The 115,343-nt window shown below is 45.9% G+C and carries 103 protein-coding genes, 1 other RNA gene and 2 pseudogenes (2 of these 106 only partly in view); 18 read left to right on the forward strand and 88 right to left on the reverse strand.

Features of this window, described 5'->3' with window-relative positions:
• The 6 genes from AC0THY_RS16075 to AC0THY_RS16100 form a co-directional block, all read right to left on the reverse strand.
• Positions 1 to 412, reverse strand: partial view of a sensor histidine kinase gene (locus tag AC0THY_RS16075; RefSeq protein WP_489991607.1) — the start only. The gene continues 1,082 nt to the left of window position 1, outside the view; the window shows 412 of its 1,494 coding nt (coding positions 1-412); the start codon lies at positions 410 to 412; its stop codon lies beyond the left edge, outside the window.
• Complete coding sequence (locus AC0THY_RS16080; protein WP_489991608.1) at positions 412 to 1,089, reverse strand: response regulator transcription factor; 678 nt, start codon at positions 1,087 to 1,089, stop codon at positions 412 to 414. Before AC0THY_RS16080 ends, AC0THY_RS16075 begins: the two co-directional genes overlap by 1 nt.
• Positions 1,090 to 1,167: 78 nt before the next feature.
• The gene (locus AC0THY_RS16085) at positions 1,168 to 1,854 is read right to left on the reverse strand and encodes a GTP pyrophosphokinase (RefSeq protein WP_489991609.1); all 687 of its coding nucleotides are present in this window, start codon (positions 1,852 to 1,854) and stop codon (positions 1,168 to 1,170) included.
• 133 nt (positions 1,855 to 1,987) lie between these two features.
• Positions 1,988 to 3,064 carry a hypothetical protein gene (locus AC0THY_RS16090; RefSeq protein ID WP_489991610.1) on the reverse strand — a complete coding sequence of 359 codons (1,077 nt, stop codon included), beginning with the start codon at positions 3,062 to 3,064 and terminating at the stop codon, positions 1,988 to 1,990.
• Positions 3,065 to 3,313: 249 nt separating this feature from the next.
• The gene (locus AC0THY_RS16095) at positions 3,314 to 4,789 is read right to left on the reverse strand and encodes a leucine-rich repeat protein (protein ID WP_489991611.1); all 1,476 of its coding nucleotides are present in this window, start codon (positions 4,787 to 4,789) and stop codon (positions 3,314 to 3,316) included.
• A 323-nt stretch (positions 4,790 to 5,112) separates the two neighbouring features.
• A complete protein-coding gene (locus AC0THY_RS16100) occupies positions 5,113 to 6,825 on the reverse strand; it encodes a leucine-rich repeat protein (RefSeq protein ID WP_489991612.1) in 1,713 nt (570 codons plus the stop codon).
• 261 nt (positions 6,826 to 7,086) lie between these two features.
• Between AC0THY_RS16100 and AC0THY_RS16105 the strand changes: the two genes are divergently transcribed.
• A complete protein-coding gene (locus AC0THY_RS16105; protein WP_489991613.1) occupies positions 7,087 to 7,227 on the forward strand; it encodes a hypothetical protein in 141 nt (46 codons plus the stop codon).
• A 4-nt stretch (positions 7,228 to 7,231) separates the two neighbouring features.
• On the opposite strand, the gene AC0THY_RS16110 is transcribed toward AC0THY_RS16105, so the two are convergent.
• The 10 genes from AC0THY_RS16110 to gmd form a co-directional block, all read right to left on the reverse strand.
• Positions 7,232 to 7,822, reverse strand: coding sequence for a YhfC family glutamic-type intramembrane protease (locus AC0THY_RS16110; RefSeq protein WP_489991614.1), 591 nt, complete (start codon positions 7,820 to 7,822; stop codon positions 7,232 to 7,234).
• Positions 7,823 to 7,851: 29 nt separating this feature from the next.
• Positions 7,852 to 8,262, reverse strand: a complete 411-nt coding sequence (locus tag AC0THY_RS16115) for a DUF3887 domain-containing protein (RefSeq protein ID WP_489991615.1) — start codon at positions 8,260 to 8,262, stop codon at positions 7,852 to 7,854.
• Positions 8,263 to 8,405: 143 nt separating this feature from the next.
• Positions 8,406 to 9,029 carry a hypothetical protein gene (locus AC0THY_RS16120; protein ID WP_489991616.1) on the reverse strand — a complete coding sequence of 208 codons (624 nt, stop codon included), beginning with the start codon at positions 9,027 to 9,029 and terminating at the stop codon, positions 8,406 to 8,408.
• A complete protein-coding gene (locus AC0THY_RS16125) occupies positions 9,026 to 9,724 on the reverse strand; it encodes a hypothetical protein (RefSeq protein WP_489991617.1) in 699 nt (232 codons plus the stop codon). The genes AC0THY_RS16120 and AC0THY_RS16125 overlap by 4 nt, the downstream gene beginning before the upstream one ends.
• Before the next feature lie 244 nt (positions 9,725 to 9,968).
• Entirely contained in the window at positions 9,969 to 10,112 is a 144-nt protein-coding gene (locus AC0THY_RS16130; protein WP_489991618.1) for a zinc ribbon domain-containing protein, read from the reverse strand.
• A gap of 33 nt (positions 10,113 to 10,145) precedes the next feature.
• Positions 10,146 to 10,703: a VanZ family protein gene (locus AC0THY_RS16135; protein WP_489991619.1), complete on the reverse strand. Its 558-nt coding sequence runs from the start codon at positions 10,701 to 10,703 to the stop codon at positions 10,146 to 10,148.
• A gap of 175 nt (positions 10,704 to 10,878) precedes the next feature.
• The gene (locus AC0THY_RS16140; protein WP_489991620.1) at positions 10,879 to 11,883 is read right to left on the reverse strand and encodes a type I phosphomannose isomerase catalytic subunit; all 1,005 of its coding nucleotides are present in this window, start codon (positions 11,881 to 11,883) and stop codon (positions 10,879 to 10,881) included.
• Positions 11,852 to 13,168: a sugar phosphate nucleotidyltransferase gene (locus AC0THY_RS16145; protein ID WP_489991621.1), complete on the reverse strand. Its 1,317-nt coding sequence runs from the start codon at positions 13,166 to 13,168 to the stop codon at positions 11,852 to 11,854. The genes AC0THY_RS16140 and AC0THY_RS16145 overlap by 32 nt, the downstream gene beginning before the upstream one ends.
• 42 nt (positions 13,169 to 13,210) lie before the next feature.
• Positions 13,211 to 14,155 carry a GDP-L-fucose synthase family protein gene (locus AC0THY_RS16150; protein ID WP_489991622.1) on the reverse strand — a complete coding sequence of 315 codons (945 nt, stop codon included), beginning with the start codon at positions 14,153 to 14,155 and terminating at the stop codon, positions 13,211 to 13,213.
• A gap of 67 nt (positions 14,156 to 14,222) precedes the next feature.
• Positions 14,223 to 15,278: a GDP-mannose 4,6-dehydratase gene (gene gmd / locus AC0THY_RS16155; RefSeq protein WP_489991623.1), complete on the reverse strand. Its 1,056-nt coding sequence runs from the start codon at positions 15,276 to 15,278 to the stop codon at positions 14,223 to 14,225.
• Positions 15,279 to 15,478: 200 nt separating this feature from the next.
• On the opposite strand from gmd, the gene AC0THY_RS16160 reads away from it, so the two are divergent.
• The 4 genes from AC0THY_RS16160 to tnpC all read left to right on the forward strand — a co-directional run bounded on the left by AC0THY_RS16160 (position 15,479) and on the right by tnpC (position 19,355).
• Positions 15,479 to 16,348: an AraC family transcriptional regulator gene (locus AC0THY_RS16160; RefSeq protein ID WP_489991624.1), complete on the forward strand. Its 870-nt coding sequence runs from the start codon at positions 15,479 to 15,481 to the stop codon at positions 16,346 to 16,348.
• Positions 16,349 to 16,712: 364 nt separating this feature from the next.
• Complete coding sequence (gene tnpA, locus AC0THY_RS16165) at positions 16,713 to 17,072, forward strand: IS66 family insertion sequence element accessory protein TnpA (protein ID WP_489991625.1); 360 nt, start codon at positions 16,713 to 16,715, stop codon at positions 17,070 to 17,072.
• 14 nt (positions 17,073 to 17,086) lie between these two features.
• Positions 17,087 to 17,419 (forward strand): IS66 family insertion sequence element accessory protein TnpB, encoded by a 333-nt coding sequence (gene tnpB / locus AC0THY_RS16170; protein ID WP_489991626.1) that lies wholly within the window; start codon positions 17,087 to 17,089, stop codon positions 17,417 to 17,419.
• A gap of 397 nt (positions 17,420 to 17,816) precedes the next feature.
• Positions 17,817 to 19,355: an IS66 family transposase gene (tnpC, locus tag AC0THY_RS16175; protein ID WP_489991627.1), complete on the forward strand. Its 1,539-nt coding sequence runs from the start codon at positions 17,817 to 17,819 to the stop codon at positions 19,353 to 19,355.
• Positions 19,356 to 19,423: 68 nt separating this feature from the next.
• Here tnpC and AC0THY_RS16180 read toward each other — a convergent pair.
• The 30 genes and pseudogenes from AC0THY_RS16180 to AC0THY_RS16325 all read right to left on the reverse strand — a co-directional run.
• Positions 19,424 to 20,428, reverse strand: a pseudogene (locus tag AC0THY_RS16180) (IS256 family transposase); the annotation flags it as partial.
• Positions 20,429 to 20,516: 88 nt separating this feature from the next.
• Complete coding sequence (locus tag AC0THY_RS16185) at positions 20,517 to 21,092, reverse strand: VanZ family protein (protein ID WP_489991628.1); 576 nt, start codon at positions 21,090 to 21,092, stop codon at positions 20,517 to 20,519.
• A 317-nt stretch (positions 21,093 to 21,409) separates the two neighbouring features.
• The gene (locus AC0THY_RS16190; protein ID WP_489991629.1) at positions 21,410 to 21,913 is read right to left on the reverse strand and encodes a hypothetical protein; all 504 of its coding nucleotides are present in this window, start codon (positions 21,911 to 21,913) and stop codon (positions 21,410 to 21,412) included.
• Positions 21,885 to 22,346, reverse strand: coding sequence for an acyltransferase family protein (locus AC0THY_RS16195; RefSeq protein WP_489991630.1), 462 nt, complete (start codon positions 22,344 to 22,346; stop codon positions 21,885 to 21,887). Before AC0THY_RS16195 ends, AC0THY_RS16190 begins: the two co-directional genes overlap by 29 nt.
• A 290-nt stretch (positions 22,347 to 22,636) precedes the next feature.
• The gene (locus AC0THY_RS16200; protein ID WP_489991631.1) at positions 22,637 to 23,740 is read right to left on the reverse strand and encodes a glycosyltransferase; all 1,104 of its coding nucleotides are present in this window, start codon (positions 23,738 to 23,740) and stop codon (positions 22,637 to 22,639) included.
• Positions 23,741 to 23,986: 246 nt separating this feature from the next.
• Entirely contained in the window at positions 23,987 to 25,099 is a 1,113-nt protein-coding gene (gene glf / locus AC0THY_RS16205; RefSeq protein WP_489991632.1) for a UDP-galactopyranose mutase, read from the reverse strand.
• A gap of 17 nt (positions 25,100 to 25,116) precedes the next feature.
• Positions 25,117 to 26,652: a lipopolysaccharide biosynthesis protein gene (locus tag AC0THY_RS16210; protein ID WP_489991633.1), complete on the reverse strand. Its 1,536-nt coding sequence runs from the start codon at positions 26,650 to 26,652 to the stop codon at positions 25,117 to 25,119.
• Positions 26,649 to 27,836: a Coenzyme F420 hydrogenase/dehydrogenase, beta subunit C-terminal domain gene (locus tag AC0THY_RS16215; RefSeq protein ID WP_489991634.1), complete on the reverse strand. Its 1,188-nt coding sequence runs from the start codon at positions 27,834 to 27,836 to the stop codon at positions 26,649 to 26,651. The genes AC0THY_RS16210 and AC0THY_RS16215 overlap by 4 nt, the downstream gene beginning before the upstream one ends.
• Positions 27,837 to 27,932: 96 nt before the next feature.
• A complete protein-coding gene (locus tag AC0THY_RS16220) occupies positions 27,933 to 29,120 on the reverse strand; it encodes a polysaccharide pyruvyl transferase family protein (RefSeq protein ID WP_489991635.1) in 1,188 nt (395 codons plus the stop codon).
• Positions 29,121 to 29,130: 10 nt separating this feature from the next.
• Positions 29,131 to 30,168 carry a glycosyltransferase gene (locus AC0THY_RS16225; RefSeq protein WP_489991636.1) on the reverse strand — a complete coding sequence of 346 codons (1,038 nt, stop codon included), beginning with the start codon at positions 30,166 to 30,168 and terminating at the stop codon, positions 29,131 to 29,133.
• 37 nt (positions 30,169 to 30,205) lie between these two features.
• On the reverse strand, positions 30,206 to 31,015 hold the full coding sequence (locus AC0THY_RS16230) for an alpha-1,2-fucosyltransferase (protein WP_489991637.1): 810 nt from the start codon (positions 31,013 to 31,015) through the stop codon (positions 30,206 to 30,208).
• Positions 31,016 to 31,051: 36 nt separating this feature from the next.
• The gene (locus AC0THY_RS16235; RefSeq protein WP_489991638.1) at positions 31,052 to 32,311 is read right to left on the reverse strand and encodes a hypothetical protein; all 1,260 of its coding nucleotides are present in this window, start codon (positions 32,309 to 32,311) and stop codon (positions 31,052 to 31,054) included.
• A gap of 11 nt (positions 32,312 to 32,322) precedes the next feature.
• A complete protein-coding gene (locus AC0THY_RS16240) occupies positions 32,323 to 33,144 on the reverse strand; it encodes a glycosyltransferase family 2 protein (protein ID WP_489991639.1) in 822 nt (273 codons plus the stop codon).
• Between the two features lie 9 nt (positions 33,145 to 33,153).
• The gene (locus AC0THY_RS16245) at positions 33,154 to 34,059 is read right to left on the reverse strand and encodes a hypothetical protein (RefSeq protein WP_489991640.1); all 906 of its coding nucleotides are present in this window, start codon (positions 34,057 to 34,059) and stop codon (positions 33,154 to 33,156) included.
• A 21-nt stretch (positions 34,060 to 34,080) separates the two neighbouring features.
• Complete coding sequence (locus AC0THY_RS16250) at positions 34,081 to 35,196, reverse strand: glycosyltransferase family 4 protein (protein ID WP_489991641.1); 1,116 nt, start codon at positions 35,194 to 35,196, stop codon at positions 34,081 to 34,083.
• A gap of 9 nt (positions 35,197 to 35,205) precedes the next feature.
• Positions 35,206 to 36,060: a hypothetical protein gene (locus AC0THY_RS16255; RefSeq protein WP_489991642.1), complete on the reverse strand. Its 855-nt coding sequence runs from the start codon at positions 36,058 to 36,060 to the stop codon at positions 35,206 to 35,208.
• A 12-nt stretch (positions 36,061 to 36,072) separates the two neighbouring features.
• Entirely contained in the window at positions 36,073 to 36,603 is a 531-nt protein-coding gene (locus tag AC0THY_RS16260) for a CatB-related O-acetyltransferase (protein WP_489991643.1), read from the reverse strand.
• A gap of 73 nt (positions 36,604 to 36,676) precedes the next feature.
• Positions 36,677 to 37,870 (reverse strand): glycosyltransferase family 4 protein, encoded by a 1,194-nt coding sequence (locus AC0THY_RS16265; RefSeq protein ID WP_489991644.1) that lies wholly within the window; start codon positions 37,868 to 37,870, stop codon positions 36,677 to 36,679.
• 1 nt (position 37,871) lies between these two features.
• Positions 37,872 to 38,654 carry a WecB/TagA/CpsF family glycosyltransferase gene (locus AC0THY_RS16270; RefSeq protein ID WP_489991645.1) on the reverse strand — a complete coding sequence of 261 codons (783 nt, stop codon included), beginning with the start codon at positions 38,652 to 38,654 and terminating at the stop codon, positions 37,872 to 37,874.
• Positions 38,655 to 38,762: 108 nt separating this feature from the next.
• A pseudogene (locus AC0THY_RS16275) lies at positions 38,763 to 38,966 on the reverse strand (CatB-related O-acetyltransferase); the annotation flags it as partial.
• A gap of 379 nt (positions 38,967 to 39,345) precedes the next feature.
• The gene (locus tag AC0THY_RS16280; RefSeq protein WP_489991646.1) at positions 39,346 to 39,930 is read right to left on the reverse strand and encodes an acyltransferase; all 585 of its coding nucleotides are present in this window, start codon (positions 39,928 to 39,930) and stop codon (positions 39,346 to 39,348) included.
• A gap of 26 nt (positions 39,931 to 39,956) precedes the next feature.
• Entirely contained in the window at positions 39,957 to 41,204 is a 1,248-nt protein-coding gene (locus AC0THY_RS16285) for a nucleotide sugar dehydrogenase (RefSeq protein WP_489991647.1), read from the reverse strand.
• A gap of 504 nt (positions 41,205 to 41,708) precedes the next feature.
• Positions 41,709 to 41,930 carry a hypothetical protein gene (locus AC0THY_RS16290; RefSeq protein WP_489991648.1) on the reverse strand — a complete coding sequence of 74 codons (222 nt, stop codon included), beginning with the start codon at positions 41,928 to 41,930 and terminating at the stop codon, positions 41,709 to 41,711.
• Positions 41,931 to 42,069: 139 nt separating this feature from the next.
• Positions 42,070 to 45,135: a fucose pyrophosphorylase domain-containing protein gene (locus tag AC0THY_RS16295; protein ID WP_489991649.1), complete on the reverse strand. Its 3,066-nt coding sequence runs from the start codon at positions 45,133 to 45,135 to the stop codon at positions 42,070 to 42,072.
• 19 nt (positions 45,136 to 45,154) lie between these two features.
• A complete protein-coding gene (locus tag AC0THY_RS16300) occupies positions 45,155 to 46,567 on the reverse strand; it encodes a sugar transferase (RefSeq protein ID WP_489991650.1) in 1,413 nt (470 codons plus the stop codon).
• Positions 46,568 to 46,595: 28 nt separating this feature from the next.
• Positions 46,596 to 47,342 (reverse strand): polysaccharide biosynthesis tyrosine autokinase, encoded by a 747-nt coding sequence (locus tag AC0THY_RS16305; protein WP_489991651.1) that lies wholly within the window; start codon positions 47,340 to 47,342, stop codon positions 46,596 to 46,598.
• Between the two features lie 11 nt (positions 47,343 to 47,353).
• Positions 47,354 to 48,085 carry a YveK family protein gene (locus AC0THY_RS16310; RefSeq protein ID WP_489991652.1) on the reverse strand — a complete coding sequence of 244 codons (732 nt, stop codon included), beginning with the start codon at positions 48,083 to 48,085 and terminating at the stop codon, positions 47,354 to 47,356.
• 15 nt (positions 48,086 to 48,100) lie between these two features.
• Entirely contained in the window at positions 48,101 to 49,567 is a 1,467-nt protein-coding gene (locus AC0THY_RS16315) for a CpsB/CapC family capsule biosynthesis tyrosine phosphatase (RefSeq protein WP_489991653.1), read from the reverse strand.
• Positions 49,568 to 49,578: 11 nt separating this feature from the next.
• Complete coding sequence (locus AC0THY_RS16320) at positions 49,579 to 51,531, reverse strand: fibronectin type III domain-containing protein (protein ID WP_489991654.1); 1,953 nt, start codon at positions 51,529 to 51,531, stop codon at positions 49,579 to 49,581.
• A 60-nt stretch (positions 51,532 to 51,591) separates the two neighbouring features.
• Positions 51,592 to 54,594, reverse strand: a complete 3,003-nt coding sequence (locus tag AC0THY_RS16325) for an Ig-like domain-containing protein (protein ID WP_489991655.1) — start codon at positions 54,592 to 54,594, stop codon at positions 51,592 to 51,594.
• Between the two features lie 891 nt (positions 54,595 to 55,485).
• Between AC0THY_RS16325 and ssrA the strand changes: the two genes are divergently transcribed.
• Positions 55,486 to 55,833, forward strand: a transfer-messenger RNA (tmRNA) gene (gene ssrA / locus AC0THY_RS16330).
• Positions 55,834 to 55,932: 99 nt separating this feature from the next.
• Here ssrA and AC0THY_RS16335 read toward each other — a convergent pair.
• From AC0THY_RS16335 to AC0THY_RS16345, 3 genes are all read right to left on the reverse strand, one after another.
• Positions 55,933 to 56,232, reverse strand: coding sequence for a DUF4368 domain-containing protein (locus AC0THY_RS16335; protein ID WP_489994211.1), 300 nt, complete (start codon positions 56,230 to 56,232; stop codon positions 55,933 to 55,935).
• A gap of 150 nt (positions 56,233 to 56,382) precedes the next feature.
• On the reverse strand, positions 56,383 to 56,640 hold the full coding sequence (locus AC0THY_RS16340) for a hypothetical protein (protein ID WP_489991656.1): 258 nt from the start codon (positions 56,638 to 56,640) through the stop codon (positions 56,383 to 56,385).
• 193 nt (positions 56,641 to 56,833) lie between these two features.
• Positions 56,834 to 57,253, reverse strand: coding sequence for a hypothetical protein (locus AC0THY_RS16345; protein ID WP_489991657.1), 420 nt, complete (start codon positions 57,251 to 57,253; stop codon positions 56,834 to 56,836).
• Here AC0THY_RS16345 and AC0THY_RS16350 point away from each other — a divergent pair.
• Both AC0THY_RS16350 and AC0THY_RS16355 read left to right on the forward strand, forming a co-directional pair.
• Positions 57,236 to 57,856, forward strand: coding sequence for a TetR/AcrR family transcriptional regulator (locus tag AC0THY_RS16350; protein ID WP_489991658.1), 621 nt, complete (start codon positions 57,236 to 57,238; stop codon positions 57,854 to 57,856). The genes AC0THY_RS16345 and AC0THY_RS16350 overlap by 18 nt on opposite strands.
• Positions 57,853 to 58,614 (forward strand): EFR1 family ferrodoxin, encoded by a 762-nt coding sequence (locus AC0THY_RS16355; RefSeq protein ID WP_489991659.1) that lies wholly within the window; start codon positions 57,853 to 57,855, stop codon positions 58,612 to 58,614. The genes AC0THY_RS16350 and AC0THY_RS16355 overlap by 4 nt, the downstream gene beginning before the upstream one ends.
• A 356-nt stretch (positions 58,615 to 58,970) precedes the next feature.
• Here AC0THY_RS16355 and AC0THY_RS16360 read toward each other — a convergent pair whose 3' ends face one another.
• Positions 58,971 to 59,243, reverse strand: a complete 273-nt coding sequence (locus AC0THY_RS16360; RefSeq protein ID WP_489991660.1) for a hypothetical protein — start codon at positions 59,241 to 59,243, stop codon at positions 58,971 to 58,973.
• Positions 59,243 to 59,425, reverse strand: a complete 183-nt coding sequence (locus tag AC0THY_RS16365) for a hypothetical protein (RefSeq protein ID WP_489991661.1) — start codon at positions 59,423 to 59,425, stop codon at positions 59,243 to 59,245. The genes AC0THY_RS16360 and AC0THY_RS16365 overlap by 1 nt, the downstream gene beginning before the upstream one ends.
• 394 nt (positions 59,426 to 59,819) lie before the next feature.
• Between AC0THY_RS16365 and AC0THY_RS16370 the strand changes: the two genes are divergently transcribed.
• On the forward strand, positions 59,820 to 61,070 hold the full coding sequence (locus AC0THY_RS16370; protein ID WP_489991662.1) for a GGDEF domain-containing protein: 1,251 nt from the start codon (positions 59,820 to 59,822) through the stop codon (positions 61,068 to 61,070).
• A 15-nt stretch (positions 61,071 to 61,085) separates the two neighbouring features.
• Positions 61,086 to 62,318, forward strand: coding sequence for a GGDEF domain-containing protein (locus AC0THY_RS16375; protein ID WP_489991663.1), 1,233 nt, complete (start codon positions 61,086 to 61,088; stop codon positions 62,316 to 62,318).
• On the opposite strand, the gene AC0THY_RS16380 is transcribed toward AC0THY_RS16375, so the two are convergent.
• The 14 genes from AC0THY_RS16380 to gap all read right to left on the reverse strand — a co-directional run bounded on the left by AC0THY_RS16380 (position 62,295) and on the right by gap (position 77,969).
• The gene (locus tag AC0THY_RS16380) at positions 62,295 to 62,489 is read right to left on the reverse strand and encodes a thermostable hemolysin delta-VPH (RefSeq protein ID WP_489991664.1); all 195 of its coding nucleotides are present in this window, start codon (positions 62,487 to 62,489) and stop codon (positions 62,295 to 62,297) included. The genes AC0THY_RS16375 and AC0THY_RS16380 overlap by 24 nt on opposite strands.
• Positions 62,490 to 62,719: 230 nt before the next feature.
• Positions 62,720 to 63,256: a rubrerythrin gene (gene rbr / locus AC0THY_RS16385; RefSeq protein ID WP_489991665.1), complete on the reverse strand. Its 537-nt coding sequence runs from the start codon at positions 63,254 to 63,256 to the stop codon at positions 62,720 to 62,722.
• 205 nt (positions 63,257 to 63,461) lie between these two features.
• The gene (smpB, locus tag AC0THY_RS16390; RefSeq protein ID WP_489991666.1) at positions 63,462 to 63,929 is read right to left on the reverse strand and encodes an SsrA-binding protein SmpB; all 468 of its coding nucleotides are present in this window, start codon (positions 63,927 to 63,929) and stop codon (positions 63,462 to 63,464) included.
• Between the two features lie 59 nt (positions 63,930 to 63,988).
• A complete protein-coding gene (gene rnr / locus AC0THY_RS16395) occupies positions 63,989 to 66,109 on the reverse strand; it encodes a ribonuclease R (protein WP_489991667.1) in 2,121 nt (706 codons plus the stop codon).
• A 148-nt stretch (positions 66,110 to 66,257) separates the two neighbouring features.
• A complete protein-coding gene (gene secG / locus AC0THY_RS16400) occupies positions 66,258 to 66,494 on the reverse strand; it encodes a preprotein translocase subunit SecG (protein WP_489991668.1) in 237 nt (78 codons plus the stop codon).
• A 54-nt stretch (positions 66,495 to 66,548) separates the two neighbouring features.
• On the reverse strand, positions 66,549 to 67,799 hold the full coding sequence (eno, locus tag AC0THY_RS16405) for a phosphopyruvate hydratase (RefSeq protein WP_489991669.1): 1,251 nt from the start codon (positions 67,797 to 67,799) through the stop codon (positions 66,549 to 66,551).
• A gap of 46 nt (positions 67,800 to 67,845) precedes the next feature.
• On the reverse strand, positions 67,846 to 68,172 hold the full coding sequence (locus AC0THY_RS16410; protein WP_489991670.1) for a DUF3837 family protein: 327 nt from the start codon (positions 68,170 to 68,172) through the stop codon (positions 67,846 to 67,848).
• Between the two features lie 12 nt (positions 68,173 to 68,184).
• Complete coding sequence (gpmI, locus tag AC0THY_RS16415) at positions 68,185 to 69,726, reverse strand: 2,3-bisphosphoglycerate-independent phosphoglycerate mutase (protein WP_489991671.1); 1,542 nt, start codon at positions 69,724 to 69,726, stop codon at positions 68,185 to 68,187.
• Between the two features lie 105 nt (positions 69,727 to 69,831).
• Positions 69,832 to 71,112 carry a homoserine dehydrogenase gene (locus tag AC0THY_RS16420; protein WP_489991672.1) on the reverse strand — a complete coding sequence of 427 codons (1,281 nt, stop codon included), beginning with the start codon at positions 71,110 to 71,112 and terminating at the stop codon, positions 69,832 to 69,834.
• A gap of 93 nt (positions 71,113 to 71,205) precedes the next feature.
• Positions 71,206 to 73,701, reverse strand: a complete 2,496-nt coding sequence (locus tag AC0THY_RS16425; protein ID WP_489991673.1) for a DsrE/DsrF/DrsH-like family protein — start codon at positions 73,699 to 73,701, stop codon at positions 71,206 to 71,208.
• Between the two features lie 120 nt (positions 73,702 to 73,821).
• On the reverse strand, positions 73,822 to 74,490 hold the full coding sequence (locus tag AC0THY_RS16430; protein ID WP_489991674.1) for a Crp/Fnr family transcriptional regulator: 669 nt from the start codon (positions 74,488 to 74,490) through the stop codon (positions 73,822 to 73,824).
• A gap of 311 nt (positions 74,491 to 74,801) precedes the next feature.
• Entirely contained in the window at positions 74,802 to 75,551 is a 750-nt protein-coding gene (gene tpiA, locus AC0THY_RS16435; RefSeq protein WP_489994212.1) for a triose-phosphate isomerase, read from the reverse strand.
• 40 nt (positions 75,552 to 75,591) lie between these two features.
• Positions 75,592 to 76,797, reverse strand: coding sequence for a phosphoglycerate kinase (locus tag AC0THY_RS16440; RefSeq protein WP_489991675.1), 1,206 nt, complete (start codon positions 76,795 to 76,797; stop codon positions 75,592 to 75,594).
• A gap of 158 nt (positions 76,798 to 76,955) precedes the next feature.
• Positions 76,956 to 77,969 (reverse strand): type I glyceraldehyde-3-phosphate dehydrogenase, encoded by a 1,014-nt coding sequence (gap, locus tag AC0THY_RS16445; RefSeq protein WP_489991676.1) that lies wholly within the window; start codon positions 77,967 to 77,969, stop codon positions 76,956 to 76,958.
• 239 nt (positions 77,970 to 78,208) lie between these two features.
• On the opposite strand from gap, the gene AC0THY_RS16450 reads away from it, so the two are divergent.
• Positions 78,209 to 79,009 (forward strand): histidinol-phosphatase HisJ family protein, encoded by an 801-nt coding sequence (locus AC0THY_RS16450; protein WP_489991677.1) that lies wholly within the window; start codon positions 78,209 to 78,211, stop codon positions 79,007 to 79,009.
• A 99-nt stretch (positions 79,010 to 79,108) separates the two neighbouring features.
• Here AC0THY_RS16450 and AC0THY_RS16455 read toward each other — a convergent pair whose 3' ends face one another.
• The 3 genes from AC0THY_RS16455 to AC0THY_RS16465 form a co-directional block, all read right to left on the reverse strand.
• Entirely contained in the window at positions 79,109 to 80,581 is a 1,473-nt protein-coding gene (locus tag AC0THY_RS16455; protein ID WP_489991678.1) for a glycoside hydrolase family 32 protein, read from the reverse strand.
• Between the two features lie 18 nt (positions 80,582 to 80,599).
• Entirely contained in the window at positions 80,600 to 81,946 is a 1,347-nt protein-coding gene (locus AC0THY_RS16460) for a DUF2961 domain-containing protein (RefSeq protein ID WP_489991679.1), read from the reverse strand.
• Between the two features lie 236 nt (positions 81,947 to 82,182).
• Positions 82,183 to 84,885, reverse strand: a complete 2,703-nt coding sequence (locus AC0THY_RS16465; protein ID WP_489991680.1) for a glucosidase family protein — start codon at positions 84,883 to 84,885, stop codon at positions 82,183 to 82,185.
• A gap of 163 nt (positions 84,886 to 85,048) precedes the next feature.
• Between AC0THY_RS16465 and AC0THY_RS16470 the strand changes: the two genes are divergently transcribed.
• Positions 85,049 to 86,032 (forward strand): LacI family DNA-binding transcriptional regulator, encoded by a 984-nt coding sequence (locus tag AC0THY_RS16470; protein ID WP_489991681.1) that lies wholly within the window; start codon positions 85,049 to 85,051, stop codon positions 86,030 to 86,032.
• Here the strand turns inward: AC0THY_RS16470 and AC0THY_RS16475 are convergent.
• From AC0THY_RS16475 to AC0THY_RS16500, 6 genes are all read right to left on the reverse strand, one after another.
• Positions 86,029 to 86,952 carry a glycyl-radical enzyme activating protein gene (locus tag AC0THY_RS16475; RefSeq protein ID WP_489991682.1) on the reverse strand — a complete coding sequence of 308 codons (924 nt, stop codon included), beginning with the start codon at positions 86,950 to 86,952 and terminating at the stop codon, positions 86,029 to 86,031. The two genes, AC0THY_RS16470 and AC0THY_RS16475, sit on opposite strands and share 4 nt — an antisense overlap.
• Positions 86,930 to 89,182, reverse strand: coding sequence for a pyruvate formate lyase family protein (locus tag AC0THY_RS16480; protein WP_489991683.1), 2,253 nt, complete (start codon positions 89,180 to 89,182; stop codon positions 86,930 to 86,932). Before AC0THY_RS16480 ends, AC0THY_RS16475 begins: the two co-directional genes overlap by 23 nt.
• A gap of 17 nt (positions 89,183 to 89,199) precedes the next feature.
• Complete coding sequence (locus AC0THY_RS16485) at positions 89,200 to 90,231, reverse strand: zinc-dependent alcohol dehydrogenase (RefSeq protein ID WP_489991684.1); 1,032 nt, start codon at positions 90,229 to 90,231, stop codon at positions 89,200 to 89,202.
• A gap of 15 nt (positions 90,232 to 90,246) precedes the next feature.
• A complete protein-coding gene (locus AC0THY_RS16490; protein ID WP_489991685.1) occupies positions 90,247 to 91,086 on the reverse strand; it encodes a carbohydrate ABC transporter permease in 840 nt (279 codons plus the stop codon).
• A 23-nt stretch (positions 91,087 to 91,109) separates the two neighbouring features.
• Complete coding sequence (locus tag AC0THY_RS16495; protein ID WP_489991686.1) at positions 91,110 to 92,000, reverse strand: carbohydrate ABC transporter permease; 891 nt, start codon at positions 91,998 to 92,000, stop codon at positions 91,110 to 91,112.
• Positions 92,001 to 92,115: 115 nt separating this feature from the next.
• A complete protein-coding gene (locus AC0THY_RS16500) occupies positions 92,116 to 93,510 on the reverse strand; it encodes an ABC transporter substrate-binding protein (protein ID WP_489991687.1) in 1,395 nt (464 codons plus the stop codon).
• Between the two features lie 252 nt (positions 93,511 to 93,762).
• Here AC0THY_RS16500 and AC0THY_RS16505 point away from each other — a divergent pair, with 252 nt between their 5' ends.
• Complete coding sequence (locus AC0THY_RS16505; protein WP_489991688.1) at positions 93,763 to 95,160, forward strand: GH32 C-terminal domain-containing protein; 1,398 nt, start codon at positions 93,763 to 93,765, stop codon at positions 95,158 to 95,160.
• A gap of 113 nt (positions 95,161 to 95,273) precedes the next feature.
• Here AC0THY_RS16505 and AC0THY_RS16510 read toward each other — a convergent pair whose 3' ends face one another.
• From AC0THY_RS16510 to AC0THY_RS16535, 6 genes are all read right to left on the reverse strand, one after another.
• A complete protein-coding gene (locus tag AC0THY_RS16510) occupies positions 95,274 to 96,794 on the reverse strand; it encodes an FAD-dependent oxidoreductase (RefSeq protein ID WP_489991689.1) in 1,521 nt (506 codons plus the stop codon).
• 18 nt (positions 96,795 to 96,812) lie between these two features.
• A complete protein-coding gene (locus tag AC0THY_RS16515) occupies positions 96,813 to 98,168 on the reverse strand; it encodes a sugar ABC transporter substrate-binding protein (RefSeq protein WP_489991690.1) in 1,356 nt (451 codons plus the stop codon).
• Between the two features lie 107 nt (positions 98,169 to 98,275).
• A complete protein-coding gene (locus AC0THY_RS16520; RefSeq protein ID WP_489991691.1) occupies positions 98,276 to 99,136 on the reverse strand; it encodes a carbohydrate ABC transporter permease in 861 nt (286 codons plus the stop codon).
• Positions 99,137 to 99,151: 15 nt separating this feature from the next.
• Positions 99,152 to 100,051: a carbohydrate ABC transporter permease gene (locus AC0THY_RS16525; RefSeq protein WP_489991692.1), complete on the reverse strand. Its 900-nt coding sequence runs from the start codon at positions 100,049 to 100,051 to the stop codon at positions 99,152 to 99,154.
• 18 nt (positions 100,052 to 100,069) lie between these two features.
• Positions 100,070 to 100,852: an HpcH/HpaI aldolase family protein gene (locus tag AC0THY_RS16530; protein ID WP_489991693.1), complete on the reverse strand. Its 783-nt coding sequence runs from the start codon at positions 100,850 to 100,852 to the stop codon at positions 100,070 to 100,072.
• Positions 100,853 to 101,230: 378 nt separating this feature from the next.
• Positions 101,231 to 101,953 (reverse strand): FadR/GntR family transcriptional regulator, encoded by a 723-nt coding sequence (locus AC0THY_RS16535; RefSeq protein ID WP_489991694.1) that lies wholly within the window; start codon positions 101,951 to 101,953, stop codon positions 101,231 to 101,233.
• 407 nt (positions 101,954 to 102,360) lie between these two features.
• Here AC0THY_RS16535 and AC0THY_RS16540 point away from each other — a divergent pair, with 407 nt between their 5' ends.
• Positions 102,361 to 103,494: a hypothetical protein gene (locus AC0THY_RS16540; protein ID WP_489991695.1), complete on the forward strand. Its 1,134-nt coding sequence runs from the start codon at positions 102,361 to 102,363 to the stop codon at positions 103,492 to 103,494.
• Between the two features lie 91 nt (positions 103,495 to 103,585).
• Here AC0THY_RS16540 and mnmA read toward each other — a convergent pair whose 3' ends face one another.
• Genes mnmA through AC0THY_RS16560 form a run of 4 tightly spaced genes read right to left on the reverse strand, consistent with a single transcriptional unit; the run spans position 103,586 to position 106,807 of the window.
• A complete protein-coding gene (gene mnmA / locus AC0THY_RS16545; RefSeq protein ID WP_489991696.1) occupies positions 103,586 to 104,662 on the reverse strand; it encodes a tRNA 2-thiouridine(34) synthase MnmA in 1,077 nt (358 codons plus the stop codon).
• Positions 104,663 to 104,672: 10 nt separating this feature from the next.
• Positions 104,673 to 105,116, reverse strand: coding sequence for a Fe-S cluster assembly scaffold protein NifU (gene nifU / locus AC0THY_RS16550; RefSeq protein WP_489991697.1), 444 nt, complete (start codon positions 105,114 to 105,116; stop codon positions 104,673 to 104,675).
• Positions 105,117 to 105,146: 30 nt separating this feature from the next.
• Positions 105,147 to 106,334 carry a cysteine desulfurase NifS gene (gene nifS, locus AC0THY_RS16555; RefSeq protein ID WP_489991698.1) on the reverse strand — a complete coding sequence of 396 codons (1,188 nt, stop codon included), beginning with the start codon at positions 106,332 to 106,334 and terminating at the stop codon, positions 105,147 to 105,149.
• A 14-nt stretch (positions 106,335 to 106,348) separates the two neighbouring features.
• Positions 106,349 to 106,807, reverse strand: coding sequence for an RrF2 family transcriptional regulator (locus AC0THY_RS16560; RefSeq protein ID WP_489991699.1), 459 nt, complete (start codon positions 106,805 to 106,807; stop codon positions 106,349 to 106,351).
• Between the two features lie 172 nt (positions 106,808 to 106,979).
• On the opposite strand from AC0THY_RS16560, the gene AC0THY_RS16565 reads away from it, so the two are divergent.
• From AC0THY_RS16565 to AC0THY_RS16580, 4 genes are all read left to right on the forward strand, one after another.
• The gene (locus tag AC0THY_RS16565) at positions 106,980 to 108,509 is read left to right on the forward strand and encodes a putative polysaccharide biosynthesis protein (protein ID WP_489991700.1); all 1,530 of its coding nucleotides are present in this window, start codon (positions 106,980 to 106,982) and stop codon (positions 108,507 to 108,509) included.
• A gap of 40 nt (positions 108,510 to 108,549) precedes the next feature.
• Positions 108,550 to 108,735 (forward strand): hypothetical protein, encoded by a 186-nt coding sequence (locus tag AC0THY_RS16570; protein ID WP_489994213.1) that lies wholly within the window; start codon positions 108,550 to 108,552, stop codon positions 108,733 to 108,735.
• Between the two features lie 12 nt (positions 108,736 to 108,747).
• Complete coding sequence (locus AC0THY_RS16575; RefSeq protein WP_489991701.1) at positions 108,748 to 108,996, forward strand: spore coat protein; 249 nt, start codon at positions 108,748 to 108,750, stop codon at positions 108,994 to 108,996.
• Between the two features lie 155 nt (positions 108,997 to 109,151).
• Entirely contained in the window at positions 109,152 to 109,814 is a 663-nt protein-coding gene (locus tag AC0THY_RS16580; RefSeq protein WP_489991702.1) for a hypothetical protein, read from the forward strand.
• A gap of 188 nt (positions 109,815 to 110,002) precedes the next feature.
• Here AC0THY_RS16580 and glgA read toward each other — a convergent pair whose 3' ends face one another.
• The 4 genes from glgA to recN all read right to left on the reverse strand — a co-directional run.
• Complete coding sequence (glgA, locus tag AC0THY_RS16585; protein ID WP_489991703.1) at positions 110,003 to 111,445, reverse strand: glycogen synthase GlgA; 1,443 nt, start codon at positions 111,443 to 111,445, stop codon at positions 110,003 to 110,005.
• A gap of 65 nt (positions 111,446 to 111,510) precedes the next feature.
• Entirely contained in the window at positions 111,511 to 112,308 is a 798-nt protein-coding gene (gene spo0A / locus AC0THY_RS16590) for a sporulation transcription factor Spo0A (protein WP_489991704.1), read from the reverse strand.
• A gap of 128 nt (positions 112,309 to 112,436) precedes the next feature.
• Entirely contained in the window at positions 112,437 to 113,642 is a 1,206-nt protein-coding gene (gene spoIVB, locus AC0THY_RS16595; protein WP_489991705.1) for a SpoIVB peptidase, read from the reverse strand.
• A gap of 156 nt (positions 113,643 to 113,798) precedes the next feature.
• A protein-coding gene (gene recN, locus AC0THY_RS16600) for a DNA repair protein RecN (protein WP_489991706.1) crosses the window boundary here: on the reverse strand, positions 113,799 to 115,343 show its 3' portion. It continues 135 nt past the right edge of the window; 1,545 of the gene's 1,680 nt are visible here — the last part of the coding sequence; the start codon falls outside the window, past its right edge; it ends in the stop codon at positions 113,799 to 113,801.

Here is a 115,343-nt window from a genome sequence, read left to right on the forward strand (position 1 = left end):
AATCTGACTTTCTCCTGATGTCTTTTCTCTTGTGAAGCGTGTAATTATCCGTCTTTTCCAAAATCTTCACGGAAGAATCATCCACTCCCACACTGTATCCCCAAAGCCGCCCTTGCAACGGCCCACTGTCATTCGTACCACAAACACGTTTAAAATCCAGGTCCAGAATCACCAGGCTGATGTTGTTGGCTTCACAGATATTTCCGGCGCGCTGCAGAAATACATTGTCCACATATTCATTGGGATCCTCTGTCTGGTTAACAAACTCGTAAACCTCCACCAACACATTTTTTTTCTTCATCACATAGTAACTCTCCAGAAAAATATTGTTGATGAGCCAGTTGGCCAACAGAATAAATACCATCAGCCCAATGAACAAAAATGCCATCTGCTTTTTTATTGAGTGTTTCATTACTCTACCTCAAACTTATATCCCATCCCCCAGATGGTCTTGATATAGTTTCCTTTGTCTCCAAGTTTGTTTCTCAGCTTCTTCACATGGGTATCAATAGTTCTGGCGTCCCCAAAGTAATCATAATTCCACACACTGTTAAGTATCTTTTCCCTTGAGAGGGCAATCCCCTGGTTTTCCATAAAGTAAGTGAGCAGTTCAAACTCCTTGAAACTCAAATCCACTGCCTGACCACCAACCGTCACCAGGTGGGCGGCTTTATTTACTTCAATGTTTCCTGCCTTCAATACTTCATCAGGTGCAATGGCATTGGTTCTCCTCAGAATCGCCTCCACTCTGGCCACCAGTATCTTTGGGCTGAATGGTTTGGATATATACTCATCCACTCCCAGTTCAAAGCCGAGTAGTTCATCCCTCTCATCAGCCCTGGCCGTGAGCATGATGATTGGAACCTGTGAGTAGGCCCGGATCTCCCGGCATACTTCCCACCCATCCATCTTAGGCATCATGACATCCAGAATGATCAGCGATATGTCCTTTTCTGCGAAAAAGATATCAATGGCCTGTGCGCCGTTTTCCGCCTCCATCACATCGAAATCCTTTTTTGTCAAAAAGTCCCGCACCAGTTTGCGCATTCTGCTCTCGTCATCTACAACTAATACTTTCAACCGTTCCATTTCCAAGTACCTCCCTGATTCATACCTTACCACGCTTTTCGCCCATTCTTTATCTCTATGGCAGATTATAGCAGGTAATTATGTAAGTTCTGTGAAAACTCCGATCTTTTCTCGTATCTCCTGCATACGCAGATCTGTGTCTGCAATGATCTCGGCACACTGTTTCAGCTCCTTCCCAATGGCTTCTGGATTATCCACTTTATCCAAGTCCCTTTTATAGCGAAGCTGATGTTCGAGACTGGCCCAGAAATCCATAGCAATGGTCCTTATCTGCACCTCTACCCGCATCTGCCGTTTCTCCTCTGAGAAAAACACTGGAATCTCCACAATCATGTGCAGACTGCGGTAACCATTGTTTTTCGGATGCCTGATATAATCCTTTACCTCCAGCAGTCGGATATCATCCTGCTTTGCCAGCCATCTGGCCACATCGTAGATGTCGTCAATAAAGTAGCAGACCACCCGCACGCCGGCCACATCATTCAAGTTCGCCATCACTGACTCTAAAGTAAGCTCATAGCCGTTTTTCTCCAATTTCTTTAAAATACTGATCGGTTTTTTAAGTCTGGACTTGATAAATTCTATGGGATTTCTGTTGTACCGTACGGAAAGCTCATCATTTAACACCTCCAGCTTTGTCTTTACCTCCCGTATGGCGCAGCTGTACATCATCATAAGCTCCTCAAATTCCTGCGCCTGGTCAAAGAGCGGCGCTGCCGTATCCGGCAGTATACGCTCATTGATAAATCTGGTTACCCTTTCCATTCTTATCCTCCGTACTTATCATATTTTTGTATCACAGGAAGTTTCTCCCATGAAACACGATATCAGAAAAAATCACCTGCAAAACCTGCAGGTGACCTCCGAAAGTCTCTCACTTTCTGCTTTTCGTTTTCTTTTAATATGGATGGAAGTTTCCGTCAGAGTCTGTCACACCTTTTTCTCCAAAGGTATATGTCTTTCCATCATCTCCAACCCAGTTTCCATTGCTGTCCTTTGTAGCTTTCACATAATTACCGTTTTTATCATAAAAATCATAGTAATCCGCTGAATCGCCTGAGCTGGAAGAACTGCCAGAGGAAGAAGAACCTCCTGAACTTCCGCTCCTGTATGAAGGCGGATCATAATAGTACCAGGTACCATTGCTGTCTTCTACTCCGTCCTCATAGAAATAGTAAACCGTACCATTTTTGTCCACCCATTTACCATCGCTGTTCTCAGTTGTATAGATAGTGTTGCCTTCCTCATCAAAGAAGTATCTCTCCTCCTGGCTCCCTGAGGAAGCTCCTCCGCTGCTGTCTGTACTTCCACTGCCATCCTGCTCCTCTGTACTGTTCGTGCCTTCGCTGCTCTCGCCGCCTGCACTGCCGGACAGATCCTTCAGAAGCTGAAAGCTGTTGACTGCTTCCTGTACACTTGCAAGAAGTGCAGTGTCTCCCTTTTTCACATTGCCCATTACCTGGAATCCTTCGCTGTCCGTGGCCCTGATCACTGCGGACGTGTAGAAAACACCTGCTGTGGTATCCTTATAGGTAAGTGTATAGGAACAAACCTTGACTCCCGTAGACTTGTCAAACTGGAAGTTGCTCACCTGCACATTATCCGTGTCCACTCCTGTTTTTTTCAGTCTCTTGAGCAGGCGTTCCTCTGTTGACCCTATGGGGAGCGTGTCCATATAATCGCCGCTAAAATATCCGATTGTAATTTCACCTTGTCCCTCTGAGGCAAAAGCTACATTGTTAACATCATTGTTTGTGTTCTTCCAGGTGGAGTCCGGCAGTACAATTGAAAACCTTCCATCCTGTGCTGTATACGTAACCTTGGTCACCACAGCCGGCTCAGACTGCGTCTCTGTTGCTGACGTCGACTCCGTGCTGGTCCCTGTCTCGTCTCCCTTACCTTTACATCCGGTCACTGCCAGCATTGCAACAGCTGCCAGAATCAATGGCTTTGCAAACCTTTTCTTGTCCCTCATATAATCCCCCTTTTCTGCGGTGATCTAGTATCTTGTCCCCTCTATTTTATAACGAGAGAGGCATTATTTCAACTTTATTTTGTGAAAACTTCCTGAATTTTTTTACAACTGTTAACGTAACTGCTCAGTTCCTTCACAGTTACATCCAAAAATCCATTTAAAACACCTTCGGTGACGGGATTTTTGCACCCTGAATCATTTTCTTACGGTCAGCGCAGTAAATGCGCAGACCTGTTGAATAGTTACCTGTTAACTTTTGTATCCTACGACAGCATCCGCCAAATTTGGATGAATCCGCGCAAACATTTCCCGGTATTCTTCCAAACAATTGTCCGGAACCTCAATCACAGGACATTTTGTTCTCGAAATATTCCCAAACGCCCTGGGGCTGATATACTCTGGGAGCGTCTCCCCTGTAAAGCGGACCGTCTGAATATCTCCGCCTATGGCATAATCATCGATGGTCTTAATAGAAGTGGGAAACACCACCATTGTCAGGGAGGAATTGTAAAAAGCCAGCTTTCCGATATGCTCTGCCTTCCTGTCCTCTCTCATGGGGTACACCCCTACTCTTGCCTCTGGATAGGCCACCAGAGTCTTTTTATCTTTTGTGTAGACAGCTTCATCTATAGATGTGTACACGGGATTTTTAAAATCAATATGGATACTTTCAAGATAACGAAGCCCGCTAAAAGCACCTGGTTCTATTTTTGTGTAGTTGGCCGGAATGTCGATCATCTTGAGATCTCCCTTTAGGTTTACAAACGCATCCCGGGCAACCCCATAGCTGCCCTTGTCCGGCAGACGTATCATCCCATTCTCCACACGCCCGGTAAAACCGGTGATCATACCGTTCGTTACCACAAACGGGCTCACTGCTTCCACCCATTTGGCATATAGCTTAATCTTGTCCTTTCCAAATGCAGTCCGGTAAGGAAACTCTGCTTTTCTGGTGAGGGCTTCATCCAGATACCATCCACAAAAAGTATATCCATCTTTCAGAGGACTATCCACTTCCTTCAAAATATAATTATCAAAATAGTAGTACAGTCCATTTGCCCCTTCTATATATCCATCGTTTAACTCGATCTCAGCCTGATAAGCAGCCACCTGATAAGAAAACTCCGCCAGCTTTCCCTGATATTTTAGCATACCTTTGTAACTGCCGGGAGTCTTTGTATAAAATCCCAGTACCGTACATTTGGACGAGTCAATGGATACCTTCTCTCCGTTGCTGTATATGCCATATAGCCTCAAACCTTCCAGATTCAGACTCTCCGCCCCGACACAGACCGGCGCTGCCAAACTTCCTTCGCACACAAATCTGGTCAGCACTGCCGCAGGCGGTACCTCTGGTTCCTCATAGTTTTCACTTTCTCCTGCCGTTCTGTCCTCTTCCTCCCGTTTAGTCTCTGCCGCCACTATCCCCTGTTCTGCGGCTTCACGCCCAGAGGAGGTGACGACTTCGGTCCTTTCTCCCGATTCCTTATACCCCCTCTCATCCGGAAATCCCCATTTCGGGTACTGGCAAACATTGCTGTTAATATTATAGATTGACTCCTTGTCCTCAAGGTCCGTTGCGGCTTTACCGCCTTCTATCATCTCTTGATCCATGTAGTCTATGCCTTTAAAATTCGCTGGCTGCGTGTCATCCACCCCTTCTGTTCTGAAGATATCTAGTCCCTTCTGATCCGGGTTTATCAATACTCCTTTTTCAAATCTCATTTCACTTTGCACATTCTGATATTGGAACTGTTTTGCCGGAAACCGGGCATTTTTTACCACTGATACAAGCATCAAAACTATTAATATAAGTATAATACCCTCTGTCACAGACTTTTCTAATAGTTTGGTTTTCCCGCTTATCCTGACTTCTTCTATATTTAAAACCGCTCTCATCGCTCTCTTTTTGTACACTCCCATTTGATTTAGGATATCTATCCTTTTCATTTACAATTTGATCAGCTTATCCTAAAGTCATTCTAACAATCCCACAAAATTGTGTCAACCATATTTTACCAATATATCATTTTCTGTTGAACGTATGGTTAAAAACCCACCACTACTTTTGCAAGTCTCTTGTCAATTCTTTCAAACATAGCCCTGTACTCCTCTATGCACTCATTTGGAACCTCAATCACCAGGTTTCCTGCCTTTGCCAAATTTCCGAAAGCCAGAGGACTAATGTATTCTGGAAGGGTGGTTCCCGTGAACCGAATTTGCTTTACACTTTCCCCAATCCCATAGGCATCGATTGTCTTAATCGACGGTGGAAAAACAATTTTGGTCAAAGAGAAGCCCTCAAATGCCATTTTCCCGACATGTTCCGCCATCCTGCTTGGCAGCATCGCATATTCGCCAGTGATTCCTTCGGGATAGGCCACAATTGTCTTCTTATCTTTCGTGTAGACTGCCTCATCCTCCGAAGCGTACACAGAGTTCTTGAAATCAATATTGATGGAGGTCAAAGTTTTCAGTCCCCGAAACGCCCCTGGCTCAATCTTTGTATAATTTGGCGGAATATCAATCATCCTCAGGGAAGTGCTGCTTTTCAAATTTCTAAAAGCATCCTGCGCAATGCCGTAACAGCCCTTGTCCGGCAGTCTTATCATCCAGTCATCCACTACTCCCTTAAAGTCTGTAATCATCCCATTGGTAATCACATAGGGGCTTTCCGCTTCCACCCACTTGGCATAGAATTTTATCTTACACTCTCCAAAGGAAGCCTTATACGGAAACTCCACTCTCCTGGTAAATGCGGCGTCTAAATACCAGCCATCAAAGATGAACCCGTACTTTTCCGGAATAAACACCTGATCCAAAGTGTAGTTATCCAGATAATAGGTGAGCCCATTGCCGCTCACTGCAAATCCACCGTTCAGCTCAATATCCACTTGGTATGCAGCCACCTGATAACTAAATTCCGCTGTTTTGCCCATGTATCGAATCATCCCCTTGTATGTCCCCGGGTTCTGAGTCTGCACACCCAGAATTGCACATTGATTCAGGTCCACCTGCAATTTATTCCCATCGCTATAGACTGCCCATATGGTCATCCCATCAATGCTCAGGTGGTCTGCACCAATGCACAGAGGCGCCATGATTGCACCCTCGCAGACAAGGCTCACTACAGAAGCGGGCGGTTTCGGATTTTCCTCTCCGCCATCCTCTGACTCTACAGGATCGTTCGACTCCCGCTCTGAGTCTGACTCCTGTTCTGTACCCGGCTCCTCCGGTTTTTCAGATTCCGGCCGCGTAGTTTCCTCCTCGTCCTCCTTTCTGATGGAATCAGACGGGTCGGAAGGCTTAAAATTATCTTCAGGTTCAGAATCCCCGTTCTCCTTACCATAATTGTAAAGTTTCCACTCCGTTTCACTGTCCGTTCTTCTGTCACCGCCTGCTCTTTTTTCCTTCTCCACAGCAGTGCTGCTTTCCCTTGTTTCGTCTATCAAAACGCTTTCCTGATTGTCACCTTTCTCTGCATCCTTTCCCTTCTGATCATCTGCTCCCTCTTCCCATTGGCTTTCTGACATATTTGTTATCTGCCCTTTCTCCTTTTCCGAATCTGTATTTGCACCCTTCTCTGACTCAGCTATCCGTGTATCCCCGTAAAAGGTGTCCCATTTTGGGTTCATAAGCACATACAAATTATATACAAGGGCAATACCAATGAGAAGCGTCATAAAAAAGGCCCCACTGTACGCCAATAATCTCTCAAATTTATTTTTCTTACGTCTCTTTTTACTTTTTGTATTTTTCATATTCTGTCCGCTTTCTTCATGTCCATTTTGTAAATGCACAAAAAGCATCCACCCTTTACAAAGATGCATGCTCTTGGCCTCTAAACATTTTATCAGCGCAGAATTAATGTGTCAATGTGGTCCTGCTATTACTTACGCGCTTTTGTCAATTATGTTGTGTTTCTAACCTGGTTTTTGTATAAAATAACCGAAATTACCATATACTAAAATATAGGCATTTAAACTAAAAACTATACACTTTACTGAAAGGTGTGATTATATATGACATGGTCAGTAATCTTACTATTTCCCATACTCATATGCTTTATCACAGTTCTCTACTCCTGCATACACATCACAACTCCCTACGATGAGGCTGTCGATGACCTGGAACAGGAACGGTTTCTCGAATCACTGTACTGATAGCTTATGTTTCTGACTGTTTTTGCATCCTACGCCACAGCGCCAAGGACAGGGCAAGTATGCCAAGGGATTCCATACCCAGAGCTGCTTCAAGAACCACTGCTGATGTAAAATACGGCAGTATCCCATCCACAACCGTGTGAAGCAGCAGAGCCAGCAGATACCACCTGATCCTGCGCCCATTCACTGCCATGACCACAAGTATCGCCAGAGATACCTGAATGATCAGTGCAAAAACTCTCTCCAAAAGTCCCAGGACCATATTTTGCGAAAAACCGTTGGATACAATGTATTGGACCATGGCTGTAAGCAGCCACCCGGCCTCCATGAGACCGTGTCCCAGCCCGAAAGTGACAGCGTCACTTAGCGACAGCCTGCTCTTCTTAAAAAACTGTAGAAAAACAAGTCTGCCGGTCTCCTCAAACAGTCCGGCCGTAAATGCAATAATCCAGGACATCACCATGGGAATGACAAGGGATGCATAGAGATACGTCTCCGTGTCGTAAAATAACTTCAGCAGCGGAATCCTGAGCACCAGCTGGGATACACCAAAGGATGCCAGTCCTGCAAGAAAAAGCAATAATTTCTTTCTCACCCAGACACCTCTTTCTTTCTATTCACAGGTTATTTGATAAAGAACTGCACCAATTTCATCTCATCATCAAACGCCATAGTAAATTGCATCTTGCCCTGCTCGTATTCTCCCACTGCCACCACTGCAGCATAGTCGTTCTTTTCATTATCCTGCTGCCCTGCAATCGCAAATTTGTCTACAGATTTAAATTCCCCCAGCTTATCCATGGCTGTCGTCCCCGCCGTCTCAAACTGCTCTACCGTTACCGCCGCCTGAAATTCATCATTTCCCATTTCAATCAGGCTCTGATATTCCTTGGCATTGAACAGCTCGATAGCCTCCTCCGCCTTTGTCCTGACCTCATCCTCGCTGAAGACATCCGCCAGGGAACCTCCGCTTTTGCAGGCGCAGAGCATGAGCGCTGACAACAGTAAAATTGCAGTAAACCTTATTTTCTTCATACAATCTCTCCTTCCAAGTTTATCACAGCTTACAGAAGGGGGCCCCTCCTCTGTTAATCGGTATCTTTATCATACGCCAAAGGAAGAAAATTGCAATAAGATTTGTCTGAAGTCCTGGAAAACGTGCCTGAAATACAAGCAGCCTATCCCTGCTCCTTTTTCTTTTTTCTATATTTGATTGCGGCAACCGTACCTCCGGCAGCCACAACCGTTACCCCAAAGACAACTGCCTTTCCCCAGTCCGGCACCTGTGACTGTGCTTTTTTTACCTCTGCCTGTGTCTCCGACTGAGAAACTGTCTCTGACTCTTTCTCTGTCTCAGCCCTGGTTTCACTCTCCGTCTGGGTTTCCGTCTCACTCTGTGATTCCGTCTCCGTTTCGGATTCTGTCTCTGTCTGCGCTGTCTCAGTCTGATCTCCGGAAGGCTGCCCTCCTTTCTGGCCATCTCCATTCCCGCTCTGATCTCCTGATCCCTTGCCTGTATCATCCCCTGTGTTCTCATCAAAGGAGTAGGTTTGTGGCTCCCCTGTCTGCGGCTCTGACGGATCTATCACATTCCCGCTGGAATCGTACTTGCCATCCAGATAATCCTGATATGCCTGGTACGCCCCGTCCATTGTTGGGGAATATCCATGGGAGGACAGCCAGTTCTTAACCATCTGCTTCTCCTCCTCCGTGTAAGCCTGAGCAGGCAAAACGGATGCCTGAAAGGTAAGGGTACTGATCAAAAGCGCTGCAATTATATAAAATTTTTTGATATGTCTCATGAATCTTCCTCTTTTCCAATCTCTGTGATCACGCCAATCCTTCTAAAAATGGGATACAGGTAACTAGCTCCGAAAGTCCCCAGCTTTTTTGGGCCCGTCACCTCCCCAACGGTCCGTCTGAGTTCCATCGCTTTGTGGAAGGCCACCAATGCCGTTGCCTTTGTGATGGATTTATCTTTCCTGCTCACAAACATCTCATTTCCCTTTATGCTGTAATCATACTCCAGACCTTTGGCTGTATGAAAAACATCCTTCTGGAAAAATGTCAGCGTCTCCCACAGCAAATCGTCCAGCCCCTCCATAGCGTCAGCTTCTGTCAGAGTTACCGCGCGTTCCACACTCCGCTTTAACTCCTTCACAGCCATTTGGCGTTTCTGGTCGGAATCCTCTTCATCTGCTCCGGGAATCTGTGCACAGAATACATCCTCCGAATAGGGCAGGTAAGAGTTAACAGAGGTTCGGCTCAATTGCAGGAGTTCCTGAATCTCTTCAATGCTCTTTCCCTCCACAGCCAGCCGGTTCACTTCCCGGCTGGTCTTGGTACTGAATACTCCTGCTGTGATGAGAATTTTCCGAACCTTCAGAAATGAAATACCGAACTCGTTTGCTGTGTGCAGTAGAGTGGAGTGAGATGTTTTCTGGGCGGATAGATAGTAATTTACGATATCATTGAACTGTTTTTCTGGGATTTGCATAGATATACCTCAATATTGTTTTCATCTGTTTTCGGTGAGCGTTTATTCGTATCATTATATCAGAATTCAGGCTGTGTGTATAGATAAGGTGGAGATTTTTATGGTAGGACAGTTAGCCGGCAGTTCGGTTCTTCCATTAAACAAATGAAACGCAATATGCTGGAGAATATGGTTGAAATGCTGTTGTCAGAGTGTTAGGTTCCTATGCCATAAACAGCTGCTTTGACCATAACTTGCGAAAAAGTTACGCTACAGACCCTACAGACACAACTCCAGATAATTCATTAGTATAATCTAATTCTTCTAAAAGTGGATACCCACATTTAGGACAGCTCTTCGCCTTATCTGATACAGTTCCTCCGCATTCCGGACAATTGATCAATGACATACTCTCTTTCCCTCCTCTAATTTGTATACATAACTAATACTTTTCCTCATATATTCTTCTTTTCATTATTTTCTGTAATCTCTTCAGCAAAATAATAATCATATATCCAATAATAGCCCCCAGCGAATTAGCCACGACATCATCCAACTGGCAGAAACCTCTCTGGGTTAGGTACTGCATTCCTTCAATCAAACTACTGACAAGTATTGCCACTGGAATACAGATACGCTTTGGAACACGCCCCAGCATAGGAAAAAAAATTCCGAAGGGAACAAACAGCAAAACATTTTCTATCACATAGGAGTGTGCCTGCACGGTTGTTCCCCAGGTGGCTCCCAGGCCCAACTCTATCCCTGTCCTTGACCCAGGCAGACGAGACAGGTATGTTATCTGTACTACAGCTATCAAATACGTCAGAAAAAGCAGATAGCAAAACCCTTTCTTCCATTGCCAACTCCCTGTACCAATTCGATATAGTATCAATATGACTAATGTCCCCAATGCGCCTGTAATGATGCTAGCCGGAATATATCCCAATACATCCTCTATATCACTTTGCAGATATGGATAGTACTCTTGAATCCATTTCATTTCCTTTTATTACCTTCTTAAATTCTCATATTTTAGATCTGTATGTTTCTCTATTATACCATTCATTCATTAGTTCCAACAAGTATTATGCTATTTTACATATTAATACATAAAAAACCACCCAGCACAAACTCACTGAGTGGATAAAACACTTATTCTCGCATTTCGTCACCTGTTAACAACTCACCTTCAAAAGCTGTGCCTTCCCATGCAGTTTCATTGGAACAGAATTGGCAGGCACAAAGATACAGTCCCCCTTAAAGAAATTAATAGGCGTATTCTCATCTAATAAAATTCCACAGCCATCCACGCACAGCAGCACCTGAAAGGAATTGCTGTTGGTCTGAAAATCAGCCATGTTTCTTGTGCGCTCTGTGTTGACCAGCACGCGTTCCACCTGGAAATATTTACACCGGCACAGAAACTCTGAGGCAATTCCCCGTTTATATTTGAGCACGCGCATCGGCTGTCTCGGTTCGGCACTGCCTTTTAAGTTGACCGCATCCAACGCCTTTTCCACGTGCAGCTCCCGCAGATTTCCGTCCTTATCCCGGCGGTTGTAATCATAAAGTCGGTAGGTCAGATTTGAATTTTCCTGAATTTCTGCAATCAGCGCGCCAGCGCCGATGGCATGAACCGTACCTGCCTCGATATAGAAGACATCATCCTTATGTACAGGTACTTTCTGCAGATACTTCTCCACTGTCCCTTCGGAGAGGCTTCTCTCCAGGGTTTCCCTCTCCATATCATGATAAAATCCATAAATCAGCCTGGAATCCTTCGCGGCATCCAGCACGTACCACATCTCTGTCTTTCCAAGAGAACCGTTTTCATGCGCTTTGGCATAGACGTCATCGGGATGCACCTGAACGGATAAATCCTTTTTCGCATCAATCAGTTTAATCAGAATCGGCAGCTCCCCGCCTGTCCTGGGATGGGTTCCCAGGTACTCGGGATGCTCTCTCAGTACATTTGATAAAAGCATCCCCTCCAGCTCCCCGGATGCAACCACACTGGTTCCATCCGGATGGGTGGAGCATTCCCAGGTTTCCGCCAGAGGATCCTGATCCATCTCCTTTGAAAACTCATCTTTTAATCGGGTTCCGCCCCACAAGTAATCCTTTCCGGCCGGCTTTAAAAGAAATGGTTTACCATTCAAGCTCATATTTCTTTTTGTCATGGACACTGATCTCCTTACCAAGCTGCACTTCCACTATCTTCAATTCCGTATCCGCAAGGATTGTGTGCCGGCAGCCTGCCTGCATGGTCACCACATCGCCCGCTGTCACAGGCTGTTCCATTCCATCCACAATGCTGCGGCCCTCGCCCGAGACAATGGTCCACACCTCATCTCTTCTCTCGTGGCTGTGGTAGTTCATCTTGTGTCCGGGATTCAGTGTGATCTTAATGGTCATGCTTTCATTTTCCACATCCAGGACCCGGAAGCTTCCCCAGGACTTTTCCGCAAACATGATCTGCTGGTCCAGTTCATCCACGTAGGGTTTGATGTAGCTGGATTGTTCCTTATCTGACACAAGAATTCCCTCTGCGCTTGCGGAGACCACCACATCTCTTAACCCCATACACAGCACAGGAACGTCCAGCTCATTGATCACGTGAACATTTTCACAGCTATCATTCAGGACAGCGTCGCCGATGACCTCTTCCTGCATGGCCTCTGTAAGCGTGTTCCAGGTACCCAGATCCTTCCACTCCCCGCCAAAACGCATGACCTGAATGCTGTCTTCTTTTTCAACAACCGCATAGTCAAAGCTAATCTTTGTGAGGGTCTCATACTTGTCAAACAGGTCCTGGTAATCCGTAAAGTCTATTAATTCATGGGCTTTCTCCAAAACATATTTCAGCTTATACGCAAAAACCCCTCCATTCCAGAGCGCTCCCTGGCGGATATAAGACTTCGCTGTCTCCGCATCCGGTTTTTCTTTAAATGTAGAGACCCGGCTGATCGTTTCATTGCTCTTCGGAATGATATATCCGTATTTTTCGCTGGGATAGGTTGGCTCTATACCCATCAGGACTAAGTTGGCATCTCCCTTCTCTGCCAGGCTGCCCAATTCCTTAAGCGCCGCAAAATAATCATCCTCCACATACGGGTCTACCGGACATACCACCACCGCTTCCTCCTCCGGGATTTTGCAGACATCCGTCAAATAGGCGGTCGCCAGGGCAATGGCCGGGAACGTATCTCTTCTGCAGGGCTCCACAGAAATCCCTACATTCTCCCCCAACTGATTGTGGATGGCGGATACCTGTGTCTTCGAAGTGGCAATCGTAACGGTTGCATCTGAATCCACTTTTTTGATCTGCTGATATACCCGCTGTACCATTGACTGGTACTCCCCGCTCTCTGTTTTAAAAATTTTGATAAACTGCTTGGAGCGAATGTCATTTGACAGGGGCCACAAACGTTTTCCAGAACCTCCTGATAAAAGTACTATATTCATAATCATTTTCTCCTCATATACACACCTGCCGGTTCGTTCTTTTTACCGCTCTGCCCTCATGGGATTGTTTAAGAAATCCTTATAAGACAGCCGGATTCCCTCCTCAAGCTCTGTCTTATAGGTCCATCCCAGCGCCGCGCTCTTAGAGACATCCAGAAGCTTTCTGGGCGTTCCGTTTGGTTTGCTGGTATCCCACCGGATCTCCCCGCAATACCCAATCACCTTTGCAACCAGCTCTGTCAATTCTTTGATTGTCAGTTCCCTTCCAGTGCCTGCATTCACTGTCTCATTCCCACTGTAGTGATTCATCAGGAATACACAGAGATTTGCCAGATCGTCCACATACAGAAATTCGCGCAGTGGGCTGCCATCTCCCCAGCAGGTGACAAAGGGAAGATTCTGCTCCTTTGCCTCGTGAAAACGGCGGATCAGCGCCGGGAGTACATGGCTGTGGGTGGGATGGTAATTGTCGTTTGGCCCGTACAGATTCGTGGGCATGACGGAAATATAGTCCGTCCCGTACTGCCTGTTTAAGAACTCACAGTATTTCAGCCCGGAAATCTTAGCCAGGGCATAGGCTTCATTTGTCTTTTCCAGCTCAGAGGTCAACAGACAGCTCTCTTTCATGGGCTGGGGCGCCATGCGCGGGTAGATACAGGAAGATCCAAGGAACTCCAGCTTCTTACACCCGTTTTCCCATGCAGAATGAATCACATTCATCTCCAAAATCATGTTGTAGTACATAAAATCCGCCAGCGCTTCCTGATTCGCTATAATACCGCCAACCTTAGCGGCTGCCAGAAACACATATTCCGGTTTCTCCTCTGCAAAAAAGTCCTCTACCTCCGCCTGACGGCACAGATCCAGCTCTTTATGTGTGCGCGTGATAATATTTGTATACCCCTGCCGTTCCAGCTCTCTTACAATGGCAGATCCAACCATGCCTCTGTGTCCTGCCACATATATTTTTGCGTTTTTCTCCATCATGCTTCTTATCTCTCCTCACCCAGGCACTAGTGTACTGTATACTAGACTGCCTGAAACTATTTTACTCTCAGTCCATAGCTGCCATCATAGCCGCTTCCTGCTTTGCAAGCTTTCTGTCATGTTCCGCCATGATTTTCACCAGTTCTTCATAACTGGTTTTCTGTGGATTCCAGCCCAGTACGGTCTTTGCCTTCGTGGGATCACCCCAGAGGTTATCCACGTCCGTGGGGCGGAACCACTGCGGATTCACACTCACCAGCATCCTGCCCGTGTCCGCATCATAGCCTTTTTCATCAATTCCGCTGCCTTCCCAGCGGATACGTATCCCATTGGCCTGAAACGCCTTTTCCGTAAAATCCCGGACCGTATGCTGCTCTCCTGTAGCAATGACAAAATCATCCGGTGTATCGTGCTGCAGAATCATCCACATACACTCTACATAGTCTTTCGCATACCCCCAGTCACGAAGGGAGTCCATGTTGCCCAGCTCCAGATGATCCTGCAGGCCCTCCGCAATACGACCTGCAGCCAAGGTAATCTTTCTGGTAACAAAATTCTCTCCCCGGCGTTCGGATTCATGATTAAACAGAATTCCATTTACTGCAAACATGCCATACGCCTCCCTGTACTCCTTCACAATCCAGAAACCATACTGTTTTGCCACCGCGTACGGGCTGTAGGGATGAAAGGGGGTAGTCTCCCTCTGCGGAACCTCCTCCACCTTTCCGTACAATTCCGAGGTGGATGCCTGATAGATTTTCGTTTTCTTCTCCAGGCCTAGGATGCGGACCGCTTCAAGGATACGGAGTACCCCGATCGCATCCACGTCCCCGGAGTACTCCGGAACATCAAAAGATACCTGTACATGGGACTGTGCCGCCAGATTGTAAATCTCATCCGGCTGAACCAGCCCGATGATGCGAATCAGGGAAGAGGAGTCCGATAAATCTCCATCGTGGAGTCTGATGCTGCCCGCAGCGATCAGATGATCAATTCTTGCTGTATTTGAGATGGATGCGCGGCGGGTGATGCCGTGAACCTCATATCCCTTTTCCAATAAAAACTCCGCCAAATAAGAACCATCCTGTCCGGTAATTCCTGTGATAAGAGCTGTCTTTGCCATATGTATTATCCTCGCCTTTCTTTTTTCGTAACGGATCCGTTACCTTTTTCGGTCAAATTTAACACCTGTTCACTATCTTACAGAAATAACAGCCGGTTGATAAGTGACAATATTGCCCTGTTCTAGCACATTATTGACTTTTTTAACATTTCAGTTATACTGGATTTATAAAAAGTATTTTTAGAAAGGAGCCTTCCAGCATGAACGAATTTCTCTTTCACGGAACCCTGGTCACTACCAACCGCATCCTGTATACCCCCTCCTCATTCGCTCGCACAAACCTGCTGCATCTGCAGGAAACCGGCGTACTGCAGGCCCAAAAGCCCCATACCAGCAAGCGTAAGAACCTGATCTCCTATCTCTTCTTCGCTGTGGAGAGTGGTTCCGGCACACTGCAATACGACAATAAGCAATACGCCTTAAAAGCCGGAGATTGCGTTTTTATTGACTGTAGAAAGCCTTATGCACACCACACCTCAGACAAAAACCTGTGGAAGCTCCACTGGGTCCATTTCTATGGGCCTGCTATGAACGGCATCTATGAAAAATATGTAGAGCGGGGCGGCCTGCCGGCTTTTCATCCAGACAATATTGACTCCTTTTTAATCTTGATGGCTGAATTATATGAAATTGCTCAATCCAATGAATATGTAAAAGACATGAGCATACAGGAAAATTTAGCCTCCCTGTTAACGCTCATAATGAAAGAGAGCTGGCATCCGGAAATCTCCAGACGCAGCTCTTCTAAGAAGCAGAATCTATTATCTGTTAAAAAATATTTAGACGAACACTATACATGTAAAATTACCTTGGATGAATTGGCAGAGCGTTTTTTTATTAATAAATACTATCTTACAAGAGTCTTTAAAGAACAGTACGGGACCTCCATCAATGGTTACTTGCATGAAAAACGAATTACCCGCGCTAAACAGCTTCTTCGGTTTACGGAGGAACCTATTGAGAAGATCTGTGTGGAGTGCGGAGTGGATGACGCAAATTATTTTACCAGACTTTTTAAAAGGGTGGAAGGGGTAACTCCGGGGGAGTATCGGCGTGTTTGGCAGGGGTAGTACAAGCCCTAGGTCAAATCTTTCGTCTCTGTGTTATGCATTGACAAAGCTGCAATGCCAAAAGAGATGACCGTTAAAACGGCGGGAAATTGATGTGATCACTAAAAGGAATATGTGAAGAAAAGGACCTGTTGACAAACTCCCTTTTCTAGTTTCAATTTTGCATACGTTCTTTTAAAAGTAAGCGCTTTATAACCAACCGGATAGTCAAACTCCAACTTTTGTGAGATACTTCAGATACTTGGAGTAATTCACTTCCTATCCGGTTCTCGGAGTCGCAAAAGCTACGCTTCAATCTCACATCTTTGGCCGCTTTTGTTGTGCCTGATTATTCCAAAATCTCATATTGGAGGAGATGAATCAAATGAGTACAACTTCAAATGATGAACATTGGTTAAAACTGCTCACCCAGTGCAGAGCCAGTGGGCTTACCGACCGTCAATGGTGCATAGAAAACGGGATTCCTGTCAGCACATTTTACTATCACGTCCGGGCTTTGCGCAAAAAAGCCTGCGAGGTTCCGGAAGCAGTGGAGGCTGCAGCACAGAAACAGGAAGTTGTCCAGATCCCTCTTTGGGAAACGGAACAGCGTACTTCAGATACCGTTGCTTTACATATGCCCTCGATTTGTCTGGAAATGCAGGGCATCCGTATTGAAATCCATGAACAGGCCGGAGCGGATGTGATCCGGAATACTCTTCTTGCCCTGCGGCAGCTTTGTTAGGCGAACTGTCCGGTGTGGCTAAATTTTTCCTTGTGACAGGCTACACCGACATACGAAAAAGTATCGATGGCCTGATGGCGATCGTTCGGGACACCTATGAATCAGATCCCTGCAGCAATTCCCTGTTTCTTTTCTGCGGCAGACGCTTTGACCGGATCAAAGCGCTTCATTTCGAAAAAGATGGATTCTGCCTCTATTATAAGCGTTTGGATAATGGGCGGTTCCAGTGGCCCCGGGATTCTTCAGAAGTAAGGAATCTTACACGGCAGGAATACCGCTGGCTTTTGGAAGGGCTTTCCATCGATCAGCCTAAGGCAATCCGACCTGCCTGGAAAAAGGACTTCTAACCTTTGTGCAAAAGGGAGAAAATTTTTCTTCCCCTTATGGGGCAAAAAACGCTGCTGATGAGTTATCCACATAACAATGGAACCGCTGGAAAATCGAGAGGATAACGTTTTCTCATTTGTCCCGGATTACCGGTTGCGTGTGGAAAACCAAACATTTTTCAGAGGCAATATTCCGCCAAAACTGTGTGTTTTCCACATTTCTTCTTCGTCAAAATGACGGCGGCAGCACGGCAGAAAATTCGCTTTTCTGTTGGATTCCCGGTATAATAGGAACCAATAAAAGAAAGGTGGTTCCTTAATGCCGCAGTCAGAGATGGAAGCGCTCATGCAGCTTTAGAAAGAAACAATTGAATCCCTTCGTCAGCTGGCGAACAGCCAGCGTCTTACCATTGAGCAGATGGCCAAAAGCCATGAAGAGCAGACCGCACAGCTGAACCAGACGATCGCAAATCTCAATGAAACGGTTGAGTACCTGAAGAAAAAGCTGTTCGCGTCTTCCAGTGAAAAGACAAAAAAAGATGGATTTCCCGGACAGATGGATCTGTTCAATGAGGCAGAAGCCACTGCGGATCCTTCTGTCCCGGAACCGACTCTGGAGGAGGCTGTTGGTGGCTATAAACGTAAGGCAAAGAAACCGAAGACCACCAGGGAAGAGATCCTTGCGGGGCTTCCTGTGGTCGAAGTTTTCTGCAGCGTGCCAGAAGAGGAAAGAAACTGCCCCTACTGCAATGCTCCGATGGCGGTCATCGGGAAAAAGGTCGTGCGGGAAGAACTACGGATCATCCCCGTGAAAGTGGAACGGCTCCAGTACGTCCAGGAAGTACTTGGCTGTCCGGAATGTAAGAAAGACGGCGCTTCCGTTATCGTTGGAGCTGAAACACCAGGCCCATTGCTGAAGCACAGTCTCGCCTCCCCGTCCACGGTTGCTTACGTGATGTACCAGAAATATGTGAACAGCATCCCTCTTAACCGCCAGGAGACAGACTGGAAACAGCTTGGGGTGAAGATCCCCAGAGCGACACTGGCTAACTGGGTCATCAAATGCGGCATAGATTATATGGAGCCGGTGTATGGACAGCTTCACCGGCATTTGCTGGAGAGGGACATTATCCATGCAGATGAAACACCCTGCCAGGTACTGAAAGAGGAAGGGAAAACGGCACAGTCCAAGTCCTATATGTGGCTGTATGGCTCCGGAAATGATGATTTGCCGCCGATCCGTCTGTATGATTACCAGCCCAGCCGGGGCGGATATCATGCGGAAGAATTCCTGAAAGGTTTTTCCGGATACCTTATCTGCGATGGTTTTGGCGGTTATAATAAGCTGAAGAATGTCATCCGCTGCGGCTGCCTTGCCCACATGAGACGGTACTGGCATGAGGCACTTCCCGGGAAATCGAAGAAATCCCCGGATAAGACTCCGGCAGAGATCGGTTTTGATTACTGTAACCAGTTATTCAAACTGGAAAAGGAGTATGCGGATCTGGATGCCGATACCCGGAAATCCAAGCGTCTTGAGACGGAGCCTGCCATATGGGAGGCCTACTGGTCATGGCTTGAAACAGTGAACCCAGCTGGCGGAAGCCGTCTGGCCATAGCGGTGACCTATGCGAAAAACCAGAAGCCATATATGGAGAACTACCTGTTGGATGGACGGTGCTCCATATCGAACAATATCGCAGAAAATATAGCCCGCCCCTATGCAGTAGGACGGAAAAATTTCCTGTTCCACGATACCGTAAAAGGAGCCCGGGCCAGTTCCATCATTTACAGTTTAGTAGAAACTGCAAAACTTAACAATCTGAACATCTACGCATATCTGGGGACCATACTGCTTTATATGCCGGACTACAAAAATGAGCCCGGAGGTATAGAAGAGCTGATGCCATGGTCTGACATGATACAGCAGAGATGCCGAATTAAATCGAAAAGTTGAAGTTGGAGTATTTTACTTCAACTATAGCTGAATACCTTGTGAAAAGGTAGCCATTATTTTATTGAGCGCTTACAATATGTGCTCAGGTTCGCCCAGTTTTCCCGCCAGGAAGCAGCGATCCGGGGATATTTCTTTCCCCATGCTTCTTCAAATGCATCCAGGGCGCTTTGTGCCGTCGGTTCATCCACTGCAGCATAAACCGCTTTGAGATCGGCCATAAGCGCTTTCAAATCCTTATAGGATACATACTTGCTGGAATTTCGCAGCTGATGGACGATGCAGTTCTGGATGTCCGTTTGCGGAAACACCGCATTGATTGCATTCGAAAATCCAGTCAAATTGTCCGTGCAGGCAATGAAAATGTCGTTGACTCCACGGTTTTTGAGGCCGCCGAGTACCGTCGCCCAGTATTTGGCGCTCTCATTTTCTCCGACCCACATGCCCAGGACGTCCTTGCGGCCTTCCAGATCGATTCCAATGGCGATATACACGGCCTTCTTTACAATCTGACCTTCGCTGCGGACATGGTAGTGGATGGCATCCATGAAGACGACGGCATAGGTACTTTCCAGAGGCCTTTGCTGCCATTCCCTGACCATGGGCAGGATCTTGTCCGTGATTCTGCTGACGGTCGTATCCGATACCTCCACGCCGTAAATGTCACGGATATGCATTTCGATATCCGACGTCGTCATTCCTTTGGCGTACATGGACAGAATCTTTCCTTCAATGTCCTGACTGATGCTGGTTTGATTCTTCTTGAGCAGCTGCGGCTCAAACTCGCCCTTCCGGTCCCGCGGAGTGCTGACTTCCACGTCGCCGAAGCTGGTTTTCAGCCTCTTGCTGCTGTGACCATTCCGGGAGTTGTCTGTTTCCTTGTTGCGGAAATCATATTTGCTGTAACCGAGCTCTTCATCCAACTCCGCTTCCAGTCCGTTCTCCATGAATTCTGCGATGGTCTCCTTGAACAGGCTCTGGATATCCGCCATGCTGCTGATGTTGGCTTCCTGCAGCAGCTCGCGAATCTTGGCGCGCCGCGCGTTTTCTTCTGGGGCGCGGTTCCTTCTCGACATACTCTTAAACCTCCAAACTGATGCTCTTTATTCTACACCAGCTTGGAAGTTTACACAATTCTTGGGATGGTCTCGAGATTGGGTTGATTCATTGCTGCTTCACCTTTTTCTTGACCCAAATGGTAGTCCAATAGCATACTCCACCAATTATTCCACCCAAGGTATTATATACCAAATCAGAGATTTGCACCTGCCCAACCCTTAGTAGAAGCTGAGCCATTTCAATCAAAAAGGAACACAAGAATGCATTTCTAGTAGCATATGAAATTGTTTTTATTAAAGTGAGTTCTTGTTTATCTGCAACCCATAGCCATAGAAATAATAGTGGAACAAAAAGTATGACATTTTCAATTGCTTCTGTCGTCAATTCACCATTGGCATTATACAATCCAAAGATTCCGATAACGTTTTGCAGCGGATTTGTCCATGCAAAGCGATTAAACAATGTCCTGAATAATACAAGCGCAGCATAGAACGCTAACAGAAAAACCTTTTGGAGATCTTTCCTCTCTTTGAATTCCTTTATCCATTTTTTTAAAGTATTTTTCAAGCCATCTTGCCTACATTGCATGTAAAAAAACATAAACAGCACAGCAAGCAAAATGGAAAATCCAAATGCCTGTCCGAATGCAGATAAGACATTATACAAAATTGTTTTTATCATATTCGTTCAGGCTCCTTTACCTATTGTCATCCTTTTTTGGCTTCTTGCCTCGGCTACCCACAGTAGAAGTATCGTAAACGGAATAAATAGTGCAAGAATCTTGATACACTCTGTCTCTCCCTTAGCGTTATAAAGTTCCCAAACACCTATAAGATTACTCACTGGATTTGACCAGATGTTGCGGTTCAGTATCTGTCAGCAGTTTTCTCCGCAATAAAGGACATACTTTCGTGATTAGAGAACAGAGCAACACATCCGCATTACTGTACAGTTCTTCAAGCATTTGTTTCTGCACTAATCCAGCAGCAAGAATTCGATCATCTCTTTCCGCAAGAAAAGTCTTTCATTAAATTCTTCCTAACTAATTCATAAATACATCTCATTACATACGCGCATATATAACTACAAAGTACAACAATTAATGCATTTAGTGGTACCCCACCCCGGAGCTTTAATACGCCTATAATAAACGACTCATTTAAATACATGAAATATGATTGTTTTCCTATTCCTTCAAGAACCTTGTGCAAGGGATTTATTTCTTTTATTCTCAAAGCAGTCAGTATGTTGTAAACTAACACTGCACATGATAATGTGAAAAAGAACTTTATAAACTTCTCATGCGGCACTGGAAGTAATAAGACAACAGCGACAAAAGAAATAATAAGTATTCCAACTTTTACACGTTTTGCTTTGTTCTCATCAAGATTTTTATTTCTTGCAATAATCATTCCAAGCGGAAAAGATAGACCATAATTCCACGCAATTGTTCCACCGTGCCAAATAATATATTTAATATCCGAATAACGTAATTGTTCCAAATGCCAGTATTCCAAACATAATAGCCACTATTGGTCTATTCTTTAATTTGAAAACTATCCAAGCAATCAGGTAACACGCAAAAATATATGCTATGTACCACATCGTTGGGTCTGCGTTGAGACCAAAGTCTTGCCCCAAAACACTAATAATTACTGTTACAAAAGATATATTTCCATACAATATAGCCCTTAAAATGAGAAATATAACAGTGCAAAACAAATATGGAAAATATACTGAACTGATTCTTTTTCCCCAGTAATTATCCGTTCCTTTTTCTAAAGAACAGTAGATTCCGTATCCGCTTACAATTAAAAACAAATGCACTCCAATTGCTCCACCACAAGGAAACACCTTTGTATGAAACATTATTACAAATATTATCGCAAATGCTTTAATTATCAGTGACTGCTGTTTGTTCATATCAAGTGTCATTTATATACCCTCATCGTCTTTTTACATGGCTTTACAAAGCACTTTGGGAAAACCTTCGTAGAACGCAGATAACATAAAAACTTTGGATTTCTTCATCTTAACAAATCATATTCATTCATCCTGAATTATGAAAAATGAACATGTAATCACATTATTCATTAAACACACATTTACGCTACTCATCACGGAGAGTTGCACAAAGAATAAATCAACTTACGCCTCAAATGATATATTCGAGTCTATATTAGCACATATAAGTAAATTAGGTGTGCTAGATAGCTAGATTTTCTTTATACCGACAGTCTTATTCCCAAGCGTTTGAGCAATTGTATCAAAGTAAATAAACAAAATGAACAATGGTTTTTTAAGAAAAAGAGACATAGAGAAAACTTTGCGTTTTGCACATACGGCATATAGCGAATACACTGCTTTACATGTGGATCACGCAACAAGTTTGAAATCATTCCCCACTCTCCTTTCGATGAAGAGTTCATTAATTCAATAATTCCAAAAATGATCGACCCAACATATACTCCTATATCCATGTTATTCCCAGATTTTTGAGACAAATCTACAATTCTCTTTCTTTCCGAAAATAATGCCATCTTGTTCTTTATTATCGAATTAGTTAGTCCTTTTTTTAAAGCGCCCGTGTTCCTAATATAATAGAAATATAGTGCCTCTGGAATTGTTACTACACTACAGGCATACACAAGAACATTCGCATTAAACATACTATCTTCATTCAAGACAATTTGTTCATTGAAGTGAACATCATGCTCAATTAATAACGCTCTCCTATATGCAACTCGCCAACATGCCCCCCACTCATGCTTTGGCTCAAATGTACCGTATTTAGCCCAATGGGATACCTGATCCACAGAATAGCCAATATATCTCGGAAATAACTCCTTCATTATTTCTTGATTCGAAAACAATTCATATGATTTTTGTGGAAGAACCATGTGTCTGCCATTCTCGTTGTTTGAAGAAGCCATATTAATACACCAGTAACCCCAAATCACCAAGTCTGGCTTATTCTTATAAGTCGAGATTTTTTCATCTAGTTTCTTTATCAGGTTCGTATCCACCTCATCGTCAGGATCTACAAATACAATATATTCTCCTTTGGAATGACTAATCCCCGTATTTCTAGCAGATGACACGCCTTTATTGACCTGTGAAATAATCTCAATCCTTGCTTGGAATTGCCCCCCCCCGCATGAGTATTTGCCCATAAATTCTCTGCACTTTTCCACGGTATCATCGGTGGATCCATCATCCACCAAGAGAATTTCACAGGATGACATATCGTTTCTGACAATGCTTTCCAGACAATTTATTATGTATCTCGACACATTATAACATGGCAGAACAAAAGTATACTTAAGCATTCTATTACCTCTTTCTATATTACTGATATGGCTTCGGCGATATTCTAACCTCTTATGTTAGATTTCATTTTTCTCGAGATATCTGTTCAGATGCAATATTCCATACTATCATTGCTTTCTGAAACAATATCGAAATTACCACCGGATTTATAGAGTATTAATGTTATAGGATTTTCCAGTTACATAAAACCAGGGAAGTTTTTCTACTTATATAAAGTATTTAACTACACGCTTTATGCAACAGTTCTATAGTAATTCATCCTTGCACTTCTCCAAAGCTGCAATGATCACTTGATCCATATCATAATATTTATATTCGCCAAGCCGCCCGCCAAAGATAACATTTTTTTCTATCTTTGCCAGGTTCTTGTACTCGTCATAGAGCCTTCCATTCTTTTCATCATTGACTGGATAATACGGTTCATCACCCGTTTTCCACTCGCTGCTATACTCGCGGCTGATGATAGTCTTGGGCAGGTCGCTACCATTTACGTCCTTACCAAACTCAAACCACTTGTGCTCAATGATACGTGTCCACGGTGTCTCGCGATCGGTATAGTTTACTGCTGCATTGCCTTGGAAATTTGGCTTATCCAGGACTTCTGTCTCGAATCGAACCGAACGATACTCCAACGTACCCAGCTTGTAGTCAAAGAAAGCGTCAATAGGTCCTGTGTAGACGATCTTGTCAGCAAGCGCATCCAGTTCAGTCTTGTGTGCAAGATAATCAGTGTTCAGACGAACTTCGATACCGTCCAACAGGTTGGCAACCATCTTGGTGTAGCCGCCCACGGGGATTCCCTGATAGAGAGCGTTGAAATAGTTGTTATCAAAGGTCAAGCGCACCGGCAAACGCTTGATGATGAAGGCAGGTAGATCCTTGCAATCACGCCCCCATTGTTTTTCCGTATAGCCTTTGATGAGCTTCTCATAGATATCACGCCCCACAAGAGAAATAGCCTGCTCTTCCAGATTTCTTGGTTCTCCAGTAATCTCTTTGCGTTGCTCCTCAATCCTCGCTATTGCCTCTTCTGGCGTGACAACACCCCACATCTTGTTAAATGTGTACATATTGAACGGCAAAGAGTACAGTTCGCCCTTGTAGTTTGCCACGGGACTATTGGTAAAGCGATTAAACTCCGCAAACTGCGTTATGTAGTTCCATACCTTCTTATTATTTGTATGGAAGATATGCGCACCGTACTTATGAACATTAATACCTTCAATATTCTCTGTGAAAATATTGCCGGCAATGTTCGGACGCTTATCCACCACCAGGACAGATTTTCCATGTGCTTTTGCTTCGTGAGCAAAAACTGATCCGTAAAGACCAGATCCAACAACCAAGTAATCAAACATTTTCTCCACCCTTATTTCTACTTATTGACGTATTTCAAAGCTTTCATTGGTATTATCTTCGCAAGAAGGTTCATAAATGCACTGTTTTTCCTATAAAGCAGCCATAAATATGGTAGAGGCAATATCACACATAGTATGCCTCTTACAATTAGGCATGTAACGCCACTTTGAGGCGCAATCATACAGGCAATTCCCACAGCAATCCAACAGGGTACTGCTTCTAGAAACGCTTTAATTTGAATTCCAAAATACTCTATGACACTTTTGCCAAAATAATACTTATACAAAGTTCGGCTCTCCCAAGGAATCTCAACAAGCAAAAAACTCACAATTGATGAAATAATAACACCATCGATACCTATAATCCGCACAAGCGTGAGATTTAACACAAGATTCAGTCCTGCTCCAACAAGCGGCTTTACCTGATCCTCGCGCCAGAGCCCTGCTGCATCTTTATAAACTAACACAATCTTTCTGGACTGATATACATAGAAATATAAAGAAAAAACCAAAACAGAAGATACCCCAAGCAAGTTCTCCTTACCAGCCCATAGTTCCATAAAAGGTTGGTATAGAAACAAAATACAGCTTGTTGCCCAGCACATAATAAAATTATTGAAGCTCGTTAGTGCTTTAAAACTGTTATAATTTTCCTCAACAGAGTACAAATTCATTCTATTTCCAATGCCAGCTGTCATTGATGAATACACAATCCAAAGCATAGCCATCACAGTCGTTACGATGTAATTATAATTTCCAAAAATAGCAACACTGCTTAACCCTAAGAAAGCTGACACGACCAAGCTATCTAACGATGTCGAAATAGTATTTCCGACTTTATGGCTTGCCAAAGCTAATGTTTTCTCAATTATTTCCTTTTTCTGTTTTCTTATTATTGAGCCTTTGCATACGTACTGAGGATACTTTCTCTGTACTATAGCCGCTCTCACTATATTTCCAAGGATGGTAAAAACAGGAAAAACTGCAACATAGCAATAATAATTCCTAAATCTAATAACTAGAATAATTTGAACGCCATATTCAATGGCAGTCATTATCGTGCCAACAAAGCTGGATATATCATTTCTCTGAAAAGCAGCCAGTAGCGAATTCTTATAAGCAAATAGAAAATACGATACTACCGTGTTGAACAGATAAATAAAATACAACACTTGCACGTTAATATCAGGAGGCACTTCTCCATTAATGAAATGATTCACAAACGGAGATATTGCAATTCCCGCCACTAGAATGACCGTTCCAATAATTCTATATATTATTCTGTATAAGTTCAATAATGCACATATCGTTTCTTCATCATTTTCTGCAATTGGCTTATACATACTAAAAACCAACGCACTTCCAAATCCCAATTCCGCTAAACTCAGCATGTTAAGAATTGAGGAAAACAATGATGATAAGCCAAGATACTGTGTACCCATGAAGTGAATCATTATTGTTCTCATAACAAAGGGCAAAAATGTGACTACCAGTTTATTGCAAATTCCTGTCACTGCCCCCATTATAGTATTACGTCTAACATCTATCTTCATTTTCTTTGACCTTTTCTGAACTTTGTATTGATTCGCTTTACCCACAGATAGACTGGTACTGGTAAATGATTTCTAATTCTAACTTTCAATGACTGTCTTGGCTTAAATATCTTATAAGCAATATATCCACCGTCCCGATTTAGCGCATCCATATATACGTTTTTTTCTTGAGGAATGCCCGCAGGATAGGTTAACTGTTGATAATTTCCTTTAATTGCAATTTCGGATGTTACTTCCTCGAAAATTAAATTATCCAATTTCTTCAAATATCTTTCCGCCTTATCAGTTCTACAGAAGATAACTGATGTGCCCTTATCATTGTAGTAACTGGCTTTTTTGTCAATATTCCAAAAGTCACCAACTGTAAAGTCGGCCACTCTGAACATTCCCTTCATTCGACAGTTAAAGCAAGCATCTCTTTTATAATATTTCATCCCGACGCCAAATATTGTTTCATCAAATAATTTTGCATACTTACCTTTACTTGTATCTGCGCACATTGTGTACGGTACCCAACCATACTCTTTAGCTCTAAAGCAAAAATGCTTGATTCTTTCACCTTTTTTTCGCTCAATCCAATCCAATTGTTCTTCTAATAATCTATAGCTTGATGGTCCAGCACAAATCAGTTCGCATGTCAACAAATTATCATACCCACATCCCAAGATACTATATATTGCAGCTATTTCACACGGAAGACCAATAAACAATACCTGTCTTCCTGTCTCCAATTGTTTCTTCACGTCTAAGTAAATTCCATCTTTATTTGCCATCACATATTTTGAGCCCTTCATTCTATCTCGAGATACGTTATCGGTTGACGTATAATAGGCTCTCCTAAAATCATCTGAAAACACTACTCCGTACACAACGCCCCCTTGTTGCTGTACGAATTCTGATAATGCTGAACAAAACCCACCAGAAGATGACTCTGACAGTTTCTGTTCATCCTTAATCCATCCCCCATATGCCCGCGTATCGTCATATTTAATGTTCCTTACAGGCGTTTCCCGCTGTGCAGGGCATACTTTTCCACATAAGCCGCAGTTCACACATTTATCTTCATCAATATGTGGATAATAGAAACCATCATTATCCAGACTCATTTGTATAGCTTTTTTCGGACAAATGGCCTGGCAAGCTTCACAGCCATTACACTCAGTTTTATTAGCTATTCTTTGCATTCGTATTATCCCTCAATGTCAATTATTATATATAGAATCTGAAACAGCACTTATAACAGAATAAAAATCGCATTTCAAAGACGGAACTATGCAATTTCAGAAGGAGCCATCTTTTTCCTCATTCATCAGTTTTCCATTCAGCATATCAACCAAATGTCGGATACAGATTTCTCTTTCCTGTTCAAGTATTTTATACCCATTTCTATAGTCAACATTTAAATGAGCACAGATCTGTTCTTTCGACATATCTTCTTTCCAAAAGGAGTCTTCAAGGCCAAACTTTTGCATAATATTTTGCAGTCTTGCCTCTTGTGAGTATTGATCGCCGTGTTTGAAACGCGGAAAATAATAAAATGCAGTTTCCATTAAAAAAGAAAATACAACAGCGTGAAAAGAATCTGTACAAACCAATGTTGCTTTTTCTATTAATGAAATAAAATCATATGGGCATGCATCAGCAATTACTGTAATATCAGAATCGTTAAGACAATAATCCGATTCTTTCATCGGCAGTAACACTATTCTCGCATTTATTTCTGCCGCAACCTTTTTCACAGTATCAATATGACTAAAATCTGGGGAGCCTATAAAATAGCAGAGAATATATCTATCAAGGTTATACTTTTGAACACTATCTGATTGCTCCGAAAACTCTCTCCATTCCTCTCTAGATAACAAGAACGTTGGATCTAGTACCACTTTAGCAGTTTTTCCGCTTAATTGTTCAACAAGTTCTGCAGCTCTCGGTTCCCTGACTGTTATACAATTAAACAATGGCAGGTATTTTTCATATATCCTTTTTTTGCTTTCTGGGATATTATCCACACCAAAGCTAGCTGCGTATGTATATCGTGGTTTATTGCTCTTATAGGGAACAAAGTCAAGTAAATAATGCGGACTTAGCATCCATGGATTCCACATTTGATCGCTCCCTACAAGGTAACAATCAATTTCGTTATCTATTTTTAGTAATTCTCTTCGGCTTCCAATATCTTCTACGTGATATGTTCGATTTGCTAAATCATGGATTTTCTTTACTTTATCATTATAGGCCGATTGATATACTCCGCGTTCGATCGGTTTTTTTCTTTCTATTCTTCCTCTAATTATTGAACCAACTTTCGTCATAAGATAATTCAGCTTATTCATTGAATAGTATTTTCTTCTATTTAAAAACCGGACATCGAATCCATTTTTTTTTAAAATATAATCTGTTGCATATGCCTGCAAGCACGTTCCATAGTTTTCTGATTGAAACCAACTTACAACAAAAACTTTTTTCATCTTATTGCCTCTACACATTCAATATTTCTTCAGCGATTCTGATTGCATTATTAAGTTGTCTTCCCGCCACTAAGTCCTTTCTCATGCATTCAAGGTTATTTATCATTCTGCTATATTCATAATCAGATAGGTGTTCAAGTTTCTCCTCAATCTCTCCGATATTAGAAATGGTTATCCCTATTCCCTTTTTGATTAAAAAATCAGCAATAGCCGCTTTTTCCCAAACGATTATTGGTAACCCTGATACAATATAAAGTGAAGCTTTATGTGGATTATTAAACATAATATAAGGATGCTCACTTTCATCATACACGAATTGGTTTCCTTCCCATATTAATCCGAAGTCTCCTTTCAATTCTTGTGGAAGCTCTTCTGGTTTAAAACAACCAACATATGTATGGTGTTTAAACTCACGTTCTTTTCTTCCATATACGTTAATCTTATAATTTGTCTTTCTATCATCAAGAGCATATAAGAAACCAGTTTTATTCGGCGACAAATTACCCGCAAAGCATAACTCAAATTCGCAATTCCTATGGCGCGAAATCTGCGGAATATGATCCACATAATAATCAAACAATTCCAGATTTACAAGATTTGTCCGACAACCACGTGAACGAACCTCAGCTATCATTTTATCATTATGCAGAATCACAACATCTTGTTTGTCAAGTTCCTTTATCATATCATCTATCTTACAAGCATCCGAATATGAATCACGTAAGGCATCCAAGTCATGAACAAGATAAATCGTACGAAAGCCTATTATTTTTTTTATTACATCGATTTCTTTGAGAATTCTAAACGAGCTTTGAACAAACAGAATATCATTCTTTTTTAGTCTTAGTAGACTAAGGATTGATCTAATTCCTACTATTACTTTGCCAAAGTTTGTTTTTACTTTTGTTTTATCATTTTCTCCAATTGCATTATAATAGCATCCATTTTTATCTACATACTTTTTCATAAACAGATCTATGTCATCTCTTGCTTTTGATGATGCGTTATATGTAAGTCCGATTTTTTCCTCAAAAATATACTTTTTCACAGTTGCAACTCCTCTTAAGAAACAGATTATAGAATATCTAGTATTTCCAAAATGCTTTAGTGGTCAACATTGAATCTGGTACACTCTGGAATTCACTAAAACCATAGCAATGATTTTTTTCCTTCATCCATACCAATTTTTTATTCCCAATATAGCCGGCCCAAGAAGAGAATGTGCTTGGAGGGCCAATGATATAATCACATAGCGACATACAACATAAGTCTTCATAGGCATTTCCCTTCATGAGGCTGACATCATATGGTTCTCTTTCAAATATAGAAACATCAATTATTTCGTTTGAGAAAATGACAAAATGAATTTTATTGTTTTCGGCATAAAGAAAACGCATTTGCTGGATAAATTCTTCAACTTCAAAATAGTAAGCACCATTTTTCCAATTCTGATAATCGCCTCTTCGCAAATGAACACCAACTAACATTTCCGAATCATATTTCTTTTCTGGCATCTTTGTTTTGCATGATTTTTTAAATTCCTCAGTAAAATCAAAGAAATCTTTAATTCTCTGATAATGAATCTGATTTAATTCAGGTTTTGCAAAAGAAATCCAGTCCGTGAATATCGTGATTTTCCCATTATTTAATTTTATATCTTTATTTCCACAAGCTATTCTAACAACTTTAATAAACTCAGAAAAGAATGAGTTGCACGAAAAGTTAACTCGAATATCACATTTTGTACTAAACTGCATTTTAAAATACTCAAAAAATTCTTTGGGAACAACAGGGCAATACACATCTTGATGCATCTCAAGTCCCAAAGCAACCAAACTCGACAAAGATCTTAATCTGTTTCCAGTTTGCCCCGACTCATTCAATAATATCAGCATATAATACTCCATTCAGATACTAAAATTTTTATTGCTTCATATATTGCTGGCGATTCCTCGTGTCATACAACTCTCTTCATCCTGATTAATTGTTCTGCACATCAAATACACCGCTACGATTACCGGTGCAACTGCCATAATATCTGGCTGGCTTAAGCCATTGTTGAATACCATAAAAATTAGCGCAATTGATTCATACCAGTCTACTCTTTTTTTTATGGCAAGAGAAAATACTTTTCCATATATCAAGATGTTTGTAATTGCCCCATACATTATCAAACCAGAAATCAGGCCCGAACATGCCAAAGCTGTTTCCTCTGACGAAAATCTTCCCATTCCTCGAAAACCGATTCCAAAGATCAAAGATAGTGGAGAAGAAGAAATCACTTTGCTCAGTAAAACAAAAGACAATAGTCTTGCAGAGCCTGTACTTCCACTTAAATCAATTTTTCCATTGACTGTAATTTTATTTAATACTGCAGAATACATGAAGCTGTTTTCGCCCGCAAAGAACAATAAATACACCACCATTGCAATCAAAAACACGTATAGAAATTTTTGAACAGTTTTATTCTCGTTCCTATATTTTCCCAATACGAATGCCAATACTATGATTGCAGTATTAAACAAGCCTGTTGTCGATAAATTTGTCACCATTGTAACAAGAAATAAAACTATATATTTAATTCTACTTCTATTCTCTAAGTCTCCAGAATTATACAGCACAAAATACAAGCCCAGATTTACCATAATCTGCATTTCACCAGGCTCACCAAATATCCCAGAGTTGCGAGACGGATCCATAACATTGAATACAAACGCAAATAGTCCGTAACTTACGGGAACTCCTTTTGTACTCTTCACACAAGGCAAATATGCAAAAAATTTACTAATAAAAGAATACCCTAGTATTTGCATTAAGAAAAAAGTAACTAGGCTAGCCCCACAAAGAAATGCAGAAACTTTAATGAATCTCTTAGAGAACTCTTCTTTATTCCACAATACTGTAGCCCATACTACAATAAAACGACTTATTACGGATAAACATGTTCTTGCTGATAAATCTCCCATTGTCAACATAAACGAGAATAATAGCGATATTCCTATCAAGATAATCCAATTTTGACACTCAGGAAATTTATAGCGCGGATAATGTAACACAATTACCATTATACCAATTGCTAGTGCAACTCCATACATATTTGACCCGAAGTAGGTAAAAATACGCCCTCCTATAAACTGTAAGGAGAGGTAGATTAAGAAATAATGTGTCCATTTCTCCTTGCTGATTTTCATAGTCCACCTCTCTACATTCCCAGCATTATTCGCACATACGGAGATACGCTGTATTTTACTGCTTCCATAAATCCAAAGTTTTTTTTCATGAAATGAAACCATTCCCTACAAGGCGCACCTTTGGGTGATTCCTTTTTCTTGAGTCTTTCTTTTCTTGATAGTGAGTTATCCGCCCAGGTGCCCCTAATTGAATTCTTATTGCATACCCCAACATACCTCTCTGATGAATAGATATGGAATCCTAATTTTCGCAATCTCAGTCCATAGTCAATATCCGCCAATGAATGAGTATATATTGGATCAAAATTTCCCGCTTTGCGAATAACTGCATCATTCAGCAACACGCAGTTACAGTTAAAGGTGTCGCACTCCACTTTTCCCTCTGCCGGGCTGACCTGTCTATACAAATCCTTTTTCCTCGGCACAATCAGTTGCATCGCACCGTATGAAAAAGCTCCGGAATCGTCACATGTTGCACCAACAATAACAGCATCCTTCTTTTCCTTCGATTCAGTTATCATTTTATCTACAATTCCTTCATAAAACTCGACATCGTCATTCACCAACAATACATACTCTGAATCAAAACTTGATTCTAAATACGCTTCAATCCCCTTTCTCATACCGCCTGCCCAGTACAACGAACCGCTACCGTGAAGCAATTCAACATGATAATCCAATGCCTTGATTGATTCCGCGGTTCCATCGGTACTGTTGTCATCAACAACAATGAAACCGTATTCTATTCCTGAATCTTGACCAGCAAGTGTTTGCATGCACTTTAGAGATTTCTCTTTTCTATTGAAACAAGTAAAAATAACTGTAACCTTCATACGCTCTCCTTACCAGTAACTTCCACCCTCTACCTTTTTCGTCTCTGGTGGGGTTTCACTTTGTAGAGGCCTCACCCATGCATCATTGTAGAATTTTGATATCACAGGATGCTCGTCCCATCGTTTTCCCTTAATACCAAACAATATCTGTGTTGCACCGGACATCTGAATAGCCTGCTTTCCCAGCGATTTTACATAGGCTGCCAAGGGAAGTCCGTAAGCACCTGCCCCAATGATCGCAATGTCAAAGTCAGCCTGCGAAATTTCACACTTCATCGATTCCAGAGCTTCAAACCAATCAGAGAAGCTAGTTTTTGCACCTGCATTTGACTGAACAGCTCTTACAAAAGCAACTGACTGAAAACACGGAAGGACATCCTTTCCCGGCCAGATCTGCTCTCTTCTCTGCAACTGCCCCGCAATGCTCTCAACAAACGGATGAACAATCAACACTTTTTTCCTATCAAGCGCAGCAGACCATGGTGCATCAAAATAATAAGGCTCAATGGATCGGCTTGGAATCAGCTTTGCCTGTGGACAAAACCGATTGACTGCCTTCTTCTCGCCGGTTACTTCCCATACACCAAGAATATCCACACACTTGATGGATTCAGAATACTCCTGGCAAAAGTGATTGATTGATCTCTGGTCATTTGGGAAAATGCCTGCCGCATAGAGCGCTTGATTTCTTTCTTCTTCTGTGCAACCTTGTCCCAACATCCATCTGGATACACAATGCATTTCTACTGCGCCAAAACGTCCCAAAAGAAATGGTGTATCACCATTCACAAATCGCTTAATGCATTCATTCCCTTGCGCTTCCGTCAGCAATCCCTTACCCGCATAATCCAATTTCAGCCGAGTATTCCGATACAACTTTACAAGCTGCTTCTTAATCATATTATCATTATCCATTGAATCCACCGTTCCAGAGCCTCAGGCTTCTTTCTTCATAATCACGCTTCTCATCTTCTTTGCGCTACTCGCCCATGTAAACTTAGCTAACACTCTACAATGCGCTTCCATTCCCACTTCAGCAGTATCCATAATCTTTTCAATTACTCCTCCGTTGCTGTCGGCAAGCCATCCGGATTTTCCATTCTCAATAATCAGATTCGGGCCAGGAGCATTCCAGGCAACCACCTTGCATCCATAGTACATAGCTTCCAGAATAGCCATTCCGAAAATCTCCTGCTGGTTCAAGTTTACAAAGGAATCGGCTAGGCGGTATAGTTCCCAGATATCACTGTTTGGAATTCGCTCTACCATCTGTACAGTATCCTGCAAATCCAACTCCTTGATTCTAGCTTCCACGGCGGTTTTCAACTCGCCCGTGCCCACCATGAGGAGTTTGTAAGTAGCATCCTTCTTTCGAAGTTCCGCCAAGATATCAATCATTCTCACCGGCTGCTTTTCATCTATCAATCTTCCTATGAAAAGCAGGACTTTATCATTAAGCTGATATCCGTATTTTTCTTTTATCCCCTCAACAGCCGTATTTTCATAATCTACATGAAGCAGCGAAACATCTAATCCCACCGGTGTCAGAGCCGTGTTCTTGATTCCCAAACTATTTAGCTTTTCCGCAACTGTCGAAGTCTTTACAAAACAAGTACATTTCTTGTATACGGCTATGTTCCTCTTAACCAACGCATTAATGATGAGTTTCTTCACTGCATTAGTACTGTGGCTTTCTATTACCCCAATGTACGGATACATCTGTATGTGGTTCTTACAACACCATTTATATACATTTGGAACTGCAAGCTGCGTGTCAGAGAAATATATCAAAACATCAAGGCTGGCATCCATCACATCGCAGTTCCAAATACCGTTAATCCCATTACTTTGCACCGGAATTTGATACAGCGTGGAATGGTCGCATTCATCAATCAATCTTTTACTCCTCTCTTGATTGTGAGGTACTGCCTTGTAGACGCTAACCTCTTCATATAGCTTATCAAGTTCCTTGGCTAAACCAATCTCCTGCGCATTATAAAACCCTTTTTGACCAAAATTCCCGATACTTGTAATCAATAACCCTGCTCTCATACGTTACAATTAGCTCCTCAATTTTCGTTTAATCTTTTTAAACAATTCATGCACCGCTCCAATAAGGGCATTAGAAAATCCGACGATTTTTATTGAGAATAACATTACCGAAATCGACTTCCCTTTATGTGCTTCATATAGCCTCTCAAGTTCTTCCTTGGTACTGTTTAATAAATATGGCAAATTGCATTTGCTAACAACAATACCATGATGCTTACTTTTAAAACGGAAAGCCCTGATACACAAGCATTCTGATACATGCTCATAGTGATGTAAATCCTGCGCACAGTTCATCGGAAAAATGTAGAAAATCTCTGTGTTACCCTTTTCAATATAGGGTTTCAAATCGTAGTATTTGCTATAAGTAGAATCGTTTCGATAATGCTGCAATAACCCATTTCTATCAATTGCCCAATGATTATTTAGCTCCATTTGTCCAGAAAAACAAATCACGTGATCTGCGCATAGCAAACAACCAATCAAAGTTGCAAGATACCCTCCTGATGAAGAACCTACGCAAACCAGTTTCAGACCCATCGCTTCTCTTTTAATGCGTTCAACCAGTTTGTCAATAGTGTCTATATCCTTATTTATTCCGGTCACATACCACGATTTATATATATCCCTGACATAGATTCTTTTTCTTGCATTAGTCAACGAGAAACTCGTCCATTCATAACGGTCTCTATTGAGAATGCTTTCTTCATAAGCCTGTTGTGTATTGGGATACCAAATATCATTTGAAGAACAAAACACATAACAATAATCACCCTCATTATCTGAATTTGTACACACACGGATATTTCCTGATTCATATTCAGGCATTACTCCCCCCCGTAGCTTCTCAGACCAAATATCAAACATAATATGCCCTCTCTATTTCATATACTGTTTCTCATGTATTTTTATCTGTTCCGGATCAAAACGCTTTGAGATTTCTCTTGCTGGATTTCCCGCCACGATTGAATATGGTTCCACGTCCTTCAGAACAACGCTTCCCGCCGCTACAATTGCACCGCATCCAATATGCACACCAGAAACAACGATCGAGCCGTATCCAATCCACACATCGTTTTCAATGACTATTTTCAGTCCTTTTCCTTTGAATTGATAGTCTGCATCACCTATCCAAGGACTGTCTTTAATGCTTTTCCCTAAGCAGCTATAGTCATGATCATATTTTCCTATCAAGCCTACATTATTTCCAATCAATACATCATTACCGATTTCTATATCCGTTTCCAGCGAACAATACTTCCCGATATAAACGTTCTCTCCAATCGTCATACGATTCGGCGCATAAAACATCGTACCACGACCGAAGGTGCTCGTTTTTTCAAATGTTATTTTATGCTTTCCAAGCAGAAGTAACCTACACCGTATCTGTTTCAACTTTTTTAATATCATGCTGCCACCTGCTTTCCTGGATTGCAGGTATCCGGCATATAGGAATAATCTCTGTTGTAACAAAAACGGTGTTTTACGTTATCCCCCCCCCGGAGGAAATACTTGCATAAATTTTTGTCATCATTTCATAATTTCCATTCTGTTCATAACACATCTCATATTTCTGAAATGCGTTTAGTCCAAGTATTTTCTGATCCAGCTGTTCAAATCTACTAATCGCTTGAATCAGTGCGCCGGATGAGTCATATTGGAACTTTACACCGTTAATTCCATCGTCAACCAGATCTCCAACATTTCCTATATCACCTACGATAACTGGAACATGGCTTGCAAATGATTCGGCAACAATCATTCCAAAGGTTTCATACCATTGTGATGCAACAATTACTGCCTTTGTTCTTCTTAGTAAATGCTGAAGTTTATCTTTGGGAACAAATCCTTTAAACTCAATATTCTTAAATTCTTTTTCTTTTAGTTCATATTCTTCCAGTTTGGTTCCTGTTCCAGCAATCACAATACGCTTATCGGACATTTTCTCGAACGCTTCTAGAATTATTGGAATTCCTTTTATTTCTTCGATACGGCCGATAAATAAGTAGAATTCCCCTATTTCATTTTTTATATCTGGCGGATATGTAAAATTAGGTTTTACAAAAATCTTTTCCGATTTGATCTGCTTCAGTTCTAATAACTTGCTTTTATTGAACTCTGTCAGGCAGATATAGTTGATTTTTCCGTAAATCCCCGTTAGCCGGTGAAACCATGTACTCAGCACACAAGCCAATGTCTGCATTCTGCTTCCACGGTAGCATTTGTGTTTTACCGCACACCAAAGCCCGCTCTCCACGCAGGCCTCACAGATATGACTGTCTCGATAAAATGTTGCCCCAGGACACAGCAGGCGGAAATTATGCACCGTTTGTACCACCGGAACATTCATGGCTCTTGAAGCGTAATACACAGCTGGGCTTATCAGATTAAGCGTATTATGGACATGAACAATTTCAATGTTCTCTGACTTTATCAGCCCTTTTACTTCCTTATATGTTCTAGGATTGAAAATTGTCGTAATAGGGAGAAACAGCTTCTGAAACTTCGACATTTGTTTTAATTCAGCATTATTTCTACTGTACAAAATCGCCTTATGTCCATGTTCTTCAAGCAGTTTCTTTTCATTAGCTACAACAGTATCTTCTCCCCCGGGGATTAGATAATAGTTGTGTACAATCAGAATCTTCTGTTTTTTTGTATTATCCACAACCATCATCTTACTTTCCCCTCACAACAGCATTCCAAATAAACTTCGTATTTGTATGCCAGTATCTGCCAAACAATCTTCTAGGGTCTTGAAGCAGTCTATACGCCCATTCCAGATTTCGATTTTGCATCCATTCCGGTGCCCTCTTAATATTGCCCGCGTAGTAATCAAATCCAGCGCCTACGCCAACCATCAGTCCCTCTATTCGCCCCTGATGAGCGGCCATCCACTTCTCCTGTTTTGGAGCTCCAAGGCCGACCCAGACAAAATCAGGTTTTGTCTCATTAATCCTTTCGACTATTGCCGTATCCTCATCCTCTGTCATTGGACGAAAGGGTGGACTATACATCCCCGCTATCTGAATTCCAGAATAAGCATCTCTCAGAGCAGCATACAATTTCTCCAGTGTTTCGTCAGTTGAACCGTAAAAATAATGGCGATAACCTTTCTCGGTGGAAATCTTAAAAATCTCTTCCATCAAGCTTGGACCAGTATTGCGTTTCATGTTCTTAAATCCGCGTTTTTGCCCAACCGAAGAGAGAGGCCCGCCGTCAGGTATCGCCATAATCCCGCCATTTTGTATTTTCAAATATTCTGGATCTTCATATGCCATCACAGTAGTATGTACATTTGACACGCAGATGTAATCTCCCGATAACAGTCTAATATTGCTATCAAGATAATTAACCAGCCATTCCATATCAATAGCTGCAATATTCACACCCAAAATATTACAAGTAGGGATTCGGAATTTATCTACTTTGTGTATAAAATCCTGTTCTGCTGTAGCCATCTCATCCTTTCCTCCCTCTTTGCTTCATTATTGTTAAGTATTGGCAAGCAGCTTCTCCACGTCATCGAACTTATCTGCATGTTTTTTAATCCAGGCTTGGTCTTTTTCCCACCATTTCATTTCCAGTAACTTTTCAATCGTTTCTTCATCAAAACGATGCCCGATGATCTTTGCCGGAACGCCACCAACAATTGCATAGGGTGGCACATCTTTTGTTACGATAGCTCCCGCAGCAACCACAGCCCCGTCACCAATCGTAACGCCCTCCATTATTTTTACACCCGAACCAATCCAAACATCGTTACCAATCACTACAGTAAACTTCTGATCCTTGTCTATGTAACTGAAGTCGCTGAATTTGTCTTCACTCACATAGGTAAATCCGGATTGCTTTCTCGTTGAGTAAAATGCCGGGTGAATAGATACAAACTTCGACGTCGGATGGCTACCTGCAACCGTCATGACATCAGTAGCGATACATGTATATCTACCAATCTTTGTATTTTTAATGAACGAACGATTTCCAATAAAACTCGTCAAAAATGTTACATCCATTGTCAGTCGATTCATTCCCTCGAAACGGTCAAAAGAATCGATTATGACATTGTCTTCGAATGAACAAGATCTTCGCGCCTTGTATCGATGTACAGCTTGCTTTACTCGTGTTAATAACTTTCTCATATACCTATTCTCATTCTATCCTTCTTATAAACTTTGCAGGATTTCCAGCCCATATTTCGCCATCTGGTATAGACTTTGTTACAACAGAGCCAGCTCCTACGATTGATTTCTCCCCGATGGTTACACCTTTAAGGATAATGCAATGCGCACCAATAAACGCTCCGTCCCTAATGACTACTGGGCTTGTTGCTCCACCCAGTTCACTCATTCGCTTTTCAAAATCCAGCCAGTGGAAGTCGGTGTCGTATATCTTGGTACCCGCCCCCACTAAAATCTGGCTACCCAGCGTTATCGAATCGCACGCAAATAATGTTGCGTTTGAGATACCACAACCGTCCCCAATACGAATCTTCCCTTTGCCTTTTGCAAACAAAATCGTCCTTGTATCTCCGCCTATAGGATTACTTTCTAAACTTGAATTAATAGAGACATCATCTCCAATAACAATTCCATCAGCGGTGTTCGAAACACAATGAATACGGCCGTTTATTCTAAGATTCTTTCCGTATTTTACATGGCGATATTTCATTATCAAAGCGTTATAAATCCGGTTTGATAAACCAGTGATACAATAAACAATCTGCTTTATATTCATGTGTTTCTCCCTAATATTTTACCGTGTCAGTCCCGCCCAAAGAGGTCCCTCGTGTACACTTTCTCTTTCACATCATCCAGGCACTTGTCATACCGGTTGGCGATAATGGCATTGCTCATCGCCTTGAACTTCTCCAAGTCATTCACCACCAAGCTACCAAAGAACGTACTACCATCTTCCAGAGTCGGCTCATAGATCACCACAGTCGCTCCCTTAGCTTTAATCCTCTTCATGACACCCTGGATACTGCTATGACGGAAGTTATCGCTGTTGCTCTTCATGGTCAGCCGGTATACACCAACCGTTGCGGGCTTCTCTTTGCTCTTGCTGTACTGGTTATCTTCCTCATATCCGTAATAACCAGCCACTTTCAGCACCCGGTCGGCAATGAAATCTTTCCTAGTCCGATTGCTCTCAACAATAGCCTCAATCAGATTCTCCGGCACGTCTTCATAGTTTACCAGAAGCTGTTTGGTGTCTTTGGGCAGGCAGTAGCCGCCGTAACCAAAGGACGGATTGTTATAATGAGTACCGATACGAGGATCAAGGCATACTCCGTCAATGATCTGCTGGGGATTCAGCCCCTTCATCTCTGCATAGGTGTCCAGCTCGTTGAAGTAAGACACACGGAGAGCAAGGTATGTATTAGCGAACAGCTTAACCGCCTCTGCCTCAGTGAAGCCCATGAACAGCGTGTCAATATTCTCCTTGATAGCACCTTCCTGTAGCAAACCTGCAAATTCATGTGCAACTTCTACCAGACGCTCATCCTCCATATCCGTGCCCACAATGATGCGGCTGGGATACAAGTTATCATATAAAGCCTTTGACTCTCTTAAAAACTCAGGGCTAAAGATAATATTCTTACTGCCAGTTTTCTCACGGATTTTCTTTGTATATCCAACCGGAATAGTAGACTTGATGACCATAATCGCATTCGGGTTATATTCCATGACCAGTTTAATCACAGTCTCGACAGCAGATGTGTCAAAAAAATTCTTCTGGCTGTCGTAATTGGTCGGAGCCGCAATAACAACAAAGTCCGCATTGCTGTAGGCGAGTTTGGCGTCCAGCGTTGCAGTCAAATCCAGCTTCTTCTCGGCCAGATACTTTTCGATATACTCATCCTGAATCGGTGACTTGCGATTATTAATGAGTTCCACTTTCTCCGGGATGATATCCACAGTGTATACTTTATGGTGCTGTGACAGCAGTGTGGCAATCGAAAGGCCAACATAGCCAGTACCCGCAACTGCAATCATGCAATTCTTCATAATACTTTCTCCTCGTCTGCACCGACAAGGTCATACATAGCTACCACGCCGGTAATTAATTATGCTTTCTATATTTAATCGCTGTGGTCATCATCTTGCTTTGATTCTCACAGCGCGGAATCTGCTTTCTTTATCTTGAGCCTCAATGTGTTTATCACTTCATCGACAGGTCTATCCAAAAACGCTCATACTCATTTCAGTCGGTTTTTCAGCCCCAGAAATGTACATATTCGGCTTCAAAACCCTCATAAAACGCCTAAAAACCCTCAACAAAATTCATAGGGTAGACCTCTAGGTCTGCTGCTAAATTATTGAAAACAACAATTCGGTTCTTCCATAGTTCATTAACTGCAAATGAGCGTTATACGCCCCTTTTTCTCTGCAATTCCCCACTATGATTCTTTAGGGTAGACCCCTTGCAATCTCCACATCATCTGTTGAAAATCCTTGATATTACGGCGTTTTTCTGTTTCCCTCTTATCTTCTCCCATCCCAATTTCACGTTCAAAATGTACTTATCACTATTCCCCTACCTCTACCCGAAATGGAAAAATCCATGTTTTTCGCCTCATCCATTTCATGTAAAAATGCTCTCATCCACCCCATAGCCCGTGAGAAAGCCCTCTCCATTTCATTTGAAAATGTTCTTATCACTATCCCCAGACCTGTACCCGAAACCTCATTTTCCGGCAATAAAGGATGATTTCCCCGGTCATCATAGCCCACGATTATGCAACCAAAAATTTAGCCTAGCCATTAGGATAGACACATCACCAACCAACATTCTTTTTTGGGGTATTTCCTTTCTCCTCCCTATAAAGGCAGAAGAATCCTCACCTACTATACCACACCCCGCGAAAAATGTCTACCCCACATCCACCTCACAATCCCAAACATCCACTCCACTATCCTGCCAAACGCCTCTCAGTCTTTCCCGAAGCTGCTCTTTTGTCATACCTTTTTTCAAGATCACCTGCAAAAATCCGCCGCCACCTGCTCCTGCAATAAATCTACCATCAATCAAGTCCTCACATGATAAGAAGATCTGGTCAATGCAGGTATTGGTGGTACCTTCATCCAACATTTTTGACAGATTCCAGTGTTCATTCATCAACTCTGCAAATGCATCTATATCTCCACGCTCCAACTCAAACTTCATCAGAGCAGCAGTTCTCTGCATTTCCCTCAGCGCCTTCAGTGATTCCGGTCTGTTACCTATATACCCTCCGATGACATCGCGGAGCAAATTTCTGGCCAGCCTTCTCTGACCTGTATAGATAAGCGCAAATCTCTCGTTCAACTCCTGAAGAGTTTCGGGCTCCAGAATCACCTTTTCCACCTGAAGATTCTGCGAGATGCCTGGCTTGGAAGTGATAAACTTTATCCCCGGCGTAACGCCTCCGACCTGGTCCTGCCATCCGCCTCCGGTACTCATGATCTGCTCCATGCTGAGCACCGTATCGTACAGATCGCTGTCGCTGATTTTACGGTCTAAAAGCTCGTAGATGGCCTTTACACAGGCCCCCGCCAAGATACTGCTTGTCCCCAGACCAGACCCCTTGGGTACATTTTCCACCTCAGTTGAGAGATAGATGCCTCCTCCCAGAGCTCTCAATTTCTTCTCCAGATCAAACGCTCCTTTTACCGGAACGATTCCGCAGGCAATCAGAGCCGCTTTATGCAGTGCAAAGGAATCATAGGGATTGTGGCAATCCTGAATCTCTTCTGCTGTCCGTGCAATCCCCTGCACTCCTATATCCGTGCTGGCAAATTCCACATGATACTCCTCAAGCCGTCTCGCAGTTACATGGATTGGAAGTTTTCCTCTGAGACGGATCGCTGCATTTAGGACAGTTCCCCCCATTTCATTGCACTGTGGCGGGGTATCTGTCCACCCTCCTCCCCAGTTTACACGTACTGGAAGGCGCACCTCCACGCGCTCTTTTGCGATCTGGTAATCTTCACTGCTCTTGATTTTCTGCATCCCATTCTGATAAATGGAGTCTGCAATGGAGTCAAAACACATACTCTCCAGCACATCATAGGTCTTCCCGTCAAAGGATTTTCGAAAATGCTTCATCTCTCTAGACATGGCATAGTAAATTCTGATTTTTTGCCGCAATTGCAGCTTAGACGCGCTGTCCATCAAAATATGAAACTGCTTTTCATTGATCCCGCTGTCGCCAAACACCCGAAAGGCTTCCGGATAATAGGCTCCACTCTCCAGCTTCTCCATAAATTTCTTTACCAGAATCTGATTGCGCAGCTTTTGTTTCCACGGAAGAATAGCCATGGCATCCGCTTGGTTAAAGCTGCTGTACAAGCTGAGCCGTTCTTTTGCAATCCACTCCCTGATCTTTTTGTCGGAGGCTCTTCCTGCTGCGATCTGGTACACATTCCATGCCTCAGATACCGCTTCCTCCATGGAATTGCACACTGGGTAGAGCTTTGCGTTCCATAGGCTTTTTTCCTGTCCCTCTTCCCATATCTCGTCCTCTGACAAATGCTGGTTGAGAATCATATCTCTCAGTCCCGTCATCAAAAAAGAGGTGTTTTGCTTGTAAAGGCCCTTGGGATTGTCTTCTTTTCCATAGATGCGGACTACATACCTTCCATCCTTTGTAAACAGGCCATGCAATACCGTATTTTCCGGCACCTCACACTCCTGAACCGTGACACCTGAGAGCACACATCCTGTTCGCAGGCAGCAGTCTCCTCCCACCAGGCTGTCTTCAATATAGACACCTTCTTCAATCGTGACCCGCTCTTCAATCAGGCTATTGTGCGCTGCACATGGAATCTCTGTTTTGATATTTGTCAGGACAAAACGTTTCCAGTCCAGAAACTCGTAATTGTCCACGCCTGAGACCACCAGTTCCGTCAGCTCTCTCGTTGTCCCGAAGTGAATAAACTCCGCCGGTGACAGACACAGCAGTTTCATACTGTAGCTATGCAATGTCTCCCACAGTTCCTTCCTGCACTCCAGAAGCTCCTCACAGATACTTCCCTCCGCAGCTTCCTTATAATACTGCTCCAACGTGGACTCACTGGCCAGAGGATAGAGAAAGTCCCCGTAAAAGCTGATCCTTGCCTTTTCGTTTACATATCTTCCATACTTGGCCTTATCCAGCCTGTTATCTGTACTGATAAGCGAAAAGAGAAAGTTCAGCAGCCTGCTATCCATGATAATGGCTCCAGTGTCCAGATCTACGCATCCCTGTTCGTTTACTGCACCTGACCGGCCCAGTTCTTCTTCTGTCTGTTTATGTAAAAAGCGCTTCACATAATCCATACCATCGTTTAAAAAGACGCCATGGTTCTTGCCCGTGCTCACGTGTTCTTTGATTGAAATTGCAGCCGCTCCATTTACCTGAAAGTCGATTTGGAGTGGATTAAATAACAGTAATACATCCCCTGACAACACCAGCATCCCCTCTGGAATCCTGCCTGCCACTCCGCTCATGCCGATCATAAACTCATCAAACAGCGTGGATGCTCTGCCGTTGGGCAGTTCTCTTGGGACTGGTGAGAATAATTTCCCGCATGCCGAATACTGCGGTACTCTCTTGCTGTCCCCACCTGAGTGAATGACCAAAATTCTTTTCCCCGCAAAATGATCTTGCGTTTTCTCCTCATCCTGTTCCGCTATATAGCGCAAAACATTGAAGGTAGCCCCTCCGGAGCCCACTCTTTTTCCATCCGGGTCGGGAAGTACCACATACTTTGTGGACTCCGGCAGAAGACCCAGCTCGATGCGTCCTTCTATCTGCTGGCGGTATGCCTCCGCCTGCTCCTCATTGGAAGCAGTCAATATTACATAATCCCATCGGATAAAGCTCCTTTTACTGAGACTCCTTTTATAGTCCTCCCAGGAGTCCAGATAGCTCTGCCTCAGAAACAAGTTTTTCATCTTTTTGTAGGTTGCCTGCATTTCGTTTCCTCCCCGCTGCCTACTTCGATCCCTCTTTACCCAAAACCACCAGCACCGTTTTCAGCAGTATCTTTAAATCCAATCCCAAATTCCACTCCAGGATATACTTCGTATCCAACTTCACCACTTCCTCAAAGTCCGTGATATTGCTCCTCCCGCTCACCTGCCACATTCCAGTCAGTCCCGGTTTGATAGAGAGCCGCTTCTTATGCCCCATCTCGTATTTCTCATATTCATCCACTGTGGGCGGTCTGGTTCCCACCAGGCTCATCTCTCCTTTAAGTACATTGATGAACTGAGGCAGTTCATCAATACTGCTCTTTCGCAGAAAGTGGCCAAAAGGGAAAATCCTGGGATCATCCTTCATCTTAAACATCAGACCTTCCATCTCATTTTGATCCATCAGTTCCTTTTTCCGCTCCTCCGCATCCATGTACATGGAGCGGAACTTGTAGATCTTGAAAGGCCTTCCGTTTCTGCCGATCCTGGTCTGCGTAAAAAAGATTGGGCCAGGGCTCTGTATGTAGATAATCGGAGCCACAAAAATGGCTGCAATAAATGTCAGGATCACGCCAACGGTACCGCCTAAGATGTCCAAACCTCTCTTGAACAGCACCTGCCGGTCGGAAGCCATGTGAATACTGGTAGTCATCACTGTGTAATCGCCAAATTTCTCAATTACTTTATTTCCCTCCATCTGCGAAATCTTCATCAGATTCAGATGGGTGGTAATACCCATGGCAATACAACCGTCCATGATGTCCTGAGGCAGTTCTATTTCCTTGGGCAGATTGAAAAACACCTCATCCACCACTTCCGTTCGCAGATATTCCAGCGCTTCTTCCTTGTCCGATACCACTGGAACATCATCTATGTACTTTCCTGTCATGTCCTCATCCATGATGACAAAGCCGATGATGCGGTAGTCCCGGTAGACATATCGTCGAACTGACTCCAGTGTTTCCTTCGCTAATCTCTTTGTGGTCACAGCAATAACAACCCGTAGCCGGGTTTTATCCATCAGCTTTTTGCGTACAAATGCCTTTAATCCTATTCTTGCCCCATAGCAGACTGCAATCCCCCCCAGCCATGTCATGATAAATACAGACCTTGAAAACATGCTGGAAGTCTGAAGCAGGAACATATATGCAAATGTAAACAGTACCACCGTCGTGACATGCTGAAGCACTGCCCGAAACTCCCGCCAATACCCTCTCTGCAGTATCCCTTTATAGCTCTCTCCAAAGAAAACCACACAGAAATCAATTAAGACAAGTACCACGCACATCTGCGTATAGGGAGCTCCCAACAGAGGTACCACAGCTCCATGCCGTATCATATAGGCCAGGAAAAAAGTCAGTTCGATACACATAATATCCAATAAAATGAAATCTAAGTGCTTTAACCAGCTGCTTTTTGCTTTTCGATACATATTCCCACACTACTCCTACTAAATCTGCTTATTTCTGTTCTTTTGAGGGCTCCTCTTTTCCATTGTATGCTCCGTGGTTTCTTCCGGAATAGATACCATAATAACTACCATACCGTTTCCCATAGTATTTCCGGTAATATCCTTTGCCTTCCATGTCCACCTTATTGAGCACTGCGCCCAGAATCTTACATCCGCTCTTCTCAAGCTGAACTTTTACCTTCTGGACAAATTTATAGCTGTCCGCCGCATGTTCAATAACCAGGACTGCGCCATCCACATTGGTGGAGACTATTGCAGCATCAATGACGCTTCCAAGGGGTGGACAGTCAATAAATATGTAGTCATACTTTTCCCGCAGAGAAATGATCATCCTCTGAAACTTGCTGCTTCCCAGAAGCTCTGAGGGATTCGGGGCCACCGGGCCGGTCATAAGGACATCCATATTCTCCACATTTGTACTGTGTACACACTCATCCAGCTTGCACTGTCCGGTCAGATACTCAGACAAGCCTTTCCCGGTTTGGTCAGCCTGGTATCTGGACACCATGACAGATTTTCGGATATCCGCGTCAATCAGAAGCACCTTCTTTCCCGTTTCTGCCATCGTTACAGACAATCGAAAAATCAGAACTGACTTGCCTTCATTTGGCTGGCAGCTGGTGAAGCTGACTACTTTTATTTCTTCACCGCAGAACTGGATGTTAGTCCTCAGTGTCTTGTATGCCTCGCTGGACTGAAAGTCCAGTGTGGATATATTATCAAAATTAATTTTCATTGTTTATCCCTCTACTTTTTCTTTCTGGAAAACCATCTCTTTTTCTTGCTGCCCACCGGTTCCTCCAAGGGAATGGTTCCAAGGGTTGTGAGACCCAGGAACTTTTCAATGTCATCGGCTGAGCGGATACTGTCATCCATCAGAAACAGTACTATGATGGCACCTGCTGCTGCCGCTGCGCCCAGAAGTCCTGCCATTAGGCAGTTCTTGGTGGTATTGGGACTGCTCTTTACTTCCGGCACGTGTCCTTTTTCCGCAATGCTCGGTTCATCCGTCTTCATGATATCTGCAATTTTTGCCACGGATACCGTTGCAATTTCATCTGTGATGGCTTTGGCCATAGTAGGACTTGGGTCCGTCACAGTGATATAGACGATGCGGGTATCAACTGGGTTACTTATGGATATTTTACTTTTTAACACTTCGTAGGAAAGATTCAAATCCAGATTCTCAATAACGGTCTCCAGCACCGGACGGCTGTTGATCATAACTTGATAATCCTTTGTCAGCTGGGTTCCCAGCTGTACATCTGCAAGGGAGGTAATGCTTGTTGACTGGCTCAAAATATAGAGCATGGAGGTAGACTGAAACTGAGGGGTAATCATGGTTTTGGTCCATATTCCTGCTATTCCGGCACACACTGCCATAGCCAATATAATCACCCATATTTTATGCAGAAGTACTAAGAACAGTTCTTTTAAATCAATTTCTATCTCATCTTCATAGGTCTGGTTGGTTTTCATACATAATACCTTTCTTTATTGTTCATTATCTTTTATAAGAAGCCTGCCATTTTCGATTAGCAGACGCCTGCAAACCGCTTCCCCACAACTGGCGCAGATTTCTTTTGCTGCCTTCTCCATGTTTGGTGACCGGCGGTCCGGGTCATGGCTGTCGGTTGCCAAAAAATCAATCAGCCCTGTTTTAATGTATTTCATATACCGTCTGACACTTCCACAGTTCATCTGAAGCAAAGCTCCTGCACTTCTGAGCTCTTCCAAATGCTTTCGATCTCTCATCACACTCTGATAGCGCTCAACATGTGCTATGATGGGACGGTATCTGTGTCTTTGAAGCTGAATGATGCTAGTCAAGATATAAGAGTAGGACTCGTCGGCGCGATATTCCACTAAAACATAACGGGAATCCGACATAGTCAACACTCTTCCCTGATTTAGTTTCTCGATGACACCGTCTCTGTACAGCAGTTCACTGCCCAGATAGAGTTCCATATCTTTGAAGCGCTCCCGAACCGTTTCCTGGAGTTTTGCGAACGTTTCTTTTAAGCCCCATGCCGGAACCCGGTTGTGGCCAATTATGTAATGAGGTGTGGCAAACATCTTCCGCACTCCCTGTTCATAGGCTTTCTCAATGATCTTAAGGGATGCATCCTCATCCGCCGCGCCATCATCTACTCCGTAAAGTATGTGGGAGTGAATATCAATGAGTCCCCCATTTAGGCTTTTAAAAATCTTGCTGCCCCTGGCTTTGCGGATTCTATTTCTTATAAATAAGACCGCCAGAATACATATTATCAGAAATGCCGCCGAAATGCCACCTATTTTCCATAACTCGGGGTACAGTTTTTCTTCCTTAGCTTTTTCCCCGCCAGATGCTTCTTCTATTCCAGACTCAACTAACCTCTCCGCAGCTTTTTCTGCAATATACTCCTGGTAGGCACCCTCTTCCTCCTCTGACCTCTCCTCCGGTTTCTTTTCATTTATCGCTTTGATGTTATATCCCATGTAATATTCGGCTTCGCTGTCTGTCTCAATGGTGTTGTCAATACTATCTGCAAAAGCTCCGTCTTCAGACTGACTGTCCGTGTTGCCCTGGCTGCCGGGATCCGCAGTACCACTGCCGGTTTCCCCTTCTTTCAGTTCGAGTTTCCCATTATCTTTTGGCTTCGGTTCTTCCTTGGAACTCCCCACTTCCATGAGGTAGCCCTGGGCTACGCCCTCACCTACACTGGCATTCATTTGTGAAATCAGGGAGGAGGCCTGTTCCTCTGTCAGGTCCACACCATCCTCTGAAAGCTTTGCCGTCACCTGGCTTAAATACTCCGGCTTTGCCACATAGGTTTTTCCTTTATACTCAAACATGCCGCTGGCCGCTGAAATCACACTGGATTCCGCTGCATTTATTCCACCGGCCTGAGCAGTTATGCTAACAGCGCAAACGGTCATTAGGGCCGCTGCTGCAAACCGGATCTTTCTTTTCATCATAAATGTCTTCCTTATTTTGCCTTAGCCCTAATTATTTTAGAGTAATCTCCATATACCTTTTTTCCTTTAATCTTTGTATAGGCTCTTACCTTGTAATAATAGGTCTTTCTGCTCTTCACCTTCTTGTCAGTGTAGCTCTTTCCTCTGATGTCTGCAACTTTTTTATAACCGCTGTTCTTTTTCACAGAACGGTATACCTGATAGCCTGATGCCTTTTTCACAGCAGACCATTTCAAGGTCACCCTCTTTTTCGCAGTGCTTTTCTTCACTGTCCGCGGCGAGAGCGGAACAACTTTTCCGGCTACCACTCTTGAATCAGAACTGGTCACCTTGGACTTGCCGCTGACCTTCACTGCACGCACCTTGTAATAATAAGCTCTTCCAAAGGTTGCCTTCTTATCCGTGTAACTTAGAGACTTGGTTTCACTTACCTTTTTATACTTGCCTTTTTTGGATGTCGCCCGGTACACATAGTACTGGGTCGCATTATATGCTTTCGTCCAGGTAAGCTTTATGTATTTTCCGGAGACCATGGTGCTTCTTAAATTCTGTACAACCGCAGGCTTTGTGAAAACCGGCGTATTTACATCTGTGAAGCCTCCACCTGTATTGTCATCATCCGGGTCTATCGGATTCGGCCTGTCAGTACCGGATGTCTCCATCACATTGAGATTAAATGTAAAATCTTTCGTAGAGCCTATGGTACTTCCTGATTCTGTTGTTGTAACCTGGCCGCTTGCATTGGAAGAAAGTGTCACCTTTTTTACATCAGAGGAAACAATCATACCAGCAAGAGCTCCCTTAACATTGACCTTTCCATAAACATACAGATAAGCCGGGCCTCTGGATGCAGGATATGCAGTCCCGTTCGCCGTGTAGGCATCTTTAAATGTCTGGTCATAAAAAGCCACCTTTTTCCCGGACGGAACGCTGAGTGTTGCACTGGACGCCACGGTTACTCTTGCCCCTGGCATATATTTATACCAATTATTATAAGTGTAAGTTCCGTTGTACAGTTCTATGGAACAATCTCCATCAATTGGGTAAAAGAAAGCTCCTGTACTCTTTTTCTGTCCCATAAACTCCAGAGTGGTGCTCGCAAACTTGCCTCCCCCAAATAACTGAAGAATTTCCCTTCCGCCACTGTACATTTTGAGAGCATATCCGCCGCTCAGACGGTAAAGCCCGTTTGAGTTATCAATCTGTGGGAATCTGGTGTCATAATAGTCCCCGCCTGCAAACATGCGCACATTTCCCACCAGAAATGCCCCGGAATCTATGCGGGTCAGGGACTGAATGTTGTGCATGTCATATTCATTGTATGGAAATATGTAATGCGGTGTAACTGCAACAGAAGCATAAGTTCCACCCCGCCAGTGCTTTACCACAAATAGATCCCTGACCGTTCCTCCTGCATAAGCTCTGATAGAGCCCGATCCACTCACACCGCCGCATACATCCAGTATTCCCCCTGAGGCAACTTCTATTTTCCCCTGCAGGTTAATTTCGGAATATTCTCCGGAAACCCCGTAGCCATTGGAATAGCTGCTAACCCTTACACCCGTTACTGCATTGACCAAAACAGTTCCAGATACATTCAGGGTTGCTCCGGACGAGACCGTCAAAGTCACGTACTTTTTGGGAGTCGAAGCTGTCCCCGTATTTTTGGGGTTGTATCCATCATAATACCCCACGGTATCATCCTTCCCTGCCGGGAGCAGCAAAAGCACGCCGGTTTTCACCACTGCATCAGAGGAAATAACCGCATTTTTCTGTAAAACAACCCTGTCTCCGGAGCCGGCTGCGGACAGCGCTTCCTCCACCGTGTTGTACTCTTTTATGCTTCCGCTTCGGCTATATACCTTTGCCTCCACGGCTGCTGCCTCTGTGCGAAACGCCGGCAATGCAAGCCCAAGAAAAAACAGTGCAGTGATCAGTATATAAATAGTCTTTCGTGTTTTCAAATCATATGCCCTTTCAAAGTGAACATGGGGATGAAGAAGCTTCACCCCCACTATAATTGCTTATTTAACTTTTACCCTCTTAACTGCTGAATAAGGTCCATAGTATCTCTTGCCTTTAATAGTCTTATAAGCCCTTACCTGGAAGGAATAACTCTTTTTCGATTTAAGCTTTTTCTGTTTGAAGCTGGTTTTCTTCGTGATCCCTACCAACTTATATTTTCCGCCAGGGGCTCTCATATATACCTGATATCTTCTTGCTCCGAGAACTTCATTCCACTTGAGCGTTACTGTCTTCCTGCCGGCTCTGGCAGAACTGATAGCAGCCTTCCCCAGCGAAGCCCTGGCTGCTACCACTTTCGAGGATGCTCCTGCTTCGGAATCATAAGATACTACTTTGTAGTAATATTTCTTATTTGGAGTTAACTTATAATTTGTATAGGAAGTTGACCTTGTTGTTCCTATCTTCTTATACTTACCGCTCTTCTTTGCTGCACGGTATACTACATACTTATCTGCTCCGGGAACCTTCGCCCATGTCAGTTTCACTCTCCATGTCGTAGTATTTACAACTTTTGTTACAGGTGCCGCAAGTGTAATGGTAACCTTACAGGAAGCTGTTTTTCCATTTGCAGTTGTGGCGGTGATGGTTGCTGTGCCTCGCTTCAACGCGGTTACCGTTCCGTCGCTTGCCACAGATGCCACTTCAGCGTTGGAAGACTTCCAGGTTACGCTTTTGTCTGTTGTATCAGCCGGAAGCACATCTGCAGTCAGGCGGCTTGTGTCACCTGTTTTCATCTTCAGGCTGGAAACATTCAAGCTTACACTGTCAGCCTGGACAGCAGCAGCATTGACGGTTACTTTGCACACGGCTTCTTTTCCATTTGCAGTCCTGGCAATAATATCTGTACTGCCTGCTGCGATTGCTGTGATCTTACCGTTTGAATCTACAGTTGCCACCCCGGTATCACTGCTATTCCATTTAACTGTTTTGTCCTCCGCTTCAGCAGGGAGCACGGTTGCTGTCAATGCGTAATTCTGACCTACCGTCAGCGTAACACTTGTCTGATTCAGCGTTATTTTGGTAGGAACAATAACCGCCTTCTTACTTGAAACCACATATGCCGAAGCATGGTTCAGAGGAACACTGACAGTATAGTTCTCGCTTACGGTAAATCCTTCATCCTTGAGAGATCTTACTGTTCCCTGCTCCGTATCTACATAATAAACATAAGCAACGTCTCCAATATCAAATCCTTTTTCCTTCACATACAAGGTAAGAATCACTTCACTTACCGGGAATGCTCCCTCGTGCTCAAGCTCCAGTTTTAAAACGTTTGCGTCAGCCGGAATATTGTCCTGAACGATTTCATTTTCTCTTTGTCCGATAGCTGCACTCACGCCTGTTTTCAAAGGAATGTTCATATCCAGATCATCTATATCTTCCGGGATTGAAACCGTCATTGTCACTGATACAGAAGTGTCATCTGTAGCCTCTGTCTTTATCACAACTGCTGAAACCCCTGCTTCCTGTGCTGCCTCCAGAATAGATACCGGCAGTTCCGGCGCCTTATCTTGCGCAACAGGTATGTTGATTACAGGCACTTCATTTTCATTGGCGTTTGCAATCACAGAAATAATCTGGTCTACAACCTCATCCGGTATTTGGGCTATCGTCTCTCCTGATTCATCCACTGTCTCGCTGACATCAACAGACACTTCAATGGGATCTTTCCCTTCTGCCCCTGGTATTACCTCCTGCTGTCCGGACTGTTCTTTTACCGTAATCACACAGGTATCTTTTATGGATGAATCTTCCATGGAGGTTGCTGTAATTACTGCTGTTCCCACAGCTGCTCCCGTTACCGCGCCATCCTTTACAGTCGCCACATTCTGGTTGCTGCTCGTCCAGATCACACCCTTATTCAGTGCTTCCACTGGCAGAACCTTGCATCCAAGCATCATGCTTGCTCCAACCTCTATCTCCGCACTCCCTTTACTCAGCTCAATGCTCTTCACAGACACATTTTTGTCAGCAAAGTGGACGTCAACAGAGATATTCTGACTATTTGCTGCCTCTGCAAGATTAGATACGATTTCCAAAAAAGCAGTTGCAAGATCTATATTGGTTCCAGACAATGCATTATAAAACCTTGTCAGAATACTGTCCTCTGCACCAATAGCGTTAAAACTATCCGCTAACCCATTCACTGTAACCAAGGTATCTGTTGTCAGTACCGCTCCCCTTGTTCTTATCCCTGTTGAAGACCCTTTAGGAAGCATAATCTTAATCTGTGCATCTTTTTTGTCAGCTACCTTTTTCAGTACAAATGTATCCTTAAGTGCTTGTTTTAGTTCATTGACATTTATATCACCGTTTCCGATTGAAAGATCGGAAGCATCGTTGTTAAACTCTAACTTTTCTTTTCCGATCTGGATATATCCGCCCTTCTTCAGGAGAATACCTTTTGCCTCATCGTTTTTCTCCATATGGCTATATAATTCAGAAAACGCCGCCTCTGCGCCGGCCCCCGCCTTTGCAGTAAATTCTGTACTGTCACTGTTTGCCGAAACATCGTAGGAAACCGCTTTATCATCAATTGTCAGGTTTAAGTCCGCACTCTTAAATCCGCGCACCTTACCCAGATAATTTTCTATATCAATAGTTCTCTGTGCACCGGGTGCTGACACGGCAAAGATTCTCTCCGCCATGTTAGGCAGCTTATCGCCGAAATAATAGTTGCTCTGCACTTTAATGTTGGTATTCTTTGCATCCAATACCAAACCCTTAGGAATTTTTACAGTAGCATCATAATTTTCATGAAGAACTGATGATATGTTCCCGCCCTTTAACATGAGGAATAAACCCATTCTGTCGGAACTCGAGATGCTGTCAGCGGCTCTCGCTTCTTTAGTCTCAATCGCCCTCTCTGTTCCTACCTCAAGTTCGTCCTCCGAAAGCTCCACACTCTCTGTCACCTGCCCTGGTTCTGCCGCAGTAGTTACCATGACATTTGACAAAACCATTGCTGCTGCCAGCAATAGACTAACTACTTTTTTCTTCATAAATTGATGTCTCCCTTCCTTTTATGGATGATGCTGTACGTGCATCTGATTTTGATTCCTTTTATTTGACTGATGATAATACAAAGAATAAAACTTCTTTAATCTTCACAGAATATGTATTTTCCAACGCCACAGAATAATCATTCCGTGATAGTTGGTTAGTAATAAAAAGATCACTCTTGCTTTGTTGCAATCCACACTCGGTAATTTAACAGAGTACGGCCGCATCTTTCGATGCGTTGATTGACTTAATGTCAGTGTGGGATACCGATTTCTCTCCGCCCGCCACTGCCGTTCATCTTGTTTTAGGTGATTCCTCTCGCCGCCTACAGAGGTGGGAGAATCCTCACTTATTCTTGTTGACTGTAATTTATTATAACTGATTTATAAGTAAATTTCAATCTATATATACAAAATTAGTCCTTTTTCATAAAACGGCAATTTTAACAAGCCTGCTATTTTGGGTTTCTTACGGGTTTGATTTTTGTGCATTTTTTTAGGGTCTGCGGATTTTTTGCACAAATATTTTGTTTTATAAGCACTTAATTTCTACGATTGAGGCCAGAATCACACCTGCAAATTATTTAGCTGAAATAATTTGACGCTTGGATTTTTTAGACGTTCATGTACAATGTAAAATTAGCACAGAATAATTATTCAGCGGATTTTATGTAACCATCTCCATTCATTCAGAAACAGTACTAAAGTAAGGTACTGTTTGTAACAGTTTGGCCAATGACTTTGCACTTTGCTGCAAAGTCCGCAAAAGAGTGTGTATGAAGTCATAGCCTAAATAGTTACTACTATATTTAATAATTATTTTTTCAGCCTTGACAACATCACACTTTGCTTTTATAATTAAACTAGTCTGCAAACCATACTCTCTTAATCGGGGTTGTACTGGTTTCGACGGGGGTTTTGAAGTTGAAGAAGCCATTCGCGGGCCGGGACCGCGCAGTAAACCGGAAACTAAATATAAACGCAGACGAAAATTTAGCGTACGCAGCCTAATGGCTGCTGTCGACCTTAGGTTACTCACAGCTTAAGTCATCGGCATCAAATTATGTGAGGCACTTCTTACCCAAAGCTTTGAGGGTGGGGAAGAACTTATGAAGCTACTAAAGTCTGAAGCCTGTCATTAGGCGTCAGATGGAGGGAATGTCAAAATAATGACTGTGATGGGAGATGCTTCAAGGGATAGGCTTTCGGACAGGGGTTCGATTCCCCTCAGCTCCATTTGGGCAATTACAAAAGATGAATAAAAGTGCCGGGAAATTAAGGGTTTTCAGTTACAAGGAGTATATTTTCTGATTAGGCGGCGTAGCCCCGTTACAAGGGCTATGCCGTCTTTTCCTGTTCATTTGCTTCTTTCTGTTCCGTCTGCGGGTCAGTAAGGCAAATGAATTTCTCCCACCAAGTTAAATATCCACTTTCTGAAAACACTTGCCGTCCATCTTCTCCGGCGCATGGACAAGGATTTTTTACAAACTCATTAACGAGAGCGGGCGTTAATTTTGTTATTCCCACATACTTGCGGATAATGACAGCGAAGCTGTCAAAGTCGCTTTTGTTCTGTTCGTTGGTATCGTGATCGCAGCTATCGACTTTCTTCTGTTCTGCCTTTACCTTTTCCGTCAGTTCTTTTTGCTCTGCTTTATACTGCGGACAGCTTCAAAAACCGCTCATGGCTGATTGTACCGTTAATATCGTCCTCATAAATCCGCTTAAAAATCCATTCAAGTTCCGCAATCCGTTATTTTGCCTGTCCTACCTCACGCCGCCTGCGCTTCATGTCTTTTCTACTTCATCAAACCGCTGTTCTTGTATTAGTTCCATAAAAGCGGTAATATCCACATAGAACATGGCAGTTACGGCAAATATACGATTGTGGACGATTTTCCGCAAAACTTCTGCTATCCGCATAGGTCCATTTCCGGCAACACATAAATCAAAAATCCTCTTTACCACAGTGGCAGCTTCTTCATCTGCAATCCATTTCTTTCTGTTGTTGGGATCTACTTTGTAGCCGTAGGGCGGATTTGTCAAATGTTCCCCGCCATGCCCTATCCCCGCTTGATTGCTCTTACCTTTTTACTGGTATCTTTGGCGTAAAAATCGTTTAACAGGTTTCGAATAGGGGTAAAATCATTGTCGCCTTTTTCACTGTCTATGCCATCATTGATTGCGATATAGCGTACATCTCTTTCAACAAAAAAGATTTCCGTATACTAGCCGACTTTCAGATAATCACCCCCAAGCGGGACATATCTTGGCCAATGACTGTCTCCACGTTTCCGGCTTCAATTTCTGCAATCATGCGGTTAAAATTAGGACAGTCAAAGGTTACACCAGAAACACCATCATCAATGAAAAATACTGGGCTTGTTGGGAAGTTTCCCAAACCCTCTGATTTTCCTCTCATTACCTGCAATACCGAGCAGAGCGATTTTTTCGAATTTTTGAGAGGATTTTTCGAATTTTTTCTTTTCACTTCGTAATACGGATAAATTTCGGAAATGCCAAAATAAGTAACAGCTAAAAAAATAGTTCTAGTATCCTCATTATAAATATGCTTTTCGAACTTGACACTGTAAAGATTGAGCTTTATAATATAGACAGCGTAAAGATTGGAGGAATTAGTATGGCACAGCAACGACAAACTTATCATCATAAGGACTTACGAAACGCTTTGATTGAAACAGGCATTAAAATTGTAAGCGCAGAGGGGATAAATGCCTTTTCTTTGAGAAAGGTAGCAGCGGCGTGCGGTGTCAGTCATGCTGCCCCTTATAGCCATTTTCAAAATAAAGAAGAATTGCTTGAGGCAATACAATTATTTATCACAGATAAATTTTCTAAACAATTAGAAAATACCATTCAAAAGAATAATAACGTTGCAGAAATATTGAAAGATATGGGGATAGCCTATATATCTTTCTTTGTGGAAAATCCTGCTTATTTTCAATTTTTATATTCTCAATCCAACATAAAAATCGACTTATCATTATCAATACCAGATGACCAAAACTATAAACCTTACATCATCTATAAAAATGTTGTAAGTAAATTATTAGAGCAGACACACTATTCAGAAGAAAAGCAAAATGATATTATCATAGCCATTTGGGCTTTTATACATGGTATTACTTCATTAGCTACTATGAACAATGTAAGTTACGATAATGACTGGCGACAGAAAGTAATTGATTTTATGGAGGTTTTTCAACTTTCCTTTTTAGATAATGCAGGAGAAAAAATATGATTGGAATTTATTTTAGCGGAACGGGAAATACAAAATATTGTTTAGAAAAGTTTGTCGCTCTATATGATAAGAAAATTGAAATATCTCCTTTGGAAGATGCAGGTACAATAGAAAAAATTGCATACCATAAAGACATCATTTTTGCTTACCCAATCTATTACAGTAATCTGCCTAAAATTGTACGAGATTTTATCTGCGAAAACTCTGATGTTTGGAAAGGAAAACGCATTTTTATTATTGCCACAATGGGTCTGTTTAGCGGCGATGGTGCAGGAGTATCTGCAAGATTGTTTAAGCGATATGGCACGAAGGTATGGGGTGGACTTCATTTAAAAATGCCGGATTGCATTTGTGATGTAAAAACATTAAAGCGTACTCCGGCTCAAAACAAGCAAATTGTCATACAAGCAGAAGAACGTATAAAATCAGCGGTTTACAATCTGAAAAACAATACTCCAACTAAAAATGGTTTGGGATTTTTATGTCATATTGCAGGGCTTTTAGGACAGCGGCTTTGGTTTTATCATAAAACACAAGAATATTCAAACAAAATATATATAGATACCAACACTTGTATAAAGTGCGGTAAATGTGTATTGGTATGTCCTATGAACAATTTGTCGCTATCAGAGGGGTCGATTATAGCAGATGGACGGTGTACGTTATGTTATCGGTGCGTAAATCAATGTAGTAAAAAAGCAATTACCATTTTGGGAAAGCAAGTGATTTTCCAACACTCTGTTTATGATTTTCATTAAAAGTAGATAGATTAGAATGCAGAAAAATCTTATGATTATTGGCTCTTTCTGTATTTGTGATAGGAGATCAAACCCCCATTTCCTATATATAAATGCAATGACGGAAAATATACAATTATTTTTATGGGTATGTCGGTGTTGAGGAGGTATCGCCATGTTCAATGAATTTAAAGTCTTGCTGTATTTGACGGGCGTTCCATAAATGGAGAAGTGCTGTATTTGATCCGTCAAGCTATTATAAAGCATGAACAAGAATATGGCCCGTTAAAATAGCCAAAAATAAGCCTCCCTTATAGTGAGGTAGGTTTATTTATATCCCTCCCTTACTATTGATCATAAAAAGAGAGAATCAATATTCATATGTTAAGTTCTTCCAACTCCCATACGTTGGTATCAATATTATGAATAAGTTTTAATGTTTTGATTATATTATTATTCTGTAAACGAACTTTATATCTATAGCCAATAGTTTTATAGCCAATCTCTCTATAGCCTCTGTATGGCTCTTTAATTGGCTCACAGAGGTATGCTGTTATGATATTGAATGCTTGACGTTCGCCATTTTTATCGTATAAGTGAATTACTGAGGGTTGCCCCTGTTCTGTTGTTTCGACATCTACTGTTATCATTAACTCACCTTCTGTTCATATGTTTTATTTTCTATTGAGCGCATTATGCTATGATACATTCTCAGTACAATTTCTTCTGTCAGCTCATTATCTTCACTGAGATAGGGAGTTGGGAAATAGTTTTTGTTTGGCTCAGATAATAATCTTGCGTTCTTGTTCTCAAATATCATCTCATTTATCATGTGTCTCACCTCGCAGCTCGTCAGAACATTTGTTTGCATTTAATTACATTATACGAACGCCCGTTTGTTTTGTCAAGGTAAAAGAACCATCCGTAAATGATAACATCATTTTTCTCTGCACTTGTTCATTAGCTGACTACATACACAGTACTTACCAAAATCCCAAGATTACGACAATGCTCAAAATCTTCTTACTCATAATGACACCCCCTTCATATTTTATGATCATTCCACTCGCTTCTTTTTTATTAAGTGTTTATTCCATTTACTTGTGTTGCAGACTTAACTATTAAAGGCATCCTTGGGGAAGTCAATTTTATGCATATTGTTATTTCCCATACTTTTTGATATACTTTACAAATAAACGGACATATCCGCTTCAGCGGATACTACTATGAATGATAATCAGCTGCTCCGTGCCGCTGTAAATAAAGGAGGGGTTTCTTTGCCTTTTTCCATCTATATCGGCTATGGATTGCTTGTCCCAGTCTGTCTGTCCCTGTTGTTTGGCGTTATCTCCCGCTATGCATTGAGAGCCATGGACTACCCGCAAACAGATACTTTTAGGGAAATGATTGGAAGCACCGTCCCTGCCCTGCTGTTATTCACGCTGTGGGGCATGGTCAATCTTCCACTGCCGGTATTTTATATGCTGGCCTTTCTGGTTAAGATGCTGCGCTTGTTTCACAAAGGGGAGAGCCGTTTAAAAGAACTCTTCCTTATTAATCTCACCCATCTGACCACAATGGCTTTGCACATGATTCTGATCGGGGCCTTTTCGCTCATTGTTCACATTCCGATGAGCAGGCTGCTGCAGGAACCCTTTTGGAGGATTTTGACCCTGGGTATTGTTTTATTCACAAATTGCCTTGTGGCCATCTTGCTTCCCCGACTGAAAACGGTAGTGGGTGTGCTCCGCACCCAGGCGAAAAGCGAAGAGGTGCGTCCTTTTATGATATTCCTCTGGTTTTGCAATGTTTTCCTGCTGCTGGACAGCATTCTGTGCATTGCGAATACCCAGTGGAAACTGCTGCCTGTATTTCTGATCAGCAGTACTGTCTTACTGGAGTTTTATCTTATTCGATTTCTTCGCCATATTTATTTGATATTAAAAGTACATTATTTGGAGGAGGAGCACGACCGTCTGACGAGGGAGCTGGAACGGCAGAACCAGGATGCGGCTGAGCTGCGCAGCAAAAGCGAACAGGATTCCCTGACCGGAATCTTTAACAGGCAGTATGTGATTGATAAGGCAGGAGCCTTACTTGAGGCAGGAGAGTCATTTTCACTTGTCTTTCTGGATCTTGACCATCTCAAAATGTTGAATGACCGGGAAGGACACCATGCGGGAGACCTCTATCTCATTCGATTTGCAGAGGAATTTGGCGCCTGCCTTCGGGAGACTGACATCTTTGCCAGAGTCGGAGGGGACGAGTTTGTGGTTATACTTCAGGACTGCGTGGAGGAGAATACCAGGGAGCGCATGGAAAATATACGTTTTCAGCTAGCTGAAAAATTTAACCCTCTGTTTTCTTTTAGTTATGGGGTTGCTTATGCCTCCGGAAACAGGAATGACAGCTTAGAGCAAGTCTTCCGCAGGGCAGATCAGGCTATGTATCAGGATAAACAGGCACGTAAGTGCTAGGAAAGGAGGAGACCCATGTTTTTGCTTCTGATAACGGCATTAACTTATTTTTATTTTCACTGGCAGTATTTTTCTCTGGCTGCGGATCTGAAAGAGCTGCCGCGTCAGCGCATTGGGCTTATACTCCTCAGTTTTGTTGTAAACTATCTGTATTTTGTGGCCTGCAGCCTTTTAGAATTTCCGCTGATTGTCAACTGGATCTTTTTCGCCTTTCTCCTGTTTTTTGAAACCCTGCTGCTCAATGAGTGGGAGAGCCGGTGCGCCCGGTTCAGCACGCTGATGGGGATTATCTATGGTCTCTCCGTCAATATTTTCTGCCGCAGCGTCATCGCCATAGTGATGAACCAGCCGCTCCAGAGCTTTGATAACCATACACGAAGTGTTGAGAATTTTAAGGGAATTCCGGTTCTGCTCGGTTTTTTGCTGGCAGGGATTGTGATGCGGTTCATGAGGAACTCCGTGCTCCTGGAACGTCTCCGTCTAATTGTGGAACATCCTGATCACCAGTCCTTCTTGCTACAGATTATGACCGGTTTGTTTTTTTATCTGTTTTTGAATCTTTTGCTGTATGCAACCCCCGAAAATAATCTGCTCTTGAAAATCTGGAGCATCAAATCCTGCCTGTTCAGCTTGGTGGGCTTTTATATTGCCATTTGGTATACAAGAAGGATCTGTGAGCTGGATGATTACCAAAATAAAAACAGGGAGATTGAACAGCAGTTGGAAAGACAGCGACTGGAGGAAGAACGGCTGCGGCAAAAAACCGTTCTTGACGCAATGACGGGCCTCTACAACAGACACCATGCGGAGGTGACCATCGCTTGCCTGATGGAGCAGAAGAAATATTTTGTGCTCTGTTTCCTTGACATGGATGGGTTGAAGTTGGTTAATGACCAGTATGGCCACGACGAGGGAGACCGATATATCCTGGCAGTGACAGAGCAAATTCACTCTGCCTGCAGGAGCAACGAGGATCTGTTGTTTCGCTACGGCGGAGACGAGTTTCTGATTATTTTTGAAGGGATAGCTGTACAGACAGCGGAGGAGAGAGCCCAAACTATCAATGCAAAGCTCTGCTCTCTAAATGAGGAAGGTGCTTTTCCCTATCCGCTATCTCTCAGCTATGGGGTGGTGGAAAGTACTTCCTATTCGGACTGGAGGGAATTGATCAATTTTGCTGACCAGAAAATGTATGCGCAAAAACAAAAAAAGCGAAAGGCCAGGTCAGAATGTCTCACTATTCAGTAGCTCCCAGTAGTCATCCCACCGCTCACTTCGAATGGGCATAGGCCTGTGATTATCAAAATACAGTACCAGGGCGGGCTTTATTCCATTCCAATTATCTGCGATTTCATATCCTGTCAAATGTCCCTCCCTGATCAATTTTCTTGCGGCTGCGTGGTAGCTGTAATATGTCATATGCTCTTTTCTCCCGGTATTTTACCTATAGAATGTCACCGTATTTCATATGTTATACACTGCGCAGGGTGCCAATGTGTCAAAACCGACCGGGTCATTTTTCAATTTTGACCGGGTCATTTCCGGAAATGACCCGGTCGGTTTTGACAAAAATAAAAAATCCCGGGCACGCACAACCGATGCCCGGGATTTTTGCAGTATTCTTTTCCGTTTATTTATGGCACTGATCCTTAATAATTCTCACATCTCAGCTGGAAATAGGCCTGGGGATGATCGCATACGGGACAGGCATCCGGAGCTGTCTCGCCCACATGGATATGACCGCAGTTGGTGCAAATCCAAACCGTCTCTCCTGCTCTTGCGAATACTTTGCCTTTTTCAATATTGTCAATGAGCTTGCGGTATCTCTCCTCATGCTCTTTCTCGATCTTAGCTACTTCCTCGAAGAGGTATGCGATCTGGTCAAAGCCTTCTTCTCTGGCCTCTTTTGCCATGTTTGCATACATATCGGTCCACTCGTAGTTTTCCCCAGCTGCTGCGTCTTTCAAGTTCTCCATGGTATCAGGCATACCGCCGTGAAGCAGTTTAAACCAAATCTTTGCATGCTCTTTCTCGTTGTCTGCCGTCTCCTGGAAGATATTTGCTATCTGTACATACCCGTCCTTTTTCGCCTTGCTTGCATAATACGTATACTTATTTCTGGCCTGGCTCTCACCAGCGAATGCGTTCATTAGGTTCTGCTCTGTCTTTGATCCCTTTAATTCCATAATCGAAAACCTCCTTTGTATTTATCAATACTAGTAATTATTACTATTTTAGTATAACGCTAAGTCGAAGGTTTGTCAATACCCAGTTTCCAATTTACGGAAATTATTGAACTGCGAAAGTAACTCTTCAGACAAGTCAGGTCTGTTACGTGCGTTACCACCCAGGTGACTGCGTTCTGGAACATAGACATTCCCCAGGGCATTCTTAATACAGATTCTTTACCTTAAACTCTTTCTCCGCCTCACGCCTCTGATCCTTTTTCGCAATATCCTGCCTCTTGTCGTAAAGCTTTTTGCCCTTAGCAAGTCCCACCTCTACTTTTACCAGGCTGCCTTTGAAATAGACTTTCAGAGGAACCAGGGTGTAGCCCTTCTCGGACATCCTTCCGGCCATTTTGTTGATCTCATACTTGTGAAGCAATAGCTTTCTCACGCGCAGGGGATCTTTGTTAAAGATGTTTCCCTTCTCGTAAGGGCTGATGTGCATACCGTATACGAATACCTCACCGTTTTCCACACGGATGAAGGCCTCCTTGATACTGCACTTTCCCATCCGAAGGGATTTTACCTCTGTTCCGTGCAGGGCAATCCCGGCCTCAAAGGTATCCTCTATAAAATAGTCATGGTACGCTTTTTTATTGTTCGCGATTAGTTTTACTGATTGGTTTCCCAACTTATTCCTCTCCTTCTTCCGCCATACAGAAAGCCTGCCACTGGCTGTCTTCCCGTATATTAAGGCATATCAAAATCTATGGTCCGGTTCTGCTTATCACATCCCAAAACCCTCACTTTTACCTTTTGTCCCAGCTTGTACGTCCTTCCGGTGTCAATCCCCACCATTTCCAACGTCTCCTCCCGATAGTAGTAACGGTCATCATACAGGTTTGTCACATGGACCATGCCCTCCACGGTATTGGATAGTTCCACATACAGTCCCCAGGTAGTGATACTGGAGATTACGCCCTCGAAGGTCTCCCCTACATGGTCTTCCATGTACTCTGCCTTCTTCAGCTTATCTGTCTCCCTCTCCGCCTCGTCCGCTCTTCGCTCCATCTGGCTGGAGTGCTCGGCAACCTGTGGAAGGATCTCCGTGTAATGACTAATCCTCTCCTGGTTCATCCTTCCCCGCAGAGTTTCCTTGATAATCCGATGGATCTGCAAATCCGGGTATCTCCTTATAGGTGAGGTAAAGTGGCAGTAATACTGTGCAGCTAGGCCAAAGTGGCCTGTACAGTCTACGGTGTACTTAGCCCGTTTCATAGAGCGCAGGGTCAGACGGCTGATCAGGGCTTCTTCCGGGGAGTCCTCGATTCTGGCCAGCAGCTTCTGCAGTTCCTTGGGGTGGATATCGTCTCTTGTATTCTTGATTCCATATCCAAAGTTGCTGATAAACAGCGCCAACTGCTGAATCTTCTCAGGGTCCGGCGTGTCATGTGTGCGGTACACAAACGGCAGCTCTTGCCAGTAGAAGTCCTGTGCCACGGTCTCATTGGCCAGCAGCATGAAATCCTCTATAATTTTCGTAGCCACATTCCGGTCATACGGCTTTATCTCCACAGGGTGTCCCTTCTCATCCAGAATAATCTTGGACTCCGGAAAGTCAAAGTCTATAGACCCCCGTTTTTTTCGCTTATTTCGCAGAATCCCAGCCAGCTCTTCCATCAACCGGAACATAGGCACCAGCTCCTGATACTGTGCAATCTCGTTCTCATCCTGATCCGTCAGGATTTTTTTGACACTGGTATAGGTCATGCGCCTGTCCACATTGATCACAGTCTCCGCTATCTGGTGGTTTACCACATATCCCTTTTCATTTATATCCATCAGACAGCTCAGTGCCAGACGGTCCACCCCTTGATTTAGGGAACAGATTCCATTGGACAGGATATGGGGCAGCATGGGAATCACCCGGTCCACCAGGTAAACGCTGGTTCCGCGCTTTAAAGCCTCCCGGTCCAGGGCGCTGTTCTCCTGCACATAGTTGGTCACATCCGCAATGTGAACCCCCAGATGATAAATCCCCTCCTCTTTTGTGAGAGATATGCCGTCGTCCAAATCTTTGGCATCCTCACCGTCTATGGTCACTACAGGAAGCGTCCTTAAGTCCAGCCGCCCCTCCCGGTCCGCCTGGCTTACATCACTGCTCACCTTCTCCGCCTGATTCATCACCTTATCCGGAAACTCCATAGACAGCTCGTAGGCGTACACAATGGACAGGATATCTGTGCCAGGATCATTTATGTGTCCAATGATCTGCTTGATTCTGCCCTCCGGATTTTTGTTCTTGCTGCCGTAGTCTGTGATCTCCACCAGCACTTTATGCCCGTTTACGGCTCCCCTGGAGAATTCCGCGGGTATAAAGATATCTTTGGTAAATCTCAAGTTGTCAGGGACCACAAATCCAAAATTGCTGCTCTTTTCATAGTTTCCCACCAGCTCTGTAATCTCGTGGGCCAGCACGCGAACCACGGCACCTTCCTGGCGTTTTCCGGACTTCCCGGAGAGCAGAGTCACCTGTACCGTATCCCCGTGAAGTGCGCTGCCCACATTGGACTCAGAGATAAAGACATCCTCTTCCCGTCCCTCTATTTCCACAAAGCCAAACCCCCGGGCATTTCCGATAAACCTGCCCGTTAATGTGACTTCTTCCGCTTTTTTGTATTTTCCCTTTTTGGATACCTCAATCTTGCCCTCACCCAACAGCTCGTCCAGCACTTCCTTTAGCTCTTCCCTCTTCTCTCTGGGAATCTGCAGAAGTATGGCCAGCTCTTTGATCTTCATGGGGACATACTGTTTGTCATCCATCAGCTCTTCCAGTACCTGCTTGCGTCTCTTCAATAATTCTGCTTCCATTCAACTCTCTCTTTCATTTACTATAAAAGCCCGGACAGCTGCGGGAGTGCATCAGCACGGAACAGCTGGCTTTTATTAGCGGTGATGTCCGCTTGCCCAGATACAACAAGACACCCTTGCAACGATTACAAGAGTGTCTTCACATTCATTAAAAATTTAAGTTCAGTGCAATCGCCAGTACGATAAAGGCAACTGCCAGAAACTTTGTAGATTTTACAAGTGCGCCCTCCATGGAACGTCCCTTGTTTTTTCCCCAGTAAGTATCGGATATACCTGCGATTGTCCCGAGTCCTGCTGATTTTCCTTCCTGCATCAGAACAATAACCGTCAACGCGATACAATCAAGTATAAAAACGATCTGAAGGATTATTCTCAAAATCTCCACTCCACACACCTCCTATGTCAAACACGTTCAGTTTACCATAGGATACCAGTAATGTCAATGAATTTCCTCTTCTATCCTCAGTAATTGGTTATATTTTGCCACTCTCTCACTGCGGCAGGGCGCTCCGGTCTTGATCTGTCCGGCTCCCACCGCCACGGCGATGTCCGCAATCATCGTATCCTCCGTCTCCCCGGATCGATGTGAGATGATTGTGCGGTATCCCGCTTTCTTTGCCATCTCAATGGCATCAAAGGCCTCGGTCAAGGTTCCAATCTGATTTACCTTGATTAGGATCGCATTGGCTGCACCCAGCTCAATGCCCTTTTTCAGGCGCTCTGTGTTGGTGACAAACAGATCGTCGCCCACCAGCTGAATCTTCTCGCCCAGCACATCCGTCAGCCTCTGCCAGCCTGCCCAGTCATCCTCAAACAGCCCGTCCTCAATGGAAACAATGGGGAACTTGCTCACCAGGTTTTCGTAATATGACACCATCTCGTCCGAGGTACGCCTTACGCCCTCTCCCGGAAAATAGTACTGCTTGGTTTCCTCCTCATACAGCTCACTGGCTGCGGCGTCCAGGGCGATCACAATGTCCTCTTTCATCCGGTAGCCGCTCTTTTCCACTGCCTCGCAGATGAGCTCCAGGACCGCCTCGGAGTTTGGCAGGTTGGGTGCGAAACCACCCTCATCTCCCACACCTGTGGAGAGTCCTCTCTCCTTTAAAATATACTTCAATGTGTGGTAGACTTCCGCGCACATCCGCAATCTGTCTGCAAAGTCCTCCGCCCCTATGGGCATAATCATAAATTCCTGCAAATCTACCGTATTGTCCGCATGGCAGCCGCCGTTTAAGATGTTCATCATAGGTACCGGAAGCACATGGGCGTGCATTCCTCCCAGATATCGGAACAGAGGCAGGTTCAGCACCTTTGCGGCTGTGTCTGCCACAGCCATAGAGACACCCAGGATGGCATTTGCCCCCAATCTGGACTTATTCTGCGTTCCGTCCGCCTTGATTAATCGCTTGTCTATCTGAGCCTGCTGGAGTACATTTTCTCCGATTACGGTCTCCGCCAGAACGGAGTTCACGTAGTGGACCGCGCGCTCTACGCCCAGGCCGTTGTAACGCTTCTCTCCGTCACGAAGCTCCACTGCCTCAAACTGCCCTGTGGATGCCCCTGAGGGGACTGCTGCCCTTCCTACTACTCCATTTTCCGCCAGCACTTCCACTTCCACCGTGGGATTCCCCCTGGAATCCAAAATTTCTCTCGCATATACGTCTACTATCGCAACATACTGATGCATAAAAAGACACACCTCCTTTCGGATAGTGTGTCCTCTTTTTTCTATTTCATCCATCAATTTCGTCTATCAGACTGCGGATCTCCTCCGAGACCTCTCCTTCCACCCTGCATCCGGCCAGAAGGGACAGCAGCCGGTAAATTTGCGGCTGCTCCTTGTAGTCCGGCCTCTTACCTTCAAAATAGGGAGTCAGCTTTTCCCTCAACTCTGCGATGGTAGTTCCCCCGCGCAGAATTTGAACCTGTCCGGCCGGTTTTCCCAACAAATTTAAAGCGTGGGCACAGGCGTATACATACTCCGCCTCTGAAATCAGAGGGCTCTCGGATTTGCAGACCATCTTGGCCTTTACAGCCTGTTTTACAATCTCCAGTATCATCGGGTCACCTGATTATTTTTTCTGAAGAAGGGATTTTCCTGTCATCTCCGCCGGCTGCTCCATGCCCATCATCTCAATCAGAGTGGGAGCAATGTCTGCCAGACAGCCGCCCTCCCGCAGGGTGTAGTTCTCATCATAATTTACCAATATAAACGGTACCGGGTTGATGGTATGAGCAGTAAACGGAGCCCCTGTCTCATAGTCCACCAGCTGCTCTGCATTTCCGTGGTCCGCGCAGATAAACATCTGTCCGTCCACTTCCCTGACAGCCTCCACTGCCCTTCCAACACACTCGTCCACTGCCTCCACTGCCTGGATGGCAGCGCTCTCAATTCCTGTGTGGCCCACCATATCCGGGTTTGCAAAGTTAATGATAATGACATCATATTTATCTGATTTAATAGCCTCTACCAGCTTATCACACACCTGGTAAGCGCTCATCTCAGGCTTCAGATCATAGGTAGCCACCTTGGGAGATTTCACCAGGATGCGCTCCTCACCTTCATTGGGCTCCTCGATTCCGCCGTTGAAAAAGAAGGTTACATGGGCATACTTCTCTGTCTCTGCGATTCTGGCCTGGGTCTTCTTGTTGGCTGCCAAAAATTCTCCAAAGGTATTGGTGATGGAGACCTTGTGGAAGGCAACCTCTTTGTTTGGAATGGTCTCATCATACTCTGTAAAGCACACATAAGTGAGATCCAGTCTCTTTTCTCTCTTAAATCCGTCAAACTCGTCGCTGCAGAATGCACGAGTGATCTCCCTTGCGCGGTCCGGCCGGAAGTTGAAGAAAATCACGGAATCCTTATCCTGGATCTTTGCCACAGGAGCGCCTTCTTTTTCCACAACAGTGGGCATCACAAATTCATCGTTCTTTCCGTCATCGTAGGAATTCTGTACTGCGCAAACGCCGCAGGCAGCCTTTACGCCCTCGCCTTTTACCATAGCATTGTAGGCCAGTTCCACTCTGTCCCAGCGGTTGTCTCTGTCCATGGCATAGTAACGGCCCATCACAGTTGCGATCTCGCCCACGCCGATTTTCTTCATCTCATCTGTCAGCTCCTGCACATAGCCTTTCCCGGATGCAGGGGGGGTGTCACGTCCGTCCAGGAAACAATGCACATACACCTTCTCCAGCCCCTCTTTCTTTGCCAGTTCCAGCAGTCCGTAGAGGTGCGTATTGTGGCTGTGTACGCCGCCGTCGGAGACCAGGCCGAACAGGTGGAGGGAGCTGTTGTTCTCCTTTGCACATTTTACCGCGCGGAGCAGAGCCTCATTCTTAAAAAAGTCACCGTCCTGGATTTCCTTGGTGATTCTGGTGAGCTCCTGGTATACAATGCGTCCCGCTCCCATATTCAGATGTCCCACCTCAGAGTTCCCCATCTGGCCCTCAGGAAGGCCCACTGCCATACCGCTGGCATTTCCTTTTACAAAAGGACACTCTGACATCAGCTTATCTATCACAGGGGTCTTTGCCTCAGCTACGGCGTTTCCCTGTACTTTGTCATTCAAGCCATATCCATCAAGGATCATTAAAACGGTTGGTTTTTTGCTCATGATTTTTCTCCTTTATTTTCATAACATTTATTAGCGTCTTCTAACGCTCTATTGTACATGATTTTTCGGATTTCGTCAATGCGCTTCAAATCATGAAAACCAATCTTAGTATACCCGGATAACTGCACAGATCTCTTTAATCATAGACATTCCTTGCAGCACGGCCAGGGAATCGTTGAAGTTGCGCTCAAACACCTTGTCTGTGATGACTACAATCTCTGCCAAATCCCCTTTTTTCGCCTTTTGGATGATCTGGGCAATGCTCACGCAGTTGTTGCCGAATACACTGGCCACCCCGGCCAGGACTCCGAACCGGTCCTCCACCTGCATGCGCAGAAAATACCTGCTCTGGATATCCTGAATCTGCTTCACCGGAAGCTCCTTGTAACAGGTACAGCTGATTCTGCTGCAGCAGTCCCAGCAGATATTTCGGACACAGTCAAACACGTCCCCCACAATGGCGCTGGCTGTGGGCATCTCCCCGGCTCCTCTGCCGTAAAACATGGCGTCTCCCACCGCATCTCCGTGTACAAAGACTGCGTTAAAGGAGTCATTTACCGCTGCCAGGGGATGGCTGCTGGGAATCAGCATGGGATGAACCCTGGCCTCGATGCCCTCCTCTGTGAGTTTTGCAACACCCACCAGCTTGATATCGCATCCCATCTCCCTGGCATAGCGAATGTCTGTGGCAGTGATCTTCGTGATTCCCTCTGTGTACACATCCTCAAAGGTGACTCTGGAGTTGAAGGCAATGGAGGCCATGATGGCCACCTTTCGGCCCGCATCATAGCCCTCAATGTCTGCAGTGGGATCTGCCTCCGCATAGCCCAGCTGTGTAGCCATAGCCAAGGCCTCCTGAAACTCCATGCCCTCCTGGGTCATTTTGGTGAGGATGAAATTGGTGGTGCCGTTGACGATCCCCATCACCTCATCCAGATGATTTCCTGCCAGACACTGCTTAAGAGGGCGGATAATGGGAATTCCCCCTGCCACAGCCGCCTCAAACAGGAAATCCCTGCGGTACTTTGCGGCGGCATCCAACAGCTCTTTGCCGTCAGAGGCAATCAAATCCTTGTTGGCTGTCACGACATTTTTCCCCGCTGCCAGAGCTTCCATGATGTAGGTTCTGGCCGGCTCCATGCCTCCCATCACCTCGATCACAATGTCTATGGATGCGTCCTCCACGATCTCCCGCCAGTTATCTGTGAGTATGTGGGGGGTCTCCACCTTGGTGCTGGCCTTTTTCAGGTTCCTCACTAAAATCTTTTTCAGACAGATCTCTGCTCCCAACTTACTTGGTATCTCTTCCCTTTGACTGGTCAGCACCTTATACACGCCGGTCCCCACGGTTCCCAGCCCCAGCATGGCTATATTGATTGTTCTCATAGACATCCTCCTCGCTTTTTAACCATTGTACCACATATTTCTCCTACAGAATGCTCCAATTTTTGCTCCCATGCTGGTCCTGATTTCCTGATATTAAACAAATAAGTTTACATTTGCATTTTCAGCATCCCCCAGGTAGGAGGCTACCCCAGCGTATTCCACCCCGTCTATCAGCTCCTCCTTTGTGATTCCCATCACATCCATGGACATAGTGCAAGCCACCAAGCGGATGCCGCTTACCATTGCCTGTTTCATCAAGTCCTCCAGGGAATTGACGTTTTTATCCTTCATTACTTTTTTCATCATCTTGGTTCCCATTCCCGCCATGTTCATTTTGGACAACCTCAGCTTTTTGCTCCCCCTTGGCATCATGGCTCCGAACATCCGGTCCATGAAGGGCTTTTTCACCTTTACCTTTTCTGTCCTGCGCAGAGCGTTCAATCCCCAGAAAGTGAAGAACATGGTGACCTCCCTTCCCATAGAGGCGGCCCCGTTAGCTATGATGAAGGAAGCTAGCACCTTGTCAAAATCTCCGTCAAACACAATGATTGTCTTGCCCTGAGGCATAGCAGCCTGGGAACAGGCACTCACTTCTGTCTGGGATGATCCGGCGCCTTTTCGGATGGTCACTATATGCTGATGGCCCTGGCGCTCTTTTTTAACCAGTGTGTTCCCGGTTCTCTCACACCAGGTCTCCATATCCCTGGCAAACCCCATATCCGTTGCCTGGATATTTAAAATATCCCCCTGGTCCATTGTTTTCAAGGTCTCATTGACTTTCATGATTGGCCCCGGGCACTGCATGCCGCAGCAATCCAGACTCTGTATCCTCTGCTCCCGCTTCTCCATTTTTTCCTCCTCGTGGATGCCGCTTTTCATGTTTTCCCGCACTGGGGACTGACTGGCTGTTATTTTGTGATGGAAAGATTTATACAGGGAGGTTCCTCCCTCCAGAACCTTTACATTTGAAAAGCCACTCTGCATTAAAATACGCGCCCCGGTGTAGGAGCGCACTCCCACGGCACAGTAAACTACAAGCAACTGCTCCTGGTCCAACTCCCCTATTCTCTCCCTGAGCTCTCCCAGGGGAATGTGGTAAGACCCCGGTATGGAAAATACCTGGCGCTCTGCCGCCTCTGTCACATCCAGTATGGTCATCCGTTTTTTCTGTTCTTTCTCCTCCAGACAGGCGTCCAGTTCCCGTACGCTGATAAAGGATACCATACCCTTTAGGACATTCTCCGCTGTGAAGCCCAGCATATTTACGGGATCTTTTGCGGATGAGAAGGGCGGCGCGTAGGCCAGTTCCAGTTTTGTCAGATCATCCGTGGTACCTCCCAGCCGCATCACAGTTGCGATGGTATCGATCCGTTTGTCCACCCCGTCACCCCCTACGATCTGCGCGCCCAGGATTTTCCCCTCCTTTGTGAAGATCAGTTTCAGCATCAGCGGAAGAGCATCCGGATAGTAGCCCGCGTGGGACTTTTGGTTGATGATAATGGTCTCGTAATCTTTTCCTTTTTCCTTTCCAGACGCTTTAAGCTGCTTTTCATTTAACCCCACAGATGCAGCGGACAAATCAAAGATCTGAGCAATAGAGGTTCCCATGGTGCCCTCATACGCTTTCCTATCCCCTGCAATACAGTCCGCACAGATTCTGGCCTGTTTATTGGCGGGTCCTGCCAGGGGAATCATTGTCTTTTCACCGGTTACGAACTGCTTCGTTTCGACCGCGTCCCCCACTGCGTATATGTTGGGCATTGAGGTCTGCATAAATTCATTGACCTGTATACCTCCCCTGCCATTTAGCTCCAGACCTGCCTCCTTTGCAAGATCACTGTTTGGGCGGACACCCAGGGAGAGGATTACCATATCTGTGCGGATCTGCCGGCCGCTGGAAAGATTGATTACGGTCTCCCCCTCCTCCCGCACAAATCCGCATACCCTGTCCTTTAAAATCAGGCCTACCTGGTTATCCCGAATATTTTCGTGGAGGAGCTGGGCCATTTCGTAGTCCAGAGGGGCCATCACCTGATCCTGCATCTCCACCACCGTCACCTGCAGTCCCTCTTTCGTAAGATTCTCTGCCATCTCCATACCGATAAAGCCCCCGCCTATAACGGCAGCCCTGGCCGGTTTTTTTTCTTCCAAATAAGATTTGATGCGGTCCGTGTCCGGAATATTCCAAAGTGTAAAGATCCCCTCCCCCGCAATGCCGGGAATGCTTGGGCGGATGGGGGATGAGCCTGTGGCAATCACCAGATTGTCGTAGCTCTCCTCATACGTTTCCCCTGTATTTAGGTTTTTGATCTGAATCTGATTTTCCTGGGGGCAAATAGCCGTCACCTGGCTGGCAGTGCGCACATCCACATTGAACTTTTTCTTCATGGCCTCAGGTGTCTGTAAGAGCAGAGCCTCCCTGCTCTTGATCACATCCCCGATATAATAAGGAAGACCGCAGTTTGCAAAGGAGATATAATCCCCCTTTTCCAACACCACGATCTCCATACTCTCATCCCGGCGGCGCAGTCTGGCCGCTGTGGTGGCCCCTCCGGCCACACCTCCGATAATCACTGTCTTTTTCGCCATATGTGATACACTCCTTTACTGTGTTTGTATTCATATGGCTTTATTATAAAAAATTCTTTGATTCTTTTCTGTGACTTAATCACAGTTCGGTGACGTTTCTCGCCTCACAGGGAATTGGCTTCACCCTCTGATCTCTCCTAACCTCTCTCTGTCCCTCACCTGGATCTTCCCTCTGGAGAGCGCCACAATCCCCTCGCTCTCGAAGTATTTCAGCATCCGTGAGACCACCTCCCTGGCGCTTCCGGTATACCGGGCAATCTGGTCGTGTGTCATGCGCAGGGTATCTCCTTTTATTTTTTTCAGCTCCTGCTCCAGAAAGACGGCCAGGCGTTTGTCAAAGCTCATAAACAGGATCTGCTGCATGGTCCACATCACATCTGAAAACCGCTGGGCTGTCTGGCGGTAGATAAAATTCTCCACATAGACATTTTCCTCTGACAGTTTTCTAAAGACACTGGGGCTGATGGTGATCACACGGCTGTCCTCCTCCGCATTCATCAAAATGTCGAAGGTGATCTCCTCCATGAAACAGGAGGCGCTGAGCACGCAAGTGTCCCCCGGATACAGACGGTACAGGGTAATCTCCCTCCCATCCTCAGACTCGATATAGACCCGCAGCTGACCGCTCTGTACAAGCAGTACGCCAACGCATCCGTCCCCTTTATCGTGAACCATTGCATTTCGCTGGTATGTGGCAGTCGCCCCGCTTCTTCGGACTACCTCTTTTTGTCTATCGGTAAGTTGCTCCCAAAATGGAAAATATCCTGCCAATGTCTCCCCGGACTGCATGTAATCCCTCCTATTTGTCTGATCACTTCTCCCAAGCGGCGCGTCAACACTGCTGGGATTCTAAACGTATATTATACCTATGATACCATATCAGGGATTTAAAGCAAAGCATGCAAGCCCACTTTCGCTTCCCACTCGTAACAGTTGAGCCAAGCTGGCCGGTTACTGCATCAATCTATTTATATCGCCTACGCCTTCAATTTCGAGGGACTTGGCTGCAAAGCATCCACCCTCTGCCCATGGAAGTATCCTCTTATGTAAGAAGCAGGTCCCATGAGCCAAAACTCCTGGGACCTGCACTTATCTGTTCTTTATTTGTAGCAAACGATCTTTCCGAAGTCTGGTTTCAGGGAAGCTCCCCCAACCAGTCCGCCGTCAATATCTTCCTGCGCAAACAGCTCTGCTGCGTTGCCTGCATTTACAGATCCGCCGTACTGAATGCGGATGGCAGCTGCGGTAGCGTCATCGTAAATCTCAGCAATGCAGTCACGGATGCCTTTGCATACTTCCTGCGCCTGCTCTGTGGTGGCGGTCTTTCCTGTTCCGATTGCCCAGATTGGCTCGTAAGCGATCACGGCTGTCTTTGCCTGATCTGCAGTCACACCCATGAGTCCAACCTTTACCTGCTGGCGAATGAAGTCCATGGTCACGCCCTGCTCTCTCTGCTCCAGTGTCTCGCCGCAGCACATGATCGGGGTAATTCCGTGCTCAAATGCCTTCAGCACTTTCTTGTTTACTGTCTCGTTGGTCTCTGCAAAGTACTCTCTTCTCTCAGAGTGGCCCAGGACAACATATTTCACTCCCACATCCGTGAGCATGGACGGTGAGATTTCGCCTGTATAAGCGCCTTTCTCCTCGTAGTACATATTTTCAGCGCCCACCTGGATGTTGGAGCCCTTTGCAGCTTCAATCACCGGGATAATATCAATAGCCGGAACACAGAATACTACGTCTACTTCTTCGTTGGCTACCAATGGCTTTAACTCATTTACTAATGCAACTGCCTCGCTGGGAGTCATATTCATCTTCCAGTTACCTGCGATAATTTTTTTTCTCATGATTACTTATTCTCCTGATTTTCTATATTAGACTGATGGTTTTTTATTTGTCGTTTGCTGCTGCTACTCCAGGGAGTTCTTTGCCCTCCAGGAACTCTAAAGATGCGCCGCCGCCTGTTGAGATATGGCTCATCTTATCACCAAAACCCAGCTGGTTTACAGCTGCCGCGGAGTCACCGCCGCCGATGATGGTGGTTGCATCCGTAGCTGCCAGAGCCTCCGCCACAGCGATGGTACCCTTTGCCAGAATGGGATTCTCAAATACGCCCATGGGTCCGTTCCAAACAACGGTCTTTGCACTCTTCACTGCATCTGCATACAGTTCTGCGGTCTTGGGACCAATATCCATACCCTCCATGTCTGCCGGAATCGCGTCCACGGATACGGTGGATACCTCAATAGGAGCATCAATGGGGTTCGGGAAGTCTGCCGCAATGGTGGTGTCAACGGGCAGAAGCAGCTTTTTACCCAGCTTCTCAGCCTTCTCGATCATCTCCTTGCAGTAGTCCAGTTTTGTTTCATCCAGAAGGGATTTTCCCACTTCTTTGCCCTGTGCTTTTAAGAAGGTGTAAGCCATTCCGCCGCCAATGATCAGGGTATCACACTTCTCAAGCAGGTTGGAGATTACATTTAATTTATCTGCTACTTTTGCGCCGCCTAAGATGGCAACAAAGGGTCTTTCCGGATTGTTTACGGCATTGCCCAGGAAATCAATCTCTTTCTGCATTAAGTAGCCTACCACTGCAGTGTCCACATACTGTGTCACACCCACATTGGAGCAGTGAGCTCTGTGTGCAGTACCAAAAGCGTCATTTACGAACACTTCACACAGAGAAGCCAGGTCTTTACTGAAAGCCTCTCCGTTCTTCGTCTCCTCAGCGCGGTAACGTGTGTTCTCCAGGAGAACCACATCCCCGTCGTTCATTGCCTCTACCGCTGCCTTTGCGTTTGGTCCCACTACCTCAGGATCTGCCGCAAATTTCACTTCCTGTCCAAGCAGTTCAGACAGACGGGCAGCCACAGGTGCCAGCGAAAGCTCAGGCTTTGGCTCTCCCTTGGGTTTGCCCAGATGTGAGCAGAGAATCACTTTTCCGCCGTCCGCGATCAGCTTTTTGATGGTGGGCAGAGCGGCAACCAGACGGTTTTCATCTGTGATCTGGCCCTCTTTTAATGGTACGTTGAAGTCGCAGCGAACCAGAACTTTTTTGCCTTTTACATTGATATCATCTACGGATTTCTTGTTGAGCATTTTGACGCCTCCCTATTCTTTTTCGTTATACTGATACCTAACAGAGTGGACAAGTCCACTTCAGCTTCCTAAATCCCTCACTAATGAAGGACTTCCCTATATGATGAAAAGGGTCCGGTCCAATCAGACCGGACCCTTCTTGGATCTAATTCTTTAAATTAAGCTAACTCTGAGAAGTATTTGATTGTACGAACCATCTGGCTTGTGTAAGAGTTCTCATTGTCATACCAGGAGATAACCTGAACCTCTGTGGTTCCGTTATCCAGAGGAAGAACCATAGTCTGAGTAGCATCAAACAGAGAACCAAATTTCATACCAACGATATCGCTGGATACGATCTCATCTGTGTTGTAGCCAAAGGACTCATCAGAAGCTGCTTTCATTGCTGCATTGATCTGATCAACAGTAACTGTTCCATCAACAACTGCCGTCAGGATGGTAGTAGAACCTGTCGGAGTCGGAACACGCTGAGCAGAACCGATTAATTTGCCGTTTAACTCAGGGATAACCAGACCGATTGCCTTAGCTGCACCTGTGCTGTTCGGAACGATATTTACAGCTGCTGCACGGGATCTTCTCAGATCGCCTTTTCTCTGAGGTCCATCAAGTGTCATCTGATCGCCTGTGTAAGCGTGGATGGTGCACATGATACCGCTCTTGATGGGTGCTAAGTCATTTAAAGCTTTTGCCATAGGAGCTAAGCAGTTTGTTGTACAGGACGCTGCAGAGATGATGGTATCTTCTGCTTTCAGAGTCTCATGGTTTACATTGTAAACGATAGTAGGAAGGTCATTTCCAGCCGGAGCTGAGATAACCACTTTGCGGGCACCTGCATTGATGTGTGCCTGTGCTTTTTCTTTTGATGTATAGAATCCGGAGCACTCCAGAACTACGTCTACTCCCAGATCTCCCCATGGGCAGTTGTTTGCATCCGGCTCTTTGTAAATTTTGATGGTCTTTCCATCAACGGTGATGGAATCCTCTCCAGCCTCTACGGTTTCAGCCAGAGCATATTTACCCTGTGATGAGTCATATTTTAATAAGTGAGCTAACATCTTGGGGGATGTTAAGTCGTTGATTGCAACTACTTCATATCCTTCTGCGCCAAACATCTGTCTGAATGCAAGACGTCCAATACGTCCAAATCCGTTGATTGCTACTTTTACTGCCATGATTTGATTCCTCCTAAGAATAAAAATATTTGTAATCTGCACGAAAACTGCAGATTAGTTTTGAGTTTCTCTTAGATTGTTAAAGAAACATCAACCTATCTGCTATTCTACCTAATTTGTCCAAAAAATTCAAGTAAAAATTATATTTTTATTTGTGTTTAACCAATTTTTAACAAACTTCTGGACTTTTTTCTATATATCCTATATGATTCTTTTGAAATGGACAAGGAGGTACTGCAATGAAAGCAGATTTTCATATTCATTCGTCTTTCTCCGCGGACTCGGAAGCGCCCATGGAGCAGATGATTGAGAAGGGGATTTCTCTGGGACTTACCACCATGTGCTTCACAGAACATATGGATTTGGGGTTTCTTTCAGAAGGTCTTCTCTTTGAGACAGATACAGCAGCTTACCGCAAGAAGATCATGGATTGCCGGGACAAGTACCGGGGCAAGGTTGAGCTACTCTTTGGGATAGAGCTGGGGCTTGAACCCCACATGGCCGGAAAGCTCTCAGAATATCTTTCTGAGTGGGACTTTGACTTTATCATTGGTTCCTCACACGTGGTTGGAGGCCGGGACCCCTATTATCCTCAATTTTACAATGGTCGTCTTGAGGAGGAGTGCTACCGGGAATATTTTGCCACCATTCCGGAAAATCTCAGGGCATTTTCCGATATAGACGTGTACGGGCATATCGACTACGTGGTGCGGTATGGTCCGAATCAAAACCGATTTTATTCCTATGAAAAGTACAAAGATTTAATCGACGAAGGTCTGCGTGAAATTGTCAGCCGGGGAATCGGACTAGAGCTGAATACCGCTGGCTACAAATACGGACTGGGACATCCCAATCCCCATCCCGACGTGTTGCAAAGATACCGGGCACTTGGAGGGGAGATCATAACCGTGGGAAGCGACGGGCACGCACCGGAACAGCTGGCGTATGAGTTTGGAAAGGTGAGGGAAGTGTTAGAGGGCTGCGGGTTTCGGTATTACACGGTATTTCGCAATAGAAAACCTGAGTTTATAAAGTTTTAATAATTTCCCCCATTTCTACCAGGTCATTTCCGGTTTTGACCAGGTCATTTTGGAAAATGACCTGGTCAAAACCGGAAATGACCTGGTAGAAATTGAAACTTACCGGAGGCCCCAGGTTCGTATACTCTTAAATTCTGCCCTCCCCCCTTCCGCACTCACCCAATTCCCATTCTGCGCTGAACTCGCAAACACATTGCAGGAGTGATTTGTCTGGTACTGCCCCGCAAACACTTCTATGGAGCTCTGGTCAGCCAATATATGTATATCCAACTCTCTCTTTCCCTTTAAATTGAGCGGACTTCTGGAGCATCCCTGACTCCACCCGTCCCCGTTACTCCGGTCAAAGGTCATCTCCCCCCGCTTCAGGTCAAGGCACACCACAGTTTCTTTCCCCTCCCCACATCTTAAATGAAACAGCACCCGCTCCGCCGTGCTTCTCTCCAGATCCAGCACCAGCTTTACCTCATAGGCAACCCCGTCTCCACCCGTTATGTCCACTGCTTCCCCGAAAACGGATACTCCACTGCGCTCATCTTCATCATAACGGAGGCTGATGACTTCCTCTATGGGCACAAACTGCAGTGTGTTGTCCGGCATGAGTCTCACCTCTCTTGGAATATTGAAGGCCCCACACCACCCTTCTTTATAGGTGGGCCCCCAGTCCTTCCACCAGGGCATCCAGTCCCAGGCATTGGCCCAGCCCACAATCAGCCGTCTTCCCTTTGCGTCCAGGAAGGACTGGGGAGCATAAAAATCAAAGCCCCAGTCAATCTCCCCCATGGTAGTATAGCAGAATTTCCCCCTCTCATAGTCCATATCCCCCACCAAATAGACACAAGTCCGCTCATGAGCGCCCATGGGTGAAAACATCAGTACATGCTTGTCACCCAGAGGATAGAAATCCGGACACTCAAACATGTATCCAAACTCCCCTCTGCTCTCAGCCAGCACATTCACAAATTCCCAGTGTTCCAGATCCCCCGACCGGTACAGCAGAGCCTTTGCCAGATTGTCCTGCTTTGCGCCGCAGACCATATAAAAGCTGCCCTCATGCTCCCACACCTTGGGGTCCCGGAAATTATCCTTTGCCACCCCATCCGGCGGCTCAATAATGGGATTGCCCTTGTATTTTTCAAAATGTATCCCATCCCTGCTCACAGCCATGCACTGTGTCTGCACAAACCCATCCCCATAGTTTGTGGTCCCTGTATAGAATAGGTATAGTTTTCCCTCATGCTCTATGGCGCTTCCGGAAAAACACCCTCCCTCCCTGTGGTTGTCGTAGTACTCACTGGGTGCCAGCGCCACAGGAAGATACTCCCAGTGAAGCATATCATCGCTCACGGCATGTCCCCAGTGCATAGCACCCCAAAAGGAGTCGTAGGGATTAAACTGATAAAAGAAATGGTATTTCCCCCTGAAAAAAATCAGTCCGTTGGGATCATTGATCCACCCCTCCTCCCCCATAAAGTGGTATCTCTGACGCATTTTTCCCTTGCCCGCCAGCGGCCTCTTTGCCTCGATCTCGGCCTGGGCCTTCGCAATGTTTTCCAAATGCAGCGCTTTTGACATGTTGATCTCCTCTTTCCCTTATTTGTAGCTGTCCCGCAATTTTTTTGCAAACTCCGTATTCTCCGCGGAATCTTTTCTGGCTTTTGCCTCTTTGATCCTAAACTGCTGCTCCCGCTTGGGCGCATATTCTTCCCAGCGTTTTTCATAATTCTCTCTGGCCTGCCTCATCTCCTCTGTCAGCTCAACCTGTGGCAGCTCACGTTTTGGAGGCTCTGCAACCACAGGCAGACGCTCCTTTACCGGAAGAATGGTCAGGGGCTTTGCAGTTGGCAGTGTCTGATACCAATAGGCAGTACTGCTCCAGTCGTCACTAAGATGGTTTGCATGTCCGTGTTCTATGGACACCTTAATACTCTTCTCAAATCGAATAGGGTCTGTCACATGAAAACGGTAGGCCACATGCAGCCCTTCTGTATTGTCCCCCTCATGGACAATGGTTCCGAAAAAGGGAAAGCTGTTTCTCTGCATGCCCCAGGCATGGTTGAAATAATCCTCCGTCCCGGTACCGTTGATGCTGGGGTACTCCTCTCCGTCAATGAAAATCATGTCGTTACCCTCCCCCCACCAGGAACCCTGGAAGTGTTTTACACTCAGATTGCAGCCCACAAAATGTCCGGACCCCTCGGTCTCTAACACCACGTAATTGTCTTCGCCCCTTAAGTTGGAAACCATATTCACCTCCGGAGAGTTCACCTGAAGGTCAGCGCCCCAGCCCCTGCAGGGGTTCTCCCTGTGCCAGGATGCATGAAAGTACGCGGTCCCCTCATCCAGAGGCTCCCTGTACATCTCATAATCCACATAGAAATACAGGATAAATGGAAGCTCATTCTCATTAACAATCTCAATTTTGGCTTTTTTGTTAAAAGGCATCGGAAAATAACAGGATACGGAACAGGGTGCTCCATATCTCCCCGCCTCCTCAGGCTTTAGAGATACATTAAAGGGCAGGGAGGTAAAATTCCCGGGATAGCAGTTTCCGATACAAAAGAAATCTCCCAGAGGAGCCAGTACACTAGGCGTATCCTGATCATCCCAGGTGATCCTGATCAGTGCCTTCCGGTAATAAAAAGGATCATAATCATCCCAGATCACACCCAGCGCCGGGTGGATCTCCATCACTGGCGCCGCGTTCGCCTGTGCAACCGGATCTACGATCGATGGCTTCTTCACCTTTCGGCAGGAAGAAGTCATCCAGATATGGGTAATACACCCGGGTCCCTCTATCTCCCCCAATGAAATCGTCTCCCCTGCAGGAATTTCCCAATAGTCCTGATTTCTCCCGCTGTGGTCCCAGCTGGACAACCTGCCGTTTCTTGCCTTTTTCACCTGTGTCAGATCTTTAAATAAACTTGATACATTACTCATAGCATTCTCTCCTTTACCATTCAATCATATTTTTCTATCTGTTCTGAAGCTCTCCATTAAGAGAGAGACGTTACTGTACACTCAGGTATGAGCATTTACTGCTTAGACCGTGAGAAAATGATTCAGGGGTGCATAAATCCCATCGCCAAAGGCGATTTTGCATGGATTTATGCATGTTACTGTGAACGTGTGAACAGTAACAGAGTGACGCCTCATTCCCCTATCCAAATCTTCTCTCACCTGTACTCCAGTCTGTGATGCCCGGACAGGCCCGGGTTCACTCTCTTCACCGGTTCTCCGTCCAGATACAGACAGGTCCCTGCGCAACTTGCGTCAATGTCATACACTCCCCGTCCAAACCGAAGCCCCCCAAGGTGAATCCGCTCCACGTGTTTCTGTGGCACCGGTCTAACCGTCATTCCCTTTCCGTCATACTGTATCCCCAGCAGGCCGAAGTAGATACAGGAGATAAATCCCGCTGCATGCCACAGCTGTCCCGGCCACCGCCAAGCCTCTCCGGTCTCCACGTCCACCACCTCATAGAAGGTCTTGTGCATCACCGCATTCCTCGTCTGCTGCATCAAAAGCTTCCAGACCAGGTCCCCGCTGTCATTCTCATTGGCCGCTGCGGCAATGCCTGCGTTCCACACCCCCCAGCTGGCATGGCAAAAATGGTTCTTCTCTCTTCTGTGCGGAAACAGGTCAATGCCAAACTCCGTCATGGCTGTCTGTTCCAGCCTCTCCAGAACCATGGCCCTTTGGGCCGGCTGGGCGATCTGAAACCGGCTCCAGATCGCACCCTCGATCCCCGAGGTTTCCCAGCAGGCTTCCTCGTAGGCAAGTGTCCCCTTAGGTCCGCTGGTAAAATACCCGGCCTGTGGATTCCAGTAGGCCTCCTGTATCTTTTTTCGGATTCTCCGCCCGATTTTCCCCCAGTGGCGCACCCTCTCCTCGTCCTCGCCGACCAGCTTTCCCATCCTCTCCATACACAGAAAAGCTTCCATATAATAGATCTCTGTCCCCAGACAGTACCCACCGGCCTCCGGCTCCTCAAAAGCGTCGTTGGAGGTAGATTGGGGGGCATAGACCAACCGCTCCTGTGGCCGATACCTGTTCTCTGCTTCTTCTATCTTTTTGTTCAGCAGAGGCCATGTTTCAAAGACAAGGGAGGCGTCCCTAGTGGCTATGTAGTAGTCCCAGATTCCCACCGCTGCCATGGCCGGACCGTCTGCCCCGTTGTCAAATCCCTGGCCTGCCGCAAACCTCAAGGTCCTGTGCGCCATCTCACGGTCAATGAGGTTCCCGCCGCGGATGGCAGTATGCGTGCTGTCCCGCATCCATACCCCGAATCCCTCTCCCTTCCCCTGAAACAGACCGGCAGTCCACATATCCTCCTGTCCGGGCAGGGCATATTCCCTGGACCCGCACAGATAAAACACATCCAATGCAATCTTATAGGCCATGTCCAGCGCCAGAATACCGGTATCCAGCTTTGGAAATCTTCCATCCGGTGCCTGAATCCGGTAAGCTGCTGTTCTGCAAAACAGCCGGGACATATCCCCCCATCTGGTATCCCTCCACTGAAATTCCTCAACTACCCTGGGAGGTGAGACAATCATCCTGTCATCCACTATGTACGCTGGCGGCTCCCCGTAAACCGCATCCTCCACCCGGTCCTCGTAGACCGTAAAAGATTTGCTCTCGTAACATTTTCTCCCCGTCTGATCCCTTCGTCTCTGCTTCCAGAAATCCCGGTCCGGATAAATCCCCCGCAGGCCGTACACTACCACCCTCTCAGCCCTTGCAGTGCCTGAGTCATCCTGAATCCTCAGAAAATGCTTTTCCGGTTTTCCCACGGAGAAATCAATGTTTTCAGCGATACCCTGCTTTGCCTTTTCCTCCCCCACCGCTTCCTCCTCCCAGACCTCCATCAGCACCTGTCCGTCCGTGAGAATTTCCATCACTCCTCTGTCCGCCCATATATGCAGATGCAGAAGTCCTTTTTCCAAAACTGCCGGGATACTGCTGCCGCCGCAGGTCAGGCTTTGCAGTGCGGCATTATAGCAAATGAATCGCCCACACAGACAGATCCGGATCTCCCCCGCCTCCCCTGCCCGGATAGAGAGTTCTGCCTCAAAGAGCTCCCCGTCAATGTCGTCCCTCGTGTAATCCGGTTTTAGAATACGTATATCCGGCCACTGCCCAGGGGCTATGCGAAACCTCAGTTCCTCTGCAAAGGGCTCTCTCAGGGAAATATCGTTCCATTCCCTCTTCCACATCCGAAGATGGCGGGTTTCCCCAAGGGGAATCAGACGTCCCTCCTTTCGTTCGAAGGGAAGTGACATTAGATTGTGAAAATTCTTCCCACGAATCTCTTTGCTGAAGGCCGCCTCGTAGAAACGGCCTGATCTGGCAAACCAGCAGACGCAGCTCACTTTTCCCTTCCAGTTGTCAAACCCGGAGAGCTGCCGGAAAACCGTCACATTTCCGTCCCTCAGCTCTTCATCATCCAGAAATCCACTGCGAATCTCCCAGTGGATCAAGTCCCTGCTGGTACACTCCCGGTACACAGGCCCATTGTCCTCCTGAATCATACTGTGTTCCAGAACCATTTTCCACCTGCCCTCCTCACGGTCCAGGCTGCAGATCCGCTCCAGCTTTCCGCATTCCGGGGTCAGATGAAACTGGGGCCTCTCCTTCTCCCAGCCCACCTCCATTAGCTCAGCTTCCTCCAGGAACTGGATTCCCGCCTTCCCCCGTCTTCCCTCCTTTTCTATCACCTCCAGGTTCACACACTTTCCGGGAATCAGAAAATACTCCCAGCAGTCCATCTTTTGGTCCGCCAGTTTGGCCTGGATCTCTTTCACTTTTCTGCCATTTTTAAAAAAGCAGATTGACTCCGGGGAACTCTCTCTGTCAATTGGAATTTTTAGTAACATTTTCCACCTCCTAGCCGCATCTTGCTTGCTTTTTTCCTGGAAAGCGGCTATAATTTGATCGGATACAGGAACATAAATAGTAACTATTTTAAATGGATTACTGCATGTAACTGTGAAGGTATTGAACAGTTACCATAAATAAACATAAATGAAAGGGTACAATATGGCTACTATAAAAGACGTTGCTGCAAAGTCCGGGGTATCTGTGGGGACCGTCTCCCGCGTGCTGAACAAGCGGGGTTATATCTCCAAGGAAACCTATGCCAAGGTCTATCAGGCAATGGAAGAGCTGAACTATCAGCCAAATCAGCTTGCCCGCAATCTTTTCAGCCAGCGCACATACACAATCGGGCTTCTTCTTCCTGATGTTTCCCATCCCTATTTTTCTGAGATGGCGAGAGAGGTTGAACTCCTTCTCTACGAACACGGATACAAGGTTCTGCTGTGCAATACAAAGGAAAAAGCCAACCGCGAGCAGGATTATATCAATATGCTCCGCCAAAATAAGGTGGATGGCATCATCATTGCCACACATATGCTAAAGAGCAAGGAATACGAAAACATTGACCTCCCTATCGTGGGCTGCGATATGATTCTCGGCAAAAATATCCCCTCCATACACTGCGACCACATTGCAGGAGGCCGCATGGCTGCTGAGAAGCTGATCCAAAACGGGTGCGAATGCATATTGCAGCTGAGCGGCTACTCCGCCATCCCTTCCCCGGCATTGGAGCGTCACAGAGTTTTTGAAGAAACCTGCGCCAGTATGGGTGTGCAGTGCATCACCTACGAGCTCTCCACCAATGAGTTTAAGCGCCAGACCTACTACGATACCATCAACGCCCTCTTAGAGCACCATCCAAAGATTGATGGTCTGTTCTCCACAGATATCATCATGGCCTATGCCCTCCGCTGCCTGTTTGACAGGGGTATCCGGGTACCGGAGCAGGTGAAGGCAGTGGGATACGACGGGACTGAGATGGCCTCCCTCCTGACACCACCCCTCACCTACATCAAACAGCCTCTCAAGGATATTTCACGCTGTCTGGTGGAAACCCTCTTAAAAAAGATCGACGGTGAGGAAATCAGGGAACAGGAAATCATTGTTCCGGGCGTCACACTGGTGGAGGGCGGAACTACCTGTTAGTGTTCCCCCGCTGCCTTTACGGGGATTCCCCGCTCTCTGAAGCAAGCAAGCGCTTCCTTCATCTTCTCTTTTGAGGGAGCCTCAAACCTCTCCCTCTCTCTTGCAAGCCCCTCGTATTTAGACATTCCCAGTTCATGGTAAGGGAGCAGCTCCACCATCCGGACCCCCTTACCCTCCAGAAAAGCTGCGATTTCTTGCAGACTGTCCTCATTCACCATCTTTATCACCGGAACCCTGACAATGACCTCCTTTTTGCTCACCAGCCGGTCAAAATTCTCCAGGATTCTCTTGTTAGATACTCCTGTGTATTTCCTGTGCACTTCCTCGTCAAGATGTTTAATGTCAAACATAAACAAGTCCACAGCCTCCAGTATCCGTTCAAAAAAGCTCCAGGGCACATTTCCCGCTGTGTCCACTGCGGTGTGAACCTGCCGCCTTTTAAGCTCCTGCAAAAGCTCCTCCAGAGCTTCGATCTGAAGCATGGGTTCACCGCCGGAGCAGGTCACCCCTCCGCCTGTGATCCGGTACATCCTCAGATCTTTTTCCACCTCATTTACAATATCCGTTATCTCCATTCTCTGTCCCGCCACGCGGACCGCTTCCGAGACACAGACTCCTGCACAGAGGCCGCAGCCATCGCACCGCTCTCTGTCGTAGACGACTCTGCCACCCTCCAGATACCTGGCCTTTGTCCTGCACACAAAAATGCAGTCACCGCAGCCAATGCACCTTTGCGGATTCCACTCCACTTCCGGCAGCGGACAGATTGACTCGGGATTGTGGCACCACCTGCACCGCAGGTTACACCCCTTAAAAAACACAGTGCTCCTCACCCCGGGTCCGTCATGCATGGACATTCTCTGAATATTAAATATAACTGCTTCCATAACCGCCTTTCTACCCTGCCAGCCTCTTGGCACGTCCTGCGATTTCCTCCTGCATTTCCCTGTCCAGTGTCACAAATCTGGCGCTGAAGCCGCACACTCTTACCACCAGATTTTGATGGCGCTCAGGGTGTTCCATCGCATCTGCCAATGCCTGGGCGTCCACCACATCAAAGTCAAAGACATTCCCCCCGCTGGCGATAAAATACCGGATCAGATCTGCAAAGATCCGGCTTTCGTCCTCCGCCAGGGTAAGGGGCATTTCAAAATACCAGACTGCGGACCCGGAAAAACGGCTCAAGTCAACCTGCGACAGGGAATTTACCATCTCCACAATACTGGTCTGCACATACTCCGCGGGATTGATGCCTCTGGAGAGGGGTTCTCCCGCATGGCGTCCGTCCGGCGTGGCACCTGTACCTGCCTTCAGCCACTCATACCCGTAGAAGGACCAGAGAGCCGCCTCGTACTGTCCTCCCCTGGTATTTGACATCCCCGAGGTGGTCACTGCTATGTCATCATAGACTCTTTTTGTGAACTCCATAACTTCCCGGTCATCCTTCCCATATTTGCAGATCTTATTTTTCAGATAGAGTCTCTTCTTTTCCTCACCGGCAAAATCTGTAGCCAGCAGATGCTTCATCTCCTCCCAGCCTATGGTCTTATCTTCAAATACCGTCCTTCGGATGGCAAACAGGGAGTCAATGAAGGATCCGATTCCACTCAGAGCGTAGGCGTTCCCGTTGTATTTGGCCCCTCCCTGTGAGACATCCCTCCCGCTTTCTATGCATCCGGTGATGGTGGAAGAAAACAGCGGACAGGGATTGTACTCCTTCCAAAAAGCCTCAAACCCATTGTATCGCCAGGTGATGGCGTTCACGATCAGCTTTAGATTGTAAAAGACTCTTTGGTAGAGCTCCTCAAAGTCCCTGCAGTGCTCCAGTAGGACGGGCACCATGCGCTCTTTTTCAAAGAAATCATACTGTTCCGGAAACAACATCATCAGGAGGTATTTGGTGGGATTTAAATAGCAGAATGCCCTGGAACCCAGCTCCGTCCCTGAGAGCACTGGTTCCTGGCATCCCCCTGAGACATAGAGTCTGGCATCCTCCACAGCCTTTCCCTTTGCCACATGGGCCTTGATCAGCACTTCATCGTTAAAGACAGAGAGTACATTGGTGCCTGCAGCCGCCAGATCTGCGATCCGTTCAAAATATTCCTCTGGCGCGCCCGGTGCAAATCTGGCCTGCAGCTTGGGATTTACAAACCGGTATTCCTCATAGGCCTCTATAATAAAACGGGTAATGTCATTAAAGACAGGCCTTGCCTCCCTGTCACATCCGCCAATGTTTAAACTGGTGTTCGTTCCGTAGGGCGTGTCGTTCAAATCCCATCTGGCATCTGTCATTGCCACAAACCAGGTGACCAGATCCTTGGCCTCCTCCCTTGTGAGTGCGCCGCTCTTGATGTCCCTCTCATAATATTTCTCCAATATCCTGTCCACATGTCCCAGAATTGCAAACCCAATGGCCTCTAAGGAGTTGCCCAACTCCCTCAGGTACCATACTGTATTCAGGGCTTCATAGAAGCTCTCAGCCGGATGGGCAGGACATCTTTTTGCTGAGCGGGCAATGCGCAGCAGCCTCCTCTTTATCACGTCATCCGCCTCTTGATCCGCCATTTCCTGCGCTCTGATGGCAAAACGCTCTGTGAGTTCCACAAGGGCGTCCTGGGCCGCAATCACACTCTCTAAGAATTCTTTTTGTTCCTCATTCTGTGTTTTGGCCAGCCGTTCCCTGGCCTGCTCTTTGATTCCCAGAAAACCGTACTCTAAAACCCTCTCCAGCCCCATGGCGTGGTGCGCGCAGTCGATGTACATAGTGGAATCAATAATGTCGTCATCCATATAGGGCTTTACCCACCCCTGGTATTTCTCCAGAAAGCCCGTCTTATCCCTGCGCATCAGCCAGCTGTCTATACCGGGAAGGGGAGGATACGCAGCGCCCACAGAGTTTCTGGGCCGCCCGGTCACCACTTCAAAGTAGAAAGGGCAGTGGCGAAACAGCTTTATCTGGCATTCTTTTGCCGCCACCTGGTAGATCCAGGATTTCTTCTCAAAAGGTGAGGCATCCGGGTTGGCATCCAGCCTGTGATCCAGCAAGGCCTCCTGCCTGCTCACATCCACCGGATAAGTCCGGTAATGCGCATCCATCTCTTCCATAAATTCCTGATATTCCTCTGCAAACTGTGATCTTTGCTCGCTCATGTCTCTCCTTCTTTCTGTCAATCTGTTCCAAATGTAAGGGCAACCTTCAGTCCCTCTCTGGCCCGCACCAGGCCAAAGCCCTCCTCAAAGGCTTCCACCGGAAGCGTATGGGAAACAAAGTCTTTCAGATTCAGTTTACCCTCCGTCAGATAGCCGATCACCTCCTCGTGAACCGCCTTTTCCTCTAGTGGAATGGGCCATTGTACGGAGTGTATATTAAAATTGTAGGGAGCTTTGTCCCAGTCAATCAGATCCCCCGTGTGCATTCCAATGCCGTACAGCCCGATTTTTCCATTCTCCTTTACCACCTGCATACCCTGATCAATGATGGATGTCCGTCCCACGCAGTCAATAAATAAATCCACACCCTCTGGCATGTTCTTCCTTATGGTTTCCACCACATCCTGATCCAGGGAGGAAAATGCCATGTCCGCCCCCAGCTTCCGCGCAACCGCCAGCCTGGACTGGTGGTGACCGCTCATTATCACCTTTCCCGCTCCCATCTGTTTGGCCAGTGCCACCATGGACAGGCCCACAGGCCCGCAGCCCACCACCGCTACATTCATCCCAGGCTCCATCCCCAGACGATGAAGTGCACTGCAGATCTCCTTTAGGGTGATTATCATCGTTCCGTCCACCGGGTCCAGCTCTCTTGGAATCACCTGCTGTGTGCTGACCCCCGCATCTGCAGGCACACCATCCCGGATACGCGCCATGTAGTCATCCGCATACCCGTACTGCGCAAAGCTTCCCCAGAGGCTGTGATATTGATCTGTCTCTTTTAAAATCGTGCGCAGCACCCGGTCTCCTATCTTCAGGTTTTGCACCTTGCTTCCAACCTGAATCACCTCTCCCACAGACTCGTGTCCCAGCACAGCCGGGTAGCTGTGAAATCCCTTCAGCTTTCCCTCCGCCAGCTTCAGGTCCGTCCCATTGCAGATTCCACAGGCAATGGTCCGTGTGATGACCTGATAGTCATCGATCTCCGGCATGGGAATATCAGAGGCCAAAACTACCTTGCCGTCTCCGTTCACTATTAAACCTTTCATCCCTACTCTCCTCTCTCATCCTTTCACTGCCCCTGCAGTCATACCCTCAATGATGTATTTCTGGAAAAAACCATAGAAAATAACCTGAGGTGTCATAATCATCAGGCTGGCCGCTATGATCCCGCCGTAATCAATGGTGTACCTCCCCTTAAACATTGAGATCCCAAGGGATATGGTGGCCTTTGCCTCATCGCTGATCAGCGTCACTGCCAGTGGAAACTCATTCCATATGTACAGGACATTGAAGATAAACACCGTCACCAGCACAGGCTTAACAACCGGGAGGATAATTTTGTAAATGGTCTGCCACAGACTGCAGCCGTCAATGATTGCTGCCTCCTCAATCTCTGATGGGAATTCCCGCAGAAATCCTGTAAAAATCAGTGTATTAAAGGAGACCGAGGTTGCAATATAGGGGAGAACCAGTGAAAAATAGCTCCCTTTTAAGTGGAACAGTACAGTCATCCGGTAGATGGGAAAGAGCAGTACGTAGATGGGAATTGCCAAGCCCAAAAGCATGAAGGAGTACAGAAAATCCTGCACCTTATCATGCCTAAACACAAGCCTGGTCAGTGCCACTGCGCTTAAAAAGGTGATTACCATCTCTATTGCCATGGTCAGAACTGCAATAAATAAGGTATTTCCGATCAGCCGAAATGGATTCAGTGTCTTGATCGCATTGGCATAGTTGCTAAAATCCAGGCTGTCCGGCCAGGCCAGTGGATTCATCAGGATATCCGTGTTGTTCTTAAAGGACAGCATGATCACGAACAGAAACGGAATCAGCATTATAAATACAAAAATACTCAGTCCCATGTAGGACAGGGTCCTGGATTTTTTCTTCTTTTTCGACATACTCACATTTGCCGCCACTTTGGTCACCTCGCTTTCTGCCCTGCCCGGTTCTTCTTGCGGAGAATCTGCAGGTAAATTAGTGTAATTCCCATGGTTACGATGCAGGTAAAGACTGCAATGGACATACCATATCCGTATTTGCTGGAAATAAATGTGGTGTTGTACATGTAGGTGGTAAGCACCTCTGACATGTGGTTGGGGCTTCCGTTGGTCAGCTGATACACCAGCTCAAAGACTTTAAAACAGCCGGTCACAATCAATACCGTGTTGATGGCAAAGGTTTCCTTCAGCATCGGAACGGTAATATAGCGCAGTGTCTGCCACTTGCTGGCCCCATCAATGCTGCAGGACTCGTAGAGATCCTCGGGTATGGTCTTTAGCCCCGCCACAAACAGGGTGGCATAGTAGCCGATATTTTGCCACAGATAAATAATTCCCACGCACCAGGGCGTCAGAGTAAGTCCTCCGATCCACTGCTGCTGCCAGCTCTCCATTCCCAGCTTTGCAAGTATCCCGTTAATCAGTCCCATCTCAGGGTCAAAAATGAACCCCCAGATAAGGCCTACGATCAGCGGCGCAATAATGTTAGGCAGAAAGGAGAGGGCTTTAAAGACATTGATCCCCTTGAGTGCTCTGTTCAGGGCCAATCCCAATGCCAGAGAGGCCGGAAGCAGGATCATCAGGCTCATACCCAACACAATCACCGTATTTTTTACGGATACCAGAAAAAACTTGTCTTTAAACAGGGTCAGGTAATTTTTCAATCCGATGAAGTCCGGGGCGCTCACCCCTCTAAAATTGGTAAAGCTATAGTATACAGCCACAAACAGCGGAATGATGATATATGCCAGGTAGATCAAAAGGGCGGGGGCCAGCATGATAATAAAGTTCTTTTTCTTGCTAAACCAATACATAAAATATGCCTCCTATTGTTAAATCGTAACTGTTCAGTACCTTCACAGTTAGGGACAGCTTCGGACAAAATGTAAAATACCCGCAGGATACCGCTCCTGCGGGCCGTATTGTCGTTTATTGTGCTAACAGGATCTCATTATCTACCATGTCACAGGCTTCTTCGGGGGTATACACTCCGTTGATCACGCCATAGATGCTGTCATACAGTGCATTTCCATAAGCCTCTGTACTCACATTGTCCGGCTGCATGACAGGGCTAACAGTGTCCAGTTTCATTGCCTCCAATACATTGCCGAACACCGGATGCTCGACAAGGAATGCTTCGTCCAGCTCTCCGCTGTAGTTGGTGGGCGGTGTGCACAGATTGTCGATCATAATCTTAGCGCCCTCATCGCTGTAATAGAATTTAAAGAATTCCAGGATGGCTGCTTCCTTTGCCGGGTCCTCGGCAACCTTGGCGCTGATGCACAGAGGCGCGTGGGGCACCTGCATGCTCACATTCTGATCTCCAATCCCGTCCTCAAAAGAAACGCCCCAGCTGAATTTGATGCTGTCCTTATATTCACTGCCCTCCAGATAAGCGCTCTCCCAGGTTCCGGAATCAAACATGGCGGCTTTTCCGCTCATGAACATCTCTTTTGCATCATAGTATGTACTGGTTGCCACATTGCTGGGGAACGCTTTTGCCTCCCGCAGTCCATCCAGCTTCTCATAGAACTTTACGAAATCCGGATTATTGAAGCTCTCATCCCCTTCCAGGATGGCGTCGATTTTGTCAAAGTAACCGAACCTGCACAACAGTCCCATGGTTCCCCAAACGGAATATGGGTCCTGGGCACCCTTGGCGATGGTTGTGATCTCATTCTCACTGAATACCTTAGCTGCCTCCAAAAGTTCGTCATAGGACTCCGGAACCTTCACATTATACTCATCAAACAGCGCCTGGTTGTACCAAAATCCGGTAACCAGCTTCTGATAGGGCAGGCCGTATACGGAGCTGTCTATAGAAAGAGAGTTCAGCATATTGTCGCTCATTATGGAACTTAGATTGTTCTCTTTGATGAAGTCATCCAGGCAATACAGGTCCCCGTTTGCCGCCATCTCTTTGGATGGGGCTAAGAGGTTAAAGAACACATCCGGCAGGGTTCCCGCCTGGGCATCCATCTTCATCTTATTGTAGTGCTCATTGGTCTCCTCACCGGTCAGGTTGATCTTAACATTCGGGTTTTTCTCCATAAAAGCCTGTACAACTGCGTAAACGGCCGGCTCCTGTTCCTGTACATTCGCCACATGCATAGAAAAATCAAAGCTGACCTCCTCACCTGAGGCTTCGGTGCTTTCTGCGGTGTCACCTGCCTTCTCGCTCTCCGTCTCCACCTGCTTATCCTCTTCAGCCTTTGTTCCCTGTGCAGCTGCTTTTGTCTCATCCGTCTTGCCGCTTGCGCATCCCGTCAATGCGGCCGCCGCCATTGCTGTGCTTAGTAAAACTGCTAACACTTTTCTTTTCATATCTTCCATCCTTTCCGCTCTTCTCGCTCGAGTATGTTAATCGGTTGATATATGCATAATACCATCATTTAGTATATATGTCAACCGGTTTTATATCATTTTATATGGTAATTTTGCACAATATTTTACTGTTTATTTTATGAAATGTTCTGATTCTGTCCTATTTTCCTTCTATTTTGGCCATTGCCATTGTCAGAAGTAAGGGTATCCGCTATAATTAGGAATCACCATAACAAGAGAGGATGTGAACCGATGCACAGATTATATTATCAACCGGAGGGTTCTTGGTTCGGAGACTGTATGCCCTTTGGAAAAGACGGGACATTCTACCTGTATCATCAGAGAGATTTCCGCAATCCAGGACCTCTTCCGGACTGCGAACCCTTTGGGTGGGACTTGACCCTTACCGATGACTTTTTACATTACATGGATATGGGTACTGCCATACCCACAGGGGAAACGGATGCGCAGGACCAGTTTGTATTTGCGGGCAGCGTCTTTGAAGGGGAGGGGCAGTACCATGCTTTTTACACAGGCTACAACCGGGATTATTCCGCTCTGGGCAAGGCCTCCCAAGTACTAATGCATGCCACCAGCCAGGATCTGTTTCACTGGAAAAAAAGTCAGGATAAACTCATGATCACTCCCCAGCCGGGGTATGACCCTACAGACTGGAGAGACCCCTTTGTGCTCTGGGATGAGGAAGATGGGCAGTATTTATTGATTTTGGGCGCAAGAAAGGAGGGAGATAAGAACCAGCTCACAGGGAGGACGGTATCCTTTACCTCCAAAGATTTGAAGCATTGGGAATTTCAAGGAGACTTTTGGGCTCCGGGTCTGTTCACCATGCACGAGATGCCGGATCTGTTCCGTATGGGTGATTGGTGGTATCTGATTACCACAGAATACAGCCACTCTTGCAAGATGATTTACCGCATGAGCAAAAGCCTGAAGGGGCCCTGGGTTGCGCCAAAGGACGATGCCTTTGACGGCAGGGCCTACTACGCAGGAAGAAGCTTTTGCCAAAATGGGCATCGCATCCTGTTCGGCTGGGTTCCCACCAGAGCGTATGAAAATGACAGAAGTGAATTCGTTTGGGGCGGCACCTATATGGCACACGAGATTTACCAACGCCCGGACCATACTCTGGGAGTAAAACCTCCGGATACCGTATGGAACGCCTTTACCGGCCGCCGGCGTCTGGACCCATGCGGGCTCTGTGGCATTTCCTCACAGACCAGCACGGTTCTCGTCAGAGAAACCTCCCAGCACTATTCCTTTGAGGCGGATCTGACCTTTTCCCAGGGCACACGCAACTTCGGCCTGCAGCTCTACAGGGACGAGACCAGCGGCAGGTGTTACCAATATACCTTTTCTGTTCTGGAAAACCACTTCCAGTTTGACAAAGTTCCAAACTGGCCCTGGCCTGCCATTGCAAATGGAGGTTTAAAGAGGCCTATTTTTCTTCAATCCGGGAGTATCTACCATATACGGTTGATTGTGGATGACACAATAGCGACTTTATATGTAAATGGGGTTGCCTTAAATGCAAGAATGTATGAGCGGCCCGGCAGTGTATTGGGGATTTCCGTGAATGAGGGAGACGTGAAATTGGAAAGCATGACGTTTTCCAACCTAATAGTTAAATAATCTCAACCCGTTGACACAAAATAGGAACCATTCCGACCAGGTCATTTTTGAAAAGTGACCGGGTCATTTCCGGAAATGACCCGGTCAAAATGGTTGAAATGGCTGTTTCGACATCAGTCTTCAAACCACTCCACATCCTCGTGTGTGTTCACCGACTCCTCAGATGCCAGAAATGCTTCGATTGCTGCCCTGGCTCTGGTTTTTTCCTGTTTTACTGTATCCTCGTCCCTAAACAGGGATACTCCCTCCTCCAATAGACGCTTCTGCAGTTTCCGAATGTCAACTGCCCTCACCTCTACCTGATCGTCAATCGCTATCTTTGCAGCAATTCCGGCTGCCTGCCCCTCTGCCATGACTAGGGGCATCAGTCTGGTACTACCGTGTGCCACGTGGGAGACTGAGATGCACCGCCCTACCACGATTAGTCCATCCATGGTCTTGGGAATCAGACAGCGGTAAGGCAAATCATAGGCATCGTCATTTTCTATCCAAAGCCCCTCCACCGTGCGGGTGTCCTTATCCGGATCATCCCAGTAGGAGCCCTTTGTCTCTTTGTGCACGTCACAGGGAAATCCATACCTGGCGATGACATCCTCAAAATGGCGCCCCCTCTGCACATCCTCCGCCTGCATGGTGTATTCTCCCACAATATGCCTGGATTCCCGGAATCCAATCTCAATTCCGGAGTCCGCCAGATAGGCCCTCTCAAATCCCGGCACATGCTCAATCAGAAATCGGGCAATACTCTCGGCCTGCCTATGCCCATCCAGTTCCGCCTCGGTGCGGGACTTGGCATCCGTGGGATCAAAATGACAGCGGGTAGAATTCAGGCTGATGACACCCGGCAGGGCTGTTGTAGTAAACAGAATACTCTCCTTTGCGGAGTAGACTTCCCCTTTCATGGCCTTTTCCCGGAATAAACTGTAGAACCCCTGAGCCACAAACTGTCTCTGCTGTAAATTTGCCGGTATAGGCTTGTCCACCGGAATCTGCTCTGTTTTCACGTCATAGTCTTCCAGGGTGGACATCACGTAATAATGCAGCCTGTCAATATCCACATTTCCCATGTCAAACATCAAACTTCCTGGCTGGATCACTCCGTTGCCGTCCCCCATGACCCATTCAGCGCCAGCCCTCACCGCCACGTCCGCATCACCAGTGGCGTCAATGATCACATCCGCGTAATAGATGCTGCGTCCTGATTTATTCTCCACCACAACGCCCTTCACCTTACTGTCCTCCACCACTGCGTCAGCCAAATAGGTGTGGAGCATCAGTTCCACCCCGGACTCACAGACCATCTCCATGGAAATCCATTTATAGAGCTCCCGGTTGTAAAGAGAGGCGTAATAACCGGAACCATAAGATTTCAGCGCTCTCAAGTGCGGGGTAGCTCCCCCACAGGCCACCAGACGGTCCATAAATTCCTGGGGCAGCCCCCGAATCACCTGCTCATCCTTGTAAAAAAATGATGCCATATTGCACAGACCGCCCGCTGTGGCTGTTCCACCCAGAAAACCATACTGTTCAATCAACAGGGTATCCGCACCTTCCCGCCCGGCTGCGATGGCCGCCAGGACACCCCCGGTTCCTCCGCCTACAACGATTACATCATATTTTTCTCTGTAACTCATAGTCTCTAACCCTCCTGTCTATTTGTTTTGGTACTGTTCCACCACGTCATCCAGCCCGGATTTAATATCTGTTCCATTGATTATCATATCCTGCACTGCCTCAGCCACCGCTGTGGAAAACTCCGCATTGTAATCCGGCTCAAAGAAGAAATTTTCTAGCCCGGTATCCCAAATCTTCGACCACCCGGACACCACCTCATACATTTCTGATTCTTTAATGGAATCAAGGCCGTAAACACTGGTACGAACCGGCATACAGGATGCCTCATACCAGTAGGCCCCGGCTTCTGTGGTCAGGTTCGCTGTGATAAAGTCAAAGGCAATCTCCGGATATTTACACTCCGCGCCGATTCCCAGGGTCTGTGAGGTATCATAGGCCGGAGCCACGGACCCATCCGCCACGCCCGGAATGGCACAGGTTTTTATATTTTCTCCCACACCCTTTGCGGAAGCCAGAGCCCCATAGCGGTGGGAGCCCAAAATAATGGAGTAGGCTGTACCCGCCTTCATGGCGTTAAATGTATCTTCAATATTCATCTGGACTGCCGCGTTGTCCATCACACCCGCATTGTACAAATCCCGGAGCCATTCAACCGCCTTCACCCCTTCGTCGCTGTTTAGGACAATGTTCATATTCTTGTCATATACACTTGCGCCAAATGCATAGAGTACCGGGGTAAGTTGCTGTAAGAACCCGTCATCCCCATGACATCCCAGGACAAATCCATAGTTTCCATCTCCTGTGTGTTCACCCGCCTTGTCAACAATATCCTGCAGGCTCTTAAAGGCCGGTTCTTCCCCATAGATGTCCGTACGGTAATACAGCACCATGCACCGGGTCTCCCAGGGCAGGCTGTAAATCTCGCCGTCATTCTTGGTAAGCGCCTCTGCAGTATAGATATAGTCATCCGTCTTATTGATCCACTCTGTGGCATACTGGGTCATGGGCTGAAGGCCGCCCGCCGCAATATACTGGTCCAGGTTTGTAGAAAACGCGCAAACCACATCCGGGGCATTGCCCGCTGCTGCCGCCTGGGTGAACTGCGTATGCAGATCCGCCCAGTTTACGCTGACCACATTCATTTTCGCACCCCACTCATTGGTGGCATTCCAGTCTTCCACAATCTTCTTGAATGCAATATTCCTGGGGTCACCATCCGACTCCGGATTTAAAATCGTCCAGCAGATCAGCTCCACTCCTTTTTTGCTATCCTCCGCTCCAGCTGCCTCTCCCTGTGTCTCCCCCGCCTTTTCCTTTGTCTCGCCTCCGGCTGACGGCGCTGTCTCACCCTTCTTGTCACCGCCTCCGCACGCAGTCATGGATAACAGCAGTGCCGCTGTGAGTATAATTGCCCACCATTTTCTTCTCTTCATAAGCTTTTTCTCCTTTTCGTTTGCACTCCTGAATCATTTTCTTACGGTCAGCGCAGTAAATGCGCAGACCTGCTGAATAGTTACTTATATTTTACGTTTACCTTTAACTATCCTTTCACCGCGCCAGCCGTCAAGCCCGCCACGAACTGCTTCTGCAGACAGATAAACAGAATCACGATCGGCACGATTGCCATGCACACACCTCCCATCAACTGTCCATACATCGTTCCATAGGCAGTGACATAGTTGTAAATGCCGATTGAAAGCATTCTGTGCTGTTCACTGCTTACGAAAGATGAAGAAACCAGATAATCATTCCAAACAAAAACCGCGGATAACAATGCCACCGAGGCGATTCCCGGCTTTGACATGGGAAGTACCAGTTGATAAAAGATTTTGATTCTGCCGCAGCCATCCATGACTGCCGCTTCCTCTATCTCTCTGGGCGTCTGTTCAAAAAAGCCCTTAAGCAGCCATGTCATAATGGGTGTTCTCCACGCCGTATAGATGAGAATCAACACCAGTTTTGTATCGTAAAGCCCGGTCCTCACCGCCAGGACATATAATGGACTCAGTTGGGCCACCGCCGGAATCATGGCCGTCATCAGCACCACAAACATGATGGCTTCACTGTACTTAAACTTCAGCCTTGCAAACGCATAGGCTGCGTGGCTGGAAATCAGCACTGCGGTGAGCATGGTAACTGCGGTGACGAATATGGTATTGACAAAATAAATCGGATAATTGGACTGAAAGAGCACCTTGTAGTAGTTCTCCATCGTTAAGGTCATTGGAATAAAACTGGGCGGGTACATGAGCACCTCGCTCTCCGGTTTCAGGGATGTGGAGACTGCCCATAAAATGGGAAACATGGCAAAACATGCTGCAGCAAGCAAGACAACATATGTACAGAAGCGAGCGATTTTCTGTCTTCCCGATCTGCCTCCCACTTTGATCTGTGTTTTCATTCGATCACCCCTTTCCTACTCTCTGCTGTGCATCATCCTGATGTAGAGCGTACTGAAAATCATGTTCAGCAGTAGAATCAGGATGCTGATAGCGGAGGAAATTCCCACATGCCAGTATGTGAATCCCTCCCGGAACGCATAAACGCTTAAGGTCATGGTGCTCTTAAAGGGTCCCCCGTCCGTCATGGTATTTAGCAGGGTTACCATATTAAAATATTCCATGCTCTGCATAACCAAAGTAATGGCAATGGTAGGTTTCAGCAGCGGCAGCGTAACCTTCCAGAACATCTGCCACCCACTGCTCCCGTCCACCTTTGCCGCTTCGTACAGATCCGATGAGATCCCCTGAAGCGCGGCCAGTATCATAATGATCACAATGGGCGTGCTGTTCCAGAAGTTCGCCACCAGCACAGACAGCCTGGCCGGCAGGATCTCTGTGAGAAACTCCACCCTGGCCCCAAAAATCTCTTGGAACAGGTAAGTTAACAGCCCGTAGCTGCTGTTGTAAATCCAGCGCCACAACATTGCTGTAATCGTCTGAGAGATGACCCACGGAATGATGATAAAGGTTCGCAGCGCTGCCCTTCCCTTCAGCTTTTGGTCCAAAAGAACCGCCAAAATAATGCCCACCGGAAAGACCAGAGCTAGAGATCCGAATACGTACCACAGAGAATTTTCAATACTCTTGACCGCGCTGCCCTTGGTAAATATCTCCCTGTAGTTTCCAAGTCCAATAAATTCCTTCAAGGTCAGATAGTTGGTATCATACAAACTCCACTTCACTGCCGTTGCAATGGGGATAAAGGTAACCGCCACCGTCAGGATCACCAGAGGTGCGATAAACGTCAGAGACACTGCCAACTCTTTTTTCTTCTTTTTACTTCGATGCACTGCCGCTGCTTTTCTTTTTTCCAAAGTACTCACCCCTTTGCTCTATATCCTGCGCTCTTTATGCACTTTTGTGAGATTATGCAGAGCATTTTTAGCCCCATACAGGAGATAATCTGTGTCCGCCCCCGCGGAGATCATCTGTATCCCCATATCGCTGAAGCAACGAATTCTCTCCTGGCTGAAATCCCCTGTGGATATACCGATATACTTCTCTTTTTCCTTTAATTTCCTGACTGTCCTTCGCGTCATTTCCTCCGCCGCTTCCTCATAGGGCTGGGACAGTTGGCCGATGGACCCAGCCAAATCACATGGTCCAAAGATAAACCCGTCAATCCCGTCAATTTCTGCCAACTCCTCAATGCATTCCACAGCCTCTATGTGTTCAATCTGGATAAATCTACACATCTCCAGGGAGCCGCTCTGGATATAGCGGCTCACATCATCCAAGCCGTACTTGATTGACTTTCTGGGGCCAAATCCCCGGCTCCCGCGGGGAGGATAAAAAGTTCTGTCAATGGCTCTCCTGGCGGCCTCCACACTGCGTATCATTGGAAACACAACACCGTCCACCCCCATCTCCATCACCTGCTTGAGCGTAATGAAATCGTCTTGAGGAATCCGCACAATCATACTTGCCCCCACCGCCCGCGCAGCGTTCAGATGAATGTATAGCTGTTCACAGTTAATGTACGTGTGCTCCATATCCACCCATATATAGTCAAAATCCAAGTACCCCAGAATTTCACAGATACTGGGATCGCTGAGTGATACATGGGTACCGATGATTTTCTCTTTGTTTTTAATTTTATCCCTCAGACTATTCATGAATAAACCCTCCTAAGACATTGCAATTCTTTTGCAGACTCCCTTTTTACTTTTTGCATCTAGCTGTCATACAGCTTGATAGCTGTATATTATCATCTTTGACGATAATTGTCAATATATTTATCGTCTTTTCACCTATATTTCCACATTTTATCCGGCTATTTTTGTTGGTATCTGCCTATTCCCAAGACGCAGAAAACGCATCAACAATGTCCATTCTGTACGTCAAGAGATTTAGGTACGAAAAAAGCCGGAAGAGACATCTCAGTACAAAGTCTCTTCCGGCTTTTTCCGTTTGCGTACACGGACTGCCGCGCTCTCATATGAATATATTATGCATAGCACCACAAGTTCTTCACATCAAAACGCCCATGGGTTCTAAAGCTTTTCCGGATTCTCCTCATGGGAAAGCGCCAGCTTATAATTCTGCTGAGAGCTCTCCAGATGAAGGCGTACCACTTTCTTCGCCTTCTCTGCATCCCTGGTGCGAAGCACTCTTACAATGCGGTCATGGTAATCAATGCCCTCTTCATTGCCCACTTTATTGTCCAGGGTATACTTTACTACCCTGACAAGCAGGGCAGCCATTGACTCTACAAATATCTCCAAAAGTGGGTTTCCACTCAGCTGCGCAATCTTTCTGTGAAAGAGCACGTCGTCCTGCGCGCGCTTTTCCACATCATTCTTATTCTCACGCATGTGATCATTGATACTCTGCAGCTCGTCAAACTCCTGCTCCGTGGCCTTCACTGCCGCCTGGGCGGCAGCCATAGTTTCCAGATTAATGCGCACACTGTAAATGTCTGACACATCAATCTTCCTCAGGTGAATAATCCGGTTAATCGTATCCGTCACCAATCCGGAATCCGGCTCGCAGATAAATGTGCCCTCTCCGTTCTTCTGAATGATCAGTCCGCGCTCCTTTAAAATCTTCATAGCTTCCCGAATCACAGGACGGCTTACCCCAAAGTCACCTGCCAGGGACTGTTCAGACGGAAGCTTCTGCTCCACTTTAAAGGTTCCGTCTATAATCATTTCCTCCAGCTTGTTCGCGATCAGTTCCGGAAAGGATTCTCTCGCCAATACAAGGTCTGTTTCCAAGCCCACCAACCTCCTTTTTCTTTTACCCTCATGTAACTGCGCGGTAAATGCGCAGAACTGTATGAACAGTAACCTATATATTCAGCACCATGTCAAATTCTGCCTGCGTCGATAATTACCATGTTACACAATATTGTTATTGAAATCAAGAACATTTTCAAACGTTTTTCTATGCAGTCTAAAGATGGTAACTGTTCACTCCATAACCTGCAGCACTCATAAATTCATTAAATTTCTCCTTCGAGAATGGGATTCAGCACTCACCAATCACTTTCTAACGTTCTGTACAGTAACTTAAGATTGACAACTCCCAATAAGAGTGTTAGCATAATCTCATAACCTATATGACAGCTATACTGTATGTCATATATTTTCAAGAATCAACCGTAATGGGGAAAGGAGACGCTATGCTGGAATATAATTTGACAACCATACTGGAACAGTTGGAGGGACAGCTGGATTTAAATCATGCCAGGGAGGTGGAACGCCTTCACCTGGATGCCATACATTTTCGCAGAGTGTCCAGAATCCCCCTCTCTGTGGAGTACCCCGCAGACCCGGGATTTCCCCGTCTTCCTTTCCGGGAGGTTTTCCGTAATCCTGAAAAAATGCTCTATAATGAGCTGGTAACCATCAAAAACAACATCTGGAACAGCATCCAGATTCGGGATGACTTTCCACTGCAGATCCGGCCCAACTATGGCATTGGCCTGATCTCTTCGCTGTTTGGCGCCCAGATTAGGGTGGATGATTGGAATGCTCCCTGGGTGCTCCATATGGAGGAAGAAAAAGCCTTCCGGGATGCCGTCTCCCACGGGGTACCGGACTTAAAGGGCGGTCTTTTCGAAAGAGTACTGGAGACCTATGAAGTCTTCACCCAGCTACTTCAGCCATACCCCAAATGCGCAGAGGCTATACGCCTCACCCAGCCGGATATGCAGGGGCCTTTCTGCAATCTGCAGTTGATACGGGGAGATCAACTATTCTACGATCTCTATGACGATCCGGATATGATCCATGAAGCGCTGGATGTGATTACAGACACCATGATCTCCTGTCAGCAGGCACTGCCCACCCTCAATGACAAGGCAGGGGAGGAAGCCCATTATATTCTATTTGGAATTTACCGGGGTGGATTTTTGATCAAACTGGATACAGAGACCGCGACGATCTCAGAAGATATGTACGAAGAATTCTGTGCACCCTATAACCAGAAGCTTTTGAAAGCGGCAGGGGGAGGGGCCGCTCACTTTTGCGGCGGCGGAAAATCGTGGCCTGCCCGCAGGCTCCCGGATCATGATATCTATACATTAAACTTTGGGAATCCGGAAATGCAGGATCTGCTCGTGGACTGGGCAGATGCCAGGACCAAAAAAATCAGTGCCGCTGCCTACGGTTGGGGACAGCCATATTCCTTCCTGCGCCGTAAGATGGAACAGGGACTCTGCGATGGCGTGACCTTCCTGACACGGGCCGAAAGCCGAGAGGAGGCAAAGCAGATACTGAACGCGCACCGGGAGTGGTGTGCAGCAAACCTGTGATAGTTTATAGAATTTTTATAATTTATACCATTTTGACCGGGTCATTTTTGAAAAGTGACCAGGTCATTTCCGGAAATGACCTGGTCAAAATTTAAAAAATCACTCCACCGCCCAGCACATACCCGTCTTCATACATCACCAAAGCCTGTCCGGGAGTGATGGCGTGCTGTGGCTCCTCAAACCGGCAGGACAGCTCGTCCTCCCCGGTCCTCTTTACGGTGCACCAGCCTCCCCGGTGGTTGTATCGAATCTTTGCCCAGACTCTTCTCTCCTCCGGAATATCCTCCACAGCCATCAAATTTATCTGTTTTGCCTTAAGCTCTGCACAGCAGGCTGCCTGCCGGTCTCCTATCACCACTTCATTGGTCTCAGGTCTGATCTCTGTCACAAATGCCCGCTGCCCAAGGGAAATGCCCAGGCCTTTGCGCTGTCCTACCGTGTAATGTGTGATCCCTCTGTGGCGGCCCAGCACTCTGCCCTCTGCTGTCACAAAGTTTCCCTCCGGAACCTTTTTCCCAGTATAATTTTCTATAAAGGAGGCGTAGTCCCCGTCCGGAACAAAACAGATGTCCTGGCTGTCCGGTTTGCCCGCCACCCGAAGACCGATCTGCCCCGCGATATCCCGGATCTCTTCCTTTGTGTACTCCCCCACAGGCATCAGCGTATGCGCAAGCTGGTCCTGTGTCAGGTTGTACAGTGCGTAGGTCTGGTCCTTGGCGGCTGTCACGGAGCTTCGCACCGCGAATCTTCCATTTGGCAGCTTCTCCACTCTGGCATAGTGGCCAGTGGCGATATAGTCCGCGCCGATATCCAGGCTTCGCTTTAGGAGCGACTCCCACTTCACATAGCGGTTGCACGCAATACAGGGATTTGGGGTCCTGCCGCTTAAATATTCCTGTGCAAAGTAGTCCATCACATTTTCTCGGAACTCGGACTTAAAGTTCATGACATAATAGGGAATTCCCAGATCCTGCGCCACCCTTCTGGCGTCATCCACTGCGCTTAAACCGCAGCACCCTCCGTTTTCCTCCATTATGTGCTCATCCTCGTCCTGCCAGATCTGCATGGTGACTCCGATCACGTCATAGCCCTGTTTCTTAAGCAGGTAAGCTGCCACAGAGGAATCCACTCCCCCGGACATTCCCACCACAACTTTCTTCTTATCCATAAGCCGCCTCTTAGTACTCTTCTGCTTCCTCTTCTTCCCCGTCGTGGATGTCTGATTTGGGCTTTGTCAGACCTTCGATTTTAATATCATTTTTCTCCGCATAATCCCAAAGAGCCGCATGAATCGCCTCCTCCGCCAGCAGGGAACAGTGAACCTTCACAGGCGGAAGTCCGTCCAAAGCCTCCATAACCGCTTTGTTTGTAACCTGCAATGCCTCCTGGATATTCTTTCCCTTCACAAGCTCTGTGGCCATGCTGCTGGTTGCCACAGCCGCGCCGCAGCCAAAGGTCTTAAACTTCACATCCTGAATGATCCCCTGGCTGTCAATGTCCAGATAAATTCTCATGATATCTCCGCACTTTGCGTTTCCCACAGTGCCCACTCCGCTTGCGTTCTCTATCTCTCCCACATTTCTGGGATGGTTAAAATGCTCCATTACTTTCTCGCTGTACATCTATTCTTCCTCCAATTCTTTAATAGCGTTTCATCTCTTCGCTGATTTTTTCATAAAATCCTCATACAGTGGGGACATGCTGCGCAATCGCTCCACAATTTCTTTGACAGACTCCGCCACATAGTCCAGGTCCTCCCGGGTGATATCCTCGCCCAGAGTCAGCCTCAGTGAACCGTGAGCAATCTCATGGGGCAGTCCAATAGCCAGAAGCACATGGGATGGGTCCAGAGAGCCTGAGGTACATGCGGAACCGCTGGAACCGCAGATTCCCTTCATATCCAGCATGATCAGCAGGGACTCACCCTCAATAAACTGAAAGCTGAAATTGATGTTATTGGGCAGGCGGTTATGCCTGTGTCCGTTCAGCCTGGTGTAGGGCACTTCCTTTAAAACCTTTTCAATCAGGTAATCCCGAAGCTCCGTCTCCTTCCGGGACCGCTCAGCCATGGTAGCGGCCGCGCGCTCCACTGCCTTTCCAAGCCCCACAATACCAGGTACATTCTCTGTGCCCGCACGGCGCTTTCTCTCCTGGGCGCCCCCGTGTACAAAGGAGCGGATCTTCACACCCTTTCGGATATACAGAAATCCAATCCCCTTGGGTCCGTTTAGCTTGTGGCCGCTGGCACTCAACATATCAATATGGCATTCGTCCACATGGATGGGAATCTGGCCAAAGGCCTGCACCGCATCCGTGTGAAAGAGTATGCCGTGTTCATGGGCGATCTGTCCGATCTCCTTTATGGGCTGGATGGTTCCGATCTCATTGTTCGCGAACATGACGGAAATCAGGATCGTGTCCGGGCGGATCGCCTTTTTCAACTGGTCCAGCTTCACCACACCATTCTCGTCCACATCCAGATAAGTGACTTCATATCCCCTCTTCTCCAGGTATTCCCCTGTGTGTAGGATGGCGTGATGCTCAATCTTTGTGGTAATAATATGCTTTCCCTTAGACTCATAAGCCTCCGCTGTAGCCTTCAGCGCCCAGTTGTCCGCCTCTGTGCCCCCCGCTGTAAAATAAATCTCGTTCTCCTGTGCTCCCAGTGTCTCTGCAATGATTTCTCTGCTCTCACTGATGGCCTTTTTGCTAATCCCTGCAAACTCATAGACACTGGAAGGGTTTCCAAAATTCTCTGAAAAGTAGGGAATCATCGCCTCCACCACCTCGGGTGCTGTCTTGGTAGTGGCAGCATTGTCCAAGTAAATAAATTTATCCATAGCTACATCTCTCCTTAACAATCGCAGTCTCTATTGTCCAACTGCCCATTCTTTTTTACTCTCTTGCTCTCTTCAATGAGCTGGGACAGCTTGATATCATCCACAGCCTCCGTGATGCTCTCATTGATCCGCTGCCAAACGTATTTCGTGACACAGTTATCCGCCCCCTGGCATCCATTCTCCGCCTTCAGACCCGGACACTCCACAGCGTCCAGATTGCCCTCCAAAGCCCTGAGTATGTCGCCCACGGAAATCTCCTCAGAGGGTTTTGCCAGGCGGTAACCTCCTCCGGCTCCACGGATGCTAGTGACCAGCCCTGCTCTTCTCAGCTTTCCAACCAACTGTTCCAGATAACTCTCAGAAATATTCTGCCTGGCTGCAATGCTGCTGATGGATACGGTCTCATCCTCACTGTAGGTAGCCAGATCAATCAGTGCCCGCAGCCCATACCTGCCCTTTGTAGACAGTTTCATCCTCTATCACCTTCTATTCTGTGACATATTACTGCCAGTCATAGCTTTTTTAATCCCGGGTATAATTCCGAGTGTTTTACTGGGATTTACAAATTGACTATATCATTCCCTTCCTGTTCTGTCAAGCACTTATCTGGAATATATATGAAGAAAACAGATCAGGCTGGTGCCTATGAACCAAAAACGCATAATATTGAAAGGAGCTATTATTCTGACTCTGGCGGGCTTTGTCAGCAGAATCATAGGTTTCTTCTATAGAATATTCCTCTCCCACACAATCGGTGCAGAGGGCATGGGAATCTATCAGCTGATATTCCCTGTCTACGCCATGGCTTTTTCCCTGACTGCCTCCGGCATCCAGACAGCTGTTTCCAGAAACGTATCCGGAAAATTGGCGGTGGGTGACCACAAGGGCGCGCGGGATACCTTTCTCTCCGGTCTGATCCTGGCCTTTGGGGGCACACTCATCGCCTCCCTCTTTCTCCACGAAAACGCAGGCTGGATTTCCACCTATTTTCTCCACGAATCTCGCTGTGAGCCTCTTGTCCGCCTGATGGCCTTTGCTCTTCCCTTTGGTAGTATCCACTCCAGCATCAGCGGATACTATTATGGCATGAAGCGCACCAATATACCGGCAATCTCACAGCTCATCGAGAATGTGGCCCGTGTCTCTGCCTCCTACCTGGTCTATATGGTCATGTTGGAAAAAGGCATGGAGGTTACACCCATTTTGGCTGTGATCGGTATGCTCTGTGAGGAGGCAGCCTCTGCCCTGTTCTGCATCACCGTCACCTTTTTTCATTTTCGCAAAGTGAAATTTGGAGCGTCCCTTTTCCACTTTGCAGGGCCTGCCAAACATATCCTGACCCTGTCCATCCCGCTGACTGCCAACAAAGTGCTTATCAACCTGCTGCAGAGCGTGGAGGCAATCTGTATCCCTCTTAAGCTCCAGCTATCCGGGCTTGACAACTCTGCAGCCTTAAGTGTCTACGGCGTGCTCACGGGAATGTCCCTGCCTTTGGTTCTCTTTCCCTCAGCCATCACCAGCGCCATCTCCGTGATGCTGCTGCCCACCGTGTCCGAGGCACAGGCTTCCGGCAACCAGCGCCAAATCAACCGCACAGTGGAGAGTACGGTTCAGTACAGCCTCATCTTGGGCATACTCTGTACAGGAGTGTTTCTCTGCTTTGGAAATGATTTGGGAAATCTCCTGTTTAAAAATGAATCCGCAGGAAGCTTTATCATGATTCTGGCCTGGATCTGCCCCTTTCTCTATCTGGGCAGTACTCTAACCAGTATCTTAAATGGCCTGGGCAAAACCATGACCTCTTTTCTGCAGAATTCCTTTTCCCTGGGAATCCGCATTTTGTTTGTGTGGTTTGCGATACCCCGCTACGGCATCACCGGATATCTCTGGGGACTGCTTGTAAGCCAGCTGGCAGTGGCCGCAGCATCCCTCTTTTCCCTGTCCAGATATGTAAGCTTCCGCTTCGACAGCGTGGGCTGGATTCTGAAGCCCGGTCTTGTGCTGGGTATCAGTATAGGTATTATGCTATTTTTTAAATTTATCATGCAACTTACCGGTTGGAATATTCCGCCAATTTTGGAAATGACAGGCTCCGCTTTTGTTCTCTGCGCTTCCTATACTGGCATTATGTTCTTTTCAAATATTACATACTTTTTTCAGAAGAAGGCATACTAAAACTGTAAAAGAACAACAGCACAAAGGAGGTCTTCTTATGATGACAGAAATTTCAGAATTAGACTTGCAGAATCTGCGCCACCTGATCGGCGGATTCAGCACCACCCACTGCAAAATGACTGCTTATGCCAACCAGGCAACAGATCCGGCGGTAAAACAGTTTTTCCAGAAATCCGCCCAGTCCGCTATGGAATCCAAACAGCAGCTCATGAAATTCTTACAGTAGGAGGAAAATAACATGGATGAGAAAACAATGGTATCAGATACACTTGCAGGCATCAACGGAGAACTTGGACGCTATGGTCAGATGATTCCCCAGACCGAAAATGCCCAGCTTAAACAGACTTTGAAGCAGATGCGTAACCAGTGTGAGATGTCCCAGGAGGAGATCTACCAGATCGCCCGCAGCAAACAGTATTACGTACCTGCTGCAAAGGCTACAGACGAGGAAGTGACACACGTACGTTCTATTCTGACTCAGGGTTAAGAATAGTATAAGATTTTTCACCTTGTCATAAGTTTGAATTTATGACATAATAAAAGAAACAGAGAAAGGGCATCTGGCTGATATCTGGATGCCCTTTCTTAATATTCGGAAAACATAAAGTCCGGTTTTCCGGACTACAGCGGGAGGGAACGCGGATGCGCAAAAAAATAACTCACTGTGTGTTGGCTCTGGCTGCCTTTACTCTGTTTCTCTTACTCCCCGTAAGAGCGGAGGCTGCAGACTATCAGATGACGCGCACAGGCACCAGGATGACGTGTATGGACAAAGAAACGGGGAGACAGGTCACCTCTGCATTCATTACATACAAGGGCTACACTTACTACTTTGACGCAGACGGCTACGCCCACACGGGATGGATGAAGCAGGGTAAAGACTACTACTTCTTCAATGCCAACGGAGCTATGGTGAAAAATCAATGGGTGGGTCAGTATTATCTCCAGAAAAGCGGAAAGATGGCTGTGAGTAAGTGGATATCCAAGGGCGTCTATGTAGGCCAGGACGGCAAACGGATTCCCGGTTATCAAAAAAAGACCAGGGCCAAGTTCATCCGAAACAAAAAGGGACTGCGATACCGCAACTATGATGGCTCCTACTCCAAAAAAACATGGCAGTGCATAAGGGGAAACTGGTACTACTTCTATTCCACAGGCTACATGGCCACCAGCCGGAAGATCGGCAGCTACTATGTGGACAGGACCGGAAGGATGCTGGTTAACCGAAGCGTCCGAATCAAAAAATACCGTTATGATTACGGTCCGGACGGACGACTGGTTAAAAAAGTGAAAGTAAAACATTAAAAATTTAGAATAGGCAGCAGACCCAAGTCTCCACAATCGGTCTGCTGCCTTCTCATTTCCCTCATTGCTCCAGAATGCGAAAAAGCTGCCCCTGGCAGCCTTTCCTCATTTTCTGACCTATTCTGCTCAACTGCTCCATGACTATACAGCTGCACTTAAATTCATCTAACCCCGCTTTTTCTGAATCATTACCCCAACATCCAGTCGTACATCTCCTGATACTTCTTAGCAGAAGCATTCCATGAGAAGTCGGCTGCCATGGCGCGGTCTACCAGCTTGTTCCACTCCCGCTTTTTATCCACGTAGATGGAGTGCGCATAACGGATGGTATTCATCATCTCATGGGCATTATAGTTGGCAAAGCTGAATCCAGTTCCTGTGCCCTCAAACTCATTGTAGGGCCACACCGTATCCTTTAACCCGCCTGTCTCACGCACGATGGGCAGTGTGCCGTAGCGCAGGCTCATAAGCTGGCTCAGGCCGCAGGGCTCAAAGAGGGACGGCATCAGGAATGCATCGCAAGACGCATAGATCTTATGGGACAGTGCTTCTGAATAGTAGATGTTTGCGGAGACCTTTCCCTGATACTTCCAGGCAAAGTGGCGGAACATATTCTCATAGCGCTCCTCACCGGTTCCCAAAACAACCAGCTGCAGATCCATCTGACAGATCTCCTCCATCATGTAGTTAATCAGGTCAAATCCCTTCTGGTCCGTCAATCGGGAGACAATGCCCAGCATAAACTTCTTTTCATTTACCTCCAGCCCCAGCTCTTCCTGCAGGGCTTTTTTGTTCTTTGACTTTTCCTTGCGGAAATTTCTTGCATTATAGTTCTTTGCAATATATTGATCCGTTTCCGGATTATATTCTTCGTAATCGATGCCGTTTAAGATGCCTCGCAGATCATTTGCCCTGGCCCGCATCAGGCCATCCAGGTTTTCACCGTAGAACGACGTCTTGACCTCCTCCGCATAGGTAGGGCTTACTGTCGTGATCGCATCCGCGTATACCAGGCCGCCCTTTAAGTAGTTGGCATCTCCGTAAGCCTCCAGTTTGTCCGGCGTGAAATAATAGGACGGAAGTCCTGTGATTTCTTTCACTGTTTTCATGTCCCAGACTCCCTGGAACTTTAAATTGTGTATGGTCATGACAGATTTCATGTCCCTGAAAAATTCGCCTTCGTGGAATTTATCCTTCAGGTGCACTGGTATCAATCCAGTCTGCCAGTCATGGCAGTGTATAATGTCAGGCCTGAAGTCCAACAGCGGCAGCGCAGAGAGAGCTGCCTTCGAGAAAAACGCAAACTTTTCTATATCTTCGTAAATATTACCATAGGGTTTGTATCCGGCAAAGTAAAATTCATTGTCAATAAAATAATATGTAACTCCTGCATACTTGGTCTCCAAAACCCCCACATACTGGCTTCTCCAGTTCATATCCATGTAAAAATGAGTACGATACTGCAGCTGGTTTTTAAACTCCTCCTTCATACATAAGTACTTGGGAAGCATCACTCGGACATCATAGTATTCTTTATCAAAATATTTCGGAAGGGACCCCACAACGTCAGCTAACCCTCCCGTTTTGATAAATGGTACACACTCAGAAGCAACAAATAAGATCTTTTTCATAGAAAAATCCTCCTGCACTAAAGCCTTTTTTTAATTATAACTCATTTTGGCTTTAATGAAAAGCATTATCTATTTTTATACTCCAGTCGGATTTTATCGGCAATCAGTGCAATAAATTCTGAATTCGTAGGTTTGCCCTTGCCATTGTTTACGGTATAGCCAAATAGTTCATCAATGGTATCCATTTTTCCCCTGCTCCATGCCACCTCAATTGCGTGCCGGATGGCTCTCTCCACACGGCTGGGTGTTGTCTGGTGTTTTTTCGCTATGGTTGGATACAGTATCTTTGTGATGGAATTGAGCATGTCCATATCTCCCACAGCCATAATGATGGAGTCCCTCAGATACTGGTATCCCTTGATATGGGCCGGAACGCCGATTTCGTGGATAATGTTTGTCACATCTGTCTCCAGGTTTCTCTCCATGTATTCATCCTTGCTCTCGTAGGCATTCACTCTGCGAACCTCAGCAAAGTTTTTTTCTCTGTTCATCCTTGTGTGTTTAATCCGGTTGATTACCATATCATTGTCAAAGGGCTTCAGAATATAGTAGTCCGCTCCCAAATCAAAGGCATCCTCTGTGATCTTTTCCTGTCCAACGGCAGTGATGACGATAAAGGCTGGATGTTTTTTGATTTCTTTGTCCCGGTTAACCCTGTCCATTACACTCAGCCCGTCCACCTTGGGCATTATAATATCCAACAGTACTACATCCGGCTGCTTCTTCTTAATGATGTCCACCAGGTCCTCTCCGTTGCCGGCTTTACCCACAACAGCCAGCTCATCATCGCTGCTGACGATATGTTCAAGTAATTGAACGACTCTCTCATTATCGTCGGCGATTGCTACATTTAATTTATCCATAAATGCGCTCCTCCATATTTTACAATTTGGTTTTGCCCCACAGTCAAAACTAATTGTATTATATAGACATCTCCCGTCATTATCAAGAAAAACTTATCTCGTAGATTCGACAGATTTCTCCATGTGTCCTAATGCTCCAGCATATTTTCCGCGAAAATGCCGTATCCACAGGTAGAATCCTGGATAAAAACATGGGTTACCGCGCCCACCAGTTTCCCGTTCTGCAGAATGGGGGAACCGGACATTCCCTGCACAATTCCACCTGTCTTTGCCAGGAGTTCCTCATCCGTTACCCGGATTACCATTCCTTTATTCGCCTCTTTGCTGTTTAGATAGATTTTTTCTATCTGTATCCCATATTCTTTCACCTGGCCATCCACAGCGCAGTAGATTGTGGCCGGCCCCTGTTCGATTTCCTGCTTAAAAGCCACCTCCACGGTATCCTCACTCATCCCTGAGCGCAGTCTGTTATTGACTGTCCCAAAGATTCCCCGGTTGGTATTTTCATTGATCTCGCCCAGAATCTGGTCATCCTGATAGCGGATCACGCCTGCCAGTTCCCCCGGCACACCCCGCTCACCCTTGTTTACAGACAGTATATCCGTGTGATAGAGGGTCCCGGTTTTCAGGAAAAGAAGTCCCCCGGTATCCACATCACTGATTCCATGCCCCAGGGCGCCAAATTCTCCCTCCGTATCCACATACGTCAGTGTTCCGATACCCTGGGTGTCATCCCTCACCCAGATGCCCAGCTTGTATTCCTCATTGCCTGTCTGGACAGGCGCCAGGGAAAGTTCTGTAGTCTCCCCGTTGCGGCGGACCGTAAGGCTCACCTGTTGCCCTTTCGCCTCATTTACCTTTTCCACCAGCTCTTCCTTTTTCTGGATCTCACATCCGTTTACACTCAATATATAGTCCCCAGACTGTAAAATGTTCACCGCAGGCTCATAGTCCAGCCCATCCATTCCTCCCACGGTCCCTGTACCCACCACCAGGATGCCCTCTGTCTTCATATAAATGCCTATGGGAAGTCCGCCCGGAATGACACTTTTCTTCTCCACTGTATTTACCTGTATGTCTTTGATTGGGATTACACCCAAAAGCTTACAGGTCACTTTCACCTGTCCGTCAGGAATATTCGATTTGCCCTGGCTGTCGGCTGCCACCACCTCCTCCTGTACCAGTTCATTCATTGGATAGTTCAGTTCCAGCTGTCCTTCCTGCCCTGCCAATAAATTGACCTGGTCAGGAATGCTGTTTTTTAATAAATAAAAGCCGATTCCAACCACTGTACAAATCAAGGCCAGAAACAGAACGCTTCTTTTCTTTGCCATCTCTTCACATCCTTTCCAAAAATTTGGACCCCTCCAACACAAATGAGGGGCTTTTTTTCCTGCATCGAGAAGTCTAAGGGACTTTCGTATGCAAGAGAAAAGGATATACCAAGCGGTACATCCTCTTTTAGTATGTGAAGATACGTCTGTTTCACACTAGTATTTTTTTGTTCGTAATGCCATTTCTTTCATCTCTTCTGCATTTCTGCGCACCGTGTCTGTAATCTCTACGCCACCCAGGATACGCGCCAGCTCCTCCACGCTCTGTGCGCCGTCCAGCTTTCTAATAGAAGTGATCGTCATCTGATTTTCGAATTTTTTTTCGATCACAAAATGGCAGTCCGCCATTGCCGCTATCTGGGCAAGATGGGTGATACAGATCACCTGGTGATTTCCGGCAATCACTGCCATCTTTTCAGAGACCTTCTGAGCCGTCCTTCCGCTGATACCCACGTCGATCTCATCAAAAATTAAGGTCCCCGTGGCATCCCTGTCCGCCATCACTGTCTTTATGGCCAGCATGATTCTGGAAAGCTCGCCACCGGAGGCTATCTCATTTAATGGTTTTACCGCCTCCCCAGGGTTAGTGGAAATTTGAAAACAGATTTCGTCGTATCCTTCCGGACCCGGCTCCTTTAGCCGTTCAAAGCCAATCTCAAACTCCACATTTAAGAAATTCAGATCCTCCAAAGCCTCCTTGATCCTTTTCTGAAGATCTTGTGCATAGCGATGGCGTATCTTAGACATCTCCTTTGCATTAGAGAAGAGTGCCTCCCTGCTTGTCTTAAATGCAGCCTCCAGCCTCTGTTTGTATGCCTCATAATCATCTAATACTGTAAGTCTTTCCTCTTTTTCCTGCTTGTATGCCAAAATCTCTTCAATGCAGTTTCCATATTTTGCCTTTAAACGATTTATCAGATCCAGGCGCTCCTCCAGAGAAGCAAACTCTCCGTCGTCAAAAGTCAGCCCTGCCATGTAATCAGCCAATTCCCGGTTAAAGTCGTTTAGAAGGCTATCAATGTCCGCCAGCTGCTCTGTAAGGCCCTCCAGGGCCTCATCGTAGGCTGCGGCCCCTGACAGGCTGCGCAGCGCCCGTCCCGTCAGTTCCCCGGCCCCTGCATTGTCATATCCTGTGTAGCCGTAAGCTTCCCCGGCTGACTCTATGATCTTTCTGGCATTTGCCATCCTGCGGTAGGACCGCTCCAGCTCCTCATCCTCCCCTGTGCTCAAACCAGCGGCGCCAATCTCCTGGATCTCAAACCGTAGAAAGTCTGCCTCCTTTGCCCTGGCCGTCTCATCCATGGCCGACTGTTCCAGCTCTTTTTCCAGTTTTTTGTACTCTTTGTAGAGCTGATTGTTGATCTCTTTTAAGGGCGTTAGCTCCTCCTTGGCAAACTCATCCAGTATCCCCAAATGATTTTTCCGGTAGAGTAGGGACTGATGCTCGTGCTGGCCATGGATGTCGATCAGGACCTCCGCTATCTGACGGATTCTGGATACGGGAACCGTTTCCCCGTTCACCTTGCTAATGCTGCGTCCCCCGGTCAGCTTTCTGGAGATAATCACCAGGTCTTCCTCCAGGGCCACACCCAGATCTTTTAGCCTCTGCCTGCACTTGTCATCTTCCACAGAGAATACCAGCTCCGACAGCGCCTGATCCGCTCCATCTCTTGCAAATCCCTTAAAGCTCTGCGCCCCCAG

It is taken from the genome of Ruminococcus sp. 8Y-12 (genome assembly GCF_058119865.1).

Coding starts and splice junctions, on each gene's coding strand:
- AC0THY_RS16310 (WP_489991652.1), bottom strand. CDS start 48,085: ATGAAAACCAACCAGACCTATGAAGATGAGATAGAAATTGATTTAAAA.
- AC0THY_RS16210 (WP_489991633.1), bottom strand. CDS start 26,652: ATGAAGATAGATGTTAGACGTAATACTATAATGGGGGCAGTGACAGGA.
- AC0THY_RS16260 (WP_489991643.1), bottom strand. CDS start 36,603: ATGATATTAAAAAAGTTGAAACAGATACGGTGTAGGTTACTTCTGCTT.
- AC0THY_RS16380 (WP_489991664.1), bottom strand. CDS start 62,489: ATGACATATTACAGCTACCACGCAGCCGCAAGAAAATTGATCAGGGAG.
- gap (WP_489991676.1), bottom strand. CDS start 77,969: ATGGCAGTAAAAGTAGCAATCAACGGATTTGGACGTATTGGACGTCTT.
- AC0THY_RS16465 (WP_489991680.1), bottom strand. CDS start 84,885: ATGTTACTAAAAATTCCAATTGACAGAGAGAGTTCCCCGGAGTCAATC.
- AC0THY_RS16510 (WP_489991689.1), bottom strand. CDS start 96,794: ATGAGTTACAGAGAAAAATATGATGTAATCGTTGTAGGCGGAGGAACC.
- tnpA (WP_489991625.1), top strand. CDS start 16,713: ATGAGTACAACTTCAAATGATGAACATTGGTTAAAACTGCTCACCCAG.
- AC0THY_RS16150 (WP_489991622.1), bottom strand. CDS start 14,155: ATGATGGAGAAAAACGCAAAAATATATGTGGCAGGACACAGAGGCATG.
- nifU (WP_489991697.1), bottom strand. CDS start 105,116: ATGTACAGCGAGAAAGTAATGGAGCATTTTAACCATCCCAGAAATGTG.
- glf (WP_489991632.1), bottom strand. CDS start 25,099: ATGTTTGATTACTTGGTTGTTGGATCTGGTCTTTACGGATCAGTTTTT.
- AC0THY_RS16105 (WP_489991613.1), top strand. CDS start 7,087: ATGACATGGTCAGTAATCTTACTATTTCCCATACTCATATGCTTTATC.
- AC0THY_RS16520 (WP_489991691.1), bottom strand. CDS start 99,136: ATGAAAACACAGATCAAAGTGGGAGGCAGATCGGGAAGACAGAAAATC.
- AC0THY_RS16575 (WP_489991701.1), top strand. CDS start 108,748: ATGGATGAGAAAACAATGGTATCAGATACACTTGCAGGCATCAACGGA.
- AC0THY_RS16485 (WP_489991684.1), bottom strand. CDS start 90,231: ATGAAAGGTTTAATAGTGAACGGAGACGGCAAGGTAGTTTTGGCCTCT.
- AC0THY_RS16450 (WP_489991677.1), top strand. CDS start 78,209: ATGAAAGCAGATTTTCATATTCATTCGTCTTTCTCCGCGGACTCGGAA.
- tnpC (WP_489991627.1), top strand. CDS start 17,817: ATGGCCAAAAGCCATGAAGAGCAGACCGCACAGCTGAACCAGACGATC.
- AC0THY_RS16495 (WP_489991686.1), bottom strand. CDS start 92,000: ATGTATTGGTTTAGCAAGAAAAAGAACTTTATTATCATGCTGGCCCCC.
- AC0THY_RS16500 (WP_489991687.1), bottom strand. CDS start 93,510: ATGAAAAGAAAAGTGTTAGCAGTTTTACTAAGCACAGCAATGGCGGCG.
- AC0THY_RS16355 (WP_489991659.1), top strand. CDS start 57,853: ATGATTGGAATTTATTTTAGCGGAACGGGAAATACAAAATATTGTTTA.
- AC0THY_RS16480 (WP_489991683.1), bottom strand. CDS start 89,182: ATGAGCGAGCAAAGATCACAGTTTGCAGAGGAATATCAGGAATTTATG.
- AC0THY_RS16455 (WP_489991678.1), bottom strand. CDS start 80,581: ATGTCAAAAGCGCTGCATTTGGAAAACATTGCGAAGGCCCAGGCCGAG.
- AC0THY_RS16090 (WP_489991610.1), bottom strand. CDS start 3,064: ATGAGGGACAAGAAAAGGTTTGCAAAGCCATTGATTCTGGCAGCTGTT.
- spoIVB (WP_489991705.1), bottom strand. CDS start 113,642: ATGGCAAAGAAAAGAAGCGTTCTGTTTCTGGCCTTGATTTGTACAGTG.
- AC0THY_RS16565 (WP_489991700.1), top strand. CDS start 106,980: ATGAACCAAAAACGCATAATATTGAAAGGAGCTATTATTCTGACTCTG.
- AC0THY_RS16530 (WP_489991693.1), bottom strand. CDS start 100,852: ATGAATAGTCTGAGGGATAAAATTAAAAACAAAGAGAAAATCATCGGT.
- AC0THY_RS16580 (WP_489991702.1), top strand. CDS start 109,152: ATGCGCAAAAAAATAACTCACTGTGTGTTGGCTCTGGCTGCCTTTACT.
- AC0THY_RS16080 (WP_489991608.1), bottom strand. CDS start 1,089: ATGGAACGGTTGAAAGTATTAGTTGTAGATGACGAGAGCAGAATGCGC.
- AC0THY_RS16285 (WP_489991647.1), bottom strand. CDS start 41,204: ATGAAGAATTGCATGATTGCAGTTGCGGGTACTGGCTATGTTGGCCTT.
- AC0THY_RS16360 (WP_489991660.1), bottom strand. CDS start 59,243: ATGATAACAGTAGATGTCGAAACAACAGAACAGGGGCAACCCTCAGTA.
- AC0THY_RS16305 (WP_489991651.1), bottom strand. CDS start 47,342: ATGAAAATTAATTTTGATAATATATCCACACTGGACTTTCAGTCCAGC.
- AC0THY_RS16160 (WP_489991624.1), top strand. CDS start 15,479: ATGAACGAATTTCTCTTTCACGGAACCCTGGTCACTACCAACCGCATC.
- AC0THY_RS16195 (WP_489991630.1), bottom strand. CDS start 22,346: ATGACACTTGATATGAACAAACAGCAGTCACTGATAATTAAAGCATTT.
- AC0THY_RS16265 (WP_489991644.1), bottom strand. CDS start 37,870: ATGATGGTTGTGGATAATACAAAAAAACAGAAGATTCTGATTGTACAC.
- AC0THY_RS16365 (WP_489991661.1), bottom strand. CDS start 59,425: ATGATAAATGAGATGATATTTGAGAACAAGAACGCAAGATTATTATCT.
- AC0THY_RS16235 (WP_489991638.1), bottom strand. CDS start 32,311: ATGAAAATCAGCAAGGAGAAATGGACACATTATTTCTTAATCTACCTC.
- AC0THY_RS16100 (WP_489991612.1), bottom strand. CDS start 6,825: ATGAAAAATACAAAAAGTAAAAAGAGACGTAAGAAAAATAAATTTGAG.
- AC0THY_RS16145 (WP_489991621.1), bottom strand. CDS start 13,168: ATGAATATAGTACTTTTATCAGGAGGTTCTGGAAAACGTTTGTGGCCC.
- AC0THY_RS16095 (WP_489991611.1), bottom strand. CDS start 4,789: ATGAGATTTGAAAAAGGAGTATTGATAAACCCGGATCAGAAGGGACTA.
- AC0THY_RS16230 (WP_489991637.1), bottom strand. CDS start 31,015: ATGCTGATATTATTGAATGAGTCGGGGCAAACTGGAAACAGATTAAGA.
- AC0THY_RS16315 (WP_489991653.1), bottom strand. CDS start 49,567: ATGATGAAAAGAAAGATCCGGTTTGCAGCAGCGGCCCTAATGACCGTT.
- AC0THY_RS16280 (WP_489991646.1), bottom strand. CDS start 39,930: ATGAATATAAAGCAGATTGTTTATTGTATCACTGGTTTATCAAACCGG.
- AC0THY_RS16250 (WP_489991641.1), bottom strand. CDS start 35,196: ATGAGAGCAGGGTTATTGATTACAAGTATCGGGAATTTTGGTCAAAAA.
- AC0THY_RS16370 (WP_489991662.1), top strand. CDS start 59,820: ATGAATGATAATCAGCTGCTCCGTGCCGCTGTAAATAAAGGAGGGGTT.
- AC0THY_RS16350 (WP_489991658.1), top strand. CDS start 57,236: ATGGCACAGCAACGACAAACTTATCATCATAAGGACTTACGAAACGCT.
- AC0THY_RS16430 (WP_489991674.1), bottom strand. CDS start 74,490: ATGCAGTCCGGGGAGACATTGGCAGGATATTTTCCATTTTGGGAGCAA.
- AC0THY_RS16255 (WP_489991642.1), bottom strand. CDS start 36,060: ATGTTTGATATTTGGTCTGAGAAGCTACGGGGGGGAGTAATGCCTGAA.
- AC0THY_RS16140 (WP_489991620.1), bottom strand. CDS start 11,883: ATGACAAAAAGAAATATGAGCTTGAATGGTAAACCATTTCTTTTAAAG.
- rnr (WP_489991667.1), bottom strand. CDS start 66,109: ATGGAAGCAGAATTATTGAAGAGACGCAAGCAGGTACTGGAAGAGCTG.
- spo0A (WP_489991704.1), bottom strand. CDS start 112,308: ATGGATAAATTAAATGTAGCAATCGCCGACGATAATGAGAGAGTCGTT.
- AC0THY_RS16300 (WP_489991650.1), bottom strand. CDS start 46,567: ATGTATCGAAAAGCAAAAAGCAGCTGGTTAAAGCACTTAGATTTCATT.
- AC0THY_RS16425 (WP_489991673.1), bottom strand. CDS start 73,701: ATGGCGAAAAAGACAGTGATTATCGGAGGTGTGGCCGGAGGGGCCACC.
- nifS (WP_489991698.1), bottom strand. CDS start 106,334: ATGGATAAATTTATTTACTTGGACAATGCTGCCACTACCAAGACAGCA.
- AC0THY_RS16185 (WP_489991628.1), bottom strand. CDS start 21,092: ATGATAAAAACAATTTTGTATAATGTCTTATCTGCATTCGGACAGGCA.
- AC0THY_RS16245 (WP_489991640.1), bottom strand. CDS start 34,059: ATGGATAATGATAATATGATTAAGAAGCAGCTTGTAAAGTTGTATCGG.
- AC0THY_RS16240 (WP_489991639.1), bottom strand. CDS start 33,144: ATGAAGGTTACAGTTATTTTTACTTGTTTCAATAGAAAAGAGAAATCT.
- AC0THY_RS16375 (WP_489991663.1), top strand. CDS start 61,086: ATGTTTTTGCTTCTGATAACGGCATTAACTTATTTTTATTTTCACTGG.
- gpmI (WP_489991671.1), bottom strand. CDS start 69,726: ATGAGCAAAAAACCAACCGTTTTAATGATCCTTGATGGATATGGCTTG.
- AC0THY_RS16570 (WP_489994213.1), top strand. CDS start 108,550: ATGACAGAAATTTCAGAATTAGACTTGCAGAATCTGCGCCACCTGATC.
- AC0THY_RS16420 (WP_489991672.1), bottom strand. CDS start 71,112: ATGAGAACAATCAATATAGCCATGCTGGGGCTGGGAACCGTGGGGACC.
- AC0THY_RS16125 (WP_489991617.1), bottom strand. CDS start 9,724: ATGCAAATCCCAGAAAAACAGTTCAATGATATCGTAAATTACTATCTA.
- AC0THY_RS16325 (WP_489991655.1), bottom strand. CDS start 54,594: ATGAAGAAAAAAGTAGTTAGTCTATTGCTGGCAGCAGCAATGGTTTTG.
- rbr (WP_489991665.1), bottom strand. CDS start 63,256: ATGGAATTAAAGGGATCAAAGACAGAGCAGAACCTAATGAACGCATTC.
- AC0THY_RS16410 (WP_489991670.1), bottom strand. CDS start 68,172: ATGATACTGGAGATTGTAAAACAGGCTGTAAAGGCCAAGATGGTCTGC.
- glgA (WP_489991703.1), bottom strand. CDS start 111,445: ATGAAAAAGATCTTATTTGTTGCTTCTGAGTGTGTACCATTTATCAAA.
- AC0THY_RS16135 (WP_489991619.1), bottom strand. CDS start 10,703: ATGAAATGGATTCAAGAGTACTATCCATATCTGCAAAGTGATATAGAG.
- AC0THY_RS16440 (WP_489991675.1), bottom strand. CDS start 76,797: ATGCTCAACAAGAAATCCGTAGATGATATCAATGTAAAAGGCAAAAAA.
- AC0THY_RS16460 (WP_489991679.1), bottom strand. CDS start 81,946: ATGAGTAATGTATCAAGTTTATTTAAAGATCTGACACAGGTGAAAAAG.
- AC0THY_RS16085 (WP_489991609.1), bottom strand. CDS start 1,854: ATGGAAAGGGTAACCAGATTTATCAATGAGCGTATACTGCCGGATACG.
- AC0THY_RS16215 (WP_489991634.1), bottom strand. CDS start 27,836: ATGCAAAGAATAGCTAATAAAACTGAGTGTAATGGCTGTGAAGCTTGC.
- AC0THY_RS16505 (WP_489991688.1), top strand. CDS start 93,763: ATGCACAGATTATATTATCAACCGGAGGGTTCTTGGTTCGGAGACTGT.
- AC0THY_RS16490 (WP_489991685.1), bottom strand. CDS start 91,086: ATGTCGAAAAAGAAGAAAAAATCCAGGACCCTGTCCTACATGGGACTG.
- AC0THY_RS16560 (WP_489991699.1), bottom strand. CDS start 106,807: ATGAAACTGTCTACAAAGGGCAGGTATGGGCTGCGGGCACTGATTGAT.
- AC0THY_RS16515 (WP_489991690.1), bottom strand. CDS start 98,168: ATGAAGAGAAGAAAATGGTGGGCAATTATACTCACAGCGGCACTGCTG.
- AC0THY_RS16220 (WP_489991635.1), bottom strand. CDS start 29,120: ATGAAAAAAGTTTTTGTTGTAAGTTGGTTTCAATCAGAAAACTATGGA.
- AC0THY_RS16200 (WP_489991631.1), bottom strand. CDS start 23,740: ATGCTTAAGTATACTTTTGTTCTGCCATGTTATAATGTGTCGAGATAC.
- AC0THY_RS16115 (WP_489991615.1), bottom strand. CDS start 8,262: ATGAAGAAAATAAGGTTTACTGCAATTTTACTGTTGTCAGCGCTCATG.
- AC0THY_RS16295 (WP_489991649.1), bottom strand. CDS start 45,135: ATGCAGGCAACCTACAAAAAGATGAAAAACTTGTTTCTGAGGCAGAGC.
- AC0THY_RS16540 (WP_489991695.1), top strand. CDS start 102,361: ATGCTGGAATATAATTTGACAACCATACTGGAACAGTTGGAGGGACAG.
- eno (WP_489991669.1), bottom strand. CDS start 67,799: ATGCATCAGTATGTTGCGATAGTAGACGTATATGCGAGAGAAATTTTG.
- AC0THY_RS16470 (WP_489991681.1), top strand. CDS start 85,049: ATGGCTACTATAAAAGACGTTGCTGCAAAGTCCGGGGTATCTGTGGGG.
- AC0THY_RS16130 (WP_489991618.1), bottom strand. CDS start 10,112: ATGTCATTGATCAATTGTCCGGAATGCGGAGGAACTGTATCAGATAAG.
- AC0THY_RS16120 (WP_489991616.1), bottom strand. CDS start 9,029: ATGAGACATATCAAAAAATTTTATATAATTGCAGCGCTTTTGATCAGT.
- mnmA (WP_489991696.1), bottom strand. CDS start 104,662: ATGGATAAGAAGAAAGTTGTGGTGGGAATGTCCGGGGGAGTGGATTCC.
- AC0THY_RS16270 (WP_489991645.1), bottom strand. CDS start 38,654: ATGGCTACAGCAGAACAGGATTTTATACACAAAGTAGATAAATTCCGA.
- gmd (WP_489991623.1), bottom strand. CDS start 15,278: ATGGCAAAGACAGCTCTTATCACAGGAATTACCGGACAGGATGGTTCT.